The following is a 114,335-nucleotide window of genomic DNA, read 5'->3' as shown; positions in this document are numbered from 1 at the left end:
GCCCTGATCTGGCTCGGTGACATGCCCGACCAACAGACAAAGACCGTTTCGGGCAGTCAAATTTCCGGGCAATTCGACAATGCATGGATTCAAGCGCTGACCGGGAACATGACCTGGCGTTTTTGATGTATAGCAAAAAAAAAAACACGACTTAAACCATGGAGTAAACACCACTATGATTCTGTCCCGAAGCTTGTTCATCGGTGCTGCACTGACCGGCGTCCTGTTGGGCGGTTGCACCTCGAAAGTCACGGAAACGACGCAGTACTCCGGTTTCCTGTCGAGCTACAACAACCTGAAGGAAGTCGAAACCCCCAGCGGTGGTACGGCGATGCGTTGGGTGAGCCCATCGTGGAACCCGAATGCGTATAACACCGTGGTGTTCAACAAGCTGGATTTCTATCCAGCGCCGAAACCCAATGAACGGGTTAATCAGCAGACGCTGACCGATATTCAGAACTACATGACCACCAAGGCCAAGGCCACGCTGGGCACGAGATACCAGGTTGTCAGCACTCCGGCAGCCGCTCCGGCCGGTGCCAAAACCTTGATCCTGCGCGCGGCAATCACGGGGGTCAGCGCCTCGAACGAAGGTATGAAGTGGTATGAAGTGGTGCCTATTGCGGCCGTCGTCGGGGCGACACAGGCAGCCACCGGTCACCGCGACCAGGACACCGAGTTGTATATCGAGGCGGAATTCATCGACGCCAAAAGCAACCAGACCGTGGGCCGAGTAGTGCGTAAAGTGTTTGGCACGACCCTGGAAAACGAAAGCCAGAATGTCACTGCGAAAGATTTCAAAACCGCTATCGACAAACTGAACTCTGACCTCCAGCAGTTCATCAAGTAACTGCTTTCAAGTAATAAAGAGGTCCGACCGGCGCCCCGTGAACGGGGCGTCGGCATTTTCACCTCCGATCACTTTTTCATCCCCACCCGCCGTCGCATCTCGGCCGTAATCGTCTGCCGGGTTTTCTTCAGGTCCGCCCAAGGCGCATCTCCCACCTCGGCCAGGCGTTCATGCACAGTGTGAACGTTCCATTGATTGCCGCCCTTGAGCTCGGCGATCTCCTCGCGAAAGATCGGCACCGACACCGGCAACCCTTCACGGGTTCGTGCAGCGTAGGCGCAAATGGTGGTCGCGCCCAGTCCATTGCGCAGGTAATCGATGAAGATCCGCCCTACCCTGTTTTTCGGTCCCGACACCGCGCAAAACCGTTCCGGCAACAGCTTGGCCATGTGGCTGACAATCGCATGGCTGAAGTCTTTTACTTCATCCCAGCCGAGCTTGCGGATCAGCGGCACCACCAAGTGAATGCCTTTGCCGCCGCTGGTTTTGAGAAACGCCTTGAGCCCCAATTCATCGAGCACCGACAACGTTAGCTGAGTCGCATCGACCATGCTTTTCCAAGGCAGCGCCGGGTCCGGGTCAAGGTCCAGCACGAAGCGGTCAGGCCGATCGAGGTTGTCTGCGGTGGCATTCCAGGTGTGCAATTCCACTGTGCTCATCTGCACGGCGCCAATCAACGCTTCGGCGTTGTTGATGATCATCACCGGTTGGCCGGTCAGTTCCTTGTCCAGCGTGGTGATGCCCGGAATAGCCAGGCGCTCGGCGTTTTTCTGGAAAAACAGCTCACCGGCGATGCCGTCCGGCGCGCGAACCAACGCCACCGGGCGATCCTTTAGTTCAGGCAAAATCCACTCGGCAACGCTGGCGTAATACTCGGCCAATTGCACTTTGGTGGTACCGCTGGAGGCGTCGATGACCCGGTCGGGGTGGGTGATGCGCACCTTGCCTTCGCCCAGGCCCATTTGCGACGGTGCGGGATGGGGCGGTTTTTTCTCTGGGGACTTCACCACTTTCGGCTGCTCCTCTGTAATGCCTTTGGCGGGTTTGTCATCGCGCAGGCCATGGAACACCGCATGGCGCACCGAGCCTTCCTTGGTCATCTCAGCGAATGCCACTTGCGCCAGCAGCACGGGGTTGAGCCAGTGCACACCCTTGGCCTCGAAACCACTCGGTGGATTGACCACCGAAGGCTTCTTCGCCTGCAACGGTTTCAGCTGTTCGTAAATGCGCTTGAGCGTGGTCTCGTTGAACCCGGTGCCGACCTTGCCGACGTAACGCAACTGGCCGCTGTCACGGTCATGCAACCCGAGCAGCAACGCACCGAACGCGTTGCGCGAACCTTTTGGATCGGTGTAGCCGACCACCACGAATTCTTGCCGGTGTTTGCACTTGAGCTTGATCCAGTCGCTGCTGCGTCGGGACACGTAAGGCGAGCCCAGACGCTTGCCGATCAGCCCTTCCATCTGCATTTGGCAAGCGCTGTTGAGCAAGGCTTCCGGCGCTTCGTCGAACGAGTCCGAGAAGCGCAGCAACGGGTCCTGATTGAATTTGAGCACGGTGGACAGCGCCCCCCTGCGCTCTTCGACCGGCACCTCGCGCAGGTCCACGCCATTGAGGTAAGGCAGGTCGAACAGGTAATACAGGATGTTGGCGCTGGCACCGGCGTCGAAGGCATTTTGTAGCGCCTGAAAGTCCGGCACACCCTGCTCGTCGGCCAGCACCATTTCGCCGTCGAGCCAGGCCGATTCGAGGTTCAGCGCCGCTAACGCTTGGGCTTGCTTTGGCAATTTGTGGGTCCAGTCGTGACCGTTACGGGTGAAGAGTTTGACGTCGCCGTGGTCGATGCGGGCCATGATCCGGTAGCCATCAAACTTGATTTCGTAGCTCCACCGCCCCTCCGGGGCCTTCTCCACTAGCGTCGCCAGTTCGGGTTTGAGTTGGTCGGGCAGTTTGGCTTTGTGGGCGCCGGTGAGTGGCGCCGACGGCGCTTTAGCAGCGGGTTTAGCGGGCTTCTTGACGGGCTTGGTCTTTAGTTTTTTGGCGACAAGGGTCCGGTCACTCAGCACGCTGTCGGGCTCGGCAGCGACCACGTCGTAGTCGCTCTCCGGTTTGGCCGCGCTGTCCTGATGCTTGATCAAAAACCATTGTTGCTGCTTGCCCGGCATGTGCGTGCGCACCAGGTTCCACAGTCCGCCGAGCTTCTCGCCTTGCAATTCAAACTTGAGTTTACCCTTGGCATAGGCCTTGACCGGATCCTCCTGTGGAATCCACACGCCACGGTCCCAGACGATCACATCACCCGCGCCGTAATGCCCTTCGGGAATGCGGCCCTCGAACGTCGCGTAGTCCAGCGGATGGTCTTCGACGTGGACCGCCAGACGCTTGACCTTGGGGTCGAGCGAAGGGCCTTTGGGCACCGCCCAGCTTTTCAGCGCACCATCGAGTTCCAGGCGGAAGTCGTAATGCAGGTGTGAGGCGTCGTGCTTCTGAATGCAAAACTGCAGCGCGTGGTCTTGCGCGGTTTTTTGGGTTGGGCGCTTGGTCGCCGCGGGTTCGGAAGTCGCCGAAAAGTCGCGCAGGCGGTTGTAATCATCCAGGTTCTTGTTCATTGCGCACCTGCTGCCGATGCCTCGGTCATGATGGCGTCTCTACTCAGCAGAGCGACCGGGCCGGATAAAAATTCCATCGGCATTGAAATCACCCGGACAAACTGGCCTGAGGTGCGGCACCCGACGGCCCACGTGTGCAAGGTGGCGGGCCGCCGCCGCACTTTCATCCGTGGGACGAGGCGTTTTATGTGGTCGACGGCGAGGTTGAAGTGACAGTGGCGGGTACGTCCACCACGGTTTCGGCCGGGGGCTACGTGCATATTCCCGGTGGGTCGATCCATGCTTACAAGAACATCAGCCCGACCGCGAAAATGATTAGCGTGGTCTCAGATCCGCGGGGCGGGCAGTTCTTTGCGGCGGTGGATCGGCTACGGGTACCGGAGGATTTTCCGCGGATCCTTGAGATTGCCGCGGCGCATGGCGTTACGTTTTTGGTGTAGCAGTCTCGAGCCAGACAGTTGACCGCGTTATCGTTCTTCGTCGGAACGCCGCCCGGAGCCGGCTCGCTCCCACATGGGTATGCATTCCAATGTGGGAGCGAGCCTGCTCGCGAAAGCAATCTGATAGCCAACATGATTTATGTGGCTGCCCCTCAGGCAGCGCCACCCTTGGCCTGCTGTTCCAGATGCACCTGCAACTCCGGATCAATATTCAGCGCCGCCGCCAGTTCGTCCAGCCAGATACGCTCGGCCTCACCCTGATCATTCACCAGCATCACGCTGGCCAGATACATTTCCGCCGCGATCGCTGGATCGGTTGCCGACAGCGACACATCGGTGGCATCCAGCGGCCGGGCCACCTCTTCATCCAGCCATTGCTGAAGGTCCGGGTCATCGGTGTGTTTACCGATTTCAGCGCTGATCATCTGCTTCTCTGCATCATCAATGCGGCCATCGGCCTTCGCCGCCGCAATCAACGCGCGCAGCACGGCGTGGCTGTGGTCTTCGACGTCCGGGCCAGACAATAAATCGACTGTGCGCGGCGGCTGTTGTGGTGCCGAGGGCTGACTGCGTTGCCAGGCCTGATACGCCTGAAAGGCCATCATCCCCAGCGACGCCAGGGCGGCATAACTTGTGCCGCCACTGGAGCGATTTTGGGTCACACCGCCCGTCGGTGCGCCGCCACCCAGCAATCCGCTGAGCAAGTCATCCAATCCACCACCGGCACTGCTTCGGCCGCCCCCACCGCCTATCAGGCTGCCCAGTAACCCGCCCAGTCCGCCTAGCGGATCTTGAGACGATGCGCTTGTGCCGCTCTGTTGCGACATCGAGCTCTGGCCGGCCCGCAGTAATTGTTCGAGTAAATCGCTGGTGTTCATGACGATGTCCTCCTGAAGGGAAGTGAATCAGTCACGCAACAATAGACCTAGGCGGCAAATGCGCCACCACCGTTGGGCTGGCGTGAAACCTGACACGCCGCCAGGATTTACAGATGGTGAACCTTATCCCCGGATTCCCGGTCGATACCTGCAACCCGACCCGGTTTGCCAACACCCTCGCTTGAAGGGTGATAACAGGCTTGCTTCACTTTCTGGAGAACGCCCCCGTGATTTCGACCGTACACATTGCCAGGCTCAAAGCATGGGGAGCCCATGGTTTCACCGCGACCGGCGTAGTGACCGCCTTCCTTGCCACCCTGGCGCTGCTGGAAAACCAGCCGACCCACTGCCTGCTGTGGCTGGGGGTCGCGCTGATCGTCGACGGGCTGGACGGCGCACTCGCGCGCAAGGTCAATGTGCAGTCGGTGTTGCCTGGTTTCGATGGCTCGATTCTGGACCTGGTGATCGACTACCTGACCTATGTGTTCATCCCGGCGCTGTTTATTTATCGCTACGTGCCGCTGCCGGATTACACGCTGCTGCTGACGGTGTCGCTGATTCTGGTGTCGTCACTGTTGTGCTTCTGCAACGTCGACATGAAAAGCAAAGACAACTACTTCCAGGGTTTTCCAGCCGCGTGGAACGTGGTTGCGCTATGCCTGTACATCATCGCGCCGACACCCTGGATCACCTTGCTCACCGTCATCGGCCTGGCCTTGTTGACGGTAACGCGGATGAAGTTCCTGCACCCGTTTCGCGTGCGCCGCTTCATGCCGATCAACATCGCCGTGACGGCCATCTGGTTGCTGTGCAGTTTGTCGTTGGTGCTCAACCATCCGATCATAAACCCGATGGTGATGGGGCTTTGGCTGCTGATGTCGGCGTACTTTCTGGGGATCTGCATCTGGCGCACGGCATTGGAGTGGTTTGACGGCTCGCGTCGTCCATAATGCGACATGGCCATTTATATCGTTCGACTCGGTTCACCGCGCGCACCCGATGAAGGTCTGCGTTTAGGCACGGTACGCCGCCCGCCCCGTGGCGTACCGAAGGCCGAGTTTGCCCGCCGGGATTTTTATGACGTCTGGCAACCACTGTTGTCGCCCAGCGCGCAGTTGCTCGCCGAGGCAAAAGCGGCCACCGATGACAAGACCTGGGAAGCCTTCAGGCGCAAGTTCAAGGCTGAAATGAACCATCCCGCGCCGAGTCAGCTACTTGACCTGCTGGCGGCCCTCTCCCATCAAACATCGCTGGCCGTTGGTTGTTATTGCGAGGACGAAGCGCACTGTCACCGCTCGGTATTGCGTGAGCTATTGAAGGCCCGGGGCGCCAGCATCGTGTAAACCTCAAAACACCCCAAAATCCCCTGTAGGAGCTGAGCTTGCTCGCGATGGCGGTGTATCAGTCAGCATAAATATCGATTGATACACCGCCATCGCGAGCAAGCTCAGCTCCTACAGTTAGTTCAGCGCCTTGTGATGACGACTTCGAGGTATTCACTCGGCACCACCAGTGACTTCTCCCCTGCCCGGTTCATCCGGTTCAGCAACTCGGTCAGGTCCTGTTCCAACGCTTGGGCACCCTCGGGAGGCAGCGCCACGAAGGCTTTATGGAGCGGACCGTACCAGTTGCGGAAGACGTCGATGAAGTGCGCCGCCGAGCGATAGCGGAAGTTGAAGGTGCGGCGCGTCACCTGGACCAGAAAGTCGCGTTCATCGAAGTGTGAATGCAGCCAGGCTTCGGTGCCCCAGTTGGAAGGTGGTTGTGCCCCCTCCGGTGGCGGCATGTGCCGGCCCAGGGTCTTGAACATCTGCCCGACAAAGCCTTCCGGCGTCCAGTTGGCCAGGCCGATCCGCCCACCGGGGCGACAAACCCGCGCCAGTTCGGCGGCAGCTTTGGGCTGGTCGGGCGTGAACATCACGCCGAAAGTCGACAGCACGGCATCGAAGCTCGCGTCCTCGAACGGCAGTGCTTCAGCGTCGGCCACCTGGAAGGTCACTTCCAGGTGCTCTGCCCTGGCCCGGTCTTCGCCACGTTCCAGCAGCGCGGCGACGTAGTCGGTCGAGGTGACTTTGCAGCCCCGGCGTGCGGCGGCAAGTGTCGCATTGCCGTTGCCGGCGGCCACGTCCAGCACCCGCTCGTCACAGAGCAGGTCGCAGGCTTCGGCGAGTTGCTCGCCGACTATCTGCAACGTGGTGCCGATAACGGCGTAGTCGCCGCTAGCCCAGGAGGCCATTTGGCGGTTTTTCAGGGCAGTGAGATCAATCGGTGTACTCATGAAGTCTGCTCCGTAAGGATTGCAACGCGATCGCGGCCTATTCCGCCGTGGTGGGATCGATAATGCTCGCCACTTGGGAAATACGGTTGGCCGGGAAACCACTGCGGGTGGCGTGTTCTTTGATGAGCGCTTCGTTGGGTGCGATGTATACACAGTAGAGTTTGTCACCGGTGACGTAACTCTGAAGCCACTGCACCTCTGGCAACTCACGCAACACGTTGCAGGACTTTAGCGAGGCGGCTTTCAAATCGCGCTCTGACAATGTTCCAGCGCCCGGGATCTCGCGTTCTATGACGAACTTTGGCATGGCAACCTCTCATTTTTGTTATTGATGACGGGGTCGGAAGCGGCCCCGTTGGCCAACTATCGCCCCAGCGCAGGCCAGCGTCCTGCCCGATCGTCGGTCAACTCTGTCCGATCGTCCGGAGGTTGGGCACGGGGCCGCGACAGGCTCACAATCAACACCATCCGCACATCGGGAAACCGCCATGGACGCCCTGTCACAAACCTTGCGTGTCGTGCGCCTGGTCGGCGCGATTTTCATCAATGCCCGGTTCACCGCGCCCTGGTGCTACCAGTCGCCCAGCGCCGACACGGCGGCACCGTTTCTGGAACCCGGTGCGGAACGTGTGGTGATCTTTCACTTGATCACCGAGGGTGAGTGTTACGTCGAACTCGGTGACGATCCTCCGTTGCTGCTGACGGCCGGTGATGTAGTGGTTTTCCCGCAAGGCCACGCCCATCGCATGTGTTCTAAACCGGGCCTTCCACCCGCCACCGGTGCACGGCTGGACGTGGTGCTGGCGCGGCGGCCACGGCAGTTGAGTTATGGCGGTGGCGGCGCGGTCACGCGGTTGGTGTGCGGTTATCTGGCGTGCGATATGCGGTTGGCCGGCATGTTGTTGACAGGGCTGCCGGCGGTGGTCCGGGTCAACGTGCGCGGCTCGAATGCCGGCATGTGGCTCGAATCTTCGGTGCGTTATGCCTTGGCCGAAGCCCGCTCGCCAAGGCCCGGTGGTGAAGGTGTGCTGGCGAAACTGGCCGAAGTGTTGTTCATCGAAGTGCTGCGCCTGTACATGAACGAACAGGGCGAAGGGCGTACCGGGTGGCTGGCCGGGGTCGGTGACCGGATTGTCGGCGGTGCGTTGAACGCACTGCACAAAACGCCCTGTCACGCCTGGACGCTGGATGAACTGGCGCGCACAGCCGGCACCTCAAGATCAGTCTTGGCCGAGCGCTTTCAGCAATTGGTCGGGAGTTCGCCGATGCAGTACCTGACGCAATGGCGGATGTTGCTGGCGGCTAACCTGTTACGCAGCAGTAACAGTTCATTGATGCGCATTGCCGAAGAAGTGGGTTACCAAACCGATACAGCGTTCAGCCGGGCCTTTCGTCGCGAGTTCGGTGCGCCCCCGGCCGCGTGGCGGCGCAGTCAGGCGAACAAACCAATGGCCCAAGGCGCGTAGCCTGTGGGCCATTGATTTGATCGATTATGCAGCCGGGGCTTTCGCCTCTTCCAACAGTTGCTGGATCACCTTCTCCTGAGTGTCGTAGCTGCCTTCACCAAAGTGGGTGTAACGCACCTGCCCCTTGGCGTCGATCAGGTAATGCGCGGGCCAGTACTGATTGTCGAAGTTGCGCCAGATCGCGTAGTTGTTGTCGATGGCCACCGGGTAGGTAATGCCGAGCTTTTTCACCTGATCCTTGACGTTGTCGATGATGCGCTCGAAACCGTATTCCGGGGTGTGCACGCCGATCACCACCAGGCCGTCCTTCTCGTATTTCTTCGCCCAGTCCTTCACATACGGCAGCGTGTGCTGGCAGTTGATGCAGTCGTAGGTCCAGAAATCCACCAGCACCACTTTACCTTTCAGGGAATCGTTGGTCAGGGCCGGCGAGTTGAGCCATTCGACGGCGCCGTTCAGTGACGGCATGGCGCCTTGGGCGTTGTCCATCGTATCGGCCTTCACTTTGCTGACGAAGTAATCGACTACTTTCGGCACGGTTTCCAGCACCCCTTTCTCGAGGCTACTGACACCTTCGGAGGAAGTGCCGGCCAGCAGGGTTTTGTCGGCCCCGGTGGAAATCACCGCCGCCGCAGCCAGCACCGCAACACCGGTACCTCGACGCAGCCACCCGGTGACAGGGATCGACGCTTTCAAACGGTTGACCAGACCGCGACCGGCGAAAATCAAGGTGCCCAGCGACAAAGCGCTGCCCAGGCCGTACGCCAGCAGCAACAGGCTGGTTTGCGCATTGGCGCCTTGCAGCATGGCCCCTGTCAGGATCACACCGAGGATCGGCCCGGCGCAGGGTGCCCACAGCAGGCCGGTGGCAACACCGATCATCACCGAACTCAACGGACCGGACAGGTTGCGGTTGTCGGGGTCAAGGCGATTGCCAAGCGCCACGAACGGACGGGCCATCAAGTCACCGACCCGGGCAGAGATCAGCGACACGGCAAACAGCACCATCACGATCAGGGCGACCTGGCGACCGGTGTTGTTGGCTTGCACCACCCACTCACTGCTGACCACGGCCAGGCTGGAGATCAGGGCAAAGGTCAGGACCATGCCGCCGAGTGTGAGCAGGATGGAGGAACGGGTACGTTTGAATCCGGCGAACAGGAACGGTACGACCGGCAGGATGCAAGGGCTGAGGACGGTCAATATGCCGCCCAGAAAAGCGATGAGGAACATGAGATCACCTTTGAAATGATGGAGGCCGACACACCACAAAATCCCCTTGTGGGAGCGAGCCTGCTCGCGAAGAGGCCAGTACATTCAACATTGATGTCGACTGACACTCCGCCTTCGCGAGCAGGCTCGCTCCCACATTGGGGCGGTGGCGTTTTTCAGGCCGTCTGGTTTTCCAGTTGCTGCCCCTGCGGAGTCCGGCTACCGCCGTCCTGTGCCAGAAACGCATTCGCGTCCTTGTGCGCCACCGGCGTCAGCTGGAAGCAAGTGGTGCTGCCACAACTACTCTGTTCAACAGCAGCATTGGCATGGGCGGCGGCACCGGCGATGGTGAAGGCAATGGCGGTCAAATAGCGGCTTACGTTGTTCATGATGTGCTTCCTGTTTCAAAGGGGGTGGGCAATGGGTGATCGAGGTACTCAGTTGTCCGAGTTGCAGCCATCAGCCACCTTGCGGTAGTCCAGGACCTGGGTTTTGTTCTGCGAATCCAGGTAGGTCAGTTGCGCATCCACCACCCCGCAGATCGGCGTCGCGTCCTGTTTCAGCGACACGACTTTCTTGATGTCCAAATGCGTGCCGTAGGTGTAGGTTTTCGGTGTAACGTCTGCTTCGGCACGGGCCGACAAGGTGCAGATGTTCAGTGCGGCAAACAGGCAAGCGGCGTAGATGGCTTTAGTGTTCATGGCGGGTTCCTCAAGGCTTCAATGGGTCAGTGGTTCGATTGATCCGAGGCGGTCTGGTTAGCCTCGATGGAACCTATTAGAAGCCTGCGAGGTATCTGGTCTGTGTCGAAAACAGACGCGTATAAATCGGTACGTATCAAAGCCGGGCCCCGATACACAGCGATACAAAACCCCTGAAAAACCGTGTTTTTGCGTCTGCGTGTATCCGCCGCCAAGCCAGATACACTGCAATACAAAGGGTGGCGGTCGAGCGGACACAGGCTCGATAGACTGCGCGATATCCCCCCATTGATAGAGGCCTGGCCCCATGGAGCACGTCGATCACATTCTCATCGTGGACGATGACCGCGAGATCCGGGAACTGGTAGGCAACTACCTCAAGAAGAACGGCCTGCGCACCACGGTCGTCGCCGACGGCCGACAGATGCGCGCGTTTCTTGAAACCACGCCGGTGGACCTCATCGTGCTCGACATCATGATGCCCGGCGACGATGGCCTGATGCTCTGCCGTGAATTGCGCGCCGGCAAACACAAGGCCACCCCGGTGCTCATGCTCACCGCGCGCAACGATGAAACCGACCGCATCATCGGCCTGGAAATGGGCGCCGACGATTACCTGGTCAAACCGTTCGCCGCCCGCGAGCTGCTCGCCCGAATCAACGCCGTATTACGCCGCACGCGGATGTTGCCGCCCAACCTGGTGGTGACCGAGAGCGGTCGCCTGCTGGCATTCGGTCGCTGGCGCCTGGACACCTCGGCCCGGCATCTGCTGGACGAGGACGGCACCATGGTCGCGCTGAGCGGCGCCGAATACCGGCTGCTGCGGGTCTTTCTCGATCACCCGCAGCGGGTGCTCAATCGCGATCAACTGCTGAACCTGACCCAGGGCCGCGACGCCGACCTGTTCGACCGCTCCATCGACTTGCTGGTCAGCCGCTTGCGCCAACGTCTGCTCGACGACGCCCGCGAACCGGCCTACATCAAAACCGTGCGCAGTGAGGGCTATGTGTTTTCACTGCCGGTCGAAGTCCTCGGTGCGCCTTCATGAACCTCAACTTCCACTGGCCCCGCACCCTCGCCTCACGGCTGTCGCTGATCTTTCTGATCGGCTTGATCCTGGCGCAGGCGCTGTCCTTCGGCGCGCAGTATTACGAGCGTTACGAAACGGCGAAAAACACCATGCTTGGCAACCTGGAGACCGACGTCTCGACCTCCATCGCCATCCTCGACCGTTTGCCGGCGGCGGAACGGATGAGCTGGTTGCAACAACTGGATCGGCGCAATTACCGCTATCTGCTGGATGAAGGCTCGCCAGGCGAGGCCATGCGCGACACCCCGATTGCAGTGACCTCGATCAAGGACGCCATCGGCAAGGATTACCCGATGACCGTGACCGACATTCCCGGCCCGATCAAACACTTCCAGGTCCATCTGAAACTGACCGATGGCAGCCCGGTCACCATCGACGTACGTCCGTCTATGGTGCCGTTGTCGCCGTGGCTGCCCTTCGTCCTTCTCGGCCAATTGGCGTTGATGATCGTCTGCACCTGGCTGGCCGTGCGCATCGCCATCCGCCCGCTGACGCGGCTCTCCCAGGCCGTGGAAACGCTCGACCCCAATGCCCACGCCGTGCACCTGGACGAAAAAGGCCCGACCGAAGTTGCCCACGCCGCCAAGGCTTTCAATTCAATGCAAGCGCGCATCGCCGCCTACCTCAAAGAGCGCATGCAACTGCTGGCGGCGATCTCCCACGACCTGCAAACCCCGATCACCCGCATGAAACTGCGCGCCGAATTCATGGACGACTCCACCGAGAAAGACAAACTGTGGAACGACCTCGGGGAGATGGAGCATCTGGTACGCGAAGGCGTGGCGTACGCGCGCAGCATTCACGGCTCCACCGAAGAAAGTCGCCGAACCGACCTGGATTCATTCCTCGACAGCCTGGTGTTCGACTATCAGGACATGGGCAAAGACGTGCAACTGAGTGGCAAAAGTGGCGCCGTGATCGACACCCGGCCGCATGCGTTGCGGCGGGTATTGGTGAACCTCACCGACAATGCGTTGAAGTTCGCGGGCGCGGCCGAACTGAAGGTAGAAGCCAGAAACGGCAGCCTATCGGTGAAAGTCATGGACCGTGGACCAGGCATTGCCGAGGAAGAACTGGCCCACGTAATGGAACCGTTTTACCGGGTGGAGAATTCGCGTAACCGTAGCACCGGCGGGACCGGGCTGGGCCTGGCAATTGCCCAGCAACTGGCGCAGGCCATCGGCGGGTCGTTGACGTTGAGTAATCGTGAGGGGGGTGGTTTATGTGCGGAGCTTGGATTACCGATTCAACCGAGCTGATATCACTCGCTCGGATGTCAGACAGGGCTTTGCTGACGATGACGGTAAGCGCTGAGTGAAACAAACAGTAGAACTAAAGTCATTACCATTACGTATGCCACCGAAACGCCTTCTACGGGTTCGTAATCTGAAAATACCTGTGAACGAATCAACTCTTCCAAATGTAAAAAAGGATTAAGCAGCAATAACGGCAATATGGCGTGTGGAAGATAAACCGCGGGGACCAGCACGCCCGAAATGAAATACAACGGAAAGAACATCATTCGGATACACGCATTGTTCCCGGGGCGCGCATTGCCAACCATCGCCAGCAATACGCCTAACCCGAAGGAAAACAACAAACCCACGATGATGAACAGTAGCCATTCGAGAGGTGCCTTGATGGATACATCAAAACCACACCAGGCAAAAACCAGCACAAAAAGGATATACACGGCGATGGCGAAAAACGTTTCGACCAACGCTCGGGCTATCAGGATAGCCATTGGATTGATCTGCTGATTGGCAAACAATGCCCGATTGGTGCCGGGGCGGCCCATCAGGCGAAGTGCGATATTACGAAAGAGTAAAAACGGCAGCAACCCCACCAATACAAACATGGAAAAATCGATGCCCATAACCGTTTCCCCCTGTTTCTGTGCAAATAACAGAGTGAATAACAATAAATGACAAACCGGCTCAAGCAGAATCCAGACACCTCCCATACTTCGTTCATTGATGCGCGCACGCGCCTCATGCAACACGAGCGCAGCCATCACTGTTTTTTTATTATTCAGGGGAGATCGATGGTTCAAAGGCCTTTACTCCCAAGAGGCGTAAACCGACTATCCAGCAGCACGCTGTCAGCGCCAAATGCTGTTGCAAACTGAGCCGACTGCCTCGATCCAGCGTGCGACCTGATTCCTGGCCAGCGGCGCCGGCTTGTCTACGACATCGCAGTGCTCGCAGATAATCCAGGCTCGCCCAAGGCAACTCGAAGCGCAGCATCAGGCTGCCGACCTGAATTTACGAAGTTAAAACTTCTCAATAATTGTGATTTGCAGCCCACCTGATAGTGATAATGACGAGTATCAGGATTCCAGGTCAGCACTCAGGTACAACCCACACATGAATGCCTTACAGGCGAAAATGTTTACACCGGATTAGTTACCCGCAAAAAAAATCCCCACGTCTTCCTGAAAAGACGTGAGGCAAAGGGATTATAGAAACGAGAGTTGAGAAGAGTTGGTACCCGAACAAGGGACCATCATTGCACTCCCTGCCAATGCTCCTCGACACCGATTAAAAACTGAATCGGCTCCGAGACGAAATTAATAATTATCAAAAATTGGTTTTTGATAAGAGCGGAGAGGGACAACAGCCTTGCGCTTTGACAAAACGTTGCCGGATATCACTGACACTCGGCATGGGCATGGGCATGGGTAACATCACGCCATGCCCAAAACCCCTTCCCCCTGCATCTGCCGCATCAGCGCCGCCCCGCTCGCCATAAACTCCAGCGACCCGGCCATCCCCGCCTCCACCGCCAACCCTTCCAGTTGCGCAGGCCCGCTCAACTGAGGAAACGCCTCAATCCTCTGCAACAATCGCCACGCCAATGGGCTCAACTCAGAAAACTTCACACTCCAGTCCTCAGCCCGACGAACCAGCAGCAATGTCGGCTGAGCCGGTGGTACTTGCGGCTGATAATCCGGCCCCACCAAATGCACCGGCCAGGCATACGCCAACGCCCAGGCCAGCGGTGAAAGCTGTAACGGCCGATCCAGAAGCAGTCCGGCATCGCTCACCACCAGCAGCGCCTCGGCATCAGATTGCTGCAACGCCATCTCGACCCACTCGTAATGCGCCAATTCCACCATGAACGGCGGCCATGCGCCCTCGCTCAACGCCTGCGGATCAGCCGCGAGAAACTCGACAAACTCTTGGGCAATCTCACCGAATTTCGGCGTGCGCGCGCGGTAGTCCCTCAAGAAAATCCGCACCAGCGAACGCCACTGCTCATCACCAAGAATGTTGATCAGCACCGGAAACGTCCCGCTGAGCAACGTCGACAGGTTGGCGAAAATCAGGTCGCGATACACCTGCGCCCGCGCGGCATTCATTTCACCAGGCGGTGCGCAGTGATCGGGATCGCGCAGGTAGCGGCCCAGGGTGGTTTGTTGTTCAAACAGACTTGGCTTATCCACGGTTCACCCCCTCGGTTTGCAGGCGGCGAATGGTCTGCAATTCAGTCACCAGTTCGGAAAACGCCGGGAAGTTGAAATCCCGCTCCAGCAGCGTCGGTTGCGCACCGAATCGGGCATAGGCCTGCGCCAGCAACGACCAGACCACCGGTTTCACCGAGGCGCCATGGGTGTCGATTTTCAAGGTGTCGGACTCATCGAAGTGCCCGGCCACGTGCATCGCCACCACCCGACCCGAATCGATACCGGCCAGAAAGGTCTGCGGATCAAAACCGTGGTTGATCGAGTTGACGTACACGTTATTGACGTCGAGCAACAGGTCGCAATCGGCTTCGCGCAACACCGCGTTAGTAAAGGTCACTTCATCCATGTCCTGCTGCGGTGCGGCGTAGTAGGACACGTTTTCTACCGCCAGGCGCCGACCGAGAATGTCCTGGGTCTGACGGATGCGCGCAGCCACGTGGTGCACCGCTTCTTCGGTAAAGGGCAGCGGCAGCAGGTCGTAGAGGTGACCGTCATCGCTGCAATAGCTCAAATGCTCGCTGTACAGCGGCACCTTGTAGTGATCGAGGAATACCCGGACTTCTTGCAGGAATCCGACGTCCAGAGGCGCCGGCCCGCCGAGGGACAACGACAAGCCGTGACAGGACAACGGGAAACGCTCGGCCAGGGTGCGCAACGCGTGGCCGTGAGCGCCGCCGATGCCGATCCAGTTTTCCGGCGCGACTTCCAGAAAGTCGAAATCGCCAGAGCGGGCGGCCTGAAGGTCTTTCATCAAGCCGCGACGCAGGCCGAGCCCGACGGTGGCCATTGTTGATGGAGAAGAGGTCTGCATGGTGTCGATCTCAATGATTGCCGTAACGGAATCACAGTTAATCGAAGCGCTGTATCGGGGCTGTGTTCAGTTGCGGCAGAAATTCGCGGCGGATGTATCACCGACGGGTCTGTACACACTTCGGTACAGGACCGCGGGGTCGGCGTTACACCAGGTTGTAGCGGATCCGGTCCAGCACGCTCATCGGGCAGAGGAAAGTTACGCGGACCGTACCGGTCCAACGGCTGATGTCGATGGATCCAGTGATGGTCGTGCGGTTGAGTACTTCGTCATACGCAAGTCCTGACCGAAGCCCAACGCCTGGAAATAGCGATCACCACCTATATAACCAGAGCGAATGGGCGGACTACTCGCAGCTAAATAAAAGACTAAAAAACTGTTAATTATGACAGTGGCCATTGGAGGCAATTGAAGCGACAACTTTCCCCGTAACGCTGCTGGAACAGAGCTGAGCAGGTGCCCACGAATGGAAACTAATCGATTCGGAGCTAGAAAAATGCAAGGAACATTGAAGTTCTATAACACGCCTGAAGGTTTCGACGCCCTGACTCTCCGCTTAAGTGACGATACCCAATGGAGGCCGTTTTATCAGCATTGTTCGGCCCGAGACCTGAGTTACTCCAGCCTTGGTTATCCTGGCCCGCAAGCTGGCCAGAGCGGTATTAGCCTTGATGAGAAATTAAAGTGAATACAGGCCAAATTCCATGTTTGGGAATTCCCCTCAAACATGGAATCTCGCACAGGGATTCAGCTTCATTCAGGGAAAAAAGGCTTTCGTCGCTCCAGGCCGCGGCACACAGGCCACGAACTAAACTTAATGCACCCAGGACGTGCTTGGTGTCCTGTTCATTCCAACGACCACCGTCCAGAGCTGAACGCCTCGAAAAACAAGGCCTCCGGACCGTGATCCTGCAGAAGGAGCACACGTGATGGACGAGGCCAGACTCAATGATTTCATGGGCAAACTGGTGAGTGACATGGGCGGCGCGGCGATGCTCGCCAACGTCATCCTCGGCGAGGAACTCGGCCTGTACCGGGCCATGGCCGACAGTCAGCCGATCAGCCCTGAAACCCTCGCCGACAAAACCGGCTGCAACCCCCGCCTGGTGCGCGAATGGCTCAGCGCCCACGCGGCTTCCGGCTACATGGAACACCTCGACGGCCAGTTCCGCCTGCCCGAAGAGCAAGCCCTGGCGTTGGCGAATGAAGATTCACCGGTCTATGTGGCCGGCGGTATCAGCGTGGTCGCGTCGTTTTTCCATGACAAGGACAAACTGGTCAAGGCCATGCGCGGCAACGGCGCCCTGGCCTGGGGCGATCACCATCCGTGCATGTTCAGCGGCACCGAACGGTTTTTCCGGCCCGGTTACAAAGCGCACCTGATCGCCGAATGGTTGCCGGCACTTGAGGGTGTGGTGGCCAAACTGGAGGCTGGCGCGAAAGTCGCGGACATTGGCTGCGGACATGGTGCCTCGACGGTGATCATGGCCCAGGCGTTCCCGGACTCGCGGTTTGTCGGTTTCGACTACCACGCACCCTCCGTCACCGTCGCCACCCAACGCGCCGAAGAAGGTGGTGTTTCCGCACGGGCACGGTTCTTCCAGGGCACCGCCAAGAGCTACCCCGGCACCGACTATGACCTGGTCTGCTACTTCGACTGCCTGCACGACATGGGCGACCCGGTGGGTGCGGCCAAACATGCCTATGAATCGCTGAAACCGGACGGCACGGTGTTGCTGGTAGAGCCCTTCGCCAACGACTCGCTCGACGAAAACATCACCCCGGTGGGACGGCTGTTCTACGCGGCTTCGACGTTCATTTGCACACCGAACTCGCTGTCCCAGGAAGTCGGCCTCGGGCTCGGCGCACAGGCCGGTGAAGCACGGTTGCGCAAAGTCTTCACCGAGGCAGGGTTCAAGACGTTCCGGCGCGCCACGGAAACCCCGTTCAACCTGATTCTGGAAGCGCGTAAATAACCGCCGGTCTGCACCCGGACAGGCACGCTGTCCGGGTGATCGGTCTGCTACGCTGCACACACTCAAGGCCCTCCCCGGAGTGTTGAACATGCTCGACAGCCTCCTGCGCGAACAACTCGAGCAGCTTCGGCAACTCATGGCTGACCAGCCGTTTGTGGTGCTGACCGGGGCCGGCATCAGCACCTCGTCGGGCATTCCGGACTACCGCGACAACCAGGGCGTGCGACGTGGCCGACAACCGATGATGTACCAGGAATTTCTATCTACCCCGCAATCACGTCGACGCTACTGGGCACGGGCCATGCTCGGTTGGCCGCGCGTGCACCTGGCGCAACCGAACGTCGCGCACGAAGCGTTGGCCAGTTTGCAAAGCACCCGGCAGATCAGCGGTCTGATCACCCAGAACGTTGACACCCTGCACGATCAAGCCGGCAGTCACGATGTGATCGAACTGCATGGCAGCCTGCACCGGGTGCTGTGCCTGGATTGCGGGATACGCAGCGAACGGGATGCCATTCAGCGAATGATGGAAGCGCAGAATCCTTATCTGGCCGGGGTTGATGCGGTACAGGCGCCGGATGGCGATACTTTGCTGGATCCTGCATTTGAAGCGCGGTTTCAGGTGCCCCATTGCCCGCATTGCGCAGGCGAGCGGATGAAACCGGACGTAGTGTTTTTTGGCGAGAACGTGGCACTGGCGACGGCGGCCAAGGCGATGACAGCGGTAGAAAAGGCGGCGGGGTTGCTGGTGGTGGGGTCTTCGTTGATGGCGTATTCGGCGTTTCGGTTGTGCCGGGCGGTGGCGGATCAAGGGAAGCCATTGATTGCAATGAATCTGGGGAAGACCCGGGCGGATGACATTCTGGATTTCAAGATTGAAGGATCGTGCGAACAGCTTTTGCCCCTGCTGGTTCAGCGCCTAACCACATAACAACTGACGAAACCCAATCCCCTTGTGGGAGCGAGCCTGCTCGCGAAAGCGATATATCAGTCACTATCAATGTTGAATGTAAATCCGCTTCGCGAGCAGGCTCGCTCCCACAGGGGGGGCGGTGTTCACCTTGCAGACAGGCGCTGGCCAAGGTTTTCTTCCTTGAGGATATCGAACAACGCCTGCGCCGCCGCCGACAGTTCAACCCCAGGCTGGGTCAATACGCCGATGGCCCGTTCCACCACCGGATCACGCAGGGTAATGCACCGCGCGCCGAGCTCCTGCATCTGCCCGGCGCACAACGCGGGCACCGCGCTCACGCCCAAGCCGCTGGCGACCATGCGCCCCACCGTCGCCAACTGATGACTTTCAAATTCCACCGGCAATTTCATCCCCCGCGCCTGCAAATGTTCTTCCAGCATCACCCGCAACGTCGACGGTCGCTGCAAAGTGATGAACGGCTCCTTGAGCAACGTTTGCCAATCGATATCATTAAGCTCAGTCAACGGCGAATCCTTCGGCACGACGGCGACGAATCGGTCCATGTACAACGGCGTGAACGCCAACGACGAGCTCTGCGTCGGCTCGAACGCCACGCCCAGTTCCACCTGGCGGTCACGGACCATTTCCAGCACCTGCTCGTTGATCACGTCATTTACCGTGACGTTGACCTTGGGATAACGCGCGCGGAACGTCTTGAGGATCGGCGGCAGCAGGTTGCCGGCAAACGATGGCATGGCCGCCAGCGTCACGCGACCGCGCTGGAGGGTGAAGCGTTGACGCAGTTCGTCCTCGGCATTGTCCCAATCGGCGATCAACCGGCGCGCCAGCGGCACCAGCGATTCGCCCTCGGCGGTCAACGCCACGTTGCGCGTGTTGCGGGTAAACAACCGCCCGCCCAGGCCCTCCTCCAGCGCCTTGATCGTCAGGCTCAACGCCGATTGCGACAGGTGCAGGCGCTCGCAGGCCACGGCAAAACTCAGGCTTTGGGCCACGGCCAGGAATGCGCGGATCTGCTTGACTGTCATGGCCGGTGGCTCCAACGTAGTACGGGCGATTGATTAGTGAGTTTTATCTATCAATCAACCTTAAAAATCAACTTAACAAATGAATACAAGGGCGAGACACTTCGTCGCATACGGCTAGCCAGCCGACCACAAAGAATAAAAGAGGTGCATATGGCAGGTTTCGACAAGCGCGTGAGTTCCTACGAGGAAGCTCTGGCAGGTCTTGAAGACGGCATGACCGTGATCGCCGGCGGCTTCGGTCTGTGCGGGATCCCGGAAAACCTGATCAATGAGATCAAACGCAAAGGCACCCGCGACCTCACCGTGGTTTCCAACAACTGCGGCGTCGACGGTTTTGGCCTCGGTGTGCTGTTGGAAGACCGGCAGATCAGCAAGGTCGTGGCCTCCTACGTTGGCGAAAACAAGATGTTCGAAGAGCAGCTGATGACCGGCGCCATCGAAGTCGTCCTGACCCCCCAAGGCACCCTCGCCGAAAAAATGCGCGCAGGCGGTGCCGGCATTCCGGCGTTCTTCACTGCGACTGGCGTTGGCACCCCTGTCGCCGACGGCAAGGAAGTACGTGAATTCCATGGCCGCCAGTACCTGATGGAAGAATCCATCACCGGTGACTTCGCCATCGTCAAAGGCTGGAAAGCCGACCATTTCGGTAACGTCATCTATCGCCACACCGCCCAGAACTTCAACCCGCTGGCCGCCACCGCCGGCAAGATCACCGTGGTCGAAGTTGAAGAAATCGTCGAACCCGGCGAGCTGGACCCGGCACAGATCCACACCCCTGGCATCTACGTCGATCGGGTCATTTGCGGCACGTTTGAAAAGCGCATCGAACAGCGCACCGTGCGTAAGTGATCCCCAGCCCCCGGACCGAATGAAGGAATAACAACAATGGCACTTTCCCGCGAACAAATGGCTCAACGCGTCGCCCGCGAAATGCAGGACGGCTTCTACGTCAACCTGGGCATCGGTATCCCGACCCTGGTCGCCAACTACATCCCTGAAGGCATGGAAGTCATGCTGCAATCGGAAAACGGCCTGCTCGGCATGGGCGCGTTCCCGACCGACGCCGAAGTCGATGCCGACATGATCAACGCCGGCAAGCAAACCGTGACCGCACGTATCGGCGCCTCGATTTTCTCTTCCGCCGAATCCTTCGCGATGATTCGTGGCGGCCACATCGACCTGACCGTGCTCGGTGCGTTTGAAGTCGATGTCGAAGGCAACATCGCGTCCTGGATGGTCCCTGGCAAGCTGATCAAGGGCATGGGCGGCGCGATGGACCTGGTCGCTGGTGCGGAAAACATCATCGTCACCATGACCCACGCTTCCAAGGACGGCGAGTCGAAATTGCTCTCGCGTTGCAGCCTGCCGCTGACCGGTGCCGGTTGCATCAAGCGCGTACTGACTGACTTGGCTTACCTGGAAATCGAAAACGGCGCGTTCATTCTCAAAGAACGTGCGCCGGGCGTCAGCATCGAAGAAATCGTCGCAAAAACCGCTGGTAAACTGATCGTGCCTGATCACGTTCCAGAAATGCAGTTTGATGCTCAGTGAGGAATCCTTCCATGCAAGACGTCGTCATTGTCGCCGCCACCCGGACTGCCATTGGCAGTTTCCAGGGCTCTCTGGCAGGCGTTTCTGCGGTTGACCTCGGCGCTGCGGTGATTCGCCAGCTGCTGGCGCAAACCGGCCTGAATCCGGCTGAAGTCGATGAAGTGATCATGGGCCAGGTGTTGACCGCTGGCGCCGGGCAAAACCCTGCGCGCCAGTCCGCGATCAAGGCCGGCCTGCCGTTCACCGTGCCGGCCATGACCCTGAACAAGGTTTGCGGTTCGGGCCTCAAAGCCCTGCACCTGGCCACTCAGGCGATTCGCTGCGGCGATGCCGACGTGATCATTGCTGGCGGCCAGGAAAACATGAGCCTGTCCAACTACGTCATGCCGGGTGCCCGCACCGGTTTGCGCATGGGTAACGCGCCAATCGTCGACACCATGATCAGCGACGGTCTGTGGGATGCGTTCAACGATTACCACATGGGCATCACTGCCGAGAACCTGGTCGAGAAGTACAGCCTGACCCGCGAGCAACAGGACGCCTTCGCTGCCGCCTCCCAGCAAAAAGCCACGGCTGCCATCGAAGCCGGGCGTTTTGTCGATGAGATCACGCCGATCCTGATTCCTCAGCGCAAGGGCGATCCGCTGTCCTTCGCCACTGATGAACAGCCGCGCGCCGGTACCACCGCTGAAGCGCTGGGCAAGCTGAAACCGGCGTTCAAAAAGGACGGTTCGGTAACGGCGGGCAACGCTTCATCGCTGAACGACGGCGCCGCCGCCGTGATCCTGATGAGCGCCGACAAAGCCAAGGCCCTCGGCCTGCCGGTATTGGCAACCATCGCGGCTTACGCCAACGCAGGCGTTGACCCGGCGATCATGGGCATTGGCCCGGTGTCGGCCACACGTCGCTGCCTGAGCAAGGCCGGCTGGTCCATCGATCAACTGGACCTGATCGAAGCCAACGAAGCGTTCGCCGCGCAATCGCTGGCGGTGGCCAAGGACCTGGAATGGGACTTGAACAAGGTCAACGTCAATGGCGGCGCTATCGCGCTGGGTCACCCGATCGGTGCATCGGGCTGCCGCGTGCTGGTGACCTTGCTGCATGAAATGATCAAGCGCGACGCCAAAAAAGGCCTCGCCACCCTGTGCATCGGTGGTGGTCAAGGCGTGGCACTGGCAATCGAGCGGGCGTAAAGCGTTCATCAGACTGTGCGGGGACCCACGAAGATCCGCACAGCCTGGCAACACCCCCGGCGTGATTCACATCACGCCGGGTCCTATCGCATACCTTGTGTAGCAGCTGGCGAAGCCTGCGTTCGGCTGCGAAGCAGTCGTAAAATCAGGCAGTGCGGTGCATCAGGAAGTCCGTGTGCGCAGGTTTGGCGACTGCTGCGCAGCCGAACGCAGGCTTCGCCAGCTGCTACAGGTCGTGTGTCAGGCAAATTTCACCAGATTCAGAGTCGGCAACGGGCCACCCGGAAACTGCGTCAATCGCGCGCCAACACTCAACTCCCCCAGATCGATCCCGAAGAACCCCAACTGATCGATCAGCGCCGCCACTTGGGCTTTTGCCTGGGTGTCATCCCCCGAGAAAAACAGCGCTCTACGACCACCCTCCGCCGCCGGATCACCCTCAAGCAGACGCGCCTGAAGGTGATTGAAGGCTTTGACAACCCGCGCACCGGGCACCCATTCGGCGAACACTTCGCTGGACATCCGCCCGTTCAGATCAACCGCTTTGAACAGCGGTGCCTCAATCGAGTTATTCGCATCAATGACAATCCGACCGCCAAAATCTCCCAAACCGCCCAGCGCTTTCGGCAACTTCGACCAGTTCACCGCAACCAGCACAATCGGCTGTGCGGCCGCTTCTTCACGAGTGCCGGCGCGCGCCGTCGGCCCGAGTTCTTCTACCAGCGAAGCCAAGGTTTGTGGCCCGCGGCTGTTGGCGATAACCACTTCAATGCCTTGACGCGACAGGGCTCTGGCAAACGCAGCGCCGATTGCGCCCGCGCCGATAATTCCAATAGTGCTCATGATTATTCACTCCGAAGGGTTGTTGTAGGAGTGAATACTGCGCTTGCCATTAGTGCTTGATTAGCCGGTAATACCTTGAATGATTTTCAAGCTTTGCTATCAGGTAACCAACATGGAAACCCTCGCCAACCTCGAATCCTTTGTGCGAAGCGCCGAAACCGGGAGTTTTTCGGCGGCGGCGCGGTTGCTGGCGCTGACACCCGCCGCGGTCAGCCGTAACGTCGCGATGCTTGAACGAAACATCGGGGCGCGGCTGTTCCAGCGCTCGACCCGCAAGCTATCACTGACTGAAGCCGGTGAACGTTTTCTGGCGAGCATCGGCGGTAATCTGGAGGCGTTGCAGACGGCGATCAGCGCGGTGAGCAGCGACCGGGGCGAGCCCACCGGCGTGCTCAAAGTCAGCCTGGCGCCGACGTTTGGCATCGGCCATATCCTGCCGCTGCTGCCGGCATTCCTCGAGCGCTATCCGCTGATCCGGCCGGAATGGCACTTCGAAAACCGTCCCGTGAATTTGATTGCCGAAGGCTACGACGCAGCCATTGGCGGCGGCTTCGAACTGACGCCCGGCGTGGTATCACGAACGTTGGCCGCGGCGGATGTGGTGGCGGTGGCCTCCCCCGCCTATCTGGCCGGGCGAACGTTGCCCGAGCATCCGACGGACTTGTCCCGATTCAACGGCATCGTGATGCGCGGTAGCCGCACCGGGCGGGTTCGACAGTGGGTCATGCAGGATGGCGCGGGTCATCAAGCGCCGGCCAGTCTCAGCGAAAACATCGTGCTCAATGATCCGGCGGCCATGCGTGAAGCGGCGATACTCGGTCTGGGTGTGACGCTGCTGGTGTTGCCGGACGTGAGCGCCCACCTCCAGCGTGGCGAACTGGTGCGCTTGCTGCCCGACTGGCACGCGGATGCGGGGCCGATTTCGCTGTACTACCCGAGCCGGACACTGATGCCGGCCAAGACCCGGGTGTTTATTGATTTTGTGGTTGAGGCGTTTCAGCAATAGACCGCGTTATCGTTCATCGTCGGAACGCCGCCCGGACCAAGCCCGCGATGAGGCCAGTCGAGTCACCCCAAAAACTGCAGGACCAGCAGCCTTGTATACAAAACAAGACAATCTATAGAGCAATTCACCGCATGCAATGCTAACGTTGCCGCCTCACTCAGGTCGGAGACGCGTGCGTGCTGATGCTTAAACTGCTGGTGATTCCGGGGTTTCTATTGCTGATTTCCCTGGCGGGTAAACGCTGGGGCCCGAGCGTGGCAGGCTGGCTGTCCGGTTTGCCGGTGGTGGTCGGGCCGATTCTGTTCTTTCTCGCCATTGAGCAAGGCGAAGTGTTTGCTGCCCAATCGGCGACGGCAGCGTTGTCGGCAATGTTCGCGATGATTGCCTTCTGCGTGACCTACGCCCAAGTCGCTCAACGGGCGCGATGGCCTTGGGCGCTGATGATTTCACTGCTGGTCTGGGCCGCCGTGGCCTTGGTGCTTTCGCTGATCCCGGCTTCGCTGGTGTTCTCGGTGATCGCTGCGGCCAGCGCGCTGTTGGCGGCGCCATTTCTGTTCCCCAAGGTGCAGCCCATCGTTTCCGGCCCGGCACCGAAGTCCGACAAACTGCTGTTGCGCATGTTGGCGGGCGCCCTGCTCACCCTCGCTGTCACGCTGCTGGCCAGCACCGTCGGCGAACGCTGGAGCGGCCTGCTCGCGGTGTTCCCGGTATTGGGCAGCGTGATGGCGGTGTTCTCCCAGCAAACCCGAGGCCCGGCGTTTACTGCCGCGTTACTGCGAGCCACGGCGACCGGCATGTATTCGTTCGCGGCTTTTTGCCTGGTGTTGGCGCTGGCGTTGCCGCACTGGGGACTGAGCGCGTTTGCCCTCGGCGTAGTGGTGTCAGTGGCCATGCTCGGGGTCACCCGGCAACTGTTGGCACGACCGGTCAACGCTGTCGCAACACGTTCAATAAAATCGAACGAGTAAAGCAACAACCTCGTACGTCAATCGAACAGGTTTCCCTCAACATCAGCCTCAGTTCACAACCCACCACTGACTGAGGCCTACACCATGAAGTTCTTTTTCCACCCTTCGCCGAACCCGATGAAAGTTGCCCTGCTGCTTGAAGAGCTGCAAACGCCCTACGAATTGATCGGCGTCGACACCTTCAAGGGCGAGCAACATCTGCCAGCCTTCCTGGAGATCAACCCGAACGCCAAGGTTCCGGCCCTGGTCGACGGCGACGCCACGGTGTTCGATTCGCAGGCCATCCTGCTGCACCTGGCGCAAAAACATCAGCGCTTCCTGCCGACCACCGCTGCTGGCAATGCCGAATTGCTGTCGTGGTTGATGTTCATCGCCACCGGCCTGTCGCCGTTCTCAGGTCAAGCGGTGCATTTCCTGCACCACGCGCCGCAAGACCTGCCCTACGCAAAAAACCGCTACCTCAAAGAAGTCGAACGTCACTACCGCGTACTCGACCAGCGCCTGGCCGATCAGCAATACCTGGCTGGCGACACCTACAGCATCGCCGACATGGCGCTTTGGGGCTGGGCCAATTACGCGCCGTACATTCTCGGCGAGAACGGCCTGGCGGCGTACCCGAACGTCAAGCGCCTGTTCGATGAAATCAGCGCCCGCCCGGCAGCACAGCGTGCCCAGGGCCTGAAAGAAAAACTGGTGCTCAAGGCCGAGTTCGACGAAGAAACCCGTCGCAACCTGTTCCCGCAGAACCAGGCCTGACGTTCAAAATCCGGTTCCAACTCCAGCATTCGAAGGTGATGAAATGAGTGATCAAGTCGCGTTTATCGTTTACCTGCCGGCCAAACCCGAACGTTTCGCCGAAACCAAAGAACGGCTACTGGAGGTGGTGCACCAGATGTCCGCCGAGCCGGATTTCGTCAACACCTGGGTCCACCAGTTGCAGGACGATCCGAACACCCTGGTGCTGTACGAAACCTGGAACTGCAGCAAGGAAGACTTCATCGCGCGTCACCTGAGCAAACCGTATCGCCAGGCGTACGAAGAGCTGTTGCCGCAATTGCTGGCCGAGGATCGGCGGATCGAGTTTCTGGAGGTGATCAGCAGTTACCCGTCGCGCCGCGAGGTGTAAACCGCTGCCGCGCTGGAATGCTTTACAACGTCCATGGGATGATCGCCCTCAAAGCGCGATCATCCCTGGAGTTTTTTGCATGTCACTGTTGAGTAAAAAAGCCGTTGTCCTGTTGCTGACGACGGTTGCCAGTCTGGGCGCGTTGAATGCACAGGCCGCCACGGCCACTGATAGCAATACTTCGTCCACGCAGAAAGTCTCGATGCTGGACGGCAAGTTCACGTTCACCTTGCCTAAAGGCTTTACCGCTAACACGCTGCCAGCCAGCCCTGACGGCGCGAGCGGCACCATGTACACCAACGAAGCCACCAAGACCGTGGTGATCGCCGCTGAAAACAACCTCCCGAAAGACATCACCGTCAAAGACAACGACGGCGCGTTTCTCGATGGGACGGCCGCCGATTTTGAAGCTGCACAACGTGAGGCCCTGCCGGATTTCAATAAACTCAGCGAAAAAAGCCTGACGCAAAAAGCGACAGGGTTGGGGCTGCGTCAGGTTGACAGTACAGCCACACAAGGTGGCGGCATGACCCTCAACACCACGCTGATGGCGGTGTCCGGCTACCGCATGGCCGTGGTTCAGGTCATCTCCCGTCCTGGCGACATGGCCGCGCACGAAACGTTGATTAAACAGATCGTCACCGGCAAATAAACCTCAGGGGTTGAGGCGCTGCAGCCAGGCGTTCAAATCCTCGATTTCGGCCGCGCTGATGGAGTGGCCGAGTCCTTCGTAGCCATGAAACTCAGGCGTGAGTGACAGGCCCTGCAACAGAATGTTGGCGTCTGTACCGTCCTTGTACGGCAGGCGGTTGTCCTCTTTGCCATGGCCGATGAAAATTGCCAGTGTCTGGCGTTTTTCATCCGGCTTGAGCGCGGACTTGAGCACCGGCAGAACCCGCCCGCTCAACGCCGCAATCCCGCCGACCGCCTCGGGGTGACGCAACGCCACTTCGTAGGACATGATCGCGCCCTGGCTGAACCCTACCAGGATCACTTTTTCCGGCTGGGTGTGATATTTCTTCGCCGCTTGTGCGATGAAATCCAACAGCACCTGGCTACTGGTCTTCAAATCGTCGGTCTCGCCGTTATAAGCCCCCTCGCCCTTTTTGCGAAACCACTGGTAACTGCCCTGTTCCATGGTCATCGGCGCGCGCACCGACAGGTAGGTGTAGGGCGCGGGCAGATCATCCTTGATGCCGAACAGGTCCTGTTCGTTACTGCCGTAACCGTGGAGGAAAATTACCAGCGGATGGTTTTGTGATTCAGTGTTGGCTTGTTCCAGGTATTTGAGTGGCAGATCGGTTTGCAGCGGGGATTGAGCGTGGACAGTGGCGGATGCCAGCAGCGTCAGCAGGGCGAGAAATTTCAACATGAGCCTTCCTTCACAGGAAACAGGATTCGGGGGTGAGCCTAGCACTGTGAGGATTGATATATCAGGTGTTGCTGATGGCCCCTTCGCGGGCAAGTCGGATCGCCGCACCGCCAGCTCCTACAGGAGAATGCATTCCCCTGTAGGAGCCGGCGGTGCGGCGATCCGACTTGCCCGCGATGAGGCCCTGTGAAGCACCAGAGATTTTGGATTAATCGTTGATCAACTTCCCAACCCTAATCGGCTCGCGCCCCGCCACTTTCGCCTGCCACGTCCCCGGTTGCGTATACCGCCCGCGATCAATCGCAAACAACACACCACTGGTCCCGGCGCGCACCGTGGTCACCCGGTCATTCAGCGGATCAACCACCTCAAACAGCGCATCGCCCCGCTCCACCCATTCACCGGCATCGCGCAGGAAACTGACCACGCCATGATGCGGCGCGAACAGGTACTCGGTGCCCTCGAATGGCATGCCTTCACAGCACTCACTCGGTGCCGCCGGCCAGGTACCTTTGATGAAGCCCTGCTCGGCCAGGAAACCGAGGATGGCCTCACAATTGGCCTGAGCCTGATCAACCCGCGTGTCGCCCATACTGCCCAGTTCCAGGGTCGTCGCCAGGTTGGCCGGGGGAATGGCGGCTTCAGGAAATGCCCGCGCCAGACGCAACCACGGCGAAGAGCACGACTCGTCGAACGAACTGCCGCCGGAATCTTCGCACAGCAACGCCACACCGGCCTTCAACCGTGCCGCCAGCGATTGCCACTGCGGCCAGTGCTGCGGCAACGCATAGATATGAATCGCCGCATCGAAATCGCAATGCAGGTCGAGAGTGATGTCGGCATCGCACGCATGGCGCAACAGCAAGCGGTGCATGGCTTCAAGTTGCGAGGTTGGTGCCGGCAGACCCTCGAGCACCTGGCCCATGGTCTGGCGGATCAGGGCGATGTTGGCCTGCGCATCGTCGCCCAATCGGTCGCCGATCAACGCGGCCACCGGTGCGCCGAGCTCTACAAACGAGCGGTTGAAATTCTTGCCGCTGCCCAATTCAAAGCGGCCCATGTGGCTGCCTTTCAGGTGCTGATCGAGGCCGATCGGGTTGGCCACCGGCACCAGTTCGATCACGCCCTGCAATTGGCCCTGGGTTTCGAGTTCGGACAGGCGCTTTTTGAGTTCCCATGCCGTGCGCATGCCTGGCAGTTCATCCGCATGCAGGCTGGCCTGGATGTAAACCTTGCGCGTGCCAGCGCCGTAGCGAAACACACTGAGGGTACGTTCGGTGCCCAGGTGGCTCCAGGGCAGTGAATGGTCGATGCGTTGCATGGTGAACTCCTGATGCCTGAACGGTGAAAATCACCCTGTAGGAGCGAGCCTTTGTGGCGAGGGGGCTTGCCCCCGTCGGGGTAGCTAAGCGGCCCCAGCATTTCAGCGACAAACCGCGGTAGTTGGGTTTACGACTGCTTAGCAGCCGAACGGGGGCAAGCCCCCTCGCCACAAAGGCTCACTCCTACAGGGTTCTCTGTTGAAAGAGAATGCACAAAAAAAATGGCAACCGCGTCAACGGTTGCCATTTTTTTGAACGGCGTGATTACTCGCCGTAAACGTCAAAGTCGAAGTACTTGTCTTGCACTTGCTTGTACTTGCCGTTGGCGCGGATTTCGGTGATGGCTTTGTTGAATTGCTCAGCCAGAGCGGTATCGCCCTTGCGCACTGCAATGCCGGCGCCGCCGCCGAAGTACTTGGCGTCTTCGTAGGTCGGGCCAACGAATTCGAAGCCTTTGCCGGCGTCGGTTTTCAGGAAACCGTCGCTGAGGTTGACCGAGTCAGCCAGCATGGCATCGAGGCGACCGGCAACCATGTCGAGATTGGCTTCCTGCTGCGAGCCGTAACGCACCAGATCGATCCCGGCGGGCACCAGCACTTCGGTGGCGTAACGGTCGTGGGTGCTGGCGCGCAGCACGCCGACCTTCTTGCCTTTGAGCTGGGTCAGCGGGTCGGTGACGTTGGAGCCTGTCTTCATCACGAAGCGCGCCGGGGTGTGGTAGTACTTGATGGTGAAATCGACGTTCTTTTTACGGTCGTCGGTGATGGTCATGGACGACAGGATCGCGTCGATTTTCTTCACTTTCAGTGCCGGGATCAGGCCGTCGAACTCTTGCTCGACCCACGTACACTTGACTTTCATCTGCGCGCACAACGCATCGCCGATGTCTACGTCGAAACCGGTAAGTTTGCCTTCAGGGGTTTTCATCGAAAATGGCGGGTAACCGGCTTCGATGCCGATGCGGATCGGCTTGGCGTCTTCGGCCACAGCGGTCAGGGACAACATCGACAGTGCCAGGGCACCGAACATCACTAGCTTTTTCATTTATAACTCCTGTGTGCGGAGGCTTTTATTGGCAGCTTACGATTGGCTTTCGGTCGGTGAAAACCGAAGTGGCCGGCAGTCTAGAGTGGCTGCTGGCGGGCAAATTGTGTTGAAGCGACAAATACTTATAGAAAAGTGGCTGGTGTAATAGAGTCCCTTGCAACGTGCGCCACGGCGGTGCGAAGACTGTAGGACAAGCCCTTTTTTCAGACAAAACCTACAAGCAAAAACGACAGAGAATCCTGATGCCAACACTGAATCTGATCCAGCACCACCCCGCCGAAGGGCCTGGTGCGATTGCTGACTGGGCCACGTCCCGAGGCCTGACGCTGAACGTCTTTCGCGCCGACCTCGGTCAATTGCCACCCGTGAGCGCGGCGCCGGTGATTGTGTTGGGTGGGCCTTATGAATCCAACGCCGGGCCACAGTGGCTGGAGGCGGAACGGCAGTGGCTGGCGGGGAGCCTTGATCAGGGCGCTGCGGTGTTTGCGATTTGCCTGGGGGCACAATTACTGGCGTTGAGTCTGGGCGGCAAGGTGCGGCGGATGGCGCGCATGGAAACCGGCTGGACCGAGGTGACGTTCGGTGATGGGCAACGGTTGAATGTATTGGAATGGCACGAAGACGCAATCGACCTGCCGCCTCAAGCCCAGTTGCTGGCCAGCAGTGATCAATGCGAACAGCAGATGTATCGCGTAGGGCCGACGCGGGTGGGGTTGCAGTTCCATCCGGAGTGGAATGCCGAGTCTGTGGCGATGCTCAATCAGCACTTTGGTGAGGAATCGCCGCTGCCTCGGGGTGAACAGGACAGCGCCGCTTACACCGCCGTTTATGACTGGTTGCAGGCGACGCTGGATGGGTGGTGGACGGAGGCCACAGCCATCCGCTGAACATCAGGATGGATGGGCCTTTGTGGCGAGGGGGCTTGCCCCCGTTGGAGTGCGAAGCACTCCCAAAATCCCCGACAATTACCGAGATTTTGGGGGTTGCTGTGCAACCCAACGGGGGCAAGCCCCCTCGCCACAGGTGTTCTGTGTTGCTTGAATGTCAGCATTCGCAGCCAATGACGGCGCTCGCTGGACGCTGCACTGCCGTACTCAACTCAAACCCTTCATCCAGCCACCCCATCACCCCGCCGATCATTTCCTTGACCGGGTAACCCAGCGCTGCAAGTTTCACGGAGGCCTTGTTGGCGCCGTTGCAATGCGGGCCCGCGCAATACACCACGAACAAGCTGCTTTTCGGGTAAGCCGCCAGGCTTTCAGCGGTCAGCAATCGTCCCGGAATGTTGATCGCGCCCGGCACATGGCCACGCTCGAACACCAACGGACCACGAACGTCCACCAACACAAAATCCACCTCGCCGGCCTGTTGACTGCCGTGGACGTCGGAACAGTCGGTTTCGAAGGTCAGACGGTTGCTGAAATGCATCAGGGCGATGGCCGAAGGGGCGGCGGGAATTTCGCGAACCAGGCTGGTCATGGGCTGTACTCCAAAGTGCGGGTGGGTGTGAGAAGACTTTATCCACCCGATACTTGCCGCTACAGTGGCGCATAAGACACTCACCGGGAATTTTCCGCCAAATGCAGCCCACCCCTGGATTGGTCGCGATTCTGGCCTACGACGGCCTCTGTACTTTCGAGTTCGGCATCGCCGTGGAGATCTTCGGACTGGCGCGGCCAGAGTTCGACTTCCCGTGGTACGAACAGCGGATTGTCGCCGTGGATCAGGGCCCGATGCGCGCCATGGGCGGGATTCAGGTGCTGGCCGATGGCGGCATGGAACTGCTCGAAGACGCCCGGACCATCATCATTCCTGGGTGGCGCGACCGCCACGCGCCGGTGCCCGAGCACTTGCTCGACGCCCTGCGAAAGGCCCATGCGCGGGGCGCACGATTGCTGTCGATCTGCTCCGGCGTGTTTGTGTTGGCGGCGACCGGTTTGCTGGACGGACACGGCGCCACGACCCACTGGCGCTATACCACTGAATTGGCCGAACGCTTTCCGAACATTCTGGTGGACCCGCAGGTGTTGTATGTCGATTCCGGTCAACTGATCACCTCGGCCGGTAGCGCGGCGGGTATCGATGCGTGCCTGCATTTGGTGGCACGGGATTTCGGCACACAAGTGGCAAACTCGGTGGCGCGACGGCTGGTGATGTCACCGCAACGCACCGGCGGCCAGGCGCAGTTTATTCCCACACCGGTCAGCCCGACGCCGCGTAGCGATGTATCACGCGTCATGCAATGGGCGCGGGAGCGCTTGCACGAACCGCTGGAGGTTCGGGAATTGGCGAGTGAGGCGGCAATGAGTGAACGGACGTTTCTGCGCAGGTTTACAGAAGCTACCGGGATGCCGCCCAAAGCGTGGTTGCAGCATGAGCGACTGGCCCGGGCCCGGGAGTTGCTGGAGAGCACCAGCGACAACACGGATCAAATCGCCGAGCGCTGCGGGTATCGATCCGTGGAGAGTTTTCGCGTGGCGTTTCGAGGGGTGGTGGGGGTGCCGCCGTCGGTGTATCGGGAGCGGTTTGGGCGTGGGGGCAAGGCTGCTTTTTGAGGTGTTTTTGAGGGCCCATTCGCGAGCAGGCTCGCTCCCACATTGGATCTCCTGTGGGACATTGAATGTGCGGTGCCACACAATCCCTGTGGGAGCGAGCCTGCTCGCGAAGGCGTCAGCCCAGACACCGCTTATTTCAAGGCTTACGCAGCAGGTAGGTATCCATAATCCACCCATTCGCCAATCGAGCCGCCTTGCGCACCCGCTCAATCTCATCCGCCACATCCTTGAGCTTGCCGCTGATCAGGATTTCATCCGGCGTGCCCAAATAAGCCCCCCAGTAAATCTCGGTCTCCTGATCCGCCACCTGATGGTAGGCATCCTGCGCATCCAGCATCACCACCACACTGTCGGCATCACTCACCTGCCCCGCCGCCAGCCGTCGCCCGGTGGTGATTTCAATTGAGCGACCGATGCGATTGAGTGGCACCTTATGTTGCGCCGCCAATGCCTGGACGCTGGTAATGCCGGGAATCACCTCAAACTCAAACACGCAGCGGCCCGAGGCCAGGATCGCCTGCAAAATCCGGATCGTGCTGTCGTACAGCGACGGATCGCCCCACACCAGGAAACCGGCGCACTGGTCGTCAGTCATTTGCTCGTTGATCAGTCGCTCGAAGGTCAACTGCTTGGCAAGGTTGAGGTCTTCGACACTGATCGTGTAGTCCACCTCACCGCGTTCACGCTCGGGGCTGTGGGCTTCGACGAAACGGTAGTCGCGATCGGTGATGTAGCGCTCGCAGATCTCGCGCCGCAGATCAATCAACGAGTCTTTGCTCTGGCCCTTGTCCATCAGGAAAAACACGTCGACGAGGTTCAGCGCCTTCACGGCCTGCATTGTGATGTAGTCGGGGTTGCCGGCGCCGATGCCGATGACCAGCAGCTTTCTCATCACTGCCCTCCTTGGGCATCAGTGCCGAGCAATCGCAGACGCCAGCGCCCGGTGAACCGCAATTCGATGGCCGACAACGGTTCAACGTCGATCTGGTTGAACGCCGCGCCCTGCAACACTTGGGTCAGTGCGGCGCGTATGACAAACGGATGGGTGATCGCAACAATGTGCCCCGGTGTCGCCTCAAGGGTTTTCAGCCACTGCGCCACGCGTAGCCCCAATTGCGCCACCGACTCACCGCCATGCGGCGCCGAGGTCGGGTCATCGAGCCAGGTCTGGAGCGCCTCGGCTTGCGATATTTGCAAGTCATCAATGGATACGCCATGCCACTGTCCGAAGTCGCAATCGCTCAACGCCGCCACGACTTCAACCTCATCGCCAAACAAAGCAGCCGTTTGCCGGGTGCGCAACTCCGGTCCACAGAGTAAACGCGGTGTCCGTTTAAACGCATGACGACGCGAACCCCGCGCCGATTTCCAATCCATTTCCAACGGTTCATTTGTAGGAAAACGCGCCAATTTCTGTGCGACGGTTCGCGCATGACAGATCAGAGTCAAACGGGTTGCTTGCACGGATGATCACCCTGTCGATGAAACAAAAGACGGCAACACGCCGCAAATAGTTGCCCAATTGTGCCGCAAGAAGCCCGGTTCAGGGCGTTTCGTTTTAATCGGCAAGCACGGGTTACCAGTTCAGTGAGTCGATGAAATTCGGCAATGTCCGACACGGTTATAGGCAATGTCCTACAAGCCCTATCCACTTCCGTGTAGCCCTTGTAACACGCAGGTTTCGCCCCGTTTTGGGGCTCGAAGAAATCACGAAAAAATTCACTAGACTTGTAGAGTCCGCTACACAAATACTGTTTTAGCAATTTATGAAATGAAACCGACACACCCATCCAGCAGGAGCCCGGATGCCCACCCTTAGAGACCTGATTACCGACGCTGGCCTGGAATTGACGCCGGCGGAACGCAAAGTCATACGTGCCTTGCTGGACCAGTACCCACGTAACGGACTCGGTCCGATGTCACGTTTGGCCGAACACGCCGGTGTCAGCGATCCCACCATTGTGCGGCTGGTGAAGAAACTCGGATTCAGCGGTTATGCCGATTTCCAGGATGCCCTGCTCAGCGACATGGACCACCGCTTGCGGTCCCCCAGTGCCCAGTTGCAACCGCGCTCCCATCTGCAAAAAAGCGATGCCTGGAGCCACTATCTGGAGGACAGCCATCGGGCACTGGTGGATACCCATGCGCTGACCCAACCCGAAGACATCCGGATCCTCGTCGAGTGGCTGCTCGACACCCGCCATCAGGTGCATTGCTTTGGCGGGCGCTTCAGCAGTTTCCTCGCCCACTATTTGCTCAACCACCTGCGCCTGCTGCGACCCGGCTGTTTTGCCCTGGACGACAACGCACAACTGCCGGACCGAGTGTTCGACGTGCAGCGTCAGGACGTGGTGCTGGTGTTCGACTATCGCCGCTACCAGTCGCGAACCTTGCGGTTGACCAGCGCCGTCAAGAGCCGATACGCCCGGGTGGTGTTGTTCACTGACATCTATGCTTCACCGCTGCGGGAGATGGCGGACCTGATCATCAGTGCGCCGGTGGAATCGGTGTCGGCCTTCGACACTATGGTGCCCGCGCTGGCCCAGGTGGAAGCGTTGATTGCCTGCCTGACTTTGCGCAGCCCTGATCTCGCCGATCGCCTGGAAGGCATCGACACCCTGCGCGGCGAATTTGACACTCACCTGCTGGAGGATAAATAAGGATGTTTACGCTCTCCCATCGCTCACCCCGGGACCTGCCGTTTACCGCCAACCACACCGCGTTGTTGCTGGTGGACATGCAGCGCGCCTGGCTCGAGCCGCAGTTCGACCCGCACCTCAACGGGCCCGACGCCGAATACTTCCTGACCCGTGCCCACATGCAGGTAGTGCCCAATCAACGTCGGCTGCTGAGTGCCTTTCGCAGCGCCGGGCAAAACGTGCTGCACACGATCATCGAAAGCCTCACCGCCGATGGTCGCGACCGCTCGCTGGACCACAAACTCTCGGGCATGCACGTGCCCAAGGGCAGCCCGCCAGCGCGAATCATCGAAGACCTGACACCCTCAGAGAACGAAATCGTCTTGCCCAAGACCTCCTCCGGGACGTTCAACTCCACCAACATCGACTACGTGCTGCGCAACCTCGAGACCCGGCATCTGGTCATCGCCGGCATCGTCACCGATCAATGCGTAGACATGGCGGTGCGTGACGCCGCCGACCGCGGTTACCTGGTGACGCTGGTGGAGGATGCCTGCGCGACCTACACGCCGGAACGCCATCACGCCTGCCTGAATGCGATCAAAGGCTACTGCTGGATCACCGACACCCAGACCGTCCTCGACCGGTTGCAGGAGATGCAGGCATGAGCGAACGCCTCTCACCGCTGCCCATGACCACCCTCGTCACCACCGACCTGATCGGCGTGACGCGCGGTCGTTCGTTTCCCACGGACGAACTCGAACACTACCTGGCAGCGGGCTGCGGCTGGGTCCCGGCCAACAGCGCATTGACGCCCCAAGACATCATCGCCTCCACCAACCCGTGGGGCGCTTATGGTGATTTACGGCTGATCCCTGACGTAAGCAGCCGGGTGACGGTCAGCAATGGCCCGGATGACACCGCCCCGGTGCTGGATTTCATTCACGGTGACCTGTGCGAAACCGATGGCCGCCCATGGGGCGCTTGTCCGCGCACCCTGTTGCGCAATGAAGTCGAGCGTTATCGCGCCGAACTGGGCTTGCAAGTCAACGCCGCGTTTGAACACGAGTTCAACCTGAACAGCGGCGCGACAGAACACCTCGCGTTCTCCCTTGAGGCCCAGCGCCAGGGCGCCGAATTCGGCGGCTGGTTGCTCAGTGCCCTGCGTGCCGGTGGCGTCGAACCCGAGATGTTCCTGCCCGAATACGGTAAACACCAATACGAAATCACCTGTCGCCCGGCCCTCGGTGTGGCCGCAGCGGATCGCGCGGTGAACGTGCGCGAAATCACCCGCGAGATCGCCCGGCAGATGAACCTGGACGTGAGCTTCGCGCCCAAGACCTCCGAGCACGCGGTGTGCAATGGGGTGCACCTGCATGTCAGCCTGCTGGACCTGGCCGCTCAGCCGGTGATGTACGACCCCGGCACCACCAACGGCCTGTCGACCCTCGGCCAACACTGGGCCGCCGGCATCTTGCATTACTTGCCTGCACTGTGTGCGTTGACGGCGCCGACGCCGGTGTCCTACAAACGATTGCAGCCTCATCACTGGAGTGCGTCCTACGCCTGCCTTGGCCAGCGCAACCGTGAAGCGGCGCTGCGGATCTGCCCGACCGTGAACCTTGGCGGCAAATCGGTGGCGGCGCAGTACAACGTGGAGTTTCGCGCCCTGGACGCCACGGCCTCGCCACACCTGGCAATGGCGGCGCTGCTGATCGCCGGAAGACTGGGCATCGAGCAGCGCCTGGCCTTGAACGCGATCACCGATGAAGTCCCCGACGCCCTCAACGAAGAGCAACGCCAGGCCCGCGGCATCGTCGCCCTGCCCGCGTCCCTTGCCCAGGCGCTGGACTGCCTGCGCCATAGCGTGGCGCTGATCGAAGCCTTGCCGAGTGCATTACTGGACACCTACTTGGCCCTTAAATCCGAGGAGTTGACGCTGACGGAACAGCTGTCGCCCGCCGAACTCTGTGAGCACTATGCACGCCTGTACTGAATCTTATGAACTCGGGCTTTTCACCGAGCCGGCCTTCACTTTGAGCCGCGAAACCAGCGAGCATCCGCTGATTCTGGTGTGCGAACACGCCAGCCGCTTTATCCCGGCCGCACTTAATGGACTGGGCCTTGACCACGCAGCGGCCCGCGAGCATATCGCCTGGGATATCGGCGCCCTGGCGCTGGCGCAGGGTTTGTCCAATGCGCTGGGTGCGACGTTGCTGGCGGCCAATTACTCGCGGTTGCTGATTGACCTCAACCGCCCGCTGCACGCCCCGGACAGTATTGCGACCCAGAGTGAGATTTATCCGATTCCGGGCAACCAGGTGCTGGACGAGGCCACTCGCGAGTACCGCCGGCGATGCCTGTTCACACCGTTTCATTCGCAGCTGCAAACCTTGATCGACGAACGTCTCGCACAAGGCCGGCCGGTGCGGGTGGTCGGCATTCACAGTTTCACCCCGGTTTACCACGGCCAACCCCGAGCGCTGGAAGCCGGTGTGCTGGTTGGCGAAGCCAAGGATTATGCCCAACGATTGATCGATGGCCTGAGCCAGCACCCGTTGAAGGTCGCCGTCAATGCACCGTACAAGATCAACCCGCTGGGCGACATGACCGTCCCCGTGCACGGCGACGCGCGCGGGTTGGAGGCGGTGCTGATCGAGGTGCGCAACGACCTGTTGCGCACGCCTGAAAACGTCAGTCGCTGGACCGACTACCTGGCACCACTGTTGTAAACCGGTTGCTTCAAACTCGCAGCCAGCCGCTGCTTACACCCCAAGGAGAAGAGCCTCATGGAAATTGAGAAATTTGGCTACAAGCAAGAATTGAAACGCAGCCTGACACTGACCGATCTGGTGGTGTACGGGATGATCTTCATGATCCCCATCGCGCCCTTTGGCGTGTACGGCTATGTCAATGCCGAGGCACCGGGCATGGTGCCGCTGGCCTATATCATCGGCATGGTTGCGATGCTGTTCACTGCCCTCAGTTACGGCAGCATGGCCCGGGCTTTTCCGATTGCAGGCTCGGTGTATTCCTACGCACAACGGGGCCTCAACCCCCATGTCGGGTTTATCGCCGGCTGGCTGATGCTGCTCGATTACCTGCTGATTCCACCGCTGCTCTACGTTTATGCTGCGATGGCGCTGAATCACCTTTACCCGGACATCCCGAAAGTCGGATTCATCCTCGCGTTTTTGGTTAGCGCGACCTTTGTGAACCTGCGGGGCATTACCTTCACCGCACGCATGAATATCGTGTTTCTGCTGGCGCAACTGGTGGTGCTGGGGATCTTCCTGTTCTACGCCTGGAACGCGCTGCACAACGGCGGCGGTAACGGTCAGCTGACGCTGGCGCCGCTGTACAACCCCGACACCTTTAATTTCGCCCTGCTGATGCAAGCCGTGTCGATTGCCGTGCTGTCGTTCCTGGGGTTCGATGCGATTTCCACCCTCGCCGAAGAAATCAAAGGCGACCCGGGCCGTAGCGTCGGCAAGGCTGCGTTGACCACCCTGCTGGTGATGGGCGCTATTTTTGTCGTGCAGACCTGGATTGCCACGGATCTCGCTGCTGGTATGGGGTTCAAATCCGCCGACACCGCGTTCTATGAAATCGCCGACATCGCCGCCGGCAGTTGGTTGGCAACCCTGACCGCCGTGGCCACGGCCCTGGCCTGGGGGGTGGCAGTGGCGATCACTTCTCAAGCGGCGGTATCACGCCTGTTGTTCGGCATGGCCCGCGACGGCAAGCTGCCCAAAGTGCTGGCCAGGGTTCACCCCAAACACAACACCCCGTACCTGAGCATTTACCTGGTGGCGGTGCTATCACTGGTGATCTGCTACCTGTTCATCAATTCGGTGGACACCCTCACTTCGCTGGTGAACTTCGGCGCGTTGAGCGGTTTCATGTTGCTGCACTTGACGGTCATAAACTACTACTGGCGTCGGCAGAAGTCCGGCCAGGTGATCAGGCACCTCGTCTTCCCGTCGGTTGGCTTTATCATCGTCGCGGCAATCATGTACAACATGGGGGTTGATGCACAGAAACTGGGCCTGATCTGGATAGCGTTGGGGCTGGTGTATCTGTTATTCCTCAACAAATTGGGCGCCAGCGCAGTGCTGCCCGACCCGAGCAATGGCTGACAAGAAATAGGGCGGCGTCTGACAACAAATCAGGCAGTCGCTGCTTTCACGCGTGGAACCCGACAGTGATAGTCAGGTTCGGTGCACAACACCGAGCCCTTTAATACAGGAGTGCAGCCATGCTGGTCTTACGCCCAGTCGAGTTAACCGACCTGCCCCAGCTACAACAACTGGCACGCGACAGCCTGGTAGGCGTCACATCGTTGCCGGACGACACCGAGCGACTGCGCAGCAGAATTGTCGATTCCTGCGCCTCATTCGAAAAAGACGTTGAGGAACATGGCCCGGAGAACTACTTCTTCGTGCTTGAGGACCTGACGGCCCGGCGCCTGGTCGGGTGCTCGGAAATCCTGGCCACCGCCGGTTTCAACGAGCCGTTCTACAGCTTGCGCAACCGCCACTTCACCAGCGCCTCCCGGGAACTGAACATCGAACATGGCGTCCCGGCACTGTCGTTATGCCAGGACCTCAACGGTCACACCTTGCTGCGCGGCTTTCACATCGACGCCCCGCTGGTGCGCACTGCATTTTCGGAGTTGCTGTCACGGGCGCGGCTGCTGTTCATCGCCGCCCATTCACAGCGATTTGCCGAAGCGGTGATCACCGAAATCGTCGGCTACAGCAGCGATGACGGGCAATCGCCGTTCTGGGATGCGCTGGGTAAACACTTTTTCGACCTGCCTTATGCCGAGGCCGAACGACTGTGCGGCCTGGAAACCCGGACCTTCCTCGCCGAACTGATGCCGCAGTACCCGATCTACGTGCCGATGCTGCCCCAGGCGGCGCAGGACTGTATCGGCCGGATTCACCCCGACGGCCAGGAGGCCTTCGATATTCTTGAGTGTGAAGGGTTTGAAACCAACAGCTACATCGACCTGTTCGACGGTGGCCCGACCCTGTATGCGCGCACCTCGAACATACTCTCCATCGCCCAAAGCGTGACTGGCACGGTGCAGACCGGTTCGTCCATCGATGCGCGCTGTCGGTACCTGGTCAGCAACGACGCTCTCAAGGGCTATCGCGCGATCGTAGCTGAGCTGGATTACCAAGCCGGGCAGCCGGTGGGGTTGAGCGCCGACATGTGCATAGCCCTGAACGTGACCGATGGCAGCCCGATCCGGCTGATCGCCCTGTGAGCACCATCCGGCCCCGCGCCCAACGACAGCGCACGAACAGGTACGAAGAAGGAACAGCATTATGATTGTCCGCCCGGTTAGCGTCACCGACCTGCCTGCCTTGATGGATCTGGTGCAACAAGCCGGCCCCGGGTTCACCACCCTGCCGGCCAATGAGGAACGCCTGGCGCACCGGGTGCGCTGGGCCCAGCGGACCTTCGCCGAACAGGTCGAGCGTGCGGATGCCGATTACCTGTTTGTGCTCGAGGATGACGATCAGCACGTGGTCGGCATCAGTGCATTGGCCGGCGCCGTAGGCCTGCGCGACCCCTGGTACAACTATCGGGTCGGGCTGACCGTCAGCGCTTCGCCGGACCTGGGGATTGAGCGGCAGATTCCGACCTTGTTTCTGAACAACGAAATGACCGGCCAATCGCAACTCTGCTCGCTGTTTCTGCAACACGATCAACGCCTGGGTACAAATGGTCGCTTACTGTCGTTGGCGCGCCTGCTGTTCGTCGCCGAGTTCCCGCAATTGTTCGGCGACAAACTCATCGCCGAGCTGCGTGGCAGTGCCGACGAGCAGGGTTGTTCGCCGTTCTGGGACAGCTTGGGCCGGCACTTCTTCAAGATGGAGTTCAGCCACGCCGATCATCTGTCGGGGCTGGGCAGCAAATCATTCATCGCCGAACTGATGCCGCGCCAACCGCTCTACACCTGCCTGCTGACCGAACAGGCCCAGGCCGTGATTGGCAAAGCACACCCGAACACGGAGCCGGCAATGAAAATCCTCAATGCCGAGGGGTTTGCCCACAAGGGTTACATCGATATTTTCGACGCCGGGCCGGTGATTGAGGCTCCCGTGTCGAACATCCGCACCGTGCGCGACAGCCAGGCGCTGGTGCTGGCCATCGGCACGCCCGATGAACAGGCGCCGGTGTGGCTGATCTATAACCGCCGCCTGGAAAACTGCCGCATTACCGCCGCCCAGGCGCGAATGGTCGGCAACAGCCTGGTTGTCGACCGCCTCACCGCCAAACGCCTGCAACTGCAACCCGGCAGCTCGGTGCGTGGGGTGCCTTTGCTGAATCAACAGAGGCAGGCTGTTGCTGCGTAACCGTCTGATGGCGAGTGCTGCGCACTCGGACGTCCGAACGCGGCCCGAACCTTCGGCAGCTGCTACAAAGGTTAGCGTTGCGCCGAGGACTCGAGTTAAAGCATTGTTAATTCGTCATCATCTTCTCATCGTCCGCGTGATAGCCTTTTGTTCCTTCGGCGTTGACACTTTTGCTCAAGCCCTTCCATTCCAATTGCAGTGGTGGAACTCGTATGTCCAGGCTTTCCCATCAAGATTTGCGCCGTAACTTTCGCGAACTGTTCGCCTCCAACACCTGCTATCACACGGCTTCGGTCTTCGACCCGATGTCGGCCCGCATTGCAGCTGACCTGGGTTTTGAAGTGGGGATTCTGGGCGGCTCCGTCGCATCGTTGCAGGTGCTGGGCGCTCCCGACTTTGCGTTGATCACCCTCAGCGAGTTCGCCGAACAGGCCACACGCATCGGTCGTGTCGCACAATTGCCGGTCATCGCCGACGCCGACCATGGCTACGGCAACGCGCTCAACGTGATGCGCACCATCGTCGAACTCGAACGCGCCGGCATCGCCGCACTGACCATCGAAGACACCTTGTTGCCGGCGCAATTCGGCCGTAAATCCACCGACCTGATCGGCGTCGCGGAAGGCGTCGGCAAGATCCGCGCAGCGCTGGAAGCCCGGGTTGATTCGGAAATGGCGATCATCGCCCGCACCAACGCCGGCATCCTGCCCATCCAGGAAATCATCAACCGCACCCAGCAATACCAAGCCGCTGGCGCAGACGGGATCTGCATGGTGGGCGTGCAGGACTTCGACCAACTGGAAAAAATCGCCGAACACCTGAGCGTGCCGCTGATGCTGGTCACCTATGGCAACCCGGCGCTGCGCGACGACAAACGCCTGGCCGAACTGGGCGTGCGGGTGACCATTGACGGTCATGGTGCTTACTTCGCGGCGATCAAGGCGACGTACGACAGCTTGCGCGAGCAACGGCAGATCTTTACCCAGGCCTCGGACTTGAGCGCTACGGAACTGACGCATACCTATACGCAGCCTGAGGAATACATTCGCTGGGCGGAAGAGTTTATGCGTGTGAAGGAATAACAACTTCGCCGACTCCATTCGCGAGCAGGCTCGCTCCCACAGGGGATTTGTGAACACTGCTGATCCAGTGTGGGAGCGAGCCTGCTCGCGAAGGGGTCGGTTGCAACACCGCTAGATTGCAGCCTTGAACCCCTCCTCCCGCTGCAACGCCCGCGCCCGAATCACATCCAGTATCGCGCACCCTTCCCGCATCAGCAGATGCACGGCCCCGGTCACACGCGTCAGATCACAGTCTGAAATACCTTTTAGGCCAAGGCTCGACAAGGTGTCCGCCAGATCACGAACCACCGTGAAGCGATGCGCCGCGCAGGCTGCGAGGTCGCTGAGTTCTTTGTGGGTATTGATGAAGAGCACCGGGTTTTCGGCATCGTAGGTGTCGATGGGGAGGTATCGGGGCATAACTTGGTCGTGCATAGATATAGCTCCAGGTTGAGCTACCACCATTCGCGGCCAAGCGAAAGTAAGGTGGCAGCTGTGTGCGGGTTGGCCGACCGGCACCCAGGATCCGGCACACCCGAAGGTGTCCCGCGCACAGCTGCCATAACACGATATCCAGACATCAAACGATCTGAACAATGACGCTGTTGCGTTCTAGATGACCGACCGGCCAAGGTCGTTCGCGGAGTTTTCCGCGAGCCCGAACTATAGGGGTCGAAACCGAAACGCGGCAACAGGGTACGTTGTAGGAAACGTCTTGGAAAGTTGTGCTCCACCGAATGAGCCAGATCAATCGCCGCAAACCCTTGTGGGAGTGAGCCTGCTCGCGATAACGGTGGGTCAGCTTGCAGGGATGTTGGATGAACGACCGCTATCGCGAGCAGGCTCACTCCCACAGGGGGAATCTCGGCAAAGGATCAGACCGAGTCGAGCAGTTCGTGACAGGGCGTGCCATTGATGCGGCAAATCACCCGATTGCGCCCCGTGGTCTTGGCTTCATACAACGCCTGATCCGCATCGTTAAGCCACAAGGTTGCGTCGGTATGCGTCGGGTCAAACGCTGCCAGACCAATGCTCAAGCTGACCTTCAACCCCGGACTCTGCTCGTAACCTAACGAGGCAAAACGGTCGCGCAAGGCTTCCATCGTTGCGGCGGCGCTGTTCAACGGCATGCCGGGCAGGATCACGCAGAACTCGTCGCCGCCATAACGCCCGGCAACATCGGTGGCGCGCAGGTTCTGCTTGAGCATCTTGCTCAGCTGGCGCAACACAATATCCCCGGCGACGTGGCCGTAGGTGTCATTGATGGTTTTGAAATGGTCGATGTCGATCAGTGCAATCGCCCCGCCCAGCTCGCGTTGGCAACGCTGGAATTCGACTTCCAGTTGGTCCTTCCAGGCGCCATGGTTCGACAGGCCGGTCAGGCTGTCGGTGCGGCTCAGGGCCAGCAACTCGCGCTTTTGCCGGCCAAGGGTGGTGGCCTGACGAAAGCAGAGCCAGCCCAGCGTCAGGGGATACACGATCAGCAGGGGCATGCAGGCGAACATTTGCAACGGTGTCGTCGACGGGATGAAGGTCGGGGTAAACACCAGCCCTCCAACCCCCATCCCGAGAATCTGCGCGACGAAGCCTACTAACAGGAAACGCAAGCCGCCGATGGCGACATTGTTCATCGCCATCATCGACAGCGTTGCAACGCTGGGTAGCGGATTAAATTGCATGGCCGCCACCCAGAAACCACCGAGAAAGGCATCCACCAGGATGTTGCGGTGCTCGGCGTGAAACGGCACCTTTGCCCGTCGCGCCCACTGATAGGCAACGTGCGGCCATAACACGCCGTTGAACACCATCAGCCCCCACACCCACGGCGCCGGGTCGAGTGGGTACATCGCCGCGCTCACGCACAACAAACCCAAGGCCAGGCCCAAGGTTCGCGATGCATAGAGCCTCCTGGCCAATGAAAGTCCTTTCCCTCCCGAATTTTCCATAGGGCCTCTGCGCCACTGAACGGAACTTGATAACACCGGGGTTGCAGGTGCGTTGAGAGTCTATCAGGGCGACGTTAAATAGCCATCACTGGCGAGCGGGCTGAATACCAGGCTATTGCCACCACGCGAGTCGTCAATGTTTGGCTATACATGAAGAGAGGGTTCAATCAATAACCATAAAAAAGGAGACCCATGCAGACTTTTCAAGTGTTGATCATTGGCAGCGGTTTTGGCGGTCAGTGCGCGGCGATCAATTTGCTAAAGACCGGCATCGACGATTTTCGCCTGCTGGAACGACGGGACTTTTTCGGCGGCACCTGGTGCCAGAACACCTACCCCGGCGCGGCGGTGGATGTGCCCTCGCCGCTGTATTCGCTGTCCTTTGCGCCCTATCGCTGGACGCAAATGTTCGCCGAACAGGCGGAACTGCACCGCTACACCCAGCACGTGGTGGAACACTTCGGCCTGCGCGACAAGGTCGAACTGCAAGCCAATGTCGAACGCATCGAATGGGATGACGCCAGCAAACGCTGGGCAGTGCACACCGGCAGCAAAGGCACGTTTTACGCGCAGTTTCTGATTAACGCGACGGGGCCGTTGAGCCAACCAGTCGTCCCGCACTTCGAGGGCATGGAACGCTTTCAGGGCAAGACCTTTCACACCAACAACTGGGACCATTCCTACGATTACCGGCAAAAACGCGTGGCCATCATCGGCAGTGGTGCCAGTGCCGCGCAGGTCATCCCGGCGATTGCCCCGGACGTCGAGCACCTGCACGTGTTTCAACGCACGCCGCACTGGGTGCTGCCAAGGGCCGATCGCGCGTTTGGCCCGTTCCAGCGCTGGCTACTGGGGCTGAAACCGGCCTACAAACTGCTGCGCTGGATGATCTACTGGCAGTTCGAAACCCGGGTGATTGCCTTCAAATACTCGAAACCGGCGATCCACATGGTCCAGCAACACGCCCTGCGCTTCCTCAAGCGTCAGGTGCCTGACCCCCAATTACGCCAAAAACTGACACCGGACTTCACCATCGGCTGCAAACGCGTGCTGATCTCCAGCACCTACTACCCGGCACTTGGCCGCCCCAACGTGACGTTGCACAGTCGCGAACAGGGCATTGCCGCCATCGATGAAACCGGCATCGTCACTCAGGATGGCCAGCACATCGACCTCGACCTGATCGTCTGGTCCACCGGTTACGACGCCACCGACGGGGTGATTTCCTACCCGGTCACCGGCAAACACGGCACGCAACTCAAGGACGTCTGGGCGCAGTATCCCCGGGCTTATCTGGGTACCAGCCTGCCCGACTTCCCGAACCTGTTCATCGTCACCGGCCCCAACACCGGCATTGGCCACACCTCGGCGCTGTTCATCATCGAGTCACAGATGAATTACATCCTCGACTGCATCCGTACGTTAAAAGCCCAAGGTTTACGCAGCATTGAAGTACGCGCCGAAGCGGAACGTACCTACACTGAAATGATCCACCGTGAAATGGAGCGCACCGTATGGAAGTCCGGAGGGTGCCACAGTTGGTACCAAAGCAAGAGCGGTCATGTGATTGCCATGTTTCCGGGGTTCAGTTTCAGCTATCACCGATTGACTCGGGCCTTGAAACCCGCCGACCACATCTTGTCCTGATCACGTTAAAGGAAGTCATCCGATGCTTCTATTCGTTGTCATTATTGCGGTTGTCGTGGCCTGGAGCTGGTTGAACTATCCGGCCATCGGTTATTGGCTGTATGACTTGAACATGGCCATTGAAGCCAAGCTGTATCGGCTGCACAAAATCGTCGTGCCCATTAACGAGATGACCGTCTCGACCTGGCAAGGCGGGCCGTATGAGGCGTCCAGCAGTGTGCTGATGCTGCACGGCTACAGCGCCGACAAAAACCTCTGGCTGCGCTTTGCCCGGCACTTTGTCGGCAATTATCGGGTCATCATTCCGGACATTGCCGGGCATGGCGAAACCGGCTTCAAGGCCGGCGGCGGCTATGACATCCCGCTACAAGCCAAACGGATGATCCAGTTGCTGGATGTCTGCGGAGTCGAGAAGGTGCATGTGATCGGCAACTCAATGGGCGGTTACATCGCGGCGTGGCTGGCGGCCACGTACCCGGACCGGATCGCCTCCGTGGCGCTGATCGACCCGGCCGGGGTCACCGCGCCTGAGGCCAGTGATCTGGAGCGGCATTTGGCCAAGGGGCATAACCCGTTTCTGATTCACTCACGGGAGGAGTTTCGACACTTCTACGCCATGACCATGGCCGAACCGCCGTGGGTGCCCGGCGTGGTGCTGGACGCCTTTGCACATCGCTATGAGCAAAGCCGCGATGAACTGGAAGAAATCTTCAACGACTTTCGCGCCAGCCCGCCGATGGAGCCGAAGCTGGCCGACATCAAGTGCCCGGCGCTGTTGCTGTGGGGGCACAAGGACCGTTTGATCGACGTCAGCAGTGTGGCGGTCTGGAGCAAAGGCATCGTCGATTTGCGGGTGCATATCTGGGATCACAGTGGCCACATGCCGATGGTCGAACAGCCCGCCAATACTGCGCGACTGTATCGGGAGTTCCTGGGATCGCTACGCACGGAAAGCCGCTCCCACCTGTAACCACCGCCCCTGTAGCAGCTGCCGAGCAGCGCGAGGCTGCGTCCGGTGCGGGCCGCGTTCGGGCGAAGCCGTCGTGAAGTCAGACGCTGTGTTTTTTCAGTTAAACCGCGTTTTCAGGGTTTACGACTGCTTCGCAGCCGGACGCAGCCTCGCGCTGCTCGTCAGCTGCTACAGGGCCGGCGGGGATGCAGTCCTGGCGAGAATGAAGTTCGTAAGATTCTTCGTTTGTCGGCGGCGCTGAAGGCTGCGATCTTTTCGCACATCCTTTACGTCACCGCGCCAGGAATTTTTTTCATGAGCCAGCCACGCTTCGTCAGCCCTGACCTGATCCGCCAACGCTTCTCCAAAGCGATGTCCGACATGTACCGCGAAGAAGTGCCGTTGTACGGCGCGCTCATGGAGCTGGTGGAGCAGACCAACCAATACGTGCTGGACAACGACCCGCAGATCGCCCGCCAGTTGAACAGCACCGGTGAAATCGAGCGCCTGGACCTTGAACGTCACGGTGCCATCCGCGTCGGTACTGCCACAGAACTGGCCACCCTCGCCCGTTTGTTCGCGGTGATGGGCATGCAACCGGTGGGTTATTACGACCTGACCCCGGCCGGCGTGCCGGTGCATTCCACGGCGTTTCGCGCGGTGCACGAAGCGGCGTTGCAGGTCAGCCCGTTTCGCGTGTTCACCTCGCTGCTGCGCCTGGAACTGATCGAAGACCTGGAACTGCGCGCGTTCGCTCAGTCGGTGCTGGAAAAACGCCAGATCTTTACCGCGGCAGCGCTGACCCTGATCGAGCGTGCTGAAACCGAGGGCGGTCTTACCGAAGACGAGGCGCAGCACTTCGTCGAACAGGCGCTGGAAACTTTCCGCTGGCACCACAGCGCCACCGTCACTGCCGAGCAATACCAGAAACTCAGCACCCAGCATCGCCTGATCGCCGACGTCGTGGCCTTCAAAGGCCCGCACATCAACCACCTGACGCCGCGCACATTGGACATCGACATCGTCCAGGCACAAATGCCGGCCCACGGCATCACCCCCAAAGCGGTGATCGAAGGCCCACCTCGCCGTCAGTGCCCGATTCTGCTGCGCCAGACCAGTTTCAAGGCGCTGGACGAGCCGGTTGCCTTCACCGATCAAGCTGAAACCCGAGGCAGTCACAGCGCGCGCTTCGGCGAAATCGAGCAACGTGGCGCCGCGCTGACGCCTAAAGGTCGGGCGCTGTACGACCGTTTGCTCAATGCTGCACGGGACGAGTTGAAAGACTTCCCCAATGAAGCCAATGCCGCACGCTACAACGCACTGATGGTGCAGCACTTTGGCGAATTTCCTGATACATACGAAGGTATGCGCCGACAGGAGCTGGCGTACTTTCGCTACTTCGTGACGGAAGAAGGCTTGGCGGCGGATGCACTGGATTCGTTGTCGCTGGAGGATTTGCTCGACGGCGGCTACCTGCGGGTTGAACCGCTGGTGTATGAGGATTTTCTGCCGGTGAGCGCAGCGGGGATTTTCCAGTCGAACCTGGGGGACGCGGCTCAAACCCACTATGGCGTGCATTCGAATCAGCAGGCGTTTGAGCAGGCGCTGGGGCGATCGACGATTGATGAGTTGGGGTTGTATGCCGAGACGCAGCGGCGTTCGGTTGAAGAGTGCTATGCCGCGTTGGGCCACGCGATCTAAAGCGAACTTGTAGCAGCTGGCGCAGCCTGCGTCCGGCTGCGAAGCAGTCGTAATTTCGGACGGTGCGGTTTTTCAGATAAACCGTGTTTACCGGTTTTACGACTGCTGCGCAGCCGGACGCAGGCTGCGCCAGCTGCTATGTATGGACTCGCCCCCACTTTCAACCCGCGTTTGAACACTGCTACCCGGTTGCATCTATGTATAAGGCCTATTCGAGGAAGCCTTCATCGGCTTCTGGCCAACATTGGGTGAGCTCGCGGTATGCCTATTACATTTAGGCCTCAAGGGCCGGTAGCAGCTCAGGCATCTATCCGCGACGGTCTGACCTGGGGTCAATGTTCTTCAGCAAGGGTTGAGGCGGCTCAGCGCCCCGGTGGCAGAACTCTGTCAATGACTCTTGATCAGCCCCTCATCACGGCCTCTGACCAGTGGCCGGTTGGCGATGATAGGTCTGCTCGTTTTGCAGCAGCACCCACATGATGCGCAGGTTGCGGTTGGCCAACCGCACCGCCGCGCCTTTTTGACCGTGACGGCTCAACCAGCGTCGCAGACGCTGGTCATCTGGATGTTCCGAATCTGGCCGCACCTGCCTCAATACAGAGTGCGCACCTTGAATCGCCAAGCTGCGCAGATAGGCATCACCGCGCTTGCACATATTGCCCAGTCGAATCTTTTGCCCGCTACTGTGCTGTTCGGGCACCGTGCCGAAATAGGCGGCGAACTGGCGCGCGTTGGCAAAGCGTTCAGGCTCAGTCTGTTTGGCTAGCATCGCCGTGGAGAAGATCGGGCCGACACCCCGTATCGTCATCAATCGTTTCGCCGTCTCGTCCGCGCGAGCACTGGCTTCCAGGCGCCCCGTCAGCACGTTGATGTGTTCGCCCAGTTGGCCCCACTCAGCCAGTATTTCGTCGATCAGCTCGCGCAACATATCCGGCAGCGGCTGGCTGGGGTCTTCCAGTACCCGTGGCACATCTCGGCTGAGGGCCATCTCGCCCTGCGCCAAGGCAATGCCGTGTTCCAGCAGCAAGCCACGCATCTGGTTACCCAAGGCCGTGTGCCGTCGCACGCATCCCTGCCGGACGCGGTGCAGCGCTTGCATCGCTAACGCCGACTCACTCTTGACCGGTACGGCTGCAATTTTTTGGTCTCGGCCTGCACGTAATATCGCCAGCACATCGTTGCGGTCATTCTTCGCTCCGCTACGGTGTTCGGCCACACGTTGTGCAGGCAGTATCCGCACTGGATTGCCTTGCGCCTGTAACAGCCGTGCCCACGCTTGCGCGCCCGGCCCGGTCTCCATCAGTACCGTCACATCCGCCGACAACTGGCGCAGGAACACGTGAAAAGCTTCACGAGACTTGATCCGTTGCTCGTGGACCACCTGGCCAAGGGAATTTTCCCCCGCGACCTGAAACACATTCTTCGCAAGATCCACCGCTACTGTCGTGCACGCCGCAAGATCGGCTGGCGACAAGGATTTGTTTATCGTCGTATGCTTGCTCATGGCCTCGCCCTCGCTGTCGTTGGCTTTCATAGAATGCCACCGTGGCGCGAAGACGCCTCGGCTTGGGCGAGTCCATTCAATTACAGGTGCGGTGTTTTAGCGGAGTTTGGCCAGCAACGCCTCGGCGGCTGCTTCGGACGACGCCGGGTTCTGGCCGGTGATCAGCAATCCGTCCGTGAGTACATAGCTCGCCCAATCGTCGCCCTTGGAATAAATCCCGCCCTTCTCCTTGAGCATGTCCTCCACCAGAAACGGTACGACGTTCGTCAGTTGCACCGCCTCTTCCTCCGAGTTGGTGAAACCCGTCACGCGCTTGCCTTTGACCAAAGGCTGGCCATCCGCGCCTTTGACATGACGCAACACGCCCGGTGCATGGCAGACCGCCGCGACCGGTTTACCTGCCTTGATAAACGCCTCGATCAGCGCAATCGAAAAGGTATCTTCGGCCAAATCCCACAGCGGACCATGGCCACCCGGATAGAAAACAGCATCGTAATCTTCGACTCTCACGCTGTTCAGCAGTGCAGTAGAGGCTAATGCGGATTTAGCCGCAGGGTCTTTGTTAAACCGATTAGTCGACTCGGTTTGCGCGTCCGGCTCGTCGCTTTTCGGGTCTAGCGGCGGTTGGCCGCCCTTGGGCGAGGCCAGGGTCAGTTGCGCACCGGCGTCCTTGAAGGCGAAATACGGCGCGGCGAATTCTTCCAGCCAGAAGCCGGTTTTCTTACCCGTATCACCCAATTGATCGTGGGACGTTAAAACCATCAGGATTTTCATGTCGTTCTCACTCCGGTTCAGGGTTGTTCGGACGCTCGACTGCGCTGTTTTTATGGACCCTGCTGCCGGTCGATTCGTTGCACCGGGTGCAGGTTGTCTTTGACGGGTGGCGCAAGGCCGTTATGCGCAAGAAGTTGCGCACTCATCCTACAGAAAGGTCCCGCTTGGATGCTGATCACCCGGCCAGGTGGGCCCTCCAGCCGAGTGCGCAAGAAGTTGCGCAGCGGTGTGCAAGTTCTTGCGCACATTCCACAGGGATCTTCGCCGATAAATCTTTCAGTCGCCGAAAATTGCCCCTAGTCCCTTGATCTATATGGCTTTCAGCGTTTCTGGCACGGACCTTGATAACAGTCAGGCACCCACCGGGCGATACCGCCTCCCGGGCACTCTTAATTTTTTAGCAAGGAGCACATCCATGGCTACACCAGCGTACATGTCCGTCACTGGCGAGAAACAAGGTCTGATCACTGCCGGCGCGTTCACCGCCGACTCGGTTGGCAACACCTACCAGGAAGGTCACGAAGACCAGGTCATGGTTCAGGCTTTCAGCCACGACGTGATCATCCCGCGTGACCCGCAATCCGGCCAACCGACCGGTCAGCGCGTTCACAAGCCAGTGGTGATCACCAAGGTCTACGACAAGTCTTCGCCACTGCTGCAAGCAGCCCTGACTTCCGGCGAGCGCATGAGCGAAATCGTTATCCAGTGGTACCGCACTTCGGCTCAAGGTACCCAAGAGCACTACTACACCACCAAACTGGAAGACGCGATCATCGTCGCCATCAACAACAAAATGCACAACTGCCAGGATCCGTCGAACTCGCACTTCACGCACCTGGAAGAAGTGCAATTCACCTACCGCAAAATCACCTGGACCCACGAAGTATCCGGTACTTCGGGTTCCGATGACTGGCGTCTGCCGGTCGCCTAAATCAGGTCGACCGTCTCAAGCATCGGCCAGCTCTGCTGGTCGATGTTGTTTTCGCCCTTCCAGAATTTTCGCGTCTGCTGATGCCTTCTTCGGCTATTGGCGAACGCCGCAGCACTGCACGAGGAACAAGGGATGTTCGCGCCGGCCAATCAGACTCACTTTGCCCTGACCATCGAAGGCCTATCCAACGATTTACAGGTGCTGTCCTTGCAAGGTCGGGAGGCGATCAGCCAACCGTTCGTGTTTGAGGTGGAACTGGTCAGTGAACAGCCGTCCCTGGACCTCGAAACCCTGCTGCACAAACCGGCCTTTTTGCAGCTCTCGCCTGACGGCAGCGGCATTCATGGCCAGATCTACCGCGCCGCCCAGGGTGATTCCGGCAAACGCCTGACCCGCTACGCGGTGACCCTGCGCCCGCAACTATCGTACCTCACGCATCGCATCAACCAGCGCATCTTCCAGAACCTCAGCGTGCCGAAAATCATTGGCAGGGTCCTCGAAGAGCACGGCATTCAAAGCAACGCCTACGTCTTCAACGTCGGGGCGATCTATCCCGAGCGTATCTACTGCGTTCAGTACGATGAATCGGACCTGCAATTCATCCAGCGCCTGTGCGAGGAAGAAGGTATTCACTATCACTTCCAGCACAGCGCCACGGCCCACAAGCTGGTGTTCGGCGATGACCAGACGGTGTTCCCGAAACTCGCCCCCGTGGCCTATCAGCAAGACTCCGGCATGGTCGCCAACCACCCGGTGATCAAGCGCTTCGACCTGCGCCTGGAAACCCGCACCAGCCGCACCACCCGCCGCGACTACGACTTCGAAAAACCACGTATCACCCTCGAAAGCGAAAACCGTGGCGACGCCCTGCCCGACCTCGAAGACTACGACTACCCCGGCCGATTCATCGACCGCGAACGCGGCAAGCACCTGGCCAAACGCGCCCTAGAACGTCACCGCAGCGATTTCCAGCTCGCCGAAGGTAAAAGCGATCAGCCGTTGCTGGTCAGCGGCCACTTCCTGGCCCTGACCCAACACCCGAAAGCCAAATGGAACGACCTGTGGCTGCTGACCGAAATCCTCCACGAAGGCAAACAGCCGCAAGTGCTGGAAGAGTCGGTCACCAGCAGCACAACCAACCTGAAAGACGATTTCCATCAGGGTTACCGCAACCGCTTCCAGGCCACCCCGTGGGACGTACCGAACCGCCCGCCGCTGAATCATCCCAAGCCAAGAATCCTCGGCAGCCAAAGCGCCGTGGTCACCGGCCCCAAAGGTGAAGAGATCCACTGCGACGAATACGGCCGCGTCAAAGTGCAATTCCATTGGGACCGCGAAGGCCAGGCCGACGACAAGACCAGTTGCTGGCTACGGGTCTCCTCCGCCTGGGCCGGCGCCCACTACGGCGGCATCGCCATCCCGCGCATCGGCATGGAAGTACTCGTCACCTTCCTCGAAGGCGACCCCGACCAACCGTTGATCAGCGGTTGCCTGTACCACAAGGAAAACGTCGTCCCGTACGAACTGCCGGCGAACAAGACCCGCAGCACCTTCAAGACGCTGAGTTCACCAGGTGGCGGCGGCTTCAACGAACTGCGCATCGAAGACAAAAAAGGCCAGGAACAAATCTTCCTGCACGCCCAGCGCGACTGGGACGAAAACGTCGAACACGACCAGAAAATCCGCGTCGGCAACGAACGCCACGACACCGTCGAGCAAAACAGCTACAGCGAATTCAAGGCCGAAGAACACCACACGGTCTATGCAGATCGCAGAGTCGAAGCCCAAGCGGATGACCATCTGACGGTGGGCGTGAATCAGCATATCAAGATCGGCACCGGGCAGTTCATTGAAGCGGGCCAGGAAATCCACCTGAGCAGCGGTATGAAAGTCGTACTTGAAGCGGGTAGCGAACTGACGCTCAAGGGTGGCGGCAGTTTTATCAAGATCGATGCCAGCGGTGTGACGTTGAGCGGGCCGGTGATCAACATGAACTCCGGGGGGAGCCCGGGTAGCGGCACTGGCGCGGCGCCGTTGCTGCCGGGTGTGTTGAAGCAGGCGGATGCGGATAAGGCTGGCGCGGTACTGACACCGGCTCAAGTCAACACCCTCAAACGTAACGCGCCTTTCTGTGAAGAGTGCGAAAAATGCAAGGCAGGTACGTGTGCGATCTGATCTTTTGACTCCACAGGCGTGGCTTGCAGAACGGCCGTTGCAAGCCAATGAACGCCTTTATCTGATCGTCAGTGCCGCCAGCGACGCCGATGCGCTCAAGACGCTTTATCAGGATGATCCAACAATCCAGGCCACTCCGATCTGGAGCGCAACCCCCTACGCGGGCTGGCAACAGGTCATGCCCTACCTCGTCGAGCTGAAACCCAACTCCGGTTTTCTACCGTGGATTGCCGAAACGGACGCACAGGACTGGGGTTGGCTGGCGGTTTCAACCAGCGAGCCGGACGTGGTGTTCGAACACCTTCGCAGCCTGACCCAAGTGCGCATGCCCGATGGCACCGAGGTGTTTTTCCGGTTTTGGGATGGGCGGCATATCTACCCGATTCTGGAGGGGTTGGGTGATGCGGCGGGGGAAGTGCTGCCGGTGTTTGATCGGTATCTGATTAATGGCAAGCGTCTGGAGGTTGGCACCCGGGTGGTGCCGAAGGCGAAGGATTGGCCTTGGTGGGAAGTGCCGAAGGGGTTGCTGGATGGCCTGACGACGAAAAACCCGTCCACAGTGATCGGCAACATGATGCAGTGGCTGAAGGAGGATCACGCCGAGCTGTATTTCTCGGTCCCTGAATCCAACTTGCAGCAAAAAGTGGCGCGCTTTGTAAAACGCACCCCACTCACGGAAGAAAACTACACAGGGCTACTGAAGGCCTACTTGGAAAATGAGGTGACCGTATGAGCATTTTGATGGGTTCCATTGTTGGGAATCTCACTGCGAAACAACCCGACGCTCAGGTCATCATCAGTGATTTCAAGAAGTGTATTGCTGACTATCGCAGCCATGCCGAAGCTTGGTATGGCGGCGCTCTGGATGCGGAACAACAATTTCAGGTCGGCGACGAAGTCGGTACTCAGGACAAAGACAGCAAAGAGCAAGTCGACCTTTACGCAAACTGCCCGGCCAACGGCAAGCTAAAGCTGGTTCACAGTTTCGAGTCTGCGCGCTTTGTCCCCATCGGCAATACACCGGTCCGGTTGGCTCCAGTGGTTGACGGCAAGATGTTTGGAAAAAATGAAATAGGTCAGGCGATCACCGCAACGATTGGTCCTAGCGGGATCCTCGAAGTTGAGAGTCTCACTCCGAATCAGCAGTACAAAATCACGTTTTTCCCCAACCCCACTCCCGCGCAAATCGACACTCTGTTCAACTCCTATCAGGGTGTGATCGGTGATTTGAGCGGTTGGCTGCAAACCCAATGGACCACCGATTTTCTACCGCTCTGGCAGGCGCATAACAGCGCGTCCATGGCTGGCCGGGTCATGCAGGACCTGGAGGCGGCCTGGAAAGGCTTCCTGAAAGCGATCATGGGTTTGTGGGGCGATATCAAAAGCCTCTACAACCTGGTTGCACATCCTCGAGAGAACTACGAAAAACTTAAAAAGTTCTTCACCGAGGAAGAGATCAAGCGCATCTACGACGCCTCGGCGGAAGCGATACATACTGCCCTGCTGATTGCCAGTGACGAGCCATTGATGTGGATCTATGTGGCCGCCATCATGGCCTGGGTCAAGATGCTGCCACCGCAGACCTGTACGGAAGTGCTCTCCGAACTGACCACAGAAGTCCTGCTGAACATTCTGGTCGGCGTTGTATTGACCGGTGGTCTCGGCTTGGCAGTACGTGTCGGCACCAAGGCACTGAAAGCCACGCAAAACAGTGGCAAGGTGCTGAAACTGATTGAAGACTTCACCGACATGCTGATGAAAATCAGCAAGAAGAACGCTGCGGTCCACACTGAAGCCGCCAAACCTTTATTGCTAAACGGCAATTCAGCAGTCAATCAGGCACGCAAAGGCAGCGTCGAAATTGCCGCCCCCAAGCCCGCAACCACGGCAACAGCGCCGAAGAAAAAGCCAAAGGTTACAGGCGGCAAAGTTGAGACCGACGCGCAGATCCACGCACGCGGAAAGAAAGACAACACCACACGCATCGAACAAAAAGAGCCTGTCGACAACGCCCCCAACCAATCGAAAACCCCCGCCGATCAACCCGCCCAGTGCGCGAACAAAACCTGCACTGATGGCGAGCCTGTGTCGATGGTCACTGGTGAGGAATTGCTGACGCTCACCGATGGCGAACTCGGTGGCCTCTTGCCGCTGGAATGGACGCGTCTTTATCGCAGCAGTGCGGTCGAAATCGACAGTCGTCTCGGCTATGGCTGGAGCCATTCACTGTCCCATCGCCTGAACTTGGACGATGAAGGCGTGCTGTGGACTGACAATGAAAACCGTCAGACCCGCTTCCCAATGCCATCCGAACAACGTCCGGCCATCACCAACAGCCTGGCGGAAGCGGCCATTTATCTTGGTGATGCACCAGGTGAACTGATCCTGACTCAGGCCGGCCCAAAAACACGGTTTTACCATTTTCGTGCCGGGCGTCTGAACACCATCAGTGATGCCTACGAAAACCAGTTGCACATCAGCTATGACTTGGTCGGCCGCATACAGCGCATCGACAATGGCGCTGGTCGCGCCTTGCTGCTGCGTTATGACGATCGCCATATCTCGGCGGTCGACTACCAGCAACAACGTGCCGAGTACGATGATCGCGGTGAGCGCCAGGATCCATGGCAAACCGTGCAAACCCTGGTCACCTATCACTACAACGAGCGCAATCAACTCATCAGTGCCACCAATGCTGCCGGTGAGCGCGAGCATTATCGCTACAACGATCAACACGTCATTCTCGAACGTCAACTGGCGGGTGGCGCCAGCTTCTACTGGGAATGGGAACGCGAAGGCAAATTGGCGCGCTGCATCCGCCACTGGGCCAGTTATTCGCAACTTGAAGCGCGCTATGTGTGGGACGACAAGGGCACGGTGACCGTGCTTAACGCCGATGGCAGCGAGCAGGTTTACGTGCATGACGAAAATGCGCGACTTATCAGCGAGACTGCGCCCGACGGAGCACAAACGCAAAGAGCTTATGACGGCGAAGGTCGCCTGATCGCTGAAAAAGATGCACTGGGGGCTGTCACCGAATACCAATACAACGATGCCGGGCGTTTGATTGCGGTTGTCCCACCAGAAGATGAACCGACCCGCTACAACTACTACGACGGCCAGCTCATCGATGTACAACGCGGCAGAGCTCGTTGGAAGTACGAGCGCAACCGTCAAGGCGATATCACCCAGCAAACCGACCCCCATGGCAACGAAACTCACTACAGCTACGACCGTCAGGGTCGCTTGTTGGAAATTCGTCATCCTGATGGCAGCCGCCACCAACTGGGCTGGAACAACCTCGGTCAATTGTTGGAAGAACGCCTGCCCGACGGAGCTCAGCGCAAATATCGCTACGACGCGCAGGGTCGACAGATTACTCGTCAGGAAGAAACCGGCGCGATCACCCACTACCAATGGGATGCAGTCGACCGCCTGACGCAAGTCACCCTGTCCGGCGGCGCCAGCCGTGCGTTCACTTACAACCCATACGGCCGAGTCACCGCAGAGCGCGATGAGCTGGGCCGTGTGACGCGTTACGAATACGCCGATGGTCTGCACCTGGTCAGCCGCCGGATCAATCCAGACGGCAGCCAGTTGCGTTATCGCTACGACAATTCGCGCCTGCTGCTGACCGAGATCGAGAACGAACGTGGCGAGCACTATCACCTCGATTACCACGCCAATGGCCTGATCCAGCAGGAAACCGGTTTCGACGGCCGCCGCACCGCCTACGAGTACGACCTCAACGGTCAATTGCTGAAGAAAACCGAATTCGGCGACGATGACAGTGAACTTGTCACTGAATATCAGCGCGACGCCGCTGGCCGCTTGCTGGTGAAAACCCTGGCTGACGGTAAGGAAATCCACTACAGCTACGACGCGCTTGGGCGTCTGGTAAACGTCGATGACGGCCATTGGCCGCTCGCGTATGAATATGACCTGCAAGACCGCCTGATCACGGAACATCAAGGCTGGGGCACCCTCCGCTACCAGTACGACACCGTCGGTCAACTGAAACACTGCCGCCTCCCGGACGGCAGCAAGCTCGATTACCACCATCAGCGCGGCGGTCAACTGAGCAGTATCGACCTTAATGGCTCTCGCTTGACCGCCCACCAGTTCAACGCCGGTCTGGAGCAAAAACGCCAACAAGGCCTACTACTCAGCGAATACCAGTACGACGAACAAGGCCGTCTGCAAGCACACAGTGTCAGCCAAAAAGATCGAAACATCTTCCACCGTCGCTACGCTTACGCCGCCAATGGCAACCTCACTGGCATCGACGACAGTCGCAAAGGCAATCGCAGCTACCACTACGACCCGCTCGATCGCCTGATCAACGTCCGTGGCAGCACCCCGGAAAGTTTCGCCCATGACCCTGCCGGCAACTTGCTGGGCCAAGGCGATCAACCCACCGCACACCTGGCCAACGTCAAAGGCAACCGCCTGCTGATGCAGGGCGACCGCCACTACGACTACGACGCCTACGGCAACCTCATCCGCGAACGCCGCGGCACCGGGCAAAAACTCGTCACCGAATACCGTTACGACTGCCAGCACCGCCTGATCGGCGCCAGCCTGCCGGGCGGCAGTGTCGCGTCCTACAAGTACGACGCCTTCGGCCGCCGCATCGAAAAAACCGTCGACGGCAGCACCACCGAATTCCTGTGGCAAGGCGAACGCCTGATCGCGGAAAGCGCTGACAACCGCTATCGCACTTATATCTATGAACCGGGCAGCTTCCGCCCGCTGGCAATGCTGGATGGCGAAGGCCCACTGAAAGCGACGCCGTTTTACTATCAGCTCGATCATCTGGGTACGCCGCAGGAGCTCACTGACTACAGCGGCGAGATTACGTGGTCTGCGAAGTACCGCGCTTATGGCAATCTCGCTGCACTCGATGTTGCCGAAATTGACAACCCGCTGCGATTTCAGGGGCAGTACTTCGATGCGGAGACGGGCTTACACTACAACCGGCATCGCTACTACAATCCGGGGACCGGGCGGTTTTTGACACCGGATCCGATCAAGCTTGCGGGTGGGTTGAATAACTACCAGTACGTGCCTAACCCTACGGGGTGGGTGGATCCGTTGGGGTTGAGTGCTGACGAGTGCCTTAAAAGCAAAAATAATCCGCAAGCAGGCAAACCCAGTGAACCGCCCCCCCCGGAAATTTCTCGGAGCGGTGCGTTCAAACAGGCCAAATCCGAAGCAGGAATCTCAAGAACACAGCAACCTGACACCGTTTACGATCCTACGACGGGGAAAACGCGTCAGTACAAATATGTGAGAATGACAGACAAAGCCGGTGAAAGTATTTTGAACAGCGAAGGAAAGCCCATACTCACACGGGAGTATCAATACACACGCGCTGATGGATCAAAGGTGATAATTCAGGATCATTCTGCAGGCCACAAATATTTTGAGCCTGGGAACAAAGGCGACCAGGCTGCTCACTTTAATCTACGACCGATTGAAAACACCAGAACGGGTAAAATCCCAGGTGCAAAAGATCACTTCTACTTCAAGGAGTAATTATGAAATTCTGGAACGATATTGACGGCAGCACTTTTTTTAACCAGATTTTCACGACACCCATAGCGATCGGCACCATTGACCTTTTCGCTTTAAATATTGATAACAGCAGACCAACGATAATAATGGAATTTGATATTGAGGAACTCCCTGACGCACCTCCTGCAAAATGGAAAAAGACCCACTTCAACACATGTCGAATCGGATTAAATTGTGGCGATATCAAAAACGTCCTGATCAAAAACATACCTACAACAGATAAATTAAATATAACAATCACAAAAAAAGAAAACATATTCATAATCCAAGCCTCAAACAAAAACTCAATGATTGAGTTCACAACAAAATTTCCTTTACTTTGCGGCCCCTCGGCATACATGAACGATAAAAACTCCGACACTATTTAGGAGTATTAAAAATGAACAAAAAAGAAACTAAAGGGAACGGATTTATTTTTAACTAAAGAAAATAAATCCGTCCCCTTTTCACAGATAGGTTTCCGGGTGAGTTTTATTACGATTTCCTGGAAGACGCAAAAAATTCAAAGTATGCCGCAATAGAATTTACAATTTCAAAACACATACTTGAATCCAGAGACAGCATCGACGATAGCGACATCACAATAATCAAATATGGCGCTCTCAATTCAGAAGAAGACATCAATAACTTTCTTCAGAAAAATGAGATTAACCCAGAACTGTTCACACCACCATGGACCTGCGATTACCCATTAGACTGACCAAAAACAAAGCAAACAAAGGGGACGGATTTATTTTCGACAAAATCCGTCCCCTTTTTACCGGAGTTGAGTGCAAACACTATCCATGGCCATCCTATTTCCGAAAACTCATTTAAAAATCTCACAAAAACATAAAAAACCAATTGGACATAAAAAGAATAATTGCACTCTGCGGAACGATCACACTTGATGATCTATCTCACCTCAACCAGTTTCTTGACACATCAATGATCATTGACGACTTAAAGGAGGACCTATTTCAAGCCGTCTTCCCTAAAAATCAAATTATTGATATAGGCTGGCATCCCGAGTTCTGTGAGAACGGTACTTTCAAAGTTTCCGTAATTAAAGTATACAACTGGGAGCACCCTGCTTTCAGCGACAAAGTAAAAAACTGGGAAGAACTTCACAAAGCAATCTCCATTGCCTTGGAGAAACTGGAAACATGAAGTCAATAAAAGCGCATGAAAAATCTGAAAAAAAGCACACAAAAAAGGGTACGAGGTAAAAAGGCAAAAAAGAAGGGGCGCATTGACTTTTTACACTTTTTTTTCATTCTCCTCTTACTTAAAAAGTATCAGCAAGCTTGACTTTATTTCCATGGATCCATGCTTCAGAAATTTCCCGCAACCCCTATCGACTTTCATGACTTGTAACCCCCCCACTCCCCCAGATAACCTCCCCCAGCCGCTGCAACCTCAGCGACCGGTTTTGACAGACCGAACACGATCAAGGCATGCAAATGCCGCTTTGCGGCTCCGTCCCTACAGGAGCTTCACCATGAAAAAATGTCCAACCAAATCCTTCAACCCAATCGAACTCAGCCAAGCCACCCAACGCACCGTCAGCGCCCGCCTCCGCGATCCGAACACCCCCGACCCCATCAGCCACGTCTTCACCATACTCCCCAACATCGACACCGAAACCCTGCTAAGCCACGCCTGTGAAACCCTCGCCTCACTCAACGTCCTCACCACCGAACTGGCCTGCGAACTCGAAGGTTCACACCGCAGCCTCGCGCTCTCAATCCAGCAACTGGCGGTAGTGGGTGAATTGTTGGTAAACCGTGCGCTGGACAATCTCGACCCTCCTGGCGATGCCTCCGAAGCCCCACAAAGCACCCAATCTTGAGAGAAGGAGGTTCAACCATGGCTCGATACATGCCCATCACCGGCATCGACTGCCTGATCCCTTCCCTGCTGGTTGATACGGAAGCGCCCCTCGACGTGTTGCACGACACGGCGGCATACCGAATCCGCAGCGTGACTCAACTGGTGGAAACTCTATCCTCGGGTGATTCGCTCAAGGGCGACAACGCGCTACTTCAGGACTTCGCCCGGGCAATTGCAATTCCACTACGCGACGGCTGCGACTTGCTGGACGTTATCGGCCGACGCTTACAGGCACAAGCTGAATAAAAAAACGGGCGATCCTACGATCGCCCGTTTTTGTGTATTCGCTGTCAGCACGTCTAAAAAGTGTCCGCCCAGTGTAATGGCCTCGGCATTCCATGCACTGGTAAAGAGCCCTGACACTGGGCGAACGAGGGAATTTTAATAGAAGTTTGCAAATATGTCCGCGAAACGAACATGAAATTTTATATACATAATGTTTAAGTGAATGTCGATCGAAATACTATTCGGCCCGCACCAAAACTCACCAACCAGAACATTAAAGCTGATTGTTCTTGTACAAAAAAGCTATACAAGAACAATCAGTCTATACCGTCAATCCTCAGCTTTTGGATTTAGTGGTCACTTTCAGTACGTCGGTGTACGTGACGACAACGCTTTGTCCAACTTTCAGGTCTTTGAGTTTGGCTTGAACTTCTGGTTTTACGACGTCAATCGTTTTCGAATTACCCTTCGGACCTTCGAAGGTTACCTGATGTTTCGCCAGGTCGATGTGGGTGATTTTCAGCTGAACCTGGACCTGACGGTAAGCTTCGCCAGCCGGTTTGTCGCTACCTGGAGCCGCGCGAGCTTCGCCCGTGCGTTCGGCGGCGCCTGGCAGGCCCTTGTCGACGTCGGTATCGAGGGCGAATACGACGGCGTGGGCCACTTGAATGTCGACCTCATCGCCAGCTTTCAATTTGCCAAGGTTTGTCGCCTTGTCAGTCAGTTGGATAGAAGTCTCTTTACCTTCAGGTCCTTTAAGGACGACTTGATGTTTCGCGGCATCGACCGAGACAACTGTCGCGGTCATTTGATCCGCTACCACGTCAGCAGACAGCGGAATCTCCTCAGCCATGGCGCCAAGGCTGACGGCGGACAGCAAGGTAGCGAGGGTGATGGCTTTGGTCAGTGCGTGGAGTTTCATAGGCAATACATTCCTTGGTAATAAATGACAGCAGACCGCTCTGGCTCAGGCGTCAGCGCGATCTGTGCCAATGAGCATAGACGTTCTTCAGGGAGTGTTCGCAGTTTCTGCGCGGTGGATTCGCCGCTGTCCGTGTTTTTGCTGCTTTCCTTGCGCCAGATCAACTCGGTCAGGCGCAGCGCTCGACTTCGTCCTCAATAACCGGTCATTTCCAGATAGCCCTGCCCCGCATGGCTGCCGCTCAGTTGCACTGGCCCTTCCCAATACGGAATGCGCAAATCCATCCAGGCATTGGGGTTGAGAGCGTCGAGGGTGATGTCGAGGTGCTTGCCGGGAATTTTGATTGACCAGCGCACGGGCATCTGACGGCCAGCGACCTTGGCAGTGTCTTGCGGTGTGAGGCGGATGTCGTCGGCGTGCAGTGGTTGAGTCTGCCCCTGGGCGTCGATCCAGGTGCCGGTGAGGTAAGGCTCGCCGTGCTTGTTGCGCATGCGGTAGAGCATAACTTGTTCGCCGCTGTCCAGGTGCAGGGAAAACCAGTCCCAACCGGTCTGGTTGGCGGTCAGCGGCTGGCTGCTCCATTCGCGGTCGAGCCAGGCCGGGCCGCTGACTTGATAGGTTTTACCCTCGATTTGCAGCGAGCCACTGGCCTGAAAAAACGGCTGGCTGTAGTAATACGACGCCTGGCCTTGTTCGGATTTCTGGCTGAAACCTTTATCGCCCTGAAGCACCAGCGGGCGGGTGGCTGTCAGGTGTAGTTGATAGCCGAAATCCTTATCCCGTGCACTGAGTTGGAGATCCGATAAAGGGTCGGAACTCTGACTGCTGAAACGCCAATCGTCGATCCAGGCATTGAACGGCGCCAGACTCACACCCGCCTGACCGACGCCGCCACGGGCGTAGCGTTCAGCGGCGTGATGCACCGTCGCTGACGTCACGGCCGCGTGCCCCAGCCAGATCGTCTGATTGCCCCAGCCTGCGACCTCGGGCGCTGCCTTCAAGGCGCTGCGAAACAACGTCCATTGCACGCCGAACTCGTGGCCCTGCTCGTCCTTGAGGTTGGCGGTGACGTACCACCACTCGATGCGAAAACCGTCATGCGGCCCGTGATCCGCCGGGAAGCTGAACACCCGACCGGGCAGCACCGGCGTAAACGCTGCCGCCTCGCCCCCCAGACCGGCGAAGCCTTTCTCAACCGGTGCCGTGTTGTCGCAACCACTCAACACAATCACAAGCAGCAGACCGAGCTTAATCCTCATGAGCAAACATCCTCAGCAGGTCCGCCGGTTGCGTGCGATACAGCGAGTACAACGGCCACGCCGACGCCAGTAACGTCGCGAGCAATGCCAGCCCCATCAACTGCAACAGTTGCAGCGGAAACACGCGCAAAGGCAAGCGCCAGCCGAACGCCTGGACGTTGATCACCGCATCCAGGCACCACGCCAGCGCGATTCCCAGCGGCAACGCCAGCACCAGCGTCAACACCGCCAGCAACCAGGTTTGCCCGAGGTTGAGCAGCATCAATTGCCGGCGCGTCACGCCCAGCGCCCACAACGGCGCAAGCTGCCCGAGACGGCTTTGGCTTTGGGTCAGCAAGCTGATGAACAACGCCACACCGGCTACACAAAAAGTCAGGCTGTTGAGCGCGGCCGTGGCGGCGAAGGTGCGTTCGAAGATTTGCGTCGACCAGCCCTTGAGCCGCGCCTGATCGACGATGCGGCTGTCGTCGAGCGCGAAGCGTGCCTGTAATGCGCTGACGAACGACGGGATCGATGCCGGTTCAATGCGCAGATTAAAACGGTTGGGCGCCAGCTGTGGCCAGCCGCGCAGCAGGTGGCTGACGTTGACCAGCAGGTGGCCCTTGGGGTTGCCGTAATCGGCGTAGATCCCGACGATGCGCGGCGACCACGGGCCGCCCGGTGTGGGAATGGTCAGGTGATCGCCGAGGCGCACCTTCAGTCGTCGGGCCAGTTGTTCGCTGAGCATCAGCGCGTCGTCCTTGGCCAGCCGGTCCCACGGGTTGTCACCCAAGGCCTCCAGCAACGGCCAGTGCTGGCGATAGTTCGGGTGATCGATCACGCCAAAGACGTCCGCCGGCCAGCCTTGCAGCTGGATCGCCACTTGCCAGTTAGGCAGTACCGCCAATACTTGCGGCTGCTGTTTGAGCCAGATGTCCAGTTCACGAGACTGAGCCGGGGTTTGCGGATTGACGTAGAGTTCGGCGGTCAGACGCTGTTCGAGCCAGTTGCTGAAGGTCTGGCGAAAACCGGCGGTCATGCTGCCGGCGCCGATGTTCGCCGCGAGTGCCAACAGCAGCGCCATCAAGGCCAGGCTCAGGGCCGGCAATTGCTGTCGGCAATCGGCGACAAACCATTGGCCGAGCACTGAATGACTGCGCTGCAAGACGAGGTTGAGCACGATATTGAGCACCACGGGCAGCGCCAATGCGGCGCCCAGCAACAGCGCCGCCATCAATACAAATCCACTGGCCAGGCTGTCGCCCCAGATCAAGGCGCTGAGCGCAATCACGGCCGCCATCCCTGCGACCCACCCCTGGCGCCGCAGCCAGCGCGCATGAGCCTGATGCCAGGCTTGCGGATCAGCCAGTGCCAGCAACGGCAAACGCGCCGCCCGCAGCAAACTGTTGGCGCCGGCCAGCGATGCACCGAGCAAACTCAGGCCGACACCGCTGAGCCACCACCACGGGCTGAGGTTCAACTGCCCCGCCACTTCGGCGCCGTACAAACCGCGCAGGCTGGCGGCAACGTCCGGCAATAATACGCTGGCCAACAGGTAGCCGCTGACCACCCCGGCGAGGCCGCCCATCAGCGCCAGTCCGCCGAGCTCAACGGCCAGGCACGCGATGAGCATTCGTGCACTGACGCCACAGGCACGCAGGGTTCTGAGCAGGCCCCGGCGTTGTTCCAGTGCCAGACCGATGGCCGCGTGGACGATGAACAAACCGACCACGAATGACAAAAAACCCAAGGCGTCGAGGTTCAGGTGAAAGCTCTCGGTCAGGCGCGCGAGGTTGTTCTCCTCGCCGCTGCTCTTGAGCTGGAGTTGATCCTTGAAGGTGTCGGGTAAAGGAGCGCTGAAATCCTTCGGCAACAGCAAGCGCGACAATTGATCGGGCAACCCCAAAATCTGTTGAGCAAAGCCAACGTCCACCAGCAGCACACCAGGGGCCATGTCGGTTTGAACGTGCAGCGGTGGTAATGCCACACCGCTCAAACTTGTCGGCCGTTCACCTTCGCGCAACCCCAACGTCTGCAACGTCTGCGGCGAAATCCAGGTACTACCCGGCGCACTGAAGAACTCGACAATCTGCTCGATTGGCAACGCCTGCCCCGCCACCGAGGAACCGGCCGGCAGCGACACCGGCTCGATGCCCATCAGCTGCAAGCGCTGCTCTTCATGCCCCTTGAGGATGACTCGACCTTGCAGCACCGGCGACACCGGCCAACCGGCACGACGCAAGTCGACAAATAACGCCTGGGAAAACGTCCCGCCACCGGGCGCACTGAGACTGGCCTGCGGTTCGCCGCCGATCAACTGACTGGCCCGCGTGTAACTTTCTCGCGCCTGGCTGTTCAATGCCTGTACGCCGGTGAGCAAACTGGTGGCGAGCCAGAGCCCGGTCAGCACGCTGAAAAACTGCACCGGGTGCTGCCGCCAATGACTGAGCAGCGCCCGTAACGTCTCGCGAAAAACCCGCACCTCAGCGCTCGTCCGTGCCAGCCAGACGACCACCGTGCAACACCACTTTTTCTGCCAGCCGCGCGGCAACCCGTGGACTGTGAGTGACCATCAACAACGTGGTGGGCGTGTCGTCGAGCAATTCCAGGAGCAGCTTCAGCACCTCGTCGCTGGTGGCTTCATCGAGGCTGCCGGTGGGTTCGTCGGCCAGCAAAAGTTTCGGCTTTGACGCCAGCGCGCGGCCCAATGCGACTCGCTGCTGTTGGCCGCCGGACAGTTGCTCCGGATAGCGTCGCAGTAAGTCACTCAAGCCCAGGCGCTGCACCAGATGCGCCTGCCAGCGCGGATCATGGCGCCCCGCTAACCGCGCCTGAAAGGCCAGATTGTCCTCGACCCGCAAACTGCCGATCAGATTGAACTGCTGAAACACCAGGCCAATTTCGTTGCGCCGCCAGTTGGCCAGTTGCCCTTCGCTCATCTGCTCCAGCCGATGTTCATCGCTGCGGATGCTGCCCTGGTCGACTTTGTCGAGCCCGGCAATCAGGTGCAGCAAGGTGCTTTTGCCGCTGCCCGACTCGCCCATCAGCGCCAGGCTGCTGCCGGGTTTGAGCGTCAGGTCGACGCCTTGCAGCACCGGCAGCGGACCTTGCGGGGTAGCGTAACTTTTGAAGACACCTTGGACCTGAAGCATGGGTAAACCCGTTTAAGAAGCGTGAAGCAAGGATAGCGGCCTAAACAGATGCGTTGCCTTCGGATCAACCCTCACAACCCGATCCCTGTAGGAGCGGGCTTGCCCGCGAAGGGGCCCGATCAGACAACAGAAATGTCACTGCCCCGCCGCCACACTCGCTGGCGACTGCGAAGGCGTCACAATGCTCTTCAAATCAATATGCTTCCACTGCGGCTTCGCCCCCAGCCGCGCATTGAACCGGTAGTTAAACGTGAATGCGTCGGCCGTCGGCACACTCAGTGGCTTGCCATACACCGCCTCAACCCCCGCCAGGTCATACCCCATCAACTGCAACAGCGTCGGGAAGATGTTGTAGTGACCAGGATATTCAACGCGCTGCCCACCAGCGCGAACAGATGTCGGATCAACGTCTGCCGAATGTACGCAGTCATAAACAGCGCCACCGTCAGCACGATAAACGTGCCCCCGAACAGCAGCACCGGAAAACCGATGCCCATTCCACTCAAACGTTCGACGTAATAGTCGTAACTTTTAAGCAAATAAATAATTAAAAGAAGTTTTTTTAGATATCGAATCGTTATCTTTCCGGCGCCATTGGCCAATAGATTGTCGGCCTTTTTTTGACACTAGCTCCGACCCATCCAAGCGCAAGAATTGTCGGACTTTTTAGTGCGCGTCAAAAAAACGTTGATTCGAAAATGACACATTTATTTGGAAATTACCCCCGATTTTTTGGGCATAAGACCGTCCATCGATTTCTTTAAAACTTTGCAATCCCTTAAAAACCGCGACAATTCGAACACCAACAAGCACTTGATGGCATTTAGCTCCAAACAGTGGGAAATCCCTAATACGACAGAATGTCATTTTCCTGACACGCTTTCCCAACGCTGGGCTATACCCTTTTTGAGAGTTCTACTTTCGTTATTTCAACTGTCTTACGAGGCACGCCAATATGGACGTGAGCGTATTTGGCACGGGCTATGTTGGCCTGATACAAGCAGCGGCACTGGCCGATGTCGGACATCGCGTCTTATGCGTCGACATTGATCCAAACAAGATAAAACAACTGCAACAAGCGGTGCCGAAATCTATCAATTTGGTGGTCGGTGGCTTACCACAAGCAGGAGTGGCTTGGCGGTAACGCGGGCGCTAACGCTCTCTAGCGAGGGCCGTTTTGACTGAATCGCGACATCATTGAGCGCGAGGATCTAAATATGATTTTTGAGCCCAATACTAGCCGTTCCGTTCTTCAGCGAAGAAGCAGTACCAGTATCGTTATTCAGGCTGGTCTCGATGCTGTCGCAGTGACCGGTGTCGCGTGGTTCCTGATCAACTATCACATCGGCTTCATATCGCAGGCCTATGTCATCATGGTCCTGTTGCTGCTGGGGGCGTTGGCCGTCGTATACGATCACTATGCTATTTACCGAAGCAATGTCGGCTTCGCTGTCAAAACTTTTAAGCTTCTCAAGGCATGGACGGCCGTTTTTTGTTTTCTTGTTGCCATTGCCTTTCTTACCAAGCAAAGTGAGCAATACTCACGTTTGTTGGTGGGTGAGTTGTTTGTTATCGGGTATTTCGCGCAATTGCTTTTGCACCTCGCAACACGCGAAGTCCAGAAAAAGTTCCTGGCCCATCCGACTCATAGGAACAACGCGCTTATTATCGGCAAGGGAGAGCTGGCCAACTTCCTTCACCAGAAAATCAGCAATAACCCCTGGCTGAGTGAACAGGTGGTTGGGGCAGTGTTGATCGGGACGGATGAGGATCATGTGGAAGATGGTTCAAAGAATCCACATCGCTTAAAAATACTGGGCCATATCTCCGACCTACATGAACTAGTTGTTCAGCATTCCATTCGTACCGTCTATTTCGTTACGCCTCTGGATGGTTCAAAGGTTATCAAAGACGTTTATTTAAAGCTGTTTGATAAACACATCGCCGTAAACTGGGTGCCGGATATTTTTTCACTGCGCTTGATCAATCACAGCGTACGTGAAATTGCCGGAATTCCCGTGCTGACCCTTTCTGAAACTCCGCTGATGGGGATGCGGCTGCTTCTGAAGAACCTTGAAGATAGAGCCCTGGCCTTTCTCATCTTGCTGATTGCAGCACCGTTGCTGGCGGTAGTCGCCATTGCCATCAAGCTCGACAGCCCTGGGCCGGTGTTCTTTCGACAACAACGCATGGGGTGGAGTGGCGACTCGTTCCGTATCTGGAAATTCCGAAGCATGGTCGTCCATCAACCGGAAGATGGCATCGTCAAACAGGCTGAAAAGAACGATCCGCGCACTACCAGGGTGGGCGCCTTTATTCGCAAAACAAGCCTGGATGAACTGCCGCAGTTGTTCAACGTGTTGATGGGGGAAATGTCCCTGGTGGGGCCGCGCCCCCACGCCATTGCGCACGATGCGCAGTACTCACCCGACATCTCGGACTATTTTGCCCGTCACAACATCAAGCCAGGGATCACAGGCCTGGCTCAAGTGCGTGGCTTTCGCGGTGAAACGAGAGATATAGAACAGATGATTCGGCGGGTTGATTCGGACATTGAATACATCAACAACTGGTCGCTCTGGCTCGATTTCGTCATTCTTCTGCGCACTGTGCTTGTCTTCTCCGGCAAGCATGCCTACTAGTCGATTCCGAGGGGCGCTATAGAAGTTACGACCCCTTCACCTACTTGATCAGCCTACAAAAGTGTCGACCGGAAATAGATCCAGGGTGCGCTCAACCTCATCGGCGTCGATTCTAAAACCATCGCCATCGGGTGTGCCCACTACAAAACCAAAGTTTTGATGATCGCGATCCGTTAGATATTTGAAAAAGCAGAGGAACCGATTGGGGGGCTGCAATACCAGCAGCGAACCACCAAGCGGTAGTAGGTTAACACCGTGTATGAGGTGACTACCCTCGATCCCTACCACGACTCTTGCACCGGCACAGGCCGCGACGATGGTAGCAACATCAGACTTTGCGGGATCGATAATGCGAAATCCTCTGCGGTCACGCAGATGTTCAGCTAGTTCCATTTCATTTCGTAACAAGCGCAATTCACCCTTGTTGCCGCGCAGAACAAACACGCCAGGATGGGAATTATATTTTACGTGCGACAGCAACCTTTCACCCATCGCACGAAAGCGAAAGTGCTTATGTCGATTTTGACTTAGATCGTCAAAGATCACGAGCTCACGGAAAAATGCGTTACGTTGACGAACCGGCGTCATACCCAGCCAATCTTCATAACCGGGGGCGTGAAGTATGCCGGTCTTGGCGGTAGAAACGAGGTTGGCGGGCAGTGCCGTGGTAACTGGAATACCCTCTTCGCATGCCATAGGGTAAGTTATACAATCATCCATCAACCATGAGCCGAACCATTTATTCCCGCCCGCCGTGCAATAGATCGCTCCGCGATCAATTTCGTTTTCTACGCGAACTCTTGGCAGCCATTGTGATCTTGGCGACAACCATGATTTGGCATCGTCTTTATAGATAGTACCATCAATTAACCATACATCTTTAAGCAGGTAGCCGTGCGTTGGGCCATGTTCAACACTGCCTACGCCCTCCATTGTTCGACGGGGATGTTCGAAGGGATAAAATAAATCGCCTGCCCATCCCGTCACGCGCTCGAGTTGATTGGGCAGGAAAAAAGCAGGCGGAGCAATTGAGGTTTCGCCAGGAGCAATTTCCCAAGTCTTGACGGCGACACTTTGTAAGGTCAATGGCGGATTTCGTGTAAATCGTGCTTTTAGAATATGTTTGTACGCAACAAGACTCCACTTCGATTGACTGCTATTCGCCAATGTATTGGTGCTCGACATATTAACTTCCACTCTGAGGCAAATACACAGAAATTTAGTTTATAGCCCACCACGTAAAACTCCACCGCTCAAAAGCAAAAAATACATTTACCCGGACATGATACTTTTTATGATGGGAGGGACCTTTAAATGATTATAGCGACTGCGCAAGGTATCGAGAAGCATAGCTCCGGGCTCTTTAGCGCAATGAAGATATACTTTAGAGAGTCCACCGAAGCCCATTTCACGATATCGATTCGTAACTTCCTCATCAGTCCGACCCTCGGGCAGTCCAAGATGAAGTGTCAATTTTTTACCTTCGACAGCAAATAATGGTGTTTCCCAAAGAAATTGCGCTACGCCCTCTTTCGGCAGTCGTACATACAGATAGCCGTGATTGCCCAGCGTATCGACATCCCCTCCACGCCTTCTTTTCCACTCGAGGAGCCCATCATCCGGACGCGCCAGACACGTACCGATATCGTAATAGTCAAAACCGTTTTCTATCGCCCACTCAAGTGCCATGAACGTAGTTATCGAGTTGATTTCACGCAATTTTTTTGCATCTGAAAACACTGCATCCGGATAGCCGAAGCGGATCGTGCTCCAGTAGCGCCTTTCCCCTCGGGTAATGGTGCACCCCAGATGGCAGGCCACTACCTCGTCTTCCAGCATTACCAGGTCGAGTCGCCCGGCATTTTTCGCCACCCTTTGAACCTCATGCGATTCAATCTGAGAGGCCGCTGCGCCATGCCGGGCTCTGGCATAAGGTTGAAGCATTTCCCGATCTGCTCTTTCAATCTCGTTATCATTCAATGCTTGCTTCATACGATAACGCAGTCGGTTTTTACGCAGATTTCGCCGCAGCTCTGTATTGTATCTTGCGGTAATGTCCTCTATTGGCCTGCCCAAGGGCACGACTGCACTCAGAGACTGAGGTATATGCAACGCGCCCAAGGTCGGCATTTCACTCACTAGCACCGAGTGCCTTGATTTATCTGATTTTAATTCTCTATCGACCACTTGAGGGTCGGCACCCAAGAGAACTTGCACAAATTCCCGTCGTGCTTTACGACCAACATAGAGAATATCGTAAAGACTGTTTTCCCGAAGTCTGAGCCTGACAATTTCCCAGCGCCAAAAACATGCTCGCGCGAGTAATTCATATAGCTCAGCGCGTGATTCTCTCAACTCAAATCGCATTGAAGGAGATATTAGCTTACGCATCAGTATTGCTACATATTTTTTCATTTGTTCACTGGCGCAAGTTAAGTGAATATTATTTCAGCTTTAAAATCAACAGGATAGTCACTCGAAACAAAAGCTGAATTGCCAGGCTCGCCCTTAAAACCCGTAGTACACCTTTGCTAGCATGTTTGTATGATCTGCCATCTCTTAACGCTACACCACGTTTTTTTCTTGCGAGAGATTCGTAACTATCTTAATAAGGCCAAGACTATCTGACACTGCCTGACTGTCACCAAACTGACAAAATTGCTTCTAATATGCCCAGCAGGTCGGTAATCCTCATTGTAGTAAAGATGCCGTGTTGGGGTTATGCAAGATCGTTGTGGCGCTGGCGGCGTTTTTTTATGGCCCCGATTTTTTGCGGCCGATCGTGGGCCAAAAGGTAACATGCACCCAAGGGCAAGTGAGAGCACTCGCTAAGGAGTTGCCCCTCTGTAGATCAGCATGCGAAGCAAGAACATCGGATTGCCAACCACATAGCGACTGAATAATCGTTTTGGCTCCTGTATCAGCCTGAACACCCATTCACAACCGAAACGACGCACCCATTTCGGCGCCCGATCAACTTTGCCCCCCAGAAAGTCGAGGATAGCCCCACCGCAGACAATCAGACATGGCACACCGCTGGCGGCTAGCCTGGTCGCTACGACCTCTTGTTTGGGCATGCCCATTCCCAGCACAACCAATTCTGGCTGCCAGAGCCTGGCAAGGTTTACATAGGTATCCGCTTCCGCAAAACCATGGTGCGCAGACACTACATTTACCGCAAATAGCGCATCACTTCGTTTCGCCGCATTAGCTAGAACAGCCTCTTCAGTGCCCCAAAATGCCACACGTCGTCCTTTAAACGCGGCCAACAGTTTGGGAATAAAATCCGTGCCATTCATGTTTAACCCCGGCGCCATTCCGAGACGACGAAACAGCATGGCCATGCCGGAGCCGTCTCGCAGTAAAACGTCAGCAGACGACAACGCTTCGTAGTATTGATTGTTAGCCGCCACCAGGTTCATGGCGTGCGCGTTGACGAACCCAAGCACTGTTGTTGCGTCAAAACTGGATAAATCATCAATCAAATCCTGTTCATCGCCAACATCGCTGACCAGCCTGAGTTTCGGGACAATCGTTTTCCAGGTGTCCTGCCAGGTAAGAGCACGCATCACGTGTCATCTCGCTTCGAACGCACCCACTCAACCTGGCGCTTCATTAAAAATCCCAGGTATAGGGGTATTTTTTTCAACGCGTAGAACGGCGCATACAATAAGGTAGAAAAAGATATGATTCCGCGACCAAATTGGCTCCATGCCAGCAAGACTGTCACACCCAAGATGCCCAGCCCGGCAGAAGCTATCAAGGAGGGTGCCAGGGCGCCAAAGAGCACAAACACCAACCAGGACAGGCTAAACGCCGCTCCCAGTATCAGGGTCAGTAAGGCCAACGGCGGAACCAACAAATCCAGCGTCATAGCCAAAAGACTCCAGTTGCCCCGACTAATAGACTCCACGATCAACTTTGGCGTATCACCGAAAAGTACCCCCAGGTGACCATGTTCCCAACGCGTTCGCTGGGTCCTTAAACCTTCATCACTGCGTGGAAAATAACTGATCACCAAAGCGTCTGGGCAAAATAAAGGTGGTTTGCCGCTTCGGCAGAAATCCAGGCCCATCTTCAGATCTTCGACGATGTGCCCACTGGCCAAATTGATTAAAGGCAGGTCCCGCCAAACGAACGCCATGCCTGTGCCCATTAACTGACAGGGCAAGCCAAGCCGAGCCCACCCTTTGGGCCGCACCAGGTTCTTCACACACCAGGCAAACTCGGCAAGCCGCACTTTTAGCCCGGCGCCTTCTGGAGCACGCATCAGATTAAGTGATTGAGTAGGCCGCCCTGATTCGATGCAACGCACTGCCAGCCTTTCAATAGAACCCTCGACCACCTGGCAGTCGGCATCAATAATGATGAGGACGTCCGGCGCACTGCTCGTCAAATGATGCACGCCAAAGTCCAGCGCATAGCCCTTGCCGCGCTGCTGATCATTGCTGCGCTCCACCACCTCGGCGCCCGAAGCGCGGGCGTGCTCGGCTGTGTCGTCAGAGCAGTTGTCCGCCACCACCAACAGGCGATCGCCAGCAAGCAACTGCGGCCGAATACTATTTAACGTTGCGACGATGATCGATGATTCATTGTGTGCAGGCACTAACACCGCCACTCGCGGCCGCGATCCTTGTTTCGACGCAGGCGATCGCACAGTCAGGCAGGCCAGCAACACCTGGATGAACAGCACCAGCACCGGCAAAAGGACGAGTAGCAACAGTGCACTGAACAGCCAACTGAACAACGTGATCATATTTGGCCCTTAATCAATTTCGCCAATTTGGTCGCTTCGGTATCAATATCGTGCCGCTCCAGCACTCGCTGATAGGCGGCGTCGCCCATGCGCTGCAACACTTCAACAGGTTGCGCGAGGCAGTCTGCGAGCGCTGCCGCCAAGTCCTCAGCCGCGCCCGCGGGGAACAACCAACCGTTCTCACCCTGGCGCACCAACTCGGGGATACCCGCCACATAAGTCGTAAGTACTGGCCGGCGCAGGGCCATGGCTTCCATGATGACCACAGGCAAGCCCTCGGCGAAACTCGGCAGCACCAAGGCCCGCGCCGCAAGAATTTCCTCTCGCACCTGCGCGCTGCTGATCCAGCCGGTGATACGAACCTGAGCCTCTAAACCATGTTGCGCAATCAGGGCTTCAATTTCCTCACGCAGTTCCCCATCGCCGGCCAGCACTATTTCAAACGCTACGGATTGCGCTGCCAGAATACGGGCGGCCTCCAGTAACAACAATTGACCCTTTTGTTCACTCAAGCGCCCCACACAAACCAACCGGGGGGCTGCCGGTAAAGCAACTGCCGGTACATCGTGAAAGGCTCGTTCCAGGCCACAATGCACCACTTTGACTTTTACCCAGTGCGCATGAGGCACCCAGCGAAACAGCTGGCTGCGCCCATAAGAGCTGACGGCCACGACAAAAACTGAGCGCTGAACTTTCTCGCCCAAATGAATAAACTGCGGTTTGTCGAACTCTTCAGGACCGTGCACGGTAAAGCTATAGGCGGGCCCGCCAAGAGCATTGGCCAGCATCACTACTTCGGTTGAGTTAGTGCCGAAATGCGCATGCACATGCTCGGCACCGAATGCCTCTAACCAAGACAGCAAGCGGCAAGCCTCGAACAAATAGACCAAATGGTACGGCAAGGGGCGATCGGCATGTCGGCCCATGCGTAGCGCCAACCACAGCGCCGATAAAAAGCGCCGCGGCTTGGCGCGCAGCACCTGGAACACAGGCACCAACAGGTCTTTGACTCCACCCTGGAGCACATAAAGGGTTTTATCGCGTTCCGACACGTCCTCAGCATCCACCAATTCGGCATCCCAGCCACGCAGCGCAATGCGCTGCACTTCCAAGCACTGGCGTTCTAACGCCAGAATCTCGCGGCGGATGAAGCTATGGCTGACCTTGGGGTATTGATTGATGAAATAAGCGATACGCATAGGAACCAAGCTTCGATGTCGTGGCGGTGAATTATGACTGCAGGCAAACCCACAGTCGTACGGTGATCACGAACGTCAATGTGCTAAATAGCGGCCTTTCAACACCTTATCTATTGCTCTAAATGTGTCATCTAGATGCTCATAGCGCCTGCGGTACATGGCGCGCTTTTTTGAAGGAATAGAGTCAAGCGGCTTCCTGGATGAAGCCATGGGAATCTCAAAAAAGTCTTCGCGCTCTGAAGGTGTCGCCCCATGCTCCAACCAGATCGAATCATAATTTGCCGCAAGCTCTTGAGCTTTTTCACCGCCGAAATACGGATGACGATGATGGCGATACCCATCCCCTACCGCATATATTTTTCCAACACCAATATTCATTGAGATGTATTTAATAGTCTCAATCAGAAAACTTCTTGGCCGAAGGCCTTCAAAATCTTTTGTAAGCTCCCGGTAAATTGCCAAGGACTTATCATTCTCTATCCCTTTGTGTATCCCTTGAACTGCACCGATGAAAATACAAAGCTCAATCTCGGTGTAGCACAACGTGAAGGCTATCGATGCAACGCGCAAATTTCCCTGAAACAAGTTCAGCACCAGCTCTCCTTCGCGCATAAACCATACGGGACGATCCAGAACCAAGGAGCAACCCGCAGACCACTCTGATAAATCACTCAAGATAAAGCGGTCATTGCGCCCGAAAAGCAAAAACTGTGGACAGCTTTTTGTGACCACTTCGTAATGTGAGGCTAATACGCTAAGCCTGGCCTGGGAGTCCCATCTTCTACTAATGTATGGCCAATGAACAACACCGACACAGTCGGTCCCCAGCTTCTCAAGTCCAGACTTTCCCAGCGCATTTGACATGCGCGACAGAAATAATTTCAGATCGGACCAGTTTATTCCAACCAATACCAGAAACTTCAGCTTGTTTTTCAACGCTCTGACGGAATACCCAGCATGTAAAGAAAGCACGCTTTTTAGTACCAGCCAATAACTCATAGAAGTCTCACTTGTATTCGATCAACGCCGATTTACCGGTGCCGAATCTGTCCAATAGAAACTTGACTTGTCCAAGCAACTCGGGAAATTTCCCCAGCACGAGAAAGAAAGCCAGCAACCAGTTTTCGCGCGCGGATCTATCGCCCCGACGAGCCAATCGCGCTACCTGCAATGGATAAACCAGCAGCAAAAGCAGCCCCAGCCACCCCAGCATCAAGCCCGTAATGATAGTCGCCAAGGGAATCCCCAAGCCCCAAAACCAGGCCCGACGCGACTCACGCCGCCAGTGTTGCTCCGGTGCATTCCCATGCAGAAATGCGCCCTCGGCAAAGGCGTAACCACCGCGCAGAGTACGCCACCACCATTGGCCAAAACGAGTCATGGCCGCATCATGCAAGGTCATGTCGCCATCCAGGCGCCAGACCTTCCATCCATTGGCACGCAGGCGCAGACACAACTCGGGTTCTTCCCCGGCAATAAGCTCCGGTCGAAAACCAGAAACAGTGGCAAAAGCGTCGGCCCTTATCAGCGCATCACCACCACAAGCCTTGGTCTCACCTAGCGGCGTATCCCATTCGAGATCGCACATTAAGTTGTAAATCGAGCGCTGTGGAAATCGTTCGCGCCGCCGGCCACAGACCACCGCAACCTGAGGATTTTCATCAAGAAAGGCCTGTGCCCGAGGCAGCCAGCCTTCGACCACCTCGCAATCACCATCGACAAACTGAACATAACGTAACGCCGGCAATAAGCGTCGCACACACGCGAAGCCTTCATTACGCGCGCGCGCAGCCGTAAAGGGAACCGTCATATCCAACTCGACCACTTCGACCCCAAGCTTCAGCGCCATCGGCACTGAACCATCCGTTGATCCTGAGTCGACATACACTGCCTTCTGCGCCACACCGACCAGCGAAGAAAGACAACGCTCAAGCCGTAGACCTTCGTTACGACCGATAACTACAACACCAATACCAGTGGCCATTGAGTTCATAAGCATTCCTTTGCTTCTGTGCACTTTCTTTTCTTGATAGTTGCAGGCACGCCCACGGCAATCGAGTCGTCGGGTAAATCTATGAGCACCACGGCATTGGCACCGATCACAACATTATTACCAATGCGAATATTGCCCAGTACCTTGGCCCCGGCGCCGATATCAACATTGTTGCCTATCACCGGGGCAATGGGCTCATCCACATTTTTTAGCCCCACCACCACGCCGTTGCGGATGCGGCAATCGTCGCCGAACTGCGCATAGCCACTGATCACGATTCCACCGAAATGATCGATAACGAAGTTACGGCCGACCACAACCTCACACGGCAGTTCGATACCCGTCACGATCTGCACAAACTTGAAAAGTACTTTGTATATAAAAGAGAACAGCTTGCGTAACAGCGCCGGACGCACGCCGTAGCGCCAGCGCCCAAAGCGATAAACCAGCATCACCCAGAAGCCCTGAGCCGTCCAATCCCCACCGTATGCACGCAAGTCGGCACGTATGAATTTGAACATAAAAGATCTACCGTGTTGGTTGGCTGGCGAGGCGGGTTTCACGCACCAATATCCAAGTAACTTTAGTATGCTGCCAGCACGCCTGGATAGACGCCCAATCACGGCCTTTCAATAGAGCCTTGAGCGCCAAAATTAGATCCCCAAGGCTCACCAGTGCCATATGAAAAGCCAAACCCGCCAGGCCGTGGTGCTTGCGAAAGTACAACAGCTCGCTTTCGATCTGAAACTTGGGAAGTTGACGGCTGGCCGTATTGAGCTCGTCAACAGATTTGGCACTTTCTCCACCGATATGCACCACCGTGGTATGCGGGTAATAAATCACTTTCCAACCAGCCTGTTTAACGCGTTTGCAGTGGTCAACTTCTTCGTAGTAAAGAAAGTAGCGCGGATCGAACAAGCCAATCTGGTCGATGACTTCACGGCGGATTAGGTAGTAGCACCCAGGCACCCAGTCGCACTCACGTACCGACTCATGATCCCAAGCCATGTCGTCGACCTTTTTCACCCCAGGGAAAAAGCGACCGAGTCCTGTTCGCGCAATGAAGACATTCAACGGAGTCGGAAAATACCGACAGGACGGTTGCAAGTCACCTTCTCGCCCAACTAACCGAACACCCAGGACACCGCAATCCGGATGCGCTTCCATGTATTCGAGGGTCATGCTCAAGGTGTCGGCAGCAATAAAGGCATCGGTATTAAGGAGTAACGCGTATTTACCTTTCAGGTGCTCGATTAATTGATTATTGGCCCGGCCAAAGCCGATATTTTTATAATTGGCCACTTGCAATGCCTCTGGACAAATGTTTGCCAGGCATTCGAGAGAATTATCGGAAGAGGCATTGTCTACCACCAAATAGCGCGTGCGATCCGCACTGTTTGTTTGTCTTAACGCATTAAACATCGGCTGCAACAGAGCCGCTGTATTATAGTTAACGACTAGCACATCAAGGGAAACACTAACCATTGGATTGCCCACCCAAAACGTGCTGCACTCTCATTGCTATAAGCTTCGGCTCAACGTTTTGATCGTATACACCGCTGCGCTGCTTGATGAGGTCGATCCACGGATAAGTGGCACAACGCTCTTCGAAAACGACCAATTCCTTGAGCGCAGAACGGTCCCTTTTTAGACGGTTGGACGGGCCCTCAAACCAGAAATGCCCCGGCAGAGTGCTGACCATTGTTGCAACCAGACCTGAAGCCACCAGCGACCAGGTAGACCGGGTGAAGTAACCGAGGGCCAGCAAGACCAGAAGGTCTGCAAGCTTGGACGTAAAAAGGATGACACCGCGCACAATCTGCACGGTCCACACCGTATTAAGGAACACCGGATCGTCGTCATTTGGACTCTGGATGATGTTCTGGCGCAAACCGAGATCGGACAGCATGTGCAGAACCATCGAAACGGTGGTGGCGACGGCCATGATGCCAGGCATCAGCAGCCGTGCCATCGCCGGGTTGCCGCCCAAATCAATGGCTTGAGAGGTAACACGTGCGCCAAGATTCCACGCCCTAGCAGATATCGCTCGCTTGAGCAGGCTCAATGATGGCGATAATTCAACTGACGGCATTACAACTACCCCGGATTCAATGGCACGTACGAAAGGTACTATAGTCGCGTTTGGCCATTGCGCTAGCCGCGCTACGCAGGCAAGCAAGCAGACATGAGCCTTTCGGATGCATCGGGTCTGACAAGTTGTTAGCGGCCAGCCGGCTACTGATGAGCCTGAGTTATCTGCGCGAATCGGGAGCGCAGTATCCGGGATCAGTTAAGTGTTTTGGGGTCTGGACACCGTTAAAGCCATGCCGCGAACTGGACGCCTGGCCCCGATTGCCGCAGAGCATTACCCAGTGCTGGCCAAGCGTGGTTCATGCACATCGGGTTTTCATCGGGAACGCTTGCCCGACTTCACAATCAGTGCCACCACACTGCGCCACGAGCTGATGTCAAAAGGCATGTGCGTAAGTGCTCGGATTCCCAATGCTATGGCGTCCAATTTATTACCGCTTTGATGAGTGCGCCATGCAGATCCCATTAACATCCCCCCTATCTGTTTTGCTGCACTACTAGCACTTTCGGCGCTACTATCGGGAATTGTTGGCGGCTGATCGCGCTGAAGATCATCTTGGCCATACATCTTGCGCTGAACTTGAAACTTTCTGGCAATATCCTCGAAGAAAATACGCTTTGAATTGGTTTGTGTATGCGTTATCGACGCTTCATGTAATCTGTATTCGTAGGCTATCCGAGGTAAGTACATGACTCGACCGAAATTGGCTAAGCGCAGCTGGTAGTCGATATCCTCACCCGTTTCAAAATAGGGTCTGAATCCGCCGACCCGATCAATTGCACTTTTGCGAACAGCATAGGTGCAAAAATGCGTTCTCGTGCACCCTAAATTGAGCTCCTCAGTGATATCTTCGCCGATTTCGCCGGTCTCTAGCTGGGTGACGAGTAGCCCTGATTCATCTAGTGCAGTAAATCCCCCACACACAGCCGCATAATCTTGATTGTTGTCAAGCCACGTTACTTGATGGTCGATTCGGCTAACCGGGTAAAGATCATCTGCATCGCAGCGCATGACTATGTCTCCCCGCGCCAAAGCCAGGCCGATGTTTAAGGCTGCGGCAATGCCTTTGCCCGGGCCATCTACGACTTGGATTCGCTCATCCTTGATATTCAACACCAATTCCAATGAGCGGTCGGTAGACTTATCGTTGATGACAACCACTTCTAAGCTAATGGTAACTTCGCGCAATATTGACGCCAGTGCCTGAACAACGAACGGGGCTGCGTTGCGCATGGGGACAAGTACGCTAACCTTCGGGACAGTGTTAGTTTTCAAATTAGGTTCTTCCCCTGCGGTTCAAGTGATTTAAACATTGAAACAAGCAGCAGCTTCCACCCATCGATTGAATCGGCTGGAGCATGACAGCCTTCAATCCGTAGCAAAGTGCCGTCATATGCTGCCGACTATTCCATGCGCCCTGCCATATTGAACTCCAAATTGCTTTTGCAAGGCACGATCATTCCCCGGGCTTGAGTGTAGGCCAAATTCGATGTTTAGCCCCTCTAGGGATTCGCCGAAAAAATTCCCTTTTCGTGCTATATCGACGTTTTCAATCTGATGTGTACAACCCAATGGGCGCGCACTGCTATTCCGGGCCGCTTGCTGCAAGTACCTCTTGGCCAGCAACAGCTTGTCGACCCGCTCACACCCACTATGTTGGTCGCCGTGCCTTCCTTGGGTGGCAGACCACCACTGGCCAAATGGATGCATCCGGTGCTGACTCGCGACTGAGATCGATATCTTCTCTACCGGCCGTTATTCATGAAGAAGAGAGACAGTTTCCTCATCACCTCAAACGCAATCCTGTAGGGCCTCCCGATAAAGGTCGACGTGTAACGATCGGCTTTGGGTGGGTTGTCTTCGTAGCTCCGGGGAATGACCTCCAATGCATACGATACGTAGAATCGCCAAGATCCTGGTGCTTGCCAGAGACTCATTGTGAACAGTACTTGCGCTTCGAGGCGCAGCTTATCCATTTCCGTAGAGCTTCGTTCATCTGATTGACGGCGTGGATTTTGAGTTGTTCGGAGTAAAGCGGGTACTCAACGAAAAGTACGTGGTATTGAGAAAATTGAGAACAATAGTTATTAGCGTGGTAGGCCAACACGTGAGGCTTGTTTTCAAAACCAACGCTAACTTTCTAAAAAATAACAATAAAGCTATTTGTGGGTGCTCATTTGCAGGTTAATACCTGAATCCGGGGCTATTTCATGGGAAAACAGTCCATCCGCTGATAACGGAGTTATTTGTTGTGTCGATATTTTGACGCCAGCCGACGTGATTTTTTATTTCGGCGTATTGCTGTGACGGGCCATTGACGCGATGGCTATGTGCTTATACGCTCAACTTAGCTTGGTGAGGATCTCCCCCCGTCCGACAATTGAAACAACCTCTGTCAGGAAGGCTGTGCTATGTGTCTACCACTTTTCCTTAAGTCCTTTCTGGTAGTGATGCTCTTTAATGGTGTGGCTGTTTTTAATGCGCAGACGGCCAGTTTCTCCAATGAAAATAGTCACATAAGCAAATCTTGTGATGCTTTAAGTTATCAGGCTAACAGCGTTCTCGAAGCACACTCGGGTAGTGAGCTACTTACTTTTGGACGCAACCTTTGCGTGCATTCGATGATCAGCGATCTCTACTTCGCCAGCACTCAATCTGTCAAACTCAGCAGTGTCATTCATCAACCGGACCCAACCTGTGACGACTTAGTGGCGGCGATAACCAATGATCAGGTGATGGTTGATCAAAATGTCCAGGAGACAGGTTTGACCGGCACATCGAATCAGCCGAAGGCCGTAGCGCTTTCTGCTCTTGCATGGCTATTTTTTTCTGCGTTATTTGGTTTTGTTGCCGTAGCCAATCGACGAAAAGTGTAATTTACGTCTTCATGTTTTTGGCGATGCCAGTTGTTCTGGTGGTAATTTTTACTGTCGTTCGAATATATGAATTTTAAATGCTTTTACTTGATGTTCGATTGATTGAAGTTGACGTCGGCTGATTTTCTGACAAAAGCGCGCAAAGGCGTGGTTATAGTGGCTGTGGCTGGCGGTGTTTCAGTTGAGCGGGATTTTCGGACGACCATGATGCAGTTAATTTGACGTGGAAAAGCCAGGGGGGGAGTGTTTAGATTCAAGTCATTGTTAAATATTAAAATTTCGCTCTCTGAGGCCATACTAAATGAAATTTACCGCCGACAAGCTTGATGCAGGTGCTGTCTTATGGTTTCTTTGGCATAAAATGGGAGTGAGTGAATTGACTCCGTTTTTGTGTGAGACTCCTTGCATGGCTGCTTAGGCGGAGGGATCCCAATGTTGCGTTTATTGTTATCTGCGCTCTGTGCGCTGGTTGTTTGGCCCAGCATTACCAGTGCCAACGAAAAAAACTCGGTTTACCTGCTAAATCGCGGGGATGTCATTGTTATTACCGTTTGGCGCGAGGAGACTCTAAAAGAGGAAGTGCATGTACTTCCCGATGGCAGCATCACTTTTCCGCTGGTGGGGCGAGTCGAGGTTGCGGGGCTTGATTCCACGGCAGTCGAAAAGGTAATTGCCAAAAAGCTCGAAGAGTTCATACCCGATCCGAACGTGAGCGTTGTCGTCAGGGACCCCAAGGGCAATATCGTCTACGCGCAGGGCAAAGTGCTGAAACCCGGTTCAGTGCAGTTGGCAGGTCCAACTGCAGTACTGCAAGTGTTGAGTATGGCAGGTGGGCTCGACAAATTCGCGGACAAAGACGCCATAAAAATTGTGCGCAACAAACAGGTACTACCCGTCCATTACAGCGATTTGATCTCCGGACGTGATATGTCCACCAACTATGAACTCCAGGCCGGCGATACGCTGGTCGTGCCTTGATTTTGCGCGAGATATTGGGGTTTAGCTTGCTTGTACTGCGAAGGACCGGGGTTGCGACGGCGATCTTTATTTTGCCGTGTTCGGGGGCGGCCTATGCTGCCACCTGGCAATCAGCAATCGTACTGCCAACGACTGTAGAACACGATAGCAATCCACTGCTTATTGGGACCAACGAGAAGGCGGTGACTCGGACGATTATCGCTCCCGATGTGAGCCTCGTGGGAACTTCCGATCAGGATCAGTTGAATATCGGTCTCGGATTGAACATCGTGCGCTCGTCTGATACATCCGTCGTTAGCAACCGTGAAGACCCAAAACTGCTTCTAGGGTGGCAACGTGAGACCGAAACAGGGGCGTATGGACTTACGGCGAGCTATGTCGAGAACTCGACGCTCTCCAGTGTGGTTCAGGAAACGGGGGTGATTGCCGCCGATGGTACGCAAAAGCAATATTCGTTGGGCGGCAATTGGCGCACCGCGCTTAGCGAACGAAGTACCTTGGTCAATAAGACTGAATACACAGACTTCAAATACGATATTAATTCGCTGACCAGCTATGACGAGCTTTCGAACCGCCTAAGCTTGAATTATGACTGGAGCGAGCGCGTCGTACTCGTCACGGGTTTTTCCGCGAGTCGCTATGAGCCTGAGTCGGGCTCCGGGCTTGCATCCTCAAACAGCTACACCCCCACTGTAGGTTTGAACTTTAAAATCTCCGAGCAGCTGGAGGGGGCCGTGTACGCTGGTGTCAACCATGTCACGGGTACGGACAGCAATCCCACAGGTCAAGGCGGGTTCACTTTGCACTATGCCGGCGAGCGTTTTGACACAACGCTCGACGCCAGTCGCAGTACGATCGCCAACGGCGATGGCGGGTTCGTCGAGAGTAATAATCTGCGGGGGACATGGAGTTATTCCATCGACGAGCTCAGTCGTACCGGTCTGGATACCTCATGGCAAAAAAACAAAGGCGATACGTCCAATACCCTGCGAAATTTCAATGTCTGGGCCAGTCGAGAATTCTCACCTTTTTGGGTTGCGCGCCTATCCTTCACTTACAAACAACACCAGCAAGATGGCTTGCCGGATGCCAGCGCTAACGTCGTCGGGTTAACCCTGACCTATAGTTACCCCGAACTCTGAAATTCAACGTTGTGAGAACTATGGCCTCTGAATACGAAATGTCGGTCAACGACTACATCGCAATCATCAAGCATCGAGCCGTGTTGGTGGTCGTGAGTGTCGCGGCAATACTCGCGGTGAGTGTCTTGGTCGCGATCTCCATCCCTCCCGTATACGAGTCGTCCAGTACTATTCTGGTTGAGTCCCAGCAGATTTCGCCAGACCTGGTTGCGGCAAACAACAATACCTTTGCCGATGAGCGCATCGAAGTCATTCGCCAGCGCGTGATGACCCGCGAGCACCTGCAAGAGATCATCGACAAATACAATTTATTTTCTTCGCAAAGCAAGCAGTTGAGCGTCACCGAGAAGATCGATGAAATGCGCAATGCGATTGCCGTTTCCCTCGTCAGTGCTGCAGTCAAGGGGCGCGGAGAGGTGACCATTGCTTTCCGCGTTAGCTTTGAACACAGGCAACCAGAGATCGCCAACAAAGTAGCCAACGAGTTGGCGACACTGTTTCTGGATGAAAACATCAGGCAGCGCACCGAACGAGCCAGTGAGACGACGGAGTTCCTGACGCAGGAGGCAGACAAACTCAGGGTTGAACTGGAAACCCTGGAGAACCGGCTGGCGGACTTCAAGCAGGCTCACAGCAATGCGCTGCCTGAGCATCAGAAATTACGTATGGATATGCTGTCGCGCGCCGAAACCGAGCTTAAGGAAGTCGACCGAGACTACAAGGCTGCCCGTGAGGAGTTGCGCTTCAATGAGTTGGAAGTTTCCGCCGCCAGCGCCGGAGTCGCGAGCAAACCCGGGGCGTATGGTGCGGCAGCGGAGAAGCCGCAGGATCTGGGTAGCCTCAAGGCGGAGTACACCAGATTGCTGTCGATCTATACGCAAGCTCACCCTGATGTGCGCGCCGTCAAACGCAAAATTGCTGCACTTGAGGTTACCCAGGGTACCGGGGCAGGTGCAGTGAGCCCGGTTAGTCTGGATGTTGCCAAGGCGCAGGCCCGGGTCGCGGCTTCAGAAGCGCGCATCAAGTCGCTGGCCGATCAGAAGCGGGAAATACTCGGCAAAATAGAGGCCTACGAGGCGCAGATTCTTGAGACGCCGCAAGTCGAGCGCGGCATGGTCACGCTGATGCGTGATCATGAAAACGCTCGTAAAAAATATGAGGAGATTCGCACCAAGGAAATGGGGGCGAAAATTTCAGAAAGCCTGGAACAGGAAAACAAGGCCGAGCGTTTTGTTCTTCTTGAGTCGCCGCTGATGCCCGAGAAGCCAGTCAGGCCCAACCGTAAGAAAGTGGTTGCCATGGGCTTTTTGCTCGCCCCGGTAGGCACTGGAGCGCTGGTCATGCTGCTGGAGATGCTGAATCAGCGCGTGCGTGGTGTTGAGGCTCTGGCCAGTGTGTTGGGTCGACGCGTATTGGGCACCATTCCCTACATTCACACCAAGGCGGAACTCGCACACCGCAAGCGGTTGCGAAGGTTTCTGATCCTCTGTGGATTCATGTTGATCGCGTGCCTATTGATCCTCGTGCACTTCTTCTACATGCCGGTGGACCAGATGGTGTTCAAGGCTCTGGCGCGGTTTGAATAAGGAATATAGTCATGGAAATCATCAAGTCAGCGAGCGATATAGCCGAGCAACAGGCTTCGTCAGGTCTCGTGATCACATCGACAGAGCAGCCTCCAACGCTCAATGCCCTCAGTTATGTGCAAACCAAGGTTGTACCTTTGCGGGCAGACCACCTTGAGCGCCATCGCATTGTGGCTTACAACAAGAATTCGAGTATGAGCGGGGCTTTCGATTTGCTACGTACGCAGGTTTTGAAAGCCATGGAGGAAAATGGCTGGCGCACGCTTGCCATCACCTCACCGACCCCGGACTCAGGTAAAACGGTAGTGGCGATCAACCTGGCTATGAGCATCGCGCATCACACCACCAAGACGGCGTTGCTTGTGGACTTCGACTTGCGTCGTCCGAGGGTGGGGGGCTGCCTGGGTATTCCGATGGAAAAGTCGCTCAATGAGTTGCTCGCCAATGAAGCTGAACTGCAGGACGTGCTGGTCAATCCGACCTTGCCGCGATTTGTAGTCCTGCCGACACGAGAGCCGATTCCTCTCTCAGCAGAGGTGCTGTCATCACCCGCGGTGAGCCTTTTGATTAGCGATCTTCGCGAGCGCTACGACTCGCGTATTGTGATTTTCGATTTGCCACCGGTGTTGAGTTCGGACGAGGTGATTACGGTCTTGCCTAAATTCGATTGCGTCCTGCTTGTGGTCGCCAACGGCATGAACAGCAAGAAAGAGATCGAGGAAAGCCTGCATCACCTGGCGACAGCCAATCTGATCGGCACGGTGCTAAACAAAGCCGAGCCCAGAACCTCTTACTACTAGTAGTACTGCGTCCGCCTAAGGCGCTCGGTGTTTTCGCCAGCACCGACGTTCAATTCCAGGGATACTTCTGCTCCCAGATCCAGGCGTGCGCCACTATCTGTTCAAGTGAGGAAAATCGCGGTTGCCAGCCAAGCAATGTATTGGCCCTCCGCGAATCAGCCACCAGGCGAGGCGGATCCCCAGCCCGTCGCGGCGCTTCGCTCACGCAGATATTTTTCCCGGTCACGTAGCGCGCGGTGTCAATCACTTGTTGTACTGAGAAACCTTGGCCATTGCCGAGGTTGAACGCCGTGCTTGCACCTCCATCGCGCAGGTAATCCACTGCAAGCGCGTGAGCCGCTACGAGATCGACAACGTGGACATAGTCGCGAATGCAGGTACCGTCAGGCGTGTCGTAATCACGGCCATAGACGGTGATTGATGTGCGCCTGCCAGAGGCCGCTTGCAGGATCAGTGGCAGCAGGTGTGTTTCCGGTTCATGACGTTCACCCAGCTGTCCTTCAGGGTCTGCACCGGCGGCGTTAAAGTAGCGCAGGCAGACAGATTTGAGCCCGTAGGCACGGTCGAAGTCTTCAAGCACCTGCTCCACCATCCACTTGCTGCGACCATAGGGGTTGATCGCGACCTTGGGATGCTCCTCATCGACAGGTACATACACCGGGTCGCCATAGACGGCGGCGCTCGAGGAAAAAATGAAGTTTTTAACTCTGGCGCGAACCATGGCTTTTACCAGCGTCAGGGTGGCGCAAACGTTATTTTGATAGTACTTGGCAGGTTCAGTGACGGACTCGCCCACCTGTATAAAAGAGGCGAAGTGGAACACGGCATCAAAGTGGTGTTCCGCAAACAGGGCGTCCAGCGCTTGCTCGTCGGCAATGTCCAGTTCGACCAGTTTCCCGCCCATCAACGCGCCGCGATGGCCTGTTGAAAAATTGTCTGCCACCACCAGTTCGTGACAGGCGCCCAGTAGCTGCTTGACCATGTGAGAGCCGATATAACCCGCGCCACCAACAACCAAAAATTTCATCCCGACCTCCACTCCCCTGTGCAAGCACAGATTGAAACGTCAGTGCGATCCCGCTGACTATCGCGTTAAAAGATTAGTTGGCTATTGAGTCGCCGATGCGCTGGATGATGATTTATTGACAGGGCTTGGCTGCTTGTTACTTGAGGCTGTGGCTTGAGTGACGCCTTTTTTCAAAAACAACCAGTTCGACGCCTGTAGGCCGTCGAATTTGATTGTATAGCGGCCATCACGGTAGGTAGCAGGCAGTTTTTTCATTTGCCCAAGAGTGCCGTGGGTGAACAGTGTCAAGTATTGCGGTGCCTGTATGGTCAGCGTTCCTTCGAGGGGCTCTACATAAAAAGGTGTTTTACCCTCGTCCTGGGGGACGGCGCGGGTGCCCAGCGAAATCAGTAAATCCTGCGATAGGCTCACAGGCGCGGCGTCCAGGCTTTGCACTACCACACTGGCATAAGCCGTCTTCACTTGAACCTGGATGTCGCCAAGGCTGATCGACTTGCCGCCGATCCAGCCGGTGGCGGCCTGGGTGCGCGGCGTATTGATGGTGTAGACGCCTTGTTTCCAGTTGCGTTTGAGCTCGCCCGTATCTGTCGTGGACTCGTTGGCATTGGCATCTAGTAGCGACTGGTCAGGGTCGTGATACACCTGCGCATTGCCTGCGATAACGCTCTGTTGCAACCAGGGCAATTCTGGTGTCTGTGGCATGGCAATTTGCAGCTTGCCTTTCTCCATGGCAGTACGCAGCAGAGCAGAGTTAGTCGGTGTGATCAGTTGGTTGAACAGGGTGTCTGGCGTCGGTGCGAAGATATAGGTCGTGCTGGCTTCGCGAACATCAGCGCGGCGATAGAGCAAAGCGGCGGCAGGCATTGTGGCCAGCAGTGCGGGGTCGTTATAGGCGTGCCAGTTGCTGGCAGTCATCCATTCCCCGGATAGCGGTTCCTGACTGTAGGCATATTGCATCAATGCATCCCAGCCTTGGTGGCTGGCGGTGCTGGCGATATACAGTGGCAGCGAGTGGCGGTCGGGTGTCGGGAAGGGTTCATTGTTCCACTCGGTGACGGTCAGAGGTTTGCCCGTGACTTGGCCGGCAGCGATCCAGTTGATCAAGCCGTCGCTGTTGAGCGGGTTTTTCTCCAGCTGCCCAGGGCCACCGTAGCTGTGGGCGTCGATTACGTCGCCGGAAGTAAGGGCCGGCAGGGAGCTGAGGCCATCACCGCCCCAGGTACTGGTCGTGGCGATGGGGACCTTCACTCCCACATCACGCAGGTACTGAATCATGTCTACATCGAAACGTCGTTCCAAATCATTGAGGAACAGTTTGGAGGGTCCATGCTCCCAGGAACGCCAGGTTTTGCTGGACGATAGATTGTGCTGGTTGGCAAACGCTGCGGCTTCGGCCATGTAAATCTTGTTGTGCTTTGGAACGTTCTTGTCGGGTAGCAGGGCATTACCAAAGTGATGGGTAATGTCATTTTCGTTGCTAATCAATACTGCGGCGATACCCGGATCGTCTTTGTAGGCGAGGCCGGTATAGGTGTTTACATGGGTCAAATAGGCTTTGGCAAAACGCTTCATCGCCTGTTGAATGGTGATATTTACGTAGGCGTAGCCCTTGAGATCGGCGTGGTTACTGCTGTTCTTTGGCATTTCTTCGAAGCCATAAATGTTGTCTTTTGCAGCAAGGGATCGCTCGACGTGCATATCGAGCCATACATAAATGCCCTCGTCTTTGAGGCACTTGATCCACCAGTCAATTTTTTTCAGCGACTCCGGGCTAAGTGTTTGGGTGTCCTGCGTGAGGTTAGGGTCGCCAAAAATGTTGGGACTGACCCATGGTGAGTCATGGTGGTGTAGTCGCACGAGATTGAAACCAAGTGCGGACAGGCGTTTAGCCTGCTGCTTGATTTCATCGTCTGGCGTGCGGAACAGCGCATAAGACGTGATGTTGGTACCCCAGAAGCGCGCCGGGGTGTTGTCGGCGAATCGCAGTTGCTCGCCGGACGCTTTGACGAAGCCGCGCTTGCCTGCTGGTTTTTCGTCAGCGTTGAGAAAGGACAGATCGACCGGTGAGGTTTTCCAATCGAGCTTGCCACTCGGCCAGCTCTTTGGGTCCGTAAGGCCGAAGCGCTCGGTAGTGGTGGGGCCAAGTGCCACATCGCCCGATATGCTTAAGGTAGCTTTGAAATTCTGATGACCGGGCTTGATCGTGTTTTTGTAGAAAAAAGCACGCACTTCAGATCGACTACCCGGTTCAAAGTACACACTCGCCAGCCCAGGCTCAAAACGCATCTCGATATGTCGCCCTTGTGCATTCCCCCATGACCAGCCTCTGTTGTCAGGGAGCAAAACCGGCTCGCCCATTTCTCCCGAGAAAAGGGCTGGGTCGAACTTGAAGACGACCCCCCCGCCCATCACGTCCAACTTCGTGCTATGTGCATCCAGGGCAAAATCCCAAGTCAGTTTCTGCTCGTCTACCTTCTGGATTTTCGTACCCAGGTCGAAATCCAGTGCTTTGTTCTGGCCTGAGAGGGAGTATCTGTAGGGGGCGTCTATCTTGAACTCGGTTGGAAAACTCACCCAGCCCCAGTTGCCCTCAAAGAAGGTGAATGAAGAGGAAACAACGGGACTGCCGCCGTGGATCAGAACTGGCAGGCCGCTTTGATCATCGACACTGGCGACCCAGCCTGACGCCCAGGTACTAAACGGCCAAACAACAAAAGACAAAAGAACCGGAACCAGCAAACGGGTGCGGCGAAAAAATCTGGCCATGGGGCTACCGGAGTTGAAGGCTGGCACCGGCACTCGCAGTGGCGGCGGTCGAGGAGTGTTTGAGCCTGCGCACCATTTGAGCATAAGCGACGCCTAGTCCGGCCACCGACCAGTACACCACGGGGATCACTGTAATACTGCTAACGGTAATGATTGTGATCAATGCCCCGGCCAGGGTTGCCAGGAGCGCGCGTCCAAGTCGACGTGCTTCTTCGTCTTTGTTGGGGATCGTACGCATTGCCTTGCGGATGCTGAACAGTACAGTGACAAAAAAAGCCACGAACAGCGTCAATCCAATCAGTCCGAACGACAGCGCTACGCCGATATAGGTGTTAACGATATCGATGATTCCGTCTCCCTGAATCATGGATTGCATTTCTGGTGTGTTGCGGTAATCAAAGGAGCCCAGCCACAGGTTGCGCTGGATAACGATCAATGCGTTGTCAATCAAGCGCTGTCGGTATGTGATGTTTTCTACTTCTATCGTGCCGATGAACGGTAGCAGATCAAGCACTTTTTGCCCGCCAGGCACAATAGCCAGCAGGGAAAGGGTAAAGACTCCGGCGACCGCCAGTAGCATCAGGCGTTTGGAAGCGTTCCGGCCGGTGGCGATGAACACCATGATCATCGTGGCTGCGCCAATCCAAGGGCCTCGCGATAGGGGGGCAATCAGTCCACCTGCGAGCAGGAGCGCCCCCAGGAGTTGCTGAAATCGGCTGCGTACACCGTTTTGCAAGAACAGGTAAAAACCCATCGCTACACTGATGACAAGTCCCAGCGCAATGGCTTGGCCGGTGGTGGCGCTGGCACGCAGTGAGCCTCCACGGCTCAAGTAGCTAGACATTTCCCAGTGTAGGCCCAAGGCATCGATCAGCGCGTTGTAGAGCAGCCAATTGCGGGAAAATTCGAAGAGACCAATCAGCGACAGCACCATGGCGGCGATTACAAAACCCAATAGGGCGTCCTTGAAGTCGCTGAGTTTCTTGAGGGCCCGACTGGCGACGTAGTAAGGCAAAAAAACATCGATGAAAAGGTATAGCGTTTGGCGCAACGTGTCGGTGACCGTGGTTTCGCGCAGGTAAATCAGGCTCATCAGTAGCAGGTTGGCCGCTAACAACTTATCAGGCCAGGTGCGTCCGAAAGAGGCCGTGTCTGCTTGCCTGCGTAGCGCGAAAAAAGCTGGAAGCAACACGCACAATGCCAGCAGACGAATATGGTTAAGGGCAAAAAAATAGTTGATCAGGCCGAAGCCTGGAATTTCTGCCGGAGCCGGCGGGATGAGAAACAGCAGGATAAAAAACAGCGCCACGGGGTTGCGTTCGCTTTTTCGTGCGAAGGTCAAAACGATGGCGGCAATACCCGCATACACCCAGAAACTGTGCGAAACAAAGGCCAGTAGCGTCAACACGAACCAAAGATTGCGGCGACGAGTGAAGTCACGATCAGCCATCAGGTCGGCTGCTGATCGACGTGCGAGGGCAAAAACGATGCCGGCAATAACCAGAATGGCAATTAACGCGCGAAAGTGCTCAGGCATAGGTTTTTGGACTTAGTGATTGATGAGCGACTAGTGGAATGGCCAAATGCGACTATAGTACCTTTTGTGCCATTGAGTCCGGGGTAGTTGTAATGCCTTCAGTTGATTTATCGCCATCGTTGAGCCTGCGCAAGCGTGCGATATCTGCTGGGGCATGGAATCTGGGGGCACTTGTTACCTCTCAAGCCATTCGTTTGGGTGGCAACCTGGTGATGGCGCGACTGCTGATGCCGGAAATGTTTGGCATCATGGCCATCGCCACCACCGTGTCGCTGGTTCTGCACTTGCTGTCCGATGTCGGCTTGCGCCAGAACATCATCCAGAGTCCAAATGGCGACGATCCGGTGTTCCTTAATACGGTGTGGACCGTGCAGATTGTGCGCGGAGTCATCCTTTTTGCGTCGACACTTCTCATCGCAGGCTTCGCCTGGTTGGCGCAAACCCTCAATCTGTGGTCGATCAACTCCACCTATGCCGCACCGGAGTTGCCTATGGTGTTGGCACTAACCGGTATCTCGGCAATCTTCTATGGCTTTCAGTCGACGAAAGTGGACTTGGCAGTGCGTGCTTTCCAGCAAAAAAAAGTGGTGTTCGCCGATTTTGCGTCTCAGCTTGCAGGCCTTCTGGTCTTGCTGACCCTCGGTTACTTCACCCGGTCTATCTGGTCGCTGGTGGCTGCAGGTCTAGTAGCAGCGATGGCCAGCACTCTGCTGGGTCATTTCTGGTTTGAGGGCCCGTCCAACCGTCTACACTGGGACCGTTCTGCGCTCAAGGAGTTGGTCGTTTTCGGCCGTTGGATGCTGTTGTCTTCGGCAGTGGGCGTACTGGCCATGCAAGGTGATCGCATCTGGTTCGGCGGCAGCATGTCGGCCACCGAACTGGGTGTCTACTCCATTGCCGTGTTGATTTTGGGCGCTCTTCAAACTGGAATGCAAAGGTTGGTCGGGGCCGTGGCCCTGCCGGCATTCAGTGAAGCCTCAAGAACAAATGACACCGCACGGCTCCACGCTTTGTATTACCGCTTCAAATTGGGGTTCGATCTGGCCTCGCTGTTTTTCTGTGGACTGTTCTGGACCGGCAGTCCGCTGCTGATCAGCATCTTGTACGATCAGCGGTATGCCCAGGCCGGCAACATGCTGGCCATTCTTTCACTTTCTTTTTTCACAATGCGCTTCACAGTGGCGCATCAAGTCTGGCTTGCCTTGGGACTCACAAAATACCAAGCCATGGACAACATTATTCGCGCAGTCTCCTTATGGGGGCTACTGCCCCTGATGCTGGCGATTGGCGGAGTCGAATATGCGATTTGGGGCGTCGCCTTGCATGCGTTTCCTACACTTGTCCTGGTTTTTTATGTCAATTGCCGTTTGGGGTTGTTCAATCTCAAGCGCGAACTTGTTGTGCTGCCAATGCTGGTGGTGGGGGCTTTGTTCGGGGAGTTGTTGTCGAGTCTCGCTAAAGCTTTGATTTGATCGATTTCTCTTGTTGTTTCCAAAGTTGTGGCTCGGCGCCGTTATTGGGGTATTGATGGAGGCCTGCAAAATTGTGGCCTTGATGCGTAGTTGAAATCTCCAACGCAATCTTGATGTCGTGGAGCTTTGAATCATGAGAGCACCTGATTTTAAAACATCTGTGATGGGGCGCAGAGGCTTCCTTCAGGCGTTTGCCCTGTTGAGCCTCGGGGGGCTCATGTATGGAATTTCCAAAGCCGATGCTCGGCCTCCTGCGGTTAAGTCTGACTTTGTTGTCATCAATGGATGGGTGCTGCCTGCCCAGTATTTTCGGCAAACACAAGCATGATCAAAGACTACCAATCGCAGAAAGAACTCTGCGACTCCTATGATTTCTGCATTGTTGGGGGGGGGCCAGCCGGCATTACGCTGGCCTTGCGTTTGGCCGGCAATGGCCGGCGGGTGCTACTTGTCGAGGGGGGTGGACACGAATATTCACAGAACTCGCAGAGCCTCTACAAGTGCCCATCGTCAGGCCTTGACGTCTACGCCGAGGAAGCGCGCCTGCGGTATCTTGGCGGCACCTCCAATCACTGGGCCGGGCGATGCCGTCCCTTCGAGCGGTCTGACTTTACCGTAGGCCCTCCGGTGCATTTACCCGGTTGGCCCATCGCGTTTTCCGAGATCGAGCGTTATCTGCCAGCGGCCATGGATATCCTGGATCTTCCGCCACACTCTGAATTCAAAGCCATCAATGCGACTTTGGATGACACCGAGTTTGAGGCTGATCGTTTCTTACTAAGCCCACCGACACGATTTGCACAAAAATATGCCAAGGAACTCAATGAGACCGAAGAGCTTGATGTGTTCATCAATTGCAACTGTGTCGATCTTGAGTTTGATAACAAGACCGGCAGCATTGCGGCGATAGTCGTGTCGGACTATGAGCTGCATCGGGAGCGAGTCATTGCAAAACAATTCATTCTGGCGACGGGCGCAATCGAGAATGCCAGGCACCTTCTCAATAGTGAGTCCCTGGTAACTGGCGGTATCGTAAGCAAGGATGGTTTCGTTGGTAGATGTTTCATGGAACACCTGAACGTCGAATTGGGTACCTTCATCTTGAAAGACGGGCAGAGTACAGATTCTCGCCAGTACTTCACGACAGATACATTCGTGATGGAACACAGCTCGGGCAAAGGGAACGTGAGTGCCTCGCTTGTATCTGAAGTGAAGTCCTATGGGCGAATGGCCGCAATCAAGGGCTTTTTCGAGAACCTCATCTGCGAAGCAGGAGAGGCGCATAAGATTGAATTTATTACCAAGTTCAATTGTCCCGGGGATGGAGTAATCGGCACGTTGATTGAACAGTTTCCCAACCCGAACAGCCGCATTACATTACTCGAGGATCGAGATGCGTTAGGGATGAGGAAGCCAACGGTTCATTGGGAACTAAGCCCTGCGGACCGGAGTACCATCAAGTCTATAGGGCTCGAAGTGGCGAAATGTTTTGCTAAAGGTGGACTAGGTTTTGTCAAGCTAGAAGCGTGCGTTTATGACGAGGACTTGCCACTGAAGGTAAGTCCCCATGCACATCATATGGGCACCACACGGATGGCAACTTCGCCTGAGTTTGGAGTTGTCGACGAGAACTGTAAAGTGTTTGGTGTAGCCAATCTTTACGTTGCAGGCAGCAGTGTTTTTTCTACAGGCGGTGCCAGCAACCCTACAATGCCGCTTTTGCAACTTACTCTAAGGCTAGCTGAACATTTGAATCGTATGAGTTAGAGCGTCTTAGGCGAAGTATTGGCTTTTGCCTGTTTGATGCTCGTCGAGAGGTGGCTGGATAGCACGTCAATTGGCTGTGTGTGTTGGATCTTAATAGACAGCCTCTGATTTTCAGGGGGGGGGGGATGTTCTAATGAAAGTGGTTTTTGTATTGCCTGTAGCGAGCATGGCTGGCGGGATTCGCGTCGTTGCAATTTACGCCAAGGCATTATCTGACGCTGGGCATGATGTGACACTTGTTTCCTTGCCATTGCCTCCCATTCCGCTGCGCAGGAAAGTGAAGAGTTTCATCACGGGTAAGGGTTGGCCGATAAACGAGAAAATTCCATCTCATTTAGACGGCCTTGGCCTTGATCACCGAGTGATAGAAAAATATAGGCCGATTTTAGATTCGGATGTTCCAGATGCAGATGTTGTAATTGCGACGTGGTGGGAAACAGCTGAGTGGGTGAATTCCCTAGGTCGGTCCAAGGGTGTAAAAGTGTATTTTGTGCAAGCGCATGAAATTTTCCCTTTTTGCCCGATTGATAGAGTTATGGCAACGTATAAAATGCCTTTACATAAAATAACCATTTCTAAATGGTTGGTAGATGTCATGCGTGTGGAGTATGGCGACTCTGATGTTTCTTTGGTGTTGAACGGTGTCGATCATCGGCAATTTTTTTCCGCGTCTAGGGGGAAGCAACATCGCCCAACAATCGGCTTTTTGTACCATGAGGCGCCATTAAAGGGCTTTGATGTTGCGCTCCAGATTGTATCTTTGCTAGAGGAAAAATTCCCGACGCTTCGAGTTATAACTTTTGGAAGTTCTCCACCAGGTGGTTTTTTTAAGTTTCCAGCGAATCTTGAGTTTTATCTAGCTCCCGATCAAGAGCGTATTTGTGACCTTTATGCTCAATGTGATGTCTGGCTATCAGCAAGCCGGAGTGAAGGCTTTAACCTTATGGCGATGGAAGCAATGGCATGTAGGGTTCCGGTAGTTTCAACGCGCACGGGATGGCCGTTAGAGGCAATATCTTGTTTCGAAAACGGTGTGCTGGCAGATATTGATGATAGTGTTGCCTTGGCTCATGCTGTTGAGCAGCTTTTGCTTTTGGATGATTTGAAGTGGCGTACGATTTCAGAGAAGGCATATCAAACTGTGGCTTTAAGTTCTTGGGAGAACTCTGCAAAGTTATTTGAAGCTGCTCTTTGCAATGCGTGTGTGAGCAGTTCGTCATAGTGAGGCGCTTTCCGCTTTTAGGTCGAACTGACAACCTCATCGACATTAGTGGAAAGAGGAAGGAGAGACAGGAATGAGTGGAATCACAACTGACGATAAGCATCGCCTCGCCTTGGTTGACGCGTTGCGATGCTTTGCAGCACTTTGGGTGGTTCTGTTTCATTTATCTGAGGGAAAACATATTCCAACCCTTCTAGCGGCAATTCCGGACTGGTTGAAATATATAGTTTTTGACGCTGGTCACTTGGGTGTGCCTGTTTTTTTCGTATTAAGCGGCATCGTCATGGCGGTCACAACATTTTCAGTGCCGATGCACACTGCGAACGCTGCGAATTTTGTGGCGCGCCGTTTAGTGCGGCTTGCTCCGCCATACTATGCTGCCGTTGCACTTGGTGTGCTTGTGATTGTCGCAAAGCATACCTCAGGGCAAGGTGGGATTGAAATTCCTAGTGTCACGGACATTCTCGCGAACTTGACGTTTCTTCAAGGTATTCTTGGCATCGAAAACATCATAACGGTGTTTTGGACACTTTGTATTGAGGTGCAGTTTTATATCGCATTTGCCGCACTACTTTGGCTGTCCGAACAAGCCAGAGGCGGCAACGCTTTGCAGGCGCGAAATATTACGATTTGGGTCAGTGCATTGTTGGCGCTACTTTGGCCTGCCGGGCTTATTCATTCGATAGGTTGGCAAGGTGGATTTATCGCGTTCTGGTTCAGCTTCATGGCAGGGGTTCTATGTGCTCAGATACTTAGAGGCTCTAAGCAAAACCGATATATTGCCGTTGGGTACTGCACATTAGTCCTCTTCATCGGCGCGGCCGATCAAAACTCATTTACAATGGCTGTCGGATTGACTGGTCTTTTGTTTTGTTTTTTGGTTGCTGGCACTGTGACTCTTGGTTTCTTGTCCAGCTATCCTGTACAAAAAATCAGCTTGATATCCTACAGCATCTATTTATTCCATCCACCGGTAACAGGAACGTTCATGCGCCTTTTCCGGCGTATCATGCCGACCGGCTTAGCTTCGGACATATTAGCGACTGTCCTTGCAGTGGCAGCCTGCATCGTATTTGCAGCCATCACATACATACTTATCGAACGCCCCGCAATCGCATGGAGTAGGCGCATCAGGTTTAAACGCACTGAAGCCGCCGTGCTTAATTAGACGTAAGCTAACTTTCATTATGGCGCGTTCGCGCTCTTGCGTTTCCGAAATGCGCGTGGACGTTGGTGCCGGCGAAGCTATCAGCGAGTATCTTTCACAAGTGCTTGCCGACGGCGACAACGAGGAGTTTCTTCGTGCTATCGGCTACGTGGTAAAAGCTTCACCACCAACGTAAAACACATCGGCAACTGCGCCGCCTGCCGCTCATACCGGTCATACAACTCCTCCCGGTTGGAGTGCGGGTATTCCTTGAAGTGGCTGATTTGCAATCCAGCGTCGAGGGCGCCGGTGAAGATGGCGCCCAGGGTGTGGACGAACCAGTAGGACGCAGCGGCCTGCTGTTCGACCTTGCCTTCGTAGACGATCGGCCGGTTCTGCACGAACGGCTCGGTGCGAAAATACGAGCTGTCCGGGCGATACGGATCAGCTGACTCGGGATCGAACATCTCCAGGAACGGGTGGGTTTCGTATATCACCAGCGCGCCGCCGGGCTTGAGGGTTTGCGCGACGTGACGCATGAATTCGCCGATGTCCGGCATCCAGTTCAAGACGCCGATGGTGATCAGGGCCACATCAAAACGATTTTGCATCGCGCTCGGCAAATGATGGATGTCCGCCTCGATGAACTCGGGAGCATAAGCCGAGTGCGACGCCAACTCCCGCGCCTGATTGAGAAACGCATCAGACTGATCGACGCCCACCACGCTGCGCGCGCCCAACGCAAACAGCGATAGACTCTCGCGCCCGTTATTACACCCCAGTTGCACCACGTCCCTGCCGTCAACGCCCACCTGCTCCAGCACACCAGTCAACGTCGCATCCAGGCAGGAAAAATTCCTCTGACCCACGGCGCTCAAAATCTCGTGCCATTCGCGGGTGTTTTTGTGGTGTCGGGCGGAATCGTTCCACGCCTCGCGGTTGCTGGCGATGGCTGTTTCTTTTGTCGGCATTTCCATTGCGCGCTCCAGAACTCGGGTCTTGTTTGACCGGCACTAGTCTAGATTAGACTATAAAAAAAACCTGTTGGAATCCTGTAATCCGGGCACGGCGAACGCGTCCCCCGTACGACAGCTATAGTTAATGGCCTTGGGGAATTGCGCGAAAAACGATTACACAGGTGTTGCCATGAAAAAAACCGACCTGACGCTGCTATTCACTGTTTGCCTGGTTGTTGCAAGCGCCGCCCACGCAGACGACCGCATGACGCCTACCACCGATTACAGCAGTGAATTCAACTATTACGGGGCCGACCAACCCTTCGCCCACCCCGTTCCACCCTCCATGAACATAATACCGCCGGGGACATACATCCCGACCTCGCCCCAGGAGTTCATACCGATTTCAAGCGAGCACGTGTTCTACGATTCACGCTTGCCGACGCTCGCCGACGCCTCCGTTCGGGTGTTCATCCGCACGTACGATGCCGAGCATGGTGTGTACGTGAACGAGGAAGTCCTCGACCCGAGTTGCACACTCGAGTGCCTCAGTCGTCAGGGCCCGATGTTGCAATAAGCCTACCACTGGCGTTTATCCGGGCGTGCCAGGCCGAGTTTCTCGATCCGGTAGCGCAACATGTCGCGACTCAGGCCCAACAGCCGAGCGGACTTGGTGACGTTCCAGTCGGTCTTGTCGAGCATCTTGCGCACCATGTCGCGCTCGACTTCGGGCAGGTTCATCGACTCGGTGCCGATATAGACCGGGCGCGGCTCATGGTGTTGTGGCTCATGCTGATACATCGGCGGGTCATCCACCAGGCTCAGGCAAACGTTTAACTGGTGAACGGCGATGGTATCGCTCTGGGCCAGCAGCACCGTTTGCTCAAGCATGTTGCGTAACTCGCGCACGTTGCCCGGCCAGCTGTAGCTGAGCAGCAGTTCTTCAGCCTGATCGCTGAAATGCAGGTTCGGCTTGCCATAGCGTTTGCCGTGGACCGCCAGGAAATGCCGGGCCAACAGCAGAATGTCTTCGCCACGGGCATACAGGCGCGGCACCTTGATGGAAATGATCCGCAGACGGAAGAACAGGTCACGGCGAAACTTGCCCTGCTGGACCATTTGTTCAAGGTTGCAGTTGGTGGCGCTGATCACGCGCAGATCGACCTTGCGCTCCTTCACCGAACCGACTCGACGAATGGTCCGGTCTTCCAGCAACTTCAGCAGTTTGGCTTGCAACAGCAAGTCCATCTCACCGATTTCATCGAGAAACAGCGTACCTCCATCGGCCGCTTCCACCAGGCCGACACGGCGGTCCTTGGCGTCGGTAAAGGCGCCTTTTTCGTGGCCGAAAAGTTCCGACTCCACGAGGTTGGAGGGGATCGACGCGCAGTTGAACTCAATGAACGGGCCTTTGCTGCGTGGGCCGTCAAAGTGCAGCGCCCGGGCCACCAGTTCTTTACCGGTGCCGGTTTCACCTTCCACCAGCACGGGCGGCAGGTCGGTGTTGGCCATGCGTCGCTCGGCGTCGAGCAACTGGGCGATGGTATTTTTCAGGTAGTGCATCGGCCCCGATTCGCCGATCAACGCCTGCACGCCAGACTTCTGCGCCTCACGTTCCTGATAAAACGACAACGTGCGCTCCATGCGATCGGTCGCCAGCGCCTTGTCCAGCAACAGCTTGAGCTCGGGCAACGCCACGGGTTTAGTGACGTAGTGAAACGCGCCCTCCTTCATCGCCACCACGGCATCTTCGACATTGCCATAGCCAGTCATCATGATCACTTTCAGGTCCGGCGCGCTGACGCGCAGCTTCTGGATCAGATCGTGACCACTCATGCCCGGCAACGAGTTGTCGGTCAGCACCACGTCGGGGGCGAACGTACTTAATTGCACCAGTGCATCTTCAGCAGAGTGGCAGACCGTCACCTCGAAGTCTTTGCGCTCCAGGTAGGTCTGTATATTCTCGGCGAGGATTTCGTCATCCTCGACCAGCAATATGCTGCGTTCCATATTCCCCTCCCGTTGCCACTCTGAAATTGAGACAGACGCGGGTTCCTTCCTGCTCTTGGCTGGTCAGTTCGACCGAGCCTTCGAAACGTTCCATTATTCGTTTGACCAGGGCCAGGCCTACACCTAACCCTCCTTGTTTGGTGGTGAAAAACGGTTTGAAGACCATCTGTTGCTGCTGCTTGGTCATGCCTTTGCCGGTGTCACTGAGAGTCATGCGCACATGGCCGGCGTGTGGTTGTTCGATATCAATCGTCAGGTGGCCGCCCTCGGGCATCGCTTCCAGGGCGTTGGAAAACAGGCTATTGAGTATTTGCGTCAGCAGCACCTGTTGGCTGACGACCGGTGGGCAAGTTTTAGGGGTGAAGTGCACTTCCACGTTCGAACGTTTGATCAGCGCCTCGAAAGCACTCAGGGTGTCATCAATGGCCAGCACCAGCTCGACCGTTTCGTAGTCGTCATTCATGGGTCGCAACGACACCAGCAACTCCCGAACCCAGCGTGACATGCGATCGACCTGATGGATGATGTCACCGATGTTCTTCTGCGCACCCTGGTTGGCGATGTCCTGGGCCAGCTCGGCGCTGGAGCGAATAGTGGCCAGCGGATTACGCAAACTGTGCGCGACCGCCGAGGACATTTCCCCCAGGGCGACGAAAGTTTCATTGGTAATCAATTGTTTTTGCTGACTCTTCAGCAACATCGAGGCCCGGCGCACAATCCAGAACAACCCCAGGTAAATGACCAGACCGCCGATCACAGTCGCCAGCCAGATGGCTTTGAAACCGCGCTGGATGCGCTCCACCAAGTCCACCGGTTCCTTATAGATCTCGACCATGGCGACCACTTTGCTTTTGTCCGCATTGAACATCGGGATGTAGTTCTCGATGAACAGGTATTCCGGCTCGCGCAGCAGTCTCTGTTCGGGACGCGCATCGTCGATCTCGTGGTAGCTGGTGGACACCGCTTCTTTCATTTTAAATGATTCGTCCAGCTCATTGTCGCCTTCGATGCGCGTGCCGATCAGCTCCGGGTTCGTCGACCAGACCACGGTGCGATCCAGCGCGTACACGTTGGCCAACAAAATGTCCGGCAGATGCTCCACATGATCGAGAAATTCAACACGCGCAGCCGCACGGGTTGCCGGGGGCACGTCGGGATAGGCGTTGTCCAGCCGCGGGTCGAGCATTTCGCCCATGGTTCTGTTCGGGCTGATCGAGGCATGGCGAATTTCGCCATCACCAATGGCCTGAATGAATTGCGCGGTCAGCATCGAATCGCGTTCGACGCTCTCGATAACGACGAACCGCGTAGAAATATAGCCAAGTCCCGACGCCACTGCGGCGATGATCAAGAAGCTGCCCACGGAAAACCAACGCAGCAGATTGAACTGACTCCGCCGGATCTGGCCCTTTGCTTCCGGCGCGGCCGGCGCCGGTTCTTTTTGTTGTTCCAGTATCGGCATAGGGTTGTCCTGAATGCTCGCATCAAGCCTGTTCAGCCAAGTCACGGATCAGTGTAGGTGGCATTGAACGCGCCTGTATCTGAGCCGATGATATTAGCTAGCCGCTATTGCGCCTGCACCGCTTGCAACGGTTGCTGGCGGTCGGTTTCTTCCTGCAAAAATTGCATAATCGATTGCGCGGATTTCTCATCCAGACGCAGGTTGGGCATTGAGATTTTGTCGTAACGTTCAAACAGCTCCATAGCAATCGGGTCTTTCTCCTTCAACATGACGTCCGGCTCGCGAATCCAGCGGTTGAGCCAGGCCGGATCACGTTGGCGGGTCACGCCGATCAGGTCCGGACCGATGCTGCGCATGCCGAGACCCTGCCCGTCCATCGGGCCGAGGCTGTGGCACGACGCGCAGCGGGTGCGGAATAGTTCTTCGCCATTGCTCGGCGGACGAATTTCCGGGGCGTTGGCGTAGCTTTCTCCCGTGCTGGGTTTTTTCCAGTTCTGCAAGGTGTTGGCCAGCTGATCGGCGAGAATCCACGGGTTCTCGAACGGTGAGGCTTTCATCCAGCGACCAGTGGTCTGGTTGCCGACGATCAGGCTCAGGTTGTGGTCCTTGTTGCGTCCGTTGTCGACGCCTTCAATGAACAGCCCGAGTTTCTTGCGCAGCTCGGTGACATCCGCAAATTCCCCGGTGAGAAACTTCCAGCCCGGTCCGACCTTGAACCGTTGCGCATAGGCCTTGAGCACTTCGGGCGTGTCGCTCAACGGGTCAATGCTGATGGAGTAGAAAAAGATGTCCTGGCCAACCCGGTCGCCGAGCAGCTTTTGCACCTGACGCAGCCGCGCGGTTTCCAGTGGGCAGGAGTCGCTGCACGTGGTGAAGATGAAGTTGATCACCACCACCTTGTCCTTGATCAAGTCATCGAAAAAACGCACCTGCTGACCGTCCTGATCGGTCAGCAGGGTGTTGGGGAAATAGTCGCCCCCCCACGGTGTCGCCGACTCCTGCTTCGGCGACTCCTGCGTCGGCGACAGCACACCTTCATGGGCCAGCAGCACCTGACTGGCCAGCAGACAGCTGACCAGTACCAATATCAGGTGCATGCCCAAGGCGCGGGAGCGCGGCGTTTTCATGTTCATGTTCATGTTCATGTTCATGTTCATGTTCATGTTCATTTCGGCTCCCTCGCGGCGTTTCATTGTTTAACCGTCACTTTAGGGCCAACGCCGTCACCGGTTTTGTAGGTTGGCAGTGCGGCAGAGCTGACGTAGCGCACACCATCCCAGCTTGGCAGCGGAGTTGGCATCAACTGGAATTGCCCCGGTTTCTCAATGTCCCAACGCAGCAGCATCGAGTTGTCTTCATGCTGAGTGTTGTGACAGTGCTCCATGTAGGTCCCGGCGAATTCGCGGAAGTTGATGGCCATCTCGACGTTGTCCAGGCCATCTTTTTCCGAGCCTATGCGGTACACGTCCTTGCGCGCCCATTTTTCCCATTCCGGTGGTGCCTTGCCGCCGCGACTGAGGATGATCCCCTCTTCGAAGTGTACATGCACCGGGTGACTCCAGCCCGTACCGCCGGCCTTAATATTCCACACCTCCAGGGTGCCGAAACCGGCGGCCCCGGCATCGGTAGGACCGTTAGCCAACTGGGTCGCGGCGTTCAAACGACGTGGGTCCATGTGGAAGCCGAAGCCGCCATCGGTCTTGACCGTCCACGGTGCTTCATCGGTGCCGTCGGAACGGCCGAAGGTGAAGGTCCGGTGACGTGCCTGAGCCAGCCGCGCCTTGTCGGCCGCATTGTCGCGATGAATCTTCAGCGGGATCATCACCAGGCCTTCGGCTTTACCCGGTTTGGCCGGTTCATAGGCTGCTGGGTCCATGGTCAGGTCCTGACCGGTGTAAGGCTTGACGTTGAGTTGCAAAACTTTGCCCACTGCCGGGTCGCCCTTGTCCCACATCGGCCCTTTGCTGGTTTGCTTGATCACCGCTTTGTAATTTTCGGAGAGCACGTCGGCCAGCGACACCGGCTCTTTCGGGCCTTTACCGTCGTCATGCACCAGCAGGTTGACAAAGAACACCTTGTCACCCGGTTTGATGCCGTTTTTCGCGAAGTTGACGATGATGTCGAAGCGCTCGGCAATGCCCTGGGTTGGCAGGATTGCGTTGTGGTTCTGTTTGTCGCCGTCGGCGTCCAGGTCCATGGTGCCGTCGAATGGCACGCTGTGCTCCATGATGTTGCCGTCATTGGCAATCATGTGGAACGGCACGCGGGCATAGGACACACCCGAGCCTTTGGGCCCCTGAAACTCGCCACTGGTGCCTTTGATTTCACGCACCAGCGCCAGTTTGAAGTAGCGCGACACCGAACCGTTGAGCATGCGGAACCGATAGCTGCGGGCACGTACATCCAGGGCCGGTTTCCACTGCCAGTTGACGAGCACCTGGTCACCGAGGAAGCCGTCGGTGTTGAACGGGTTAAACCACAGCTGACCGTTCTGATCCCATGCCTTGTCGGCGAACACCAGGTTGACGTCGTAGTCGCGGTTACCCCACGGCAAGGCGCTGCCGCTAGGGAAACGCAGGTTGACGCCGTCGTCCACCGACTCGTTGCCACGGTCCAGGGCGCTGTAGTAGTTCATCATCGCCGCGTTGCCCTTGTAGACGTTCTGCGCAGTGAAATCGAGCATGTGGTCGTGGAACCAGTGGGTGCTCATGGTTTCGCGCCAGTCGCCACGGATCTTGATCGTGCCGTTCTCGCACGTCTTGCGGCTCGGGCTGACGTCGTTGGTCCACAGGGTTTCACCCGGTGAGCAAGGGAACGCCGCGCGTGGATCATGAGCGTCGGTGTTGATGGTGTCGTAACCGGCCAGCTGGATCGGCCAGCGATAGTCGTAATACTGCCCCGGGAAGAAAAACGCGTTGGCATAACCATCGCTTTCCGCCGGTGCGTGACCGTTGTGTTCGTGGGTACTGATAGTGTGCAAACCAAAACCCATGTTGGCCGACGGGTCGATCGGCAAGCCGTTGTAGTGGCGCATCAATACTGGTTGGCCATAACGCACCATCAGCAATTTAGGCGGCAGGGTGCCATCGAAGGTCCAGACCGAGTTGTGATTCTGCACCGGCATGTTCGGGTGGAAGCGCGCATCAACACCCTTGGAGGTGCCATCCGTTGCCGGCACGCCAGCGACGTTGTGATAAAGGCCGCCAGGGCCGAACTCGCCCACGGCGTAGTGGTGCATCTGAAGGCTGTCACGCCAACCGCTGTTGAGCCTCGCCCCGGTTTGCACGGTTTTGTAGGCCAATTGCGGGTAGAACTCGTTCCAGCGCTGATGCGACCAGCCCTTTCCTGGCGGACGACCTTCAGCCGACGAGCCGATATGGCGGTTGAGGAAGACTTCGATCTGCGCCTGCCAAGGGTTGCGGTCCACCACGTTGGAATACTGGCTGGGGAACGGTGTCAGCCCCGGTTGACGCAGGAAGGCATCGAGTGCCGCGCTCGGTGGTGCACTGCGGGCGGCATTGGTCGGGTCCTGTTGTGGCAATGGACCGACCGCTGCCGGCGGGAAACCCAACGGTGCGGCCGGTGTAGTGGGGTCGAGTTTTTCCGGGCCGAACTCTTCAAACAGCACCAACTGCTGAGTGAAGGGTTGAGCGTTATACAACGGGCTCGGTTTGCCATTGGTGGGGTAGTTGTAACTGGTCTGCACCGCTGGCGGCAAGGCGTTCTCTATACGCGTCTCGTCGCGGTTGCCTTTGTTGCCATCGGGCAAGTCGAAGGCGTCCTGGTTGGCCTCAGGCATGCTCAAAATGGCGTTCAACGCCGCAGGTTCGTCAGCTGGTTCGTCGTAGTAAGCCGAAGGGTCAGATGGTTCAGGCTGTCGCTCGTCATCGATCGGGCTCGCGCGCAGAGTCGCGGTGCCCAGCGTCATCGTCAAAAGGACGCTCAGTGGTGTCAATAGACCAATCCACTTGAGGGAATAACGCGCGTTTCTATCCATCATCAACCGCCTCGAATGTGTGAAGGGGTGATGTGGGATTTGCAAAGACCTCGCCAAATTTGTAACAGACTTACGCAAAAGTATTAACACTTGGAAAAACAATGGCTTATCAACACCAATGCGCCACATCCTGCTAAAAACAACTGGGGCGTGGCACCCGCTAGCGGGGAAAGTTCATGCCCATTGTCAGGAAATTCGCTTGAACGACATACGGACGGTTGTGCCCTCGCCTTCGCGGCTGTCCAGGGTCACCGCCCCCCCAAAACGCTCCATGATGCGTTTCACTAACACCAGCCCGACGCCCAGCCCGCCTTGCTTGGTGGTGAAAAATGGGCGGAACGCCATGCTGCGCTGCTCCTCGTTCATGCCTTTGCCGGTGTCACTGACGACCAAACAAATACCTGCGGGATCGATCGGTTCCAGCGCGAGGGTCAGCGTGCCCTCCTTATCCATGGCTTCCAGGGCATTGGCCATCAAACTGTTGAGGATCTGCGTCAGCTGCACCTGTTGGCTCAGCACCATCGGCGTCTCCTTCGGCTCGAATACCACGTGAATTTTTTCCTTGGCGATCTGATATTCAAAGGCCAGGAGACTGTCATGCAAGCACGCGACCAGGTTCACCGGCTCCGCTTCGTCGTTGAGCGGTCGCAAGGATTGCAGCAATTCCCGGACCCATTTCGACATGCGATCGACCTGAGCGATGATGTCGTTGATGTTTTTGTGGGCCGCGCCACTGTCGAACTCAAGCGCCAGTTCGGCGCTGGAGCGAATGTTCGCCAACGGGTTGCGCAGACTATGGGCAACCGCCGAAGACATCTCCCCTAGGGCGACAAAGGTTTCGTTGGTGATCAGTTGTTTTTGTTGCGTTTCCAACAGAATCGCCGCCCGCCGCACGATCCAGTACAGCCCCAGGTAGATCAGACCGCCCCCGAGGGCCGTGGCCAGCCAGATCATTGCCAGGCCGCGCTCCATGCGGTCGATCAAGTCCGTGGGTTCCTTGTAGACCTCGACCATCGCGGTGACGTTTTCGTGGTCGGCATCGAACAGCGGAATGTAATTCTCAATGAAGATGTGGTCCGGTGGCGTGATGAACTTCTGCTCCATGCGCGCCTTGTCTACGCTGTGATAGCTGGCGGACACCGTAGTCTTGGAGCCAAACGCGTGATCGAGGTCCTCGTCGGCATGGATCGTGGTGCCCATCAACTCCGGGTTGGTGGACCAGATCACCATGCGGTCCGGGGCGAAGATGTTGACCAGGATTACATCGGGCAAATGTTTGATATGGTCGAGAAATTCACCGCGGGCACTGGCACGAGCCATTGGATCGACATCGGGAAAATCCTTGTCTTTGCGCGGGTCGAGCAACTCGCCCATGGTCCGCACGTTGGGAATGGACACATGGCGTACCTCGGCTGCAGCAATCGCTTGAATGAACTGCGACGTCAGTAACGCATCGCGCTGCACGCTCTCGGTAATCACAAAACGCGTGGACACCGCGCCCAGCGCCACGGCCACAGTGCCGATCACCATCATGCTGATCAGCGAAAACCAGCGCAGCAGATTGAACGGTTGTTTGTGCGACCTATGCCGAATATCACCCTCTTCTTTTTGAAGGGCTGATGCTTGGATATTCATGGACGTGGTTCCCGGCTTCCCATATAGGGTTATAGCCCACTGCTCGATGTTTGCCCCGTTTCCGGTGTTGCCCCCCATCTTTTCCAGCCCACCTCACCGCCCCAATCTGACCCCAACACTGGGGGCAGTCGCCCGCTTCGACGCCCGCCACGAGTTAGCCGCAGCAGTGCCACAGGCCTTTTATTACGGGCTTGCGCAGACGTTTTTCAAAGTTGGTATGGAAGTTGCCAAAGCCCTGTCAACCGACTCGCCCCCCAAGGAGCAGGTCTTCTGATAGAGGGAATACACATGCACCCTTTACTGTCCAAAACCACGATCGCTCTGGTCGTGACCGCTCTGGCCCAAGGCGTTGCCCAAGCGGCGCTGTTTGCTGTGGACCCTGGACCCTACCTGCCCGCTAACGGCAATTTCGCCGCCTGGTATCAGGATACCCACGGACGCACCCTCGATCTGTGCCTTTCAAAGGCTGTCAGTTCCAGGGTTGCCAGTGCACCGGGCGCCCCGACTTACATGTGCTCGTTGATCCCCGCACCAGGAGTTTTCGACGACACCCAACCGATGGTCTTCCCGACCAATTTCCCCGACGAAGCGTTCTGGGCGACCGGTGAAACCACCATCGTCGATGCGGCCCGGGGCATCGACCTGACGTATGTCTCTGCGGTTGAAGCAGCCTTCAGCGGCGGCGACCCCGTGGAAGGCGACCAGATCAGCTTTGCGCGCATCCGCATCCGCGTCGACGTGCCCACTGCCGGGACCTATGTCGTGACCCACCCCTACGGCGTCGAAGTATTCACCGTCGATACCCCTGGGCGACGCGCGATCAACATGACCCGCGACATCGGCATCGGCGCAGCGAAAACCTATGACGGCGCGCTCAAGGGCGATGTCGGACCGTTCCTGCGCAGCGTCAACGGCCCTTACACCGAGACCAACCCGGTCACCGGTTCCGCCGAACAATTCGTCGGCGACCCAAACCTCAACGAAGCCGTCACCGGCAGCCCGTTCAACACTAACTTCGTGCGCATCGAAGGTCCCAATGGCCTGGACTTGCGCACCAACCTCTTTGCCGTATCCGGCAAGCTGTCCAGCGTGGTCCGGCCAACCCCGGTCATCGCCCAGCGCAGCACCTATTCACGGCATGCCGGCGAGAGCGCACCGGTGGCCCAGCAGGACGTCTTCGTCTTGGCTCCGCCTCCACCCGCGAGCGTGACCCTGGACAGCAATAACCCCGTGCTGAACTTGACCGAAGCGGACACCACCGGCCACTGGTACGCGCAGTCGCCGGCCAATCCGACGTTGCCAAGCACCCTACAAGTGACCGCCGACAACCATCTCGCCATCGCCAGCAGCACCCCGACGATCTTGCCCATGCCCCTGACTGACCTGGTGGTGATTTCCCGGGCCGAGTACAGCTTGAGCAACGGACAAATCACCATCGTCGCCTCGACCAGTGATGAAACCTCGCCACCCATACTCACCGCCACCTCCGGTACCGGGGTCGCCATCGGTGCTCTCAGTGGCGATGGCGCAGTCAAAAGCCTCGCCACCGGCATCACACCGATTCCGCCAGCCCAGGTTCGGGTGACGTCATCCAATGGCGGCAGCGATACCGAAGAAGTGGTCATCGTGCAATGAACGCTCACATGCCCAGATCCTCATCAGGAGGCATCATGAACAATTGGCCACGCCTGGCGCTCAACGCCTTGGGACTGACTCTTTCGCTGTCCGGCAGTGCTTTCGCGCAACTCGCTGCCGTCGACCCCGGCCCTTATACCTTTGCCTCCGGGAAATTCCCGATCTGGTATCAGGACAACAATCTACTGTCGATGGAACTGTGCCAATCCCGAGCCGCCAGCTCGCGGGTGGCGGCTTCTGTGCCACCGGCCTACATGTGCACCCTGCTGCCGACACCAGGCATTTTCGATGACACCCAGCCGATGGTGTTCCCGGATAACTGGCCAGACGAAGCGTTCTGGTTCCTCGCCGAAACCAACATCCCCAACAACGCCGCCGGCTATGGGATGGACGCCTACGTCGCCGGAATTGAGGCTGCATTTGCCGGCGGGACCCCGCTTGACGGTGATCAGATCAGCTTCGCGCGGATCCGTATGCGCATCAACATTCCCGTTGCCGGCACCTACACCATCACCCACCCTTACGGCGTCGAAACGGTCAACGTCACCACCACCGGCCGTCGTGCGATCAACATCACCAGAGACGTCGGCGTCGGTGCGCCTGGGGTATTCAGCGGCGCGGTCAACGGTGCCATCGGGCCATTCCTGCGCAGCGTCAACGGCCCTTATACGGAAGTGAACCCGGACACCGGCGCCATCGAAACCTTCGTCGGCGATCCGAACCTCACCGAAGCCGTGACCGATAGCCCCTTCAACACCAACTTCGTGCGCATCGAAGGGCCCGCGGGGACCATCCAGGCCAACCTTTTCACCCTGTCAGGCAAAGTGCTCGACAGCCGTGCGCAAACACCCGTGGAAATTGACCGCGCCACCTATCGCCGTACCCCATCGGTTACAGGCAACAGCACTCGGGTCGAAATCTTTGCCACGTCGGATACCAGCTCAACCCTGTGCTTGCGCGAAAGTATCGCCCTCGTCCCCGGCCCTCCGCCTTCACCATGTCTGAGCAATCTGACAGGCGACAGCAAAGGGCTGTTCTTTGCTCAGCATCAGTTCATTGGCAACGTGCCTCCGGTCGTGGTGGTCACCGCCACCAACCCGACGGGCACTACCCGCCCTACAGCGGTGTCGCGCAAGCTCACTGACGTGGTGAAAATCCAGACTGCTCGCTACAACTGGAGCAATCACAGTCTGCTGATCGAAGCCTCCTCCAGCGACGAAGTGGCCGTGCCGGATATGGTCGCTCAGGGCTATGGACGTCTGTCGAAGTCCGGCACCCTGCAAAGCCTGACCGTCGCCGAACTGACCCAGCCACCCGCCACCGTGACGATCAAATCCGCCGCGGGCGGCAGTGACACCGAGCCGGTCGTGGTTGTCGGCATTGCACCGGATACCGGTGAGAACCAGGCGCCGCTTTCCGTCGCCGACACCGGCAGCACCAGCTTCGGCGTGCCGGTCACACTTAACCTGCTGACCAACGACAGCGACCCGGACGGCAACACGCCACTGAGCATCACGGCGCTGACTCCACCGGCTGCCGGGCAAGGCACCGTGGCATTGAGCGGCACCACAGCAGTGGTTTACACCCCGCCAGCCGTTGTCAACGCGCCACTGACCACGACCTTCACTTACAAGGCTCAAGACATCAAAGGCCTGGCCTCGACCACGCCAGCGACGGTGACCATCACCGTGGCGCCTAACCGGCCACCGACTGCGGTCAACGATGCCGTTTCGACCCTGGGCGTGGCGATTCCCATCAACGTGCTGGCCAACGACACCGATCCGGAAGGCAACGTGCCGCTCAGCGCCGCCATCGTGACCCAACCGGCGACCGGTCGAGGCACCGTCAGCACTGACGGCACCGTCATCACCTACACCCCACCGGGCACGGTGACCACGGCCTTCACCACCACCTTCACCTACGTCGCCCGGGACAGCTTCGGCGCCCAGTCGACACCGGCGACGGTCACGGTGCAAGTCTCGCCAAGGCCTGCTGCGGAAACCTTCGCGGTGACAACGGCCACGGTGTCAGCTCGCTCCAACAACCGCTTCACCTGGAGCTTTGCGGGCACCTCATCGGTGACCACTGGCAACACCATCACCATCAAGGTGACCACCCCGACAGGGTTGGTAACCTTGGGCACCACCACGGTGCCGGGGAACGGTCGCTGGAAGCTGACGGTGAACAACATCACCACGGTGATTCCATCGGTTAACCCGACCGCTACCATCACCTCGTCCCAAGGCTCCGTACGTACGGTATCGGTGGTCTCGAACTGAGCCTTCGCCCCACCCACCAATCCGGTGGGTGGGGCGAGCCTCTTCGTAAAAGGCTGAACCATGAAAAACTCGACCGCCACCCCGCTCTGCCTGCTTCTGTTTTGCAGCAGTGCGGGCGTGCGCGCCGATGACTTAATGGAAAACGACGACCTGGGTCCCGGTGGCGACCTGGGAGAGTTACCCTCCCCCCGGTTGGCCAGCACGTGCTGATCGACCAGAACAGCAATAACAACGACGCCAGCATCGACCAGGCTGGCACGGAGCTTTCCAGCGCCGTGCCCCAGTCCGGGAACGGCATGAGCGTATCGGTCAAACAATATCGCTAAAACACTGCACCATTTGATGGTTCCAGCCTATTCAAATTGCCCCCCCTTACCGCAGCCCTCTTGGTCATGATCAGCGCCCAAGCGATGGCCTACGACAGCATGTCCATTCAGAACCTGTACGGCGATGCCAACATCGAATTCATCGAATCGGGCATCGTCCACAACGCGACGAACTTGCAGTACGGCAACATCAACCAGCTCGGGAACGGGAACGGCATCAAAGTCTGGCAAGGCATTCAGCTCGCCAGTCAGGTCACCATCCACAGCAACAATTGAGCAGCGTAGAAAAACCGCGACCTTTGGTGAAGGGGAGCGGTTTTTTTTATGTGTGGTGGAAATGCGGGGGGCAGTGAGGCTAATGCCGATCAGTTAAGGCGTTGAACGCCGCAATCCTTGTGGGAGCGAGCCTGCTCGCGATGACGGTGGCACAGTCAACACTTGCGTTGCCTGACAATCCGCCATCGCGAGCAGGCTCTCTCCCACAGGTTTTGCGCCTTAACTGATCGGCACTAGGCAGTGAGGCCGCCATCTGCGTGACGAAGGTCGTTCACGGAGTCCCTGGTTGAAATCCATCGGGCTGATGGCGCGCAGTCGTTCACTGAACGAGTAGTAAAAGTCGTGGCCAATGTGCGAGATAGTGTCATCTACGATGAAGCCGAGCATTTCGTCCTCTTCAGCCGCGCTGGCGAAGGACGCCACACACGCAAGGATCAGAGCCGCGGCCAGTGTCGGTTCATGGCGATAACGCCTCAGGCAGTGCGGACTGGCTTTTCGGCGGGCCCGACGTGCCGTCAAGGAAGGCCTTGTCGGCCACGAACTGCCAGTCTTTGTAGCTCGCCATGCCGTTGAAGTCCGACCACTGGCTGGGAAAGTTTGTCTGCTTGAGCGGCGTGTCCGTCGAAGGGCTGCTGATGCCAGTGATGCGCCCGTCGAAACCGAGCATCAATGTCCATTCCCCGCCGCCAATCGGGTCCGGATACAGCTGGCGCAGATGATGTTTTGGCGATGGAAAACGCTCGTCCTGAAGCAGGTCTGCCAGCTCTTTCGGGTACTGGGCCAGGCCTGGCGAACTGCGGTAATAGCTGCGCAGTGCCTGAGCGTATTGGGTGCCGACCCACAGCAACTGACGTTCCCGATCGCGGCGCGAAGCGGTGGCCCACAACTCACCGGCACTGGCCAGGCCCATGCCCATCACCACGATCAGAAACAGCACGCCCAGGTAGGTGAACCCCGCCTCGTCGGCAGGCTTACCACTCGGAGAAAAGGCTGCCATCACGCGCCCTCCCTGTGGCTCCACTTTTGATATCGGCCACCCCGCCCGTCACGCCTTCCGGTGGCTTGACCAGCACCCAGGTGTCTTTACGCTCGGCAATCGGGTCCATCGGCGCGTTGCGCAGGTAACGCTGCTCGATCAGTTGATCGAGCGAATCGGGGTAACGTCCGGTGTCGCCGTAGTAGTGATCCAGTGCTTCGCGCATGGCCGACAGGCTCTGGCGCAGCGTGGTTTCTTTCGACGTTTCGAGGCTGTTGAAATAGCGTGGCAAGGCGATGGTCATCAACGTCGCGATGATTGCCATGACCACCATCAGTTCTAACAGGGTAAACCCTTTTTCCCGACGCATATGCTCAC

The 114,335-nt window shown here is 57.1% G+C and carries 103 protein-coding genes and 7 pseudogenes (2 of these 110 cut by a window edge); 58 read left to right on the top strand and 52 right to left on the bottom strand.

All coding sequences use genetic code 11. From position 1 onward, the window contains the following. A protein-coding gene (locus tag ACWGZX_RS25745; protein WP_452625992.1) for an OmpP1/FadL family transporter crosses the window boundary here: on the top strand, positions 1 to 126 show its 3' portion. Its footprint begins 1,143 nt before the window's first position; 126 of the gene's 1,269 nt are visible here — the last part of the coding sequence; the start codon falls outside the window, past its left edge; its stop codon occupies positions 124 to 126. 49 nt (positions 127 to 175) lie between these two features. Then, positions 176 to 850: a DUF3313 domain-containing protein gene (locus ACWGZX_RS25740; RefSeq protein WP_452625991.1), complete on the top strand. Its 675-nt coding sequence runs from the start codon at positions 176 to 178 to the stop codon at positions 848 to 850. Positions 851 to 918: 68 nt separating this feature from the next. Here ACWGZX_RS25740 and ligD read toward each other — a convergent pair whose 3' ends face one another. After that, positions 919 to 3,459: a DNA ligase D gene (ligD, locus tag ACWGZX_RS25735; RefSeq protein WP_452625990.1), complete on the bottom strand. Its 2,541-nt coding sequence runs from the start codon at positions 3,457 to 3,459 to the stop codon at positions 919 to 921. 134 nt (positions 3,460 to 3,593) lie between these two features. On the opposite strand from ligD, the pseudogene ACWGZX_RS25730 reads away from it, so the two are divergent. Continuing rightward, a pseudogene (locus ACWGZX_RS25730) lies at positions 3,594 to 3,899 on the top strand (cupin domain-containing protein); the annotation flags it as partial. A 152-nt stretch (positions 3,900 to 4,051) separates the two neighbouring features. Here the strand turns inward: ACWGZX_RS25730 and ACWGZX_RS25725 are convergent. Next, positions 4,052 to 4,777 carry a tellurite resistance TerB family protein gene (locus ACWGZX_RS25725; protein WP_452625989.1) on the bottom strand — a complete coding sequence of 242 codons (726 nt, stop codon included), beginning with the start codon at positions 4,775 to 4,777 and terminating at the stop codon, positions 4,052 to 4,054. 227 nt (positions 4,778 to 5,004) lie between these two features. On the opposite strand from ACWGZX_RS25725, the gene pcsA reads away from it, so the two are divergent. Together pcsA and ACWGZX_RS25715 are read left to right on the top strand one after the other, a co-directional pair. Beyond that, the gene (gene pcsA, locus ACWGZX_RS25720; RefSeq protein WP_452625988.1) at positions 5,005 to 5,727 is read left to right on the top strand and encodes a phosphatidylcholine synthase; all 723 of its coding nucleotides are present in this window, start codon (positions 5,005 to 5,007) and stop codon (positions 5,725 to 5,727) included. Positions 5,728 to 5,733: 6 nt separating this feature from the next. Then, positions 5,734 to 6,120 carry a DUF488 domain-containing protein gene (locus tag ACWGZX_RS25715; RefSeq protein ID WP_452625987.1) on the top strand — a complete coding sequence of 129 codons (387 nt, stop codon included), beginning with the start codon at positions 5,734 to 5,736 and terminating at the stop codon, positions 6,118 to 6,120. Between the two features lie 122 nt (positions 6,121 to 6,242). Here ACWGZX_RS25715 and ACWGZX_RS25710 read toward each other — a convergent pair whose 3' ends face one another. Further along, positions 6,243 to 7,055, bottom strand: coding sequence for a class I SAM-dependent methyltransferase (locus tag ACWGZX_RS25710; protein ID WP_452625986.1), 813 nt, complete (start codon positions 7,053 to 7,055; stop codon positions 6,243 to 6,245). Positions 7,056 to 7,092: 37 nt separating this feature from the next. Beyond that, the gene (locus ACWGZX_RS25705) at positions 7,093 to 7,362 is read right to left on the bottom strand and encodes a DUF4242 domain-containing protein (RefSeq protein WP_452625985.1); all 270 of its coding nucleotides are present in this window, start codon (positions 7,360 to 7,362) and stop codon (positions 7,093 to 7,095) included. Between the two features lie 181 nt (positions 7,363 to 7,543). Between ACWGZX_RS25705 and ACWGZX_RS25700 the strand changes: the two genes are divergently transcribed. Next, positions 7,544 to 8,521 carry an AraC family transcriptional regulator gene (locus tag ACWGZX_RS25700; RefSeq protein ID WP_452625984.1) on the top strand — a complete coding sequence of 326 codons (978 nt, stop codon included), beginning with the start codon at positions 7,544 to 7,546 and terminating at the stop codon, positions 8,519 to 8,521. Between the two features lie 24 nt (positions 8,522 to 8,545). Here the strand turns inward: ACWGZX_RS25700 and ACWGZX_RS25695 are convergent, their stop codons facing one another. The 3 genes from ACWGZX_RS25695 to ACWGZX_RS25685 all read right to left on the bottom strand — a co-directional run bounded on the left by ACWGZX_RS25695 (position 8,546) and on the right by ACWGZX_RS25685 (position 10,434). Continuing rightward, positions 8,546 to 9,754 (bottom strand): cytochrome c biogenesis protein DipZ, encoded by a 1,209-nt coding sequence (locus tag ACWGZX_RS25695; RefSeq protein WP_452625983.1) that lies wholly within the window; start codon positions 9,752 to 9,754, stop codon positions 8,546 to 8,548. A gap of 155 nt (positions 9,755 to 9,909) precedes the next feature. Then, the gene (locus ACWGZX_RS25690; protein WP_452625982.1) at positions 9,910 to 10,122 is read right to left on the bottom strand and encodes a hypothetical protein; all 213 of its coding nucleotides are present in this window, start codon (positions 10,120 to 10,122) and stop codon (positions 9,910 to 9,912) included. Positions 10,123 to 10,170: 48 nt separating this feature from the next. Continuing rightward, complete coding sequence (locus ACWGZX_RS25685; RefSeq protein ID WP_452625981.1) at positions 10,171 to 10,434, bottom strand: DUF2790 domain-containing protein; 264 nt, start codon at positions 10,432 to 10,434, stop codon at positions 10,171 to 10,173. A 307-nt stretch (positions 10,435 to 10,741) separates the two neighbouring features. Between ACWGZX_RS25685 and ACWGZX_RS25680 the strand changes: the two genes are divergently transcribed. Beyond that, positions 10,742 to 11,482, top strand: a complete 741-nt coding sequence (locus ACWGZX_RS25680) for a response regulator (protein ID WP_150779966.1) — start codon at positions 10,742 to 10,744, stop codon at positions 11,480 to 11,482. Beyond that, positions 11,479 to 12,783: an ATP-binding protein gene (locus ACWGZX_RS25675; RefSeq protein ID WP_452625980.1), complete on the top strand. Its 1,305-nt coding sequence runs from the start codon at positions 11,479 to 11,481 to the stop codon at positions 12,781 to 12,783. The genes ACWGZX_RS25680 and ACWGZX_RS25675 overlap by 4 nt, the downstream gene beginning before the upstream one ends. 17 nt (positions 12,784 to 12,800) lie before the next feature. Here ACWGZX_RS25675 and ACWGZX_RS25670 read toward each other — a convergent pair whose 3' ends face one another. The 3 genes from ACWGZX_RS25670 to ACWGZX_RS25660 all read right to left on the bottom strand — a co-directional run bounded on the left by ACWGZX_RS25670 (position 12,801) and on the right by ACWGZX_RS25660 (position 15,801). After that, positions 12,801 to 13,577 carry an ABC transporter permease gene (locus tag ACWGZX_RS25670; protein ID WP_452625979.1) on the bottom strand — a complete coding sequence of 259 codons (777 nt, stop codon included), beginning with the start codon at positions 13,575 to 13,577 and terminating at the stop codon, positions 12,801 to 12,803. 633 nt (positions 13,578 to 14,210) lie between these two features. Next, positions 14,211 to 14,969 carry an HvfC family RiPP maturation protein gene (locus ACWGZX_RS25665; protein WP_452625978.1) on the bottom strand — a complete coding sequence of 253 codons (759 nt, stop codon included), beginning with the start codon at positions 14,967 to 14,969 and terminating at the stop codon, positions 14,211 to 14,213. Continuing rightward, positions 14,962 to 15,801, bottom strand: a complete 840-nt coding sequence (locus ACWGZX_RS25660) for an HvfB family MNIO-type RiPP peptide maturase (RefSeq protein WP_452625977.1) — start codon at positions 15,799 to 15,801, stop codon at positions 14,962 to 14,964. Before ACWGZX_RS25660 ends, ACWGZX_RS25665 begins: the two co-directional genes overlap by 8 nt. 466 nt (positions 15,802 to 16,267) lie before the next feature. Between ACWGZX_RS25660 and ACWGZX_RS25655 the strand changes: the two genes are divergently transcribed. The 3 genes from ACWGZX_RS25655 (at position 16,268) to ACWGZX_RS25645 (ending at position 18,708) form a co-directional block, all read left to right on the top strand. After that, a complete protein-coding gene (locus tag ACWGZX_RS25655) occupies positions 16,268 to 16,489 on the top strand; it encodes a hypothetical protein (protein ID WP_452625976.1) in 222 nt (73 codons plus the stop codon). A gap of 241 nt (positions 16,490 to 16,730) precedes the next feature. Beyond that, positions 16,731 to 17,777, top strand: coding sequence for a class I SAM-dependent methyltransferase (locus tag ACWGZX_RS25650; protein ID WP_452625975.1), 1,047 nt, complete (start codon positions 16,731 to 16,733; stop codon positions 17,775 to 17,777). A gap of 88 nt (positions 17,778 to 17,865) precedes the next feature. After that, complete coding sequence (locus ACWGZX_RS25645) at positions 17,866 to 18,708, top strand: NAD-dependent protein deacetylase (protein ID WP_452625974.1); 843 nt, start codon at positions 17,866 to 17,868, stop codon at positions 18,706 to 18,708. 125 nt (positions 18,709 to 18,833) lie between these two features. Here the strand turns inward: ACWGZX_RS25645 and ACWGZX_RS25640 are convergent, their stop codons facing one another. After that, complete coding sequence (locus ACWGZX_RS25640) at positions 18,834 to 19,736, bottom strand: LysR substrate-binding domain-containing protein (RefSeq protein WP_452625973.1); 903 nt, start codon at positions 19,734 to 19,736, stop codon at positions 18,834 to 18,836. Between the two features lie 150 nt (positions 19,737 to 19,886). Between ACWGZX_RS25640 and ACWGZX_RS25635 the strand changes: the two genes are divergently transcribed. The 3 genes from ACWGZX_RS25635 to ACWGZX_RS25625 are packed head-to-tail and all read left to right on the top strand — an operon-like array spanning position 19,887 to position 22,480. Further along, a complete protein-coding gene (locus ACWGZX_RS25635) occupies positions 19,887 to 20,585 on the top strand; it encodes a CoA transferase subunit A (protein WP_452625972.1) in 699 nt (232 codons plus the stop codon). A 36-nt stretch (positions 20,586 to 20,621) separates the two neighbouring features. Further along, positions 20,622 to 21,287: a CoA transferase subunit B gene (locus tag ACWGZX_RS25630; RefSeq protein ID WP_452625971.1), complete on the top strand. Its 666-nt coding sequence runs from the start codon at positions 20,622 to 20,624 to the stop codon at positions 21,285 to 21,287. Positions 21,288 to 21,298: 11 nt separating this feature from the next. After that, positions 21,299 to 22,480: an acetyl-CoA C-acetyltransferase gene (locus ACWGZX_RS25625; RefSeq protein WP_150779975.1), complete on the top strand. Its 1,182-nt coding sequence runs from the start codon at positions 21,299 to 21,301 to the stop codon at positions 22,478 to 22,480. 240 nt (positions 22,481 to 22,720) lie between these two features. Here ACWGZX_RS25625 and ACWGZX_RS25620 read toward each other — a convergent pair whose 3' ends face one another. Beyond that, positions 22,721 to 23,323 (bottom strand): NADPH-dependent F420 reductase, encoded by a 603-nt coding sequence (locus ACWGZX_RS25620; RefSeq protein WP_452625970.1) that lies wholly within the window; start codon positions 23,321 to 23,323, stop codon positions 22,721 to 22,723. A gap of 112 nt (positions 23,324 to 23,435) precedes the next feature. Here ACWGZX_RS25620 and ACWGZX_RS25615 point away from each other — a divergent pair, with 112 nt between their 5' ends. The 5 genes from ACWGZX_RS25615 (at position 23,436) to ACWGZX_RS25595 (ending at position 27,075) form a co-directional block, all read left to right on the top strand. Continuing rightward, positions 23,436 to 24,329, top strand: a complete 894-nt coding sequence (locus ACWGZX_RS25615; RefSeq protein WP_452629068.1) for a LysR substrate-binding domain-containing protein — start codon at positions 23,436 to 23,438, stop codon at positions 24,327 to 24,329. A 176-nt stretch (positions 24,330 to 24,505) separates the two neighbouring features. Then, positions 24,506 to 25,297 (top strand): hypothetical protein, encoded by a 792-nt coding sequence (locus tag ACWGZX_RS25610; protein ID WP_223512937.1) that lies wholly within the window; start codon positions 24,506 to 24,508, stop codon positions 25,295 to 25,297. 84 nt (positions 25,298 to 25,381) lie between these two features. Next, positions 25,382 to 26,053: a glutathione S-transferase family protein gene (locus ACWGZX_RS25605; protein WP_452625968.1), complete on the top strand. Its 672-nt coding sequence runs from the start codon at positions 25,382 to 25,384 to the stop codon at positions 26,051 to 26,053. Positions 26,054 to 26,096: 43 nt separating this feature from the next. Next, entirely contained in the window at positions 26,097 to 26,423 is a 327-nt protein-coding gene (locus ACWGZX_RS25600; protein ID WP_452625967.1) for a putative quinol monooxygenase, read from the top strand. 79 nt (positions 26,424 to 26,502) lie between these two features. Continuing rightward, the gene (locus tag ACWGZX_RS25595) at positions 26,503 to 27,075 is read left to right on the top strand and encodes a hypothetical protein (protein ID WP_452625966.1); all 573 of its coding nucleotides are present in this window, start codon (positions 26,503 to 26,505) and stop codon (positions 27,073 to 27,075) included. A 3-nt stretch (positions 27,076 to 27,078) separates the two neighbouring features. Here the strand turns inward: ACWGZX_RS25595 and ACWGZX_RS25590 are convergent, their stop codons facing one another. The 3 genes from ACWGZX_RS25590 to ACWGZX_RS25580 form a co-directional block, all read right to left on the bottom strand. Beyond that, on the bottom strand, positions 27,079 to 27,795 hold the full coding sequence (locus ACWGZX_RS25590) for an alpha/beta hydrolase (protein ID WP_452625965.1): 717 nt from the start codon (positions 27,793 to 27,795) through the stop codon (positions 27,079 to 27,081). Between the two features lie 208 nt (positions 27,796 to 28,003). Beyond that, positions 28,004 to 29,116, bottom strand: coding sequence for a succinylglutamate desuccinylase/aspartoacylase family protein (locus ACWGZX_RS25585; RefSeq protein ID WP_452625964.1), 1,113 nt, complete (start codon positions 29,114 to 29,116; stop codon positions 28,004 to 28,006). 265 nt (positions 29,117 to 29,381) lie between these two features. Then, the gene (locus tag ACWGZX_RS25580) at positions 29,382 to 30,161 is read right to left on the bottom strand and encodes an ABC transporter substrate-binding protein (RefSeq protein ID WP_452625963.1); all 780 of its coding nucleotides are present in this window, start codon (positions 30,159 to 30,161) and stop codon (positions 29,382 to 29,384) included. A gap of 245 nt (positions 30,162 to 30,406) precedes the next feature. Here ACWGZX_RS25580 and ACWGZX_RS25575 point away from each other — a divergent pair, with 245 nt between their 5' ends. After that, positions 30,407 to 31,051, top strand: a complete 645-nt coding sequence (locus ACWGZX_RS25575) for a type 1 glutamine amidotransferase (RefSeq protein ID WP_452625962.1) — start codon at positions 30,407 to 30,409, stop codon at positions 31,049 to 31,051. 157 nt (positions 31,052 to 31,208) lie between these two features. On the opposite strand, the gene ACWGZX_RS25570 is transcribed toward ACWGZX_RS25575, so the two are convergent. Next, entirely contained in the window at positions 31,209 to 31,643 is a 435-nt protein-coding gene (locus ACWGZX_RS25570; RefSeq protein ID WP_452625961.1) for a rhodanese-like domain-containing protein, read from the bottom strand. 101 nt (positions 31,644 to 31,744) lie between these two features. Here ACWGZX_RS25570 and ftrA point away from each other — a divergent pair, with 101 nt between their 5' ends. Further along, positions 31,745 to 32,719: a transcriptional regulator FtrA gene (gene ftrA / locus ACWGZX_RS25565; protein WP_452625960.1), complete on the top strand. Its 975-nt coding sequence runs from the start codon at positions 31,745 to 31,747 to the stop codon at positions 32,717 to 32,719. 136 nt (positions 32,720 to 32,855) lie between these two features. Here ftrA and cobF read toward each other — a convergent pair whose 3' ends face one another. Both cobF and ACWGZX_RS25555 read right to left on the bottom strand, forming a co-directional pair. Next, positions 32,856 to 33,611 (bottom strand): precorrin-6A synthase (deacetylating), encoded by a 756-nt coding sequence (cobF, locus tag ACWGZX_RS25560; protein ID WP_452625959.1) that lies wholly within the window; start codon positions 33,609 to 33,611, stop codon positions 32,856 to 32,858. Continuing rightward, the gene (locus ACWGZX_RS25555) at positions 33,611 to 34,183 is read right to left on the bottom strand and encodes a histidine phosphatase family protein (RefSeq protein WP_452625958.1); all 573 of its coding nucleotides are present in this window, start codon (positions 34,181 to 34,183) and stop codon (positions 33,611 to 33,613) included. Before ACWGZX_RS25555 ends, cobF begins: the two co-directional genes overlap by 1 nt. Before the next feature lie 341 nt (positions 34,184 to 34,524). On the opposite strand from ACWGZX_RS25555, the gene ACWGZX_RS25550 reads away from it, so the two are divergent. The 8 genes from ACWGZX_RS25550 to ACWGZX_RS25515 all read left to right on the top strand — a co-directional run bounded on the left by ACWGZX_RS25550 (position 34,525) and on the right by ACWGZX_RS25515 (position 42,811). Then, positions 34,525 to 35,379 carry a MurR/RpiR family transcriptional regulator gene (locus ACWGZX_RS25550; RefSeq protein WP_452625957.1) on the top strand — a complete coding sequence of 285 codons (855 nt, stop codon included), beginning with the start codon at positions 34,525 to 34,527 and terminating at the stop codon, positions 35,377 to 35,379. Between the two features lie 2 nt (positions 35,380 to 35,381). Then, positions 35,382 to 36,026, top strand: a complete 645-nt coding sequence (locus ACWGZX_RS25545; protein ID WP_452625956.1) for an isochorismatase family cysteine hydrolase — start codon at positions 35,382 to 35,384, stop codon at positions 36,024 to 36,026. Then, complete coding sequence (locus ACWGZX_RS25540) at positions 36,023 to 37,354, top strand: glutamine synthetase family protein (protein WP_452625955.1); 1,332 nt, start codon at positions 36,023 to 36,025, stop codon at positions 37,352 to 37,354. Before ACWGZX_RS25545 ends, ACWGZX_RS25540 begins: the two co-directional genes overlap by 4 nt. Continuing rightward, entirely contained in the window at positions 37,338 to 38,090 is a 753-nt protein-coding gene (locus ACWGZX_RS25535; RefSeq protein WP_452625954.1) for an N-formylglutamate amidohydrolase, read from the top strand. Before ACWGZX_RS25540 ends, ACWGZX_RS25535 begins: the two co-directional genes overlap by 17 nt. 57 nt (positions 38,091 to 38,147) lie before the next feature. Then, positions 38,148 to 39,497, top strand: coding sequence for an APC family permease (locus ACWGZX_RS25530; protein ID WP_452625953.1), 1,350 nt, complete (start codon positions 38,148 to 38,150; stop codon positions 39,495 to 39,497). Between the two features lie 119 nt (positions 39,498 to 39,616). Further along, positions 39,617 to 40,633, top strand: a complete 1,017-nt coding sequence (locus ACWGZX_RS25525) for an arginine N-succinyltransferase (protein WP_452625952.1) — start codon at positions 39,617 to 39,619, stop codon at positions 40,631 to 40,633. Positions 40,634 to 40,694: 61 nt separating this feature from the next. Further along, a complete protein-coding gene (astA, locus tag ACWGZX_RS25520) occupies positions 40,695 to 41,729 on the top strand; it encodes an arginine N-succinyltransferase (RefSeq protein ID WP_452625951.1) in 1,035 nt (344 codons plus the stop codon). 212 nt (positions 41,730 to 41,941) lie between these two features. Further along, a complete protein-coding gene (locus tag ACWGZX_RS25515; RefSeq protein WP_452625950.1) occupies positions 41,942 to 42,811 on the top strand; it encodes an isocitrate lyase/PEP mutase family protein in 870 nt (289 codons plus the stop codon). A gap of 111 nt (positions 42,812 to 42,922) precedes the next feature. Here the strand turns inward: ACWGZX_RS25515 and ACWGZX_RS25510 are convergent, their stop codons facing one another. Next, on the bottom strand, positions 42,923 to 43,225 hold the full coding sequence (locus ACWGZX_RS25510) for a hypothetical protein (protein WP_452625949.1): 303 nt from the start codon (positions 43,223 to 43,225) through the stop codon (positions 42,923 to 42,925). A 440-nt stretch (positions 43,226 to 43,665) separates the two neighbouring features. Continuing rightward, positions 43,666 to 44,736 (bottom strand): diguanylate cyclase, encoded by a 1,071-nt coding sequence (locus ACWGZX_RS25505; protein WP_452625948.1) that lies wholly within the window; start codon positions 44,734 to 44,736, stop codon positions 43,666 to 43,668. Between the two features lie 192 nt (positions 44,737 to 44,928). Here ACWGZX_RS25505 and ACWGZX_RS25500 point away from each other — a divergent pair, with 192 nt between their 5' ends. From ACWGZX_RS25500 to hglS, 3 genes are all read left to right on the top strand, one after another. After that, the gene (locus ACWGZX_RS25500; RefSeq protein ID WP_452625947.1) at positions 44,929 to 46,383 is read left to right on the top strand and encodes a flavin-containing monooxygenase; all 1,455 of its coding nucleotides are present in this window, start codon (positions 44,929 to 44,931) and stop codon (positions 46,381 to 46,383) included. Between the two features lie 22 nt (positions 46,384 to 46,405). Beyond that, positions 46,406 to 47,353, top strand: coding sequence for an alpha/beta fold hydrolase (locus ACWGZX_RS25495; protein ID WP_223512872.1), 948 nt, complete (start codon positions 46,406 to 46,408; stop codon positions 47,351 to 47,353). Positions 47,354 to 47,647: 294 nt separating this feature from the next. After that, positions 47,648 to 49,033 carry a 2-oxoadipate dioxygenase/decarboxylase HglS gene (gene hglS, locus ACWGZX_RS25490; RefSeq protein WP_452625946.1) on the top strand — a complete coding sequence of 462 codons (1,386 nt, stop codon included), beginning with the start codon at positions 47,648 to 47,650 and terminating at the stop codon, positions 49,031 to 49,033. Positions 49,034 to 49,445: 412 nt separating this feature from the next. On the opposite strand, the gene ACWGZX_RS25485 is transcribed toward hglS, so the two are convergent. Beyond that, the gene (locus tag ACWGZX_RS25485; RefSeq protein ID WP_452629004.1) at positions 49,446 to 50,537 is read right to left on the bottom strand and encodes an IS110 family transposase; all 1,092 of its coding nucleotides are present in this window, start codon (positions 50,535 to 50,537) and stop codon (positions 49,446 to 49,448) included. Between the two features lie 96 nt (positions 50,538 to 50,633). Then, on the bottom strand, positions 50,634 to 51,311 hold the full coding sequence (locus ACWGZX_RS25480; protein ID WP_452625945.1) for a type 1 glutamine amidotransferase domain-containing protein: 678 nt from the start codon (positions 51,309 to 51,311) through the stop codon (positions 50,634 to 50,636). Between the two features lie 415 nt (positions 51,312 to 51,726). On the opposite strand from ACWGZX_RS25480, the gene ACWGZX_RS25475 reads away from it, so the two are divergent. From ACWGZX_RS25475 to ACWGZX_RS25440, 8 genes are all read left to right on the top strand, one after another. After that, positions 51,727 to 52,242, top strand: a complete 516-nt coding sequence (locus tag ACWGZX_RS25475) for an Hcp family type VI secretion system effector (protein WP_007948242.1) — start codon at positions 51,727 to 51,729, stop codon at positions 52,240 to 52,242. A 132-nt stretch (positions 52,243 to 52,374) separates the two neighbouring features. Continuing rightward, positions 52,375 to 54,417, top strand: coding sequence for a type VI secretion system tip protein TssI/VgrG (gene tssI / locus ACWGZX_RS25470; RefSeq protein WP_452625944.1), 2,043 nt, complete (start codon positions 52,375 to 52,377; stop codon positions 54,415 to 54,417). Further along, positions 54,407 to 55,150: a DUF4123 domain-containing protein gene (locus ACWGZX_RS25465; protein ID WP_452625943.1), complete on the top strand. Its 744-nt coding sequence runs from the start codon at positions 54,407 to 54,409 to the stop codon at positions 55,148 to 55,150. The genes tssI and ACWGZX_RS25465 overlap by 11 nt, the downstream gene beginning before the upstream one ends. Beyond that, positions 55,147 to 59,955 (top strand): RHS repeat-associated core domain-containing protein, encoded by a 4,809-nt coding sequence (locus ACWGZX_RS25460; protein ID WP_452625942.1) that lies wholly within the window; start codon positions 55,147 to 55,149, stop codon positions 59,953 to 59,955. Before ACWGZX_RS25465 ends, ACWGZX_RS25460 begins: the two co-directional genes overlap by 4 nt. A 2-nt stretch (positions 59,956 to 59,957) precedes the next feature. After that, positions 59,958 to 60,362, top strand: a complete 405-nt coding sequence (locus tag ACWGZX_RS25455) for an Imm50 family immunity protein (protein WP_452625941.1) — start codon at positions 59,958 to 59,960, stop codon at positions 60,360 to 60,362. 559 nt (positions 60,363 to 60,921) lie between these two features. Continuing rightward, a complete protein-coding gene (locus tag ACWGZX_RS25450) occupies positions 60,922 to 61,143 on the top strand; it encodes a hypothetical protein (RefSeq protein WP_452625940.1) in 222 nt (73 codons plus the stop codon). Between the two features lie 331 nt (positions 61,144 to 61,474). After that, positions 61,475 to 61,825 carry a DUF6124 family protein gene (locus ACWGZX_RS25445; protein ID WP_452625939.1) on the top strand — a complete coding sequence of 117 codons (351 nt, stop codon included), beginning with the start codon at positions 61,475 to 61,477 and terminating at the stop codon, positions 61,823 to 61,825. A gap of 17 nt (positions 61,826 to 61,842) precedes the next feature. Next, positions 61,843 to 62,112, top strand: coding sequence for a hypothetical protein (locus ACWGZX_RS25440; RefSeq protein ID WP_452625938.1), 270 nt, complete (start codon positions 61,843 to 61,845; stop codon positions 62,110 to 62,112). Positions 62,113 to 62,428: 316 nt separating this feature from the next. Here ACWGZX_RS25440 and ACWGZX_RS25435 read toward each other — a convergent pair whose 3' ends face one another. The 6 genes and pseudogenes from ACWGZX_RS25435 to ACWGZX_RS25410 all read right to left on the bottom strand — a co-directional run bounded on the left by ACWGZX_RS25435 (position 62,429) and on the right by ACWGZX_RS25410 (position 68,005). Next, positions 62,429 to 63,013, bottom strand: coding sequence for a hypothetical protein (locus tag ACWGZX_RS25435; RefSeq protein WP_452625937.1), 585 nt, complete (start codon positions 63,011 to 63,013; stop codon positions 62,429 to 62,431). A gap of 194 nt (positions 63,014 to 63,207) precedes the next feature. Continuing rightward, the gene (locus ACWGZX_RS25430) at positions 63,208 to 64,272 is read right to left on the bottom strand and encodes a lipocalin-like domain-containing protein (protein WP_452625936.1); all 1,065 of its coding nucleotides are present in this window, start codon (positions 64,270 to 64,272) and stop codon (positions 63,208 to 63,210) included. After that, a complete protein-coding gene (locus ACWGZX_RS25425; RefSeq protein ID WP_452625935.1) occupies positions 64,262 to 66,733 on the bottom strand; it encodes an FtsX-like permease family protein in 2,472 nt (823 codons plus the stop codon). The genes ACWGZX_RS25430 and ACWGZX_RS25425 overlap by 11 nt, the downstream gene beginning before the upstream one ends. A gap of 1 nt (position 66,734) precedes the next feature. Beyond that, the gene (locus ACWGZX_RS25420) at positions 66,735 to 67,403 is read right to left on the bottom strand and encodes an ABC transporter ATP-binding protein (protein WP_452625934.1); all 669 of its coding nucleotides are present in this window, start codon (positions 67,401 to 67,403) and stop codon (positions 66,735 to 66,737) included. A 135-nt stretch (positions 67,404 to 67,538) separates the two neighbouring features. Next, positions 67,539 to 67,760, bottom strand: a pseudogene (locus ACWGZX_RS25415) (sulfatase-like hydrolase/transferase); the annotation flags it as partial. Then, positions 67,727 to 68,005 carry a hypothetical protein gene (locus ACWGZX_RS25410; RefSeq protein WP_452625933.1) on the bottom strand — a complete coding sequence of 93 codons (279 nt, stop codon included), beginning with the start codon at positions 68,003 to 68,005 and terminating at the stop codon, positions 67,727 to 67,729. The gene ACWGZX_RS25410 and the pseudogene ACWGZX_RS25415, both read right to left, overlap by 34 nt. Before the next feature lie 353 nt (positions 68,006 to 68,358). On the opposite strand from ACWGZX_RS25410, the pseudogene ACWGZX_RS25405 reads away from it, so the two are divergent. After that, positions 68,359 to 68,490: pseudogene (locus ACWGZX_RS25405) on the top strand (hypothetical protein); the annotation flags it as partial. Positions 68,491 to 68,620: 130 nt separating this feature from the next. Then, positions 68,621 to 70,045, top strand: a complete 1,425-nt coding sequence (locus ACWGZX_RS25400; protein ID WP_452625932.1) for an undecaprenyl-phosphate glucose phosphotransferase — start codon at positions 68,621 to 68,623, stop codon at positions 70,043 to 70,045. Positions 70,046 to 70,093: 48 nt separating this feature from the next. Here ACWGZX_RS25400 and ACWGZX_RS25395 read toward each other — a convergent pair whose 3' ends face one another. The 11 genes and pseudogenes from ACWGZX_RS25395 to ACWGZX_RS25345 form a co-directional block, all read right to left on the bottom strand. Beyond that, the gene (locus tag ACWGZX_RS25395) at positions 70,094 to 71,230 is read right to left on the bottom strand and encodes a glycosyltransferase 61 family protein (RefSeq protein ID WP_452625931.1); all 1,137 of its coding nucleotides are present in this window, start codon (positions 71,228 to 71,230) and stop codon (positions 70,094 to 70,096) included. Between the two features lie 87 nt (positions 71,231 to 71,317). Then, positions 71,318 to 72,460, bottom strand: a complete 1,143-nt coding sequence (locus ACWGZX_RS25390; protein WP_452625930.1) for a hypothetical protein — start codon at positions 72,458 to 72,460, stop codon at positions 71,318 to 71,320. A gap of 413 nt (positions 72,461 to 72,873) precedes the next feature. Next, the gene (locus ACWGZX_RS25385; protein ID WP_452625929.1) at positions 72,874 to 73,614 is read right to left on the bottom strand and encodes a WecB/TagA/CpsF family glycosyltransferase; all 741 of its coding nucleotides are present in this window, start codon (positions 73,612 to 73,614) and stop codon (positions 72,874 to 72,876) included. Next, positions 73,614 to 74,801, bottom strand: coding sequence for a glycosyltransferase family 2 protein (locus tag ACWGZX_RS25380; RefSeq protein ID WP_452625928.1), 1,188 nt, complete (start codon positions 74,799 to 74,801; stop codon positions 73,614 to 73,616). Before ACWGZX_RS25380 ends, ACWGZX_RS25385 begins: the two co-directional genes overlap by 1 nt. Further along, the gene (locus ACWGZX_RS25375) at positions 74,798 to 76,000 is read right to left on the bottom strand and encodes a glycosyltransferase (protein WP_452625927.1); all 1,203 of its coding nucleotides are present in this window, start codon (positions 75,998 to 76,000) and stop codon (positions 74,798 to 74,800) included. The genes ACWGZX_RS25380 and ACWGZX_RS25375 overlap by 4 nt, the downstream gene beginning before the upstream one ends. A 75-nt stretch (positions 76,001 to 76,075) precedes the next feature. After that, positions 76,076 to 76,999: a DUF535 family protein gene (locus ACWGZX_RS25370; RefSeq protein WP_223512811.1), complete on the bottom strand. Its 924-nt coding sequence runs from the start codon at positions 76,997 to 76,999 to the stop codon at positions 76,076 to 76,078. A gap of 7 nt (positions 77,000 to 77,006) precedes the next feature. Continuing rightward, a complete protein-coding gene (locus ACWGZX_RS25365; protein WP_452629067.1) occupies positions 77,007 to 77,984 on the bottom strand; it encodes a glycosyltransferase family 2 protein in 978 nt (325 codons plus the stop codon). A gap of 5 nt (positions 77,985 to 77,989) precedes the next feature. Continuing rightward, complete coding sequence (locus tag ACWGZX_RS25360; protein WP_223512808.1) at positions 77,990 to 78,514, bottom strand: serine O-acetyltransferase; 525 nt, start codon at positions 78,512 to 78,514, stop codon at positions 77,990 to 77,992. Between the two features lie 7 nt (positions 78,515 to 78,521). Further along, the gene (locus tag ACWGZX_RS25355; RefSeq protein ID WP_452625926.1) at positions 78,522 to 79,478 is read right to left on the bottom strand and encodes a glycosyltransferase family 2 protein; all 957 of its coding nucleotides are present in this window, start codon (positions 79,476 to 79,478) and stop codon (positions 78,522 to 78,524) included. 268 nt (positions 79,479 to 79,746) lie between these two features. Further along, positions 79,747 to 80,085, bottom strand: a pseudogene (locus ACWGZX_RS25350) (oligosaccharide flippase family protein); the annotation flags it as partial. Positions 80,086 to 80,400: 315 nt separating this feature from the next. Beyond that, positions 80,401 to 81,318 (bottom strand): glycosyltransferase family 2 protein, encoded by a 918-nt coding sequence (locus ACWGZX_RS25345; RefSeq protein WP_452625925.1) that lies wholly within the window; start codon positions 81,316 to 81,318, stop codon positions 80,401 to 80,403. A 1,178-nt stretch (positions 81,319 to 82,496) separates the two neighbouring features. On the opposite strand from ACWGZX_RS25345, the gene ACWGZX_RS25340 reads away from it, so the two are divergent. The 5 genes from ACWGZX_RS25340 to ACWGZX_RS25320 all read left to right on the top strand — a co-directional run bounded on the left by ACWGZX_RS25340 (position 82,497) and on the right by ACWGZX_RS25320 (position 87,467). Further along, complete coding sequence (locus ACWGZX_RS25340) at positions 82,497 to 82,961, top strand: hypothetical protein (RefSeq protein ID WP_452625924.1); 465 nt, start codon at positions 82,497 to 82,499, stop codon at positions 82,959 to 82,961. 432 nt (positions 82,962 to 83,393) lie between these two features. Next, the gene (locus ACWGZX_RS25335) at positions 83,394 to 83,939 is read left to right on the top strand and encodes a polysaccharide biosynthesis/export family protein (protein WP_452625923.1); all 546 of its coding nucleotides are present in this window, start codon (positions 83,394 to 83,396) and stop codon (positions 83,937 to 83,939) included. A 26-nt stretch (positions 83,940 to 83,965) separates the two neighbouring features. After that, positions 83,966 to 85,081, top strand: a complete 1,116-nt coding sequence (locus tag ACWGZX_RS25330; protein WP_452629066.1) for a hypothetical protein — start codon at positions 83,966 to 83,968, stop codon at positions 85,079 to 85,081. Between the two features lie 20 nt (positions 85,082 to 85,101). After that, a complete protein-coding gene (locus ACWGZX_RS25325) occupies positions 85,102 to 86,667 on the top strand; it encodes a GumC family protein (protein WP_452625922.1) in 1,566 nt (521 codons plus the stop codon). An 11-nt stretch (positions 86,668 to 86,678) separates the two neighbouring features. Further along, complete coding sequence (locus tag ACWGZX_RS25320; protein ID WP_452625921.1) at positions 86,679 to 87,467, top strand: CpsD/CapB family tyrosine-protein kinase; 789 nt, start codon at positions 86,679 to 86,681, stop codon at positions 87,465 to 87,467. 49 nt (positions 87,468 to 87,516) lie between these two features. On the opposite strand, the gene galE is transcribed toward ACWGZX_RS25320, so the two are convergent. The 3 genes from galE to ACWGZX_RS25305 all read right to left on the bottom strand — a co-directional run bounded on the left by galE (position 87,517) and on the right by ACWGZX_RS25305 (position 92,797). After that, positions 87,517 to 88,494: a UDP-glucose 4-epimerase GalE gene (galE, locus tag ACWGZX_RS25315; RefSeq protein WP_452625920.1), complete on the bottom strand. Its 978-nt coding sequence runs from the start codon at positions 88,492 to 88,494 to the stop codon at positions 87,517 to 87,519. A gap of 81 nt (positions 88,495 to 88,575) precedes the next feature. Next, a complete protein-coding gene (locus ACWGZX_RS25310) occupies positions 88,576 to 91,260 on the bottom strand; it encodes a cellulase family glycosylhydrolase (RefSeq protein WP_452625919.1) in 2,685 nt (894 codons plus the stop codon). A gap of 4 nt (positions 91,261 to 91,264) precedes the next feature. Continuing rightward, positions 91,265 to 92,797: an O-antigen ligase family protein gene (locus ACWGZX_RS25305; RefSeq protein ID WP_452625917.1), complete on the bottom strand. Its 1,533-nt coding sequence runs from the start codon at positions 92,795 to 92,797 to the stop codon at positions 91,265 to 91,267. 92 nt (positions 92,798 to 92,889) lie between these two features. On the opposite strand from ACWGZX_RS25305, the gene ACWGZX_RS25300 reads away from it, so the two are divergent. From ACWGZX_RS25300 to ACWGZX_RS25275, 6 genes and pseudogenes are all read left to right on the top strand, one after another. Then, complete coding sequence (locus ACWGZX_RS25300) at positions 92,890 to 94,269, top strand: oligosaccharide flippase family protein (RefSeq protein WP_452625916.1); 1,380 nt, start codon at positions 92,890 to 92,892, stop codon at positions 94,267 to 94,269. A 133-nt stretch (positions 94,270 to 94,402) separates the two neighbouring features. Continuing rightward, positions 94,403 to 94,597 carry a hypothetical protein gene (locus ACWGZX_RS25295; RefSeq protein ID WP_223512775.1) on the top strand — a complete coding sequence of 65 codons (195 nt, stop codon included), beginning with the start codon at positions 94,403 to 94,405 and terminating at the stop codon, positions 94,595 to 94,597. Beyond that, on the top strand, positions 94,594 to 96,036 hold the full coding sequence (locus tag ACWGZX_RS25290; RefSeq protein ID WP_452625915.1) for a GMC oxidoreductase: 1,443 nt from the start codon (positions 94,594 to 94,596) through the stop codon (positions 96,034 to 96,036). The genes ACWGZX_RS25295 and ACWGZX_RS25290 overlap by 4 nt, the downstream gene beginning before the upstream one ends. 133 nt (positions 96,037 to 96,169) lie before the next feature. Beyond that, positions 96,170 to 97,258, top strand: coding sequence for a glycosyltransferase family 4 protein (locus ACWGZX_RS25285; RefSeq protein WP_452625914.1), 1,089 nt, complete (start codon positions 96,170 to 96,172; stop codon positions 97,256 to 97,258). Positions 97,259 to 97,331: 73 nt separating this feature from the next. After that, the gene (locus tag ACWGZX_RS25280) at positions 97,332 to 98,426 is read left to right on the top strand and encodes an acyltransferase family protein (RefSeq protein ID WP_452625913.1); all 1,095 of its coding nucleotides are present in this window, start codon (positions 97,332 to 97,334) and stop codon (positions 98,424 to 98,426) included. Between the two features lie 49 nt (positions 98,427 to 98,475). Continuing rightward, positions 98,476 to 98,586: pseudogene (locus tag ACWGZX_RS25275) on the top strand (hypothetical protein); the annotation flags it as partial. Here ACWGZX_RS25275 and ACWGZX_RS25270 read toward each other — a convergent pair. Then, a complete protein-coding gene (locus tag ACWGZX_RS25270; protein ID WP_452625912.1) occupies positions 98,564 to 99,382 on the bottom strand; it encodes a class I SAM-dependent methyltransferase in 819 nt (272 codons plus the stop codon). The pseudogene ACWGZX_RS25275 and the gene ACWGZX_RS25270 sit on opposite strands and share 23 nt — an antisense overlap. A gap of 169 nt (positions 99,383 to 99,551) precedes the next feature. Here ACWGZX_RS25270 and ACWGZX_RS25265 point away from each other — a divergent pair, with 169 nt between their 5' ends. Next, positions 99,552 to 99,938, top strand: coding sequence for a hypothetical protein (locus tag ACWGZX_RS25265; protein WP_452625911.1), 387 nt, complete (start codon positions 99,552 to 99,554; stop codon positions 99,936 to 99,938). Positions 99,939 to 99,940: 2 nt separating this feature from the next. Here the strand turns inward: ACWGZX_RS25265 and ACWGZX_RS25260 are convergent, their stop codons facing one another. The 5 genes from ACWGZX_RS25260 to ACWGZX_RS25240 form a co-directional block, all read right to left on the bottom strand. Further along, positions 99,941 to 101,371 carry a sigma-54-dependent transcriptional regulator gene (locus ACWGZX_RS25260; RefSeq protein ID WP_452625910.1) on the bottom strand — a complete coding sequence of 477 codons (1,431 nt, stop codon included), beginning with the start codon at positions 101,369 to 101,371 and terminating at the stop codon, positions 99,941 to 99,943. Beyond that, on the bottom strand, positions 101,340 to 102,833 hold the full coding sequence (locus ACWGZX_RS25255) for a sensor histidine kinase (protein ID WP_452625909.1): 1,494 nt from the start codon (positions 102,831 to 102,833) through the stop codon (positions 101,340 to 101,342). The genes ACWGZX_RS25260 and ACWGZX_RS25255 overlap by 32 nt, the downstream gene beginning before the upstream one ends. A gap of 104 nt (positions 102,834 to 102,937) precedes the next feature. Continuing rightward, entirely contained in the window at positions 102,938 to 103,966 is a 1,029-nt protein-coding gene (locus ACWGZX_RS25250) for an SCO family protein (protein ID WP_452629065.1), read from the bottom strand. 56 nt (positions 103,967 to 104,022) lie between these two features. After that, a complete protein-coding gene (locus ACWGZX_RS25245) occupies positions 104,023 to 106,830 on the bottom strand; it encodes a multicopper oxidase domain-containing protein (RefSeq protein WP_452629064.1) in 2,808 nt (935 codons plus the stop codon). Between the two features lie 186 nt (positions 106,831 to 107,016). After that, positions 107,017 to 108,465, bottom strand: coding sequence for a sensor histidine kinase (locus ACWGZX_RS25240; RefSeq protein ID WP_452625908.1), 1,449 nt, complete (start codon positions 108,463 to 108,465; stop codon positions 107,017 to 107,019). 288 nt (positions 108,466 to 108,753) lie between these two features. Between ACWGZX_RS25240 and ACWGZX_RS25235 the strand changes: the two genes are divergently transcribed. The 4 genes and pseudogenes from ACWGZX_RS25235 (at position 108,754) to ACWGZX_RS25220 (ending at position 112,981) form a co-directional block, all read left to right on the top strand. Next, positions 108,754 to 110,100: a hypothetical protein gene (locus ACWGZX_RS25235; RefSeq protein ID WP_452625907.1), complete on the top strand. Its 1,347-nt coding sequence runs from the start codon at positions 108,754 to 108,756 to the stop codon at positions 110,098 to 110,100. Between the two features lie 35 nt (positions 110,101 to 110,135). Next, entirely contained in the window at positions 110,136 to 112,379 is a 2,244-nt protein-coding gene (locus ACWGZX_RS25230) for an Ig-like domain-containing protein (protein WP_452625906.1), read from the top strand. A 60-nt stretch (positions 112,380 to 112,439) separates the two neighbouring features. Further along, positions 112,440 to 112,705: pseudogene (locus ACWGZX_RS25225) on the top strand (curlin repeat-containing protein). A gap of 66 nt (positions 112,706 to 112,771) precedes the next feature. Next, positions 112,772 to 112,981 (top strand): hypothetical protein, encoded by a 210-nt coding sequence (locus tag ACWGZX_RS25220; RefSeq protein WP_452625905.1) that lies wholly within the window; start codon positions 112,772 to 112,774, stop codon positions 112,979 to 112,981. A gap of 255 nt (positions 112,982 to 113,236) precedes the next feature. On the opposite strand, the pseudogene ACWGZX_RS25215 reads toward ACWGZX_RS25220, so the two are convergent. The 4 genes and pseudogenes from ACWGZX_RS25215 to ACWGZX_RS25200 all read right to left on the bottom strand — a co-directional run. After that, positions 113,237 to 113,442: pseudogene (locus ACWGZX_RS25215) on the bottom strand (CsgE family curli-type amyloid fiber assembly protein); the annotation flags it as partial. Further along, entirely contained in the window at positions 113,439 to 113,978 is a 540-nt protein-coding gene (locus ACWGZX_RS25210; protein ID WP_452625904.1) for a type II secretion system protein, read from the bottom strand. The pseudogene ACWGZX_RS25215 and the gene ACWGZX_RS25210, both read right to left, overlap by 4 nt. After that, positions 113,953 to 114,327: a type II secretion system protein gene (locus tag ACWGZX_RS25205; RefSeq protein ID WP_452625903.1), complete on the bottom strand. Its 375-nt coding sequence runs from the start codon at positions 114,325 to 114,327 to the stop codon at positions 113,953 to 113,955. The genes ACWGZX_RS25210 and ACWGZX_RS25205 overlap by 26 nt, the downstream gene beginning before the upstream one ends. 4 nt (positions 114,328 to 114,331) lie before the next feature. Further along, on the bottom strand, positions 114,332 to 114,335 hold the 3' end of the coding sequence (locus ACWGZX_RS25200; protein ID WP_452625902.1) for a type II secretion system protein. Its footprint extends 470 nt past the window's final position; only the last 4 of its 474 coding nucleotides appear in the window; its start codon lies off the right edge, out of view; its stop codon occupies positions 114,332 to 114,334.

Source organism: Pseudomonas sp. CLCA07 (assembly GCF_053615335.1).
The sequence above is the reverse complement of the archived record's forward strand: the minus strand, read 5'-3'. Positions and strand labels throughout refer to the sequence as shown.

Bases quoted from the DNA above. Each gene is read 5' to 3' on its own strand.
- hglS (WP_452625946.1), top strand. From the start codon at position 47,648: ATGAGCCAGCCACGCTTCGTCAGCCCTGACCTGATCCGCCAACGCTTC.
- ACWGZX_RS25575 (WP_452625962.1), top strand. From the start codon at position 30,407: ATGCCAACACTGAATCTGATCCAGCACCACCCCGCCGAAGGGCCTGGT.
- ACWGZX_RS25695 (WP_452625983.1), bottom strand. From the start codon at position 9,754: ATGTTCCTCATCGCTTTTCTGGGCGGCATATTGACCGTCCTCAGCCCT.
- astA (WP_452625951.1), top strand. From the start codon at position 40,695: ATGATTGTCCGCCCGGTTAGCGTCACCGACCTGCCTGCCTTGATGGAT.
- ACWGZX_RS25220 (WP_452625905.1), top strand. From the start codon at position 112,772: ATGATCAGCGCCCAAGCGATGGCCTACGACAGCATGTCCATTCAGAAC.
- ACWGZX_RS25605 (WP_452625968.1), top strand. From the start codon at position 25,382: ATGAAGTTCTTTTTCCACCCTTCGCCGAACCCGATGAAAGTTGCCCTG.
- ACWGZX_RS25265 (WP_452625911.1), top strand. From the start codon at position 99,552: ATGAAAAAAACCGACCTGACGCTGCTATTCACTGTTTGCCTGGTTGTT.
- ACWGZX_RS25290 (WP_452625915.1), top strand. From the start codon at position 94,594: ATGATCAAAGACTACCAATCGCAGAAAGAACTCTGCGACTCCTATGAT.
- ACWGZX_RS25705 (WP_452625985.1), bottom strand. From the start codon at position 7,362: ATGCCAAAGTTCGTCATAGAACGCGAGATCCCGGGCGCTGGAACATTG.
- ACWGZX_RS25615 (WP_452629068.1), top strand. From the start codon at position 23,436: ATGGAAACCCTCGCCAACCTCGAATCCTTTGTGCGAAGCGCCGAAACC.
- ACWGZX_RS25360 (WP_223512808.1), bottom strand. From the start codon at position 78,514: ATGTTCAAATTCATACGTGCCGACTTGCGTGCATACGGTGGGGATTGG.
- ACWGZX_RS25620 (WP_452625970.1), bottom strand. From the start codon at position 23,323: ATGAGCACTATTGGAATTATCGGCGCGGGCGCAATCGGCGCTGCGTTT.
- ACWGZX_RS25295 (WP_223512775.1), top strand. From the start codon at position 94,403: ATGAGAGCACCTGATTTTAAAACATCTGTGATGGGGCGCAGAGGCTTC.
- ACWGZX_RS25355 (WP_452625926.1), bottom strand. From the start codon at position 79,478: ATGGTTAGTGTTTCCCTTGATGTGCTAGTCGTTAACTATAATACAGCG.
- ACWGZX_RS25370 (WP_223512811.1), bottom strand. From the start codon at position 76,999: ATGAGTTATTGGCTGGTACTAAAAAGCGTGCTTTCTTTACATGCTGGG.
- ACWGZX_RS25460 (WP_452625942.1), top strand. From the start codon at position 55,147: ATGAGCATTTTGATGGGTTCCATTGTTGGGAATCTCACTGCGAAACAA.
- ACWGZX_RS25505 (WP_452625948.1), bottom strand. From the start codon at position 44,736: ATGGAAAATTCGGGAGGGAAAGGACTTTCATTGGCCAGGAGGCTCTAT.
- ftrA (WP_452625960.1), top strand. From the start codon at position 31,745: ATGCAGCCCACCCCTGGATTGGTCGCGATTCTGGCCTACGACGGCCTC.
- ACWGZX_RS25495 (WP_223512872.1), top strand. From the start codon at position 46,406: ATGCTTCTATTCGTTGTCATTATTGCGGTTGTCGTGGCCTGGAGCTGG.
- ACWGZX_RS25570 (WP_452625961.1), bottom strand. From the start codon at position 31,643: ATGACCAGCCTGGTTCGCGAAATTCCCGCCGCCCCTTCGGCCATCGCC.
- ACWGZX_RS25325 (WP_452625922.1), top strand. From the start codon at position 85,102: ATGGCCTCTGAATACGAAATGTCGGTCAACGACTACATCGCAATCATC.
- ACWGZX_RS25310 (WP_452625919.1), bottom strand. From the start codon at position 91,260: ATGGCCAGATTTTTTCGCCGCACCCGTTTGCTGGTTCCGGTTCTTTTG.
- ACWGZX_RS25690 (WP_452625982.1), bottom strand. From the start codon at position 10,122: ATGAACAACGTAAGCCGCTATTTGACCGCCATTGCCTTCACCATCGCC.
- ACWGZX_RS25230 (WP_452625906.1), top strand. From the start codon at position 110,136: ATGAACAATTGGCCACGCCTGGCGCTCAACGCCTTGGGACTGACTCTT.
- ACWGZX_RS25580 (WP_452625963.1), bottom strand. From the start codon at position 30,161: ATGAAAAAGCTAGTGATGTTCGGTGCCCTGGCACTGTCGATGTTGTCC.
- ACWGZX_RS25250 (WP_452629065.1), bottom strand. From the start codon at position 103,966: ATGAACATGAAAACGCCGCGCTCCCGCGCCTTGGGCATGCACCTGATA.
- ACWGZX_RS25535 (WP_452625954.1), top strand. From the start codon at position 37,338: ATGCACGCCTGTACTGAATCTTATGAACTCGGGCTTTTCACCGAGCCG.
- ACWGZX_RS25335 (WP_452625923.1), top strand. From the start codon at position 83,394: ATGTTGCGTTTATTGTTATCTGCGCTCTGTGCGCTGGTTGTTTGGCCC.
- ACWGZX_RS25530 (WP_452625953.1), top strand. From the start codon at position 38,148: ATGGAAATTGAGAAATTTGGCTACAAGCAAGAATTGAAACGCAGCCTG.
- ligD (WP_452625990.1), bottom strand. From the start codon at position 3,459: ATGAACAAGAACCTGGATGATTACAACCGCCTGCGCGACTTTTCGGCG.
- cobF (WP_452625959.1), bottom strand. From the start codon at position 33,611: ATGAGAAAGCTGCTGGTCATCGGCATCGGCGCCGGCAACCCCGACTAC.
- ACWGZX_RS25595 (WP_452625966.1), top strand. From the start codon at position 26,503: ATGTCACTGTTGAGTAAAAAAGCCGTTGTCCTGTTGCTGACGACGGTT.
- ACWGZX_RS25630 (WP_452625971.1), top strand. From the start codon at position 20,622: ATGGCACTTTCCCGCGAACAAATGGCTCAACGCGTCGCCCGCGAAATG.
- ACWGZX_RS25400 (WP_452625932.1), top strand. From the start codon at position 68,621: ATGATTTTTGAGCCCAATACTAGCCGTTCCGTTCTTCAGCGAAGAAGC.
- ACWGZX_RS25280 (WP_452625913.1), top strand. From the start codon at position 97,332: ATGAGTGGAATCACAACTGACGATAAGCATCGCCTCGCCTTGGTTGAC.
- ACWGZX_RS25590 (WP_452625965.1), bottom strand. From the start codon at position 27,795: ATGTTGAAATTTCTCGCCCTGCTGACGCTGCTGGCATCCGCCACTGTC.
- ACWGZX_RS25270 (WP_452625912.1), bottom strand. From the start codon at position 99,382: ATGGAAATGCCGACAAAAGAAACAGCCATCGCCAGCAACCGCGAGGCG.
- ACWGZX_RS25450 (WP_452625940.1), top strand. From the start codon at position 60,922: ATGATCATTGACGACTTAAAGGAGGACCTATTTCAAGCCGTCTTCCCT.
- ACWGZX_RS25655 (WP_452625976.1), top strand. From the start codon at position 16,268: ATGGAAACTAATCGATTCGGAGCTAGAAAAATGCAAGGAACATTGAAG.
- ACWGZX_RS25380 (WP_452625928.1), bottom strand. From the start codon at position 74,801: ATGATCACGTTGTTCAGTTGGCTGTTCAGTGCACTGTTGCTACTCGTC.
- ACWGZX_RS25650 (WP_452625975.1), top strand. From the start codon at position 16,731: ATGGACGAGGCCAGACTCAATGATTTCATGGGCAAACTGGTGAGTGAC.
- ACWGZX_RS25540 (WP_452625955.1), top strand. From the start codon at position 36,023: ATGAGCGAACGCCTCTCACCGCTGCCCATGACCACCCTCGTCACCACC.
- ACWGZX_RS25340 (WP_452625924.1), top strand. From the start codon at position 82,497: ATGTGTCTACCACTTTTCCTTAAGTCCTTTCTGGTAGTGATGCTCTTT.
- ACWGZX_RS25550 (WP_452625957.1), top strand. From the start codon at position 34,525: ATGCCCACCCTTAGAGACCTGATTACCGACGCTGGCCTGGAATTGACG.
- ACWGZX_RS25680 (WP_150779966.1), top strand. From the start codon at position 10,742: ATGGAGCACGTCGATCACATTCTCATCGTGGACGATGACCGCGAGATC.
- ACWGZX_RS25260 (WP_452625910.1), bottom strand. From the start codon at position 101,371: ATGGAACGCAGCATATTGCTGGTCGAGGATGACGAAATCCTCGCCGAG.
- ACWGZX_RS25525 (WP_452625952.1), top strand. From the start codon at position 39,617: ATGCTGGTCTTACGCCCAGTCGAGTTAACCGACCTGCCCCAGCTACAA.
- ACWGZX_RS25385 (WP_452625929.1), bottom strand. From the start codon at position 73,614: ATGCGTGCTCTTACCTGGCAGGACACCTGGAAAACGATTGTCCCGAAA.
- ACWGZX_RS25645 (WP_452625974.1), top strand. From the start codon at position 17,866: ATGCTCGACAGCCTCCTGCGCGAACAACTCGAGCAGCTTCGGCAACTC.
- ACWGZX_RS25420 (WP_452625934.1), bottom strand. From the start codon at position 67,403: ATGCTTCAGGTCCAAGGTGTCTTCAAAAGTTACGCTACCCCGCAAGGT.
- ACWGZX_RS25740 (WP_452625991.1), top strand. From the start codon at position 176: ATGATTCTGTCCCGAAGCTTGTTCATCGGTGCTGCACTGACCGGCGTC.
- ACWGZX_RS25445 (WP_452625939.1), top strand. From the start codon at position 61,475: ATGAAAAAATGTCCAACCAAATCCTTCAACCCAATCGAACTCAGCCAA.
- ACWGZX_RS25320 (WP_452625921.1), top strand. From the start codon at position 86,679: ATGGAAATCATCAAGTCAGCGAGCGATATAGCCGAGCAACAGGCTTCG.
- ACWGZX_RS25485 (WP_452629004.1), bottom strand. From the start codon at position 50,537: ATGAGCAAGCATACGACGATAAACAAATCCTTGTCGCCAGCCGATCTT.
- ACWGZX_RS25480 (WP_452625945.1), bottom strand. From the start codon at position 51,311: ATGAAAATCCTGATGGTTTTAACGTCCCACGATCAATTGGGTGATACG.
- ACWGZX_RS25585 (WP_452625964.1), bottom strand. From the start codon at position 29,116: ATGCAACGCATCGACCATTCACTGCCCTGGAGCCACCTGGGCACCGAA.
- ACWGZX_RS25245 (WP_452629064.1), bottom strand. From the start codon at position 106,830: ATGGATAGAAACGCGCGTTATTCCCTCAAGTGGATTGGTCTATTGACA.
- ACWGZX_RS25345 (WP_452625925.1), bottom strand. From the start codon at position 81,318: ATGCGCAACGCAGCCCCGTTCGTTGTTCAGGCACTGGCGTCAATATTG.
- ACWGZX_RS25715 (WP_452625987.1), top strand. From the start codon at position 5,734: ATGGCCATTTATATCGTTCGACTCGGTTCACCGCGCGCACCCGATGAA.
- ACWGZX_RS25375 (WP_452625927.1), bottom strand. From the start codon at position 76,000: ATGCGTATCGCTTATTTCATCAATCAATACCCCAAGGTCAGCCATAGC.
- ACWGZX_RS25300 (WP_452625916.1), top strand. From the start codon at position 92,890: ATGCCTTCAGTTGATTTATCGCCATCGTTGAGCCTGCGCAAGCGTGCG.
- ACWGZX_RS25255 (WP_452625909.1), bottom strand. From the start codon at position 102,833: ATGCCGATACTGGAACAACAAAAAGAACCGGCGCCGGCCGCGCCGGAA.
- ACWGZX_RS25685 (WP_452625981.1), bottom strand. From the start codon at position 10,434: ATGAACACTAAAGCCATCTACGCCGCTTGCCTGTTTGCCGCACTGAAC.
- ACWGZX_RS25515 (WP_452625950.1), top strand. From the start codon at position 41,942: ATGTCCAGGCTTTCCCATCAAGATTTGCGCCGTAACTTTCGCGAACTG.
- ACWGZX_RS25435 (WP_452625937.1), bottom strand. From the start codon at position 63,013: ATGAAACTCCACGCACTGACCAAAGCCATCACCCTCGCTACCTTGCTG.
- ACWGZX_RS25430 (WP_452625936.1), bottom strand. From the start codon at position 64,272: ATGAGGATTAAGCTCGGTCTGCTGCTTGTGATTGTGTTGAGTGGTTGC.
- ACWGZX_RS25710 (WP_452625986.1), bottom strand. From the start codon at position 7,055: ATGAGTACACCGATTGATCTCACTGCCCTGAAAAACCGCCAAATGGCC.
- ACWGZX_RS25545 (WP_452625956.1), top strand. From the start codon at position 35,382: ATGTTTACGCTCTCCCATCGCTCACCCCGGGACCTGCCGTTTACCGCC.
- ACWGZX_RS25210 (WP_452625904.1), bottom strand. From the start codon at position 113,978: ATGGCAGCCTTTTCTCCGAGTGGTAAGCCTGCCGACGAGGCGGGGTTC.
- ACWGZX_RS25305 (WP_452625917.1), bottom strand. From the start codon at position 92,797: ATGCCTGAGCACTTTCGCGCGTTAATTGCCATTCTGGTTATTGCCGGC.
- ACWGZX_RS25635 (WP_452625972.1), top strand. From the start codon at position 19,887: ATGGCAGGTTTCGACAAGCGCGTGAGTTCCTACGAGGAAGCTCTGGCA.
- ACWGZX_RS25440 (WP_452625938.1), top strand. From the start codon at position 61,843: ATGGCTCGATACATGCCCATCACCGGCATCGACTGCCTGATCCCTTCC.
- ACWGZX_RS25600 (WP_452625967.1), top strand. From the start codon at position 26,097: ATGAGTGATCAAGTCGCGTTTATCGTTTACCTGCCGGCCAAACCCGAA.
- ACWGZX_RS25390 (WP_452625930.1), bottom strand. From the start codon at position 72,460: ATGAAAAAATATGTAGCAATACTGATGCGTAAGCTAATATCTCCTTCA.
- ACWGZX_RS25365 (WP_452629067.1), bottom strand. From the start codon at position 77,984: ATGGCCACTGGTATTGGTGTTGTAGTTATCGGTCGTAACGAAGGTCTA.
- ACWGZX_RS25500 (WP_452625947.1), top strand. From the start codon at position 44,929: ATGCAGACTTTTCAAGTGTTGATCATTGGCAGCGGTTTTGGCGGTCAG.
- ACWGZX_RS25675 (WP_452625980.1), top strand. From the start codon at position 11,479: ATGAACCTCAACTTCCACTGGCCCCGCACCCTCGCCTCACGGCTGTCG.
- ACWGZX_RS25395 (WP_452625931.1), bottom strand. From the start codon at position 71,230: ATGTCGAGCACCAATACATTGGCGAATAGCAGTCAATCGAAGTGGAGT.
- ACWGZX_RS25700 (WP_452625984.1), top strand. From the start codon at position 7,544: ATGGACGCCCTGTCACAAACCTTGCGTGTCGTGCGCCTGGTCGGCGCG.
- ACWGZX_RS25205 (WP_452625903.1), bottom strand. From the start codon at position 114,327: ATGCGTCGGGAAAAAGGGTTTACCCTGTTAGAACTGATGGTGGTCATG.
- galE (WP_452625920.1), bottom strand. From the start codon at position 88,494: ATGAAATTTTTGGTTGTTGGTGGCGCGGGTTATATCGGCTCTCACATG.
- ACWGZX_RS25660 (WP_452625977.1), bottom strand. From the start codon at position 15,801: ATGCAGACCTCTTCTCCATCAACAATGGCCACCGTCGGGCTCGGCCTG.
- ACWGZX_RS25235 (WP_452625907.1), top strand. From the start codon at position 108,754: ATGCACCCTTTACTGTCCAAAACCACGATCGCTCTGGTCGTGACCGCT.
- ACWGZX_RS25725 (WP_452625989.1), bottom strand. From the start codon at position 4,777: ATGAACACCAGCGATTTACTCGAACAATTACTGCGGGCCGGCCAGAGC.
- ACWGZX_RS25240 (WP_452625908.1), bottom strand. From the start codon at position 108,465: ATGAATATCCAAGCATCAGCCCTTCAAAAAGAAGAGGGTGATATTCGG.
- ACWGZX_RS25510 (WP_452625949.1), bottom strand. From the start codon at position 43,225: ATGCACGACCAAGTTATGCCCCGATACCTCCCCATCGACACCTACGAT.
- ACWGZX_RS25475 (WP_007948242.1), top strand. From the start codon at position 51,727: ATGGCTACACCAGCGTACATGTCCGTCACTGGCGAGAAACAAGGTCTG.
- tssI (WP_452625944.1), top strand. From the start codon at position 52,375: ATGTTCGCGCCGGCCAATCAGACTCACTTTGCCCTGACCATCGAAGGC.
- ACWGZX_RS25640 (WP_452625973.1), bottom strand. From the start codon at position 19,736: ATGACAGTCAAGCAGATCCGCGCATTCCTGGCCGTGGCCCAAAGCCTG.
- ACWGZX_RS25625 (WP_150779975.1), top strand. From the start codon at position 21,299: ATGCAAGACGTCGTCATTGTCGCCGCCACCCGGACTGCCATTGGCAGT.
- ACWGZX_RS25285 (WP_452625914.1), top strand. From the start codon at position 96,170: ATGAAAGTGGTTTTTGTATTGCCTGTAGCGAGCATGGCTGGCGGGATT.
- ACWGZX_RS25455 (WP_452625941.1), top strand. From the start codon at position 59,958: ATGAAATTCTGGAACGATATTGACGGCAGCACTTTTTTTAACCAGATT.